The organism is Microbacterium sp. Mcb102, from assembly GCF_024519805.1.
Taxonomy (GTDB): Bacteria; Actinomycetota; Actinomycetes; order Actinomycetales; family Microbacteriaceae; genus Microbacterium.
In genome coordinates, this window is sequence record NZ_JALJRG010000008.1 from 1 (window position 1) to 115343 (window position 115343).

Consider the following 115343-nt stretch of genomic DNA (forward strand, 5'->3'; position numbering starts at 1 on the left):
CGACGACCTGGCCGAGCAGTTCCGCGGGGTTGTTCATACCCCCAGTCAACCCGGGGCCACCGACATTAGAACCCCGATAACCCCAGCTCAGAGTAATATTCCGAAACACGCGACACGTCGACAATCCCTCCACAGAAACGACGTCAGGGCACTTGTCCACACTCGCCACGAAGCCCCCGCCCCGCAGAACCCACCCGCACCGCAGAACGCGCCCGCGTCCCCGTTACTCCCGCGTGTAGTCCTCGAAGATCAGCGTGGTCCGGGTCGAGCGGATCGAAGGGATCGCCTGGATGTCCTCGAGCACGATTCGACGCAGGTCGCGGGCGTCGTTGGCGCGCACCAACAGGATCACGTCGAAGTCGCCGCCGACGAGGGCCATGTGCTCGATCTCGGGGATCGCGCGCAGCCGGTCGCTCACCGCCTGCCACGTCGCCTGCTCGATGGCAAGGGTCACGTAGGCGCTCGCATGGTGCCCGAGCAGGACGGGATCCGTGCGGACCGTGTATCCCGTGATGACACCGGCGTCCGTGAGGCGCTTGATCCTCGCGTGCGCACCGGCGCGCGAGATGTGCACGGCATCCGCGATCGCCGTCATCGACGAGCGCGCGTCGCGACGCAGCTCCTCGAGGATCGCTCGGTCCGTGTCGTCCAGCGCGATCATGACACCCCTTCCTCAGGCCAGAAAATCTGACACTTCGATCAAGAATGCCGCATCTGCCGCTCTTTCATCCAGTATTTCGCGGATGATCTTGGATGACTGTCGCCCACAGAGGCAAGCTGTCCCCACCGAGTTCGCCAAGGAGGACGAGCGCATGCTGCACACCGACATGCTTCCGCGAGACACCGCGGTGCAACTGATCGATGCGGACGGACAGCCTGTCGCGGACGAGCACTACGCGCTCCCCGACGGCGACACCCTGCTGGCCGCCTATCGCGGCCTCGTCGAGGGCCGGCGCATCAACGACCAGGCCGGCGCGCTCGTGCGTCAGGGACGCCTCGCCGTCTACCCGTCGTCCCACGGCCAAGAAGCGTGCCAGGTCGCCGCCGCGATGGTTCTCGGCGAAACGGACTGGCTGTTCCCGACCTATCGCGACTCGGTCGCCGTCATCGCACGCGGAGTCGAACCCGCCGACGCGATGGTCCTCCTCAAGGGCGACTGGCACTCGGGCTACGACGTGCGCGCCCACCGGGTCGCACCGCAGGCCACCCCGCTCGCCACCCAGCTGCTGCACGCGGTCGGCTTCGCGCAGGCGGCCAAGCACCGCGGCGAGGACACGGTCGTGCTCGCGCTGTGCGGCGACGGCGCCACCAGCGAGGGCGACTTCCACGAGGCGATGAACTTCGCCGCCGTCTTCCAGGTGCCGGTCGTCTTCTTCGTGCAGAACAACGGGTTCGCGATCTCGGTCCCGCTCTCGCGACAGACCGCGGCTCCGTCCCTCGCCCACAAGGCGGTCGGCTACGGGATGCCGGGACAGCGTGTCGACGGGAACGACGTCGCCGCCGTGCTCGCCGTGCTCGGCGAGGCGGTGGATCGCGCCCGTACCGGCGGCGGCCCTTCGCTCATCGAGGCGCACACCTACCGGATGCAGGCGCACACCAACGCCGACGACGACACCCGCTACCGGGAACGCGATGAGGTGCAGGCCTGGACCGCCCGCGACCCGCTGCTCCGCCTGCGGACCCATCTCACGGGTACCGGAGCCCTCGACGCCGAGGCCGAGGAGCGGTTCGCCGCCGGAGCCGAGGAGATCGCCGCGGCCATGCGGACCGCGCTGAACACCGACGCGGATCTCGACCCCGAAGACCTGTTCCGCTTCGTCACCACGACACGCTCGCCACAGCTCGACGAGCAATGGCACCTGCTACGGGACGAGATCGAACGCTCTCGCCTCGCCGATGCGGGCGCAGGTACCACCTCGGACGGAGGCCACCGATGACGATGACACACGACGACACCCGCGCCGAGGTGGAGGCGGACACCGTGACCACCATGACCATGGCCGCCGCGTTGAACAGAGCACTCGCCGACGCCATCGAGTCCGATCCGGATGTGGTCGTCTTCGGCGAAGACGTCGGGGCGCTCGGCGGCGTCTTCCGCATCACCGACGGCCTCACTGCGCGGTTCGGCGAGGAGCGCTGCTTCGACACCCCCCTGGCCGAGTCCGGCATCGTCGGCACCGCGGTCGGCATGGCCATGAACGGGATGCGCCCCGTAGTGGAGCTGCAGTTCGACGCGTTCGCACTGCCCGCGTTCGAGCAGGTCGTCAGCCATGTCGCGAAGCTCGGCAACCGCACCCGCGGAGGGATGCGGATGCCGCTGGTGATCCGCATCCCGTTCGGTGGCGGCATCGGCGGCGTGGAGCATCACTGCGACTCTTCCGAGGCCTACTACGCGCACACCCCCGGCCTCACGGTCGTCACTCCCTCGACGCCGCAGGATGCCTACTCGCTGCTGCGCGCGGCGATCGCCTCGCCGGATCCGGTGATCTTCCTCGAGCCGAAGAAGCTGTACTGGTCGAAGGGCGAAGTCGACACCTCGATCACCACGGAACTCGGCACCGCCCGTATCGCCCGCGAGGGCACGGATGTGACGCTCCTGGCCTACGGCGCCTCCGTGCCGCTCGCACTCGAGGTCGCCGATGTCGCCGCCGCCGAGGGGCGCAGCGTGCAGGTGGTCGACGTGCGCTCGCTCTCCCCCTTCGACGACGCGACCGTGACCGCCGCGGTGAAGTCCACCGGCCGTGCCGTGGTCATCGCCGAGGCCCCCGGATATGTGAGCGTCGCCTCGGAGATCCAGGCCCGCGTGTTCGAGCGCTGCTTCGAGTACCTCGCGGCCCCGGTCCGACGGGTCACGGGGTTCGACACCCCCTACGCACCTCCGAAGCTCGAGCACTGGTACCTGCCCGATGTCGACCGCGTGCTCGATGCGATCGACACCCTGCACTGGGAGGACGACGTATGAGCGCCCCACTGAAGCCGTCCACGCACATCTTCCGCCTGCCGGACCTCGGCGAGGGCCTGACCGAGGCGGGACTCGTGACGTGGCTCGTCGCGGTGGGCGACACCATCACGACCGACCAGCCGATCGCCGAGGTCGAGACCGCGAAGAGCGTGGTGGAGCTGCCGTCGCCGTTCGCCGGCGTCGTCACGGCTCTCCACGGCACCGCCGGGGACACCATCGACGTCGGTGCACCGGTGCTTGAGGTCGCCGACCCGGAATCGGCATCGGCCGCGGAGGGAACGACTCCGGATGCTGCCGGGTCTGCAGCGTCGAGCACCCCCGAGCATGAGGCGTACCGCGAGGAGGAACGCGCCGGATCCGGGAACGTGCTGATCGGCTACGGCACCACGGCGCACACCACGAAGGGGCGGCGACGGCCGGCCGCCGCGTCGGTCCGAGTCGACCGCCCGACCGCACCGGCACCCGCAGCTGCACCCTCATCGGCATCCTCATCGGCATCCGCATCCGCACCTGCATCCGCACCGAAGGCCGCCGCCGTCGCTGCCCCCGACGCGACCCCTGCCCTCGCTGCACCCGCCCGCCGCCCCGTGGCCGTGCGCTCCCCTCTCGTCCGTCGCCTCGCCCGCGACCTCGGTCTCGATGTGCACGCGATCGCCGCGACCGGCCCGGACGGGGCGATCACCCGCGCCGACGTGCTGCAGGCCGCGGTCGAGAACGCCGTCGACGGCGCCGCCGCGCATCACCGCGCCGCGAACGGGACGGGTGAGTCCGTCGACGGGCTCGGCGTCGTCTCCCGCGAGCGCATGTCGCCGCTGCGGCGCGCGGTCAGCGCGAAGCTCACGCGCAGTCGCACCGAGATCCCCGAGGCCACCGTCTGGGTCGACGTCGATGCCACGTCCCTATGGGACCTCCGCGCGCAGATGGCCCCGGAGGGCGGCAAGGCCCCCTCGGTCACTGCACTGTTCGCGCGCTTCGTCCTGCTCGCCCTCGAGGACTACCCCGTGCTGGCCTCGCGACTCGACGAGAGCGGCGAGGAGCTGATCTCGTTCGACGGCGTGAACCTCGGGATCGCGGCGGACACCGAACGCGGACTCCTGGTCCCCGTCGTCCCCCGTGCGCACGCCCTCACCGTGGAGCAGCTCGATGCGGCACTGCGCGAGCTCACCGCCACGGCCAGAGCAGGCACGATGCCGCCGGAACGCCTGCGCGGCTCGACCTTCACCCTCAACAACTACGGCGGGTTGGGCGTCGACGGCTCGGCGGCGATCATCAACCACCCGGACGTCGCCATCCTCGGCATCGGCCGGATCATCGAGCGGCCGTGGGTCGTCGACGGGGCGATCGTCGCGCGTCGTATCGTGCAGCTGTCGCTCGCGTTCGACCATCGCGTGTGCGACGGCGGGTACGCGGCGGGATTCCTGCGGCGCGTCACCGAGCTCATCGAGCATCCGCTGCGCGCGTTCGTGCGGGTCTGAGACCGCCCGAAGCCCCTCGGGCCGACGCGGCGCGTGTGCCATAATTACCATACGATCGGTCAGTAATTCCTGGCCGCGCGAGAGGGCGACGAGCCCCCGCCGAGACGACGAAGTCAGGAGATCCGCATGACCGAGGCATTCCTCGTCGGAGGGGCGCGCACCCCGGTCGGGCGCTACGGCGGCGTGCTCGCCACCGTCCGCCCCGACGACCTCGCCTCGATCGTGGCGGCCGAAACGGTGCGCCGGGCCGGCATCGATGCGACGCAGATCGACATCGACGAGGTGATCCTGGGGGCGGCGAACCAGGCCGGCGAGGACAACCGCAATGTCGCCCGGATGGCGGTGCTGCTCGCCGGGCTCCCCGACAGCGTTCCGGGCATCACGGTGAACCGGCTCTGCGCTTCGGGCATGTCGGCCGTGACCATGGCCGCGCAGGCGATCCGCGCGGGCGATGCCGACCTCATCGTCGCCGGCGGCGTCGAGTCCATGACCCGTGCGCCCTGGGTACAGGCCAAGCCGGAGAAGGCCTGGTCCAAACCGGGCGCGGCCTTCGACACCTCGATCGGCTGGCGCTTCCCGAACCCCCGCCTCGTCGCCCGCGACAAGGCGACCTTCACCATGCCGGAGACCGCAGAGGAGGTCGCCCGGATCGACGGGATCACCCGCGAGGAAGCCGACGCCTTCGCCCTCCGCTCGCAGCAGCGCGCCGCCGCCGCCGTCGCCGCCGGACGCTTCGCCCCCGAGATCGTCGGAGTCCCGACCGCGACCGGAGAGGTGCGGGTCGATGAGGGCCCCCGACCCGAGACCACGCTCGAGGCGCTCGCCCGACTGCGCCCCGTGGTCGCCGGCGGCCAGGTCGTAACGGCCGGGAACTCCAGCGCCCTCAACGACGGCGCCTCGGCGATCGTCGTCGCGAGCGGCGAAGCGGTCGAGCGCCATGGCCTCGTCCCACGCGCCCGGATCGTCGTCGGCACCAGCGTCGGTCTCGCGCCGGAGGTCATGGGCCTCGGCCCGGTGCCTGCGACCCAGAAGGCGCTCCGCCGCGCCGGACTCACCATCGACGACATCGGCTCCGTCGAGCTCAACGAGGCCTTCGCCACGCAGTCGATCGCGTGCATCCGCCGTCTCGGCCTCGACGACGAGCGCGTCAACGCCGACGGCGGGGCGATCGCCCTCGGTCACCCGCTCGGCTCGTCCGGCTCCCGCCTGCTGGTCACACTGCTCGGGCGCATGGAACGCGAGGGTTCCCAATACGGGCTCGCGACGATGTGCGTGGGCGTCGGCCAGGGCGCCGCCGTGATCCTGGAGAAGGTGTGATGCCCGCCTCGGCGAATCCCGAAGAGCCCTTGCTCGTCGAGCGGCATCCCGACCGTGTGGTCGCGACGCTCAACCGTCCGCACAAGCGCAACGCGATCGACCAGGCCACGATCGACGCCCTGCACGCGCTCTGCGCGGAGCTCGAGAAGACCCCGCGCACGCTGATCCTCCTCGGCGCCGATGGCGTGTTCGCTGCGGGCGCCGACATCGCCGAGCTGCGCGAACGTCGAGCCGCCGACGCACTGCGCGGCATCAACGCGCACGCCTTCGTGCGGATCGCCGAGCTGCCGATGCCCGTCATCGCGGCGATCGACGGCTACGCCCTGGGTGGTGGCGCCGAACTCGCCTACGCTGCAGACATCCGCATCGCCACCCCCTCGCTCGCGATCGGCAACCCGGAGACGGGCCTCGGCATCCTCGCCGCGGCCGGCGCAAGCTGGCGGCTGAAGGAGATCGTCGGCGACGCCAGGGCGATCGAGCTGCTGCTCACCGGGCGCACGGTGAAGGCCGAGGAGGCGCTGCGCATCGGCCTCGTCTCGGCGATCCACGACCCCGAGGAACTGCTGGCTGCGGCCGAGGCGATCGCCGACCGGATCGCCCGCAACGACCCGGCCGCCACCATCGCGACGAAACGGGTGTTCCGCGAGCCCCGCGACCGCCACCCCGCCGCCGACCTGGAAGCCCAGGCCGAGCTCTTCGAGAGCCCGGAGAAGTTCCGACGCATGACCGACTTCCTGGAACGGAGAGACCGATGACCGAGGCCACGCCCCACGCTCCCGCGCACGTCGGGGTGCTCGGCGGCGGGCGCATGGGCGCCGGCATCGCTCACGCGTTCCTCCTGGCCGGGTCGCGCGTGACCGTCGTCGAACGCGATGCGGATGCTGCCGAAGCGGCCGCACACCGCGTGCTCGAGTCCGTCGACGCCTCGATCACCCGCGGCGCCGCAGCGGAACCACGAGAGGCCTACCGTGCACGCTTCGACGCGAGCACGGATGTCGCGCTGTTCGCGCCGTGCGACCTCGTCGTGGAGGCCGTGCCCGAGGTTCTGGCCCTCAAGGTCGACGCCCTCACCCGCGTCGAAGCCCAGCTCGGGCCCGACGCCGTCCTCGCCTCGAACACCTCGTCGATCTCGATCGATGAGCTCGCCGCAGTGTTGGATCGCCCGTCGCGCTTTCTCGGCATGCACTTCTTCAACCCGGTGCCCGCGTCCACCCTCGTCGAGATCGTGCGCGGCGCGGCCACCGCTCCCCCGCTCGTCGACGATGCGAGGGCCTGGGTGCACGCCCTCGGCAAGACGCCGATCATTGTGGCCGATGCCCCCGGGTTCGCGTCGTCGAGACTCGGCGTCGCGATCGGCCTGGAGGCGATCCGCATGCTCGAAGAGGGCGTCGCCTCCGCCGAAGACATCGACGCCGCGATGACCTTGGGCTACAAGCATCCGGTCGGGCCGCTCCGCCTCACCGACATCGTCGGGCTCGACGTGCGGCTCGGCATCTCCGAATACCTCGCCGCGAACCTCGGCGAACGCTTCGAACCGCCGGCTCTGCTGCGCCGCCTCGTCGCCGAGGGCCACCTCGGACGAAAGAGCGGACGCGGCTTCTACGAATGGGACGCCTCATGAAGGGAACTGACATGACCGAGATCCTCCCCAGCTACCTGCAGGGATCCTGGTGGTCGCCGGCTGCCGACGCCGAGGCGACCGAGGTGCGCGACGCCTCGACGGGCGAGATCGTCGCCCGCGTGTCGACCGAGGGCATCGACCTCTCAGCGGCTCTCGCCTACGCCCGCACCGCGGGGCAGGCTGCGCTCGGTGAGCTGACCTTCCACCAGCGCGCCGTTCGGCTCAAGCAGCTCGCGCTCGCGCTCACCGAACGAAAGGCGGAGCTGTACGAGATCTCGAGCCGCACGGGCGCGACCGCGCAGGACTCGTGGGTCGACATCGACGGCGGCATCGGGGTGCTGTTCGCATACTCCAGCAAGGGCCGGCGGGAACTGCCGAATGCGAAGGTCTACGTCGACGGCGCGGTGGAGAACCTGTCCAGGGACGGCTCCTTCCTCGGGCGCCACATCTACACCCGACTCCCCGGCGTCGCGGTGCAGATCAACGCCTTCAACTTCCCGGTCTGGGGCTCGCTGGAGAAGTTCGCGCCCGCTTTCCTGGCGGGTGTGCCGACCGTCGTGAAGCCCGCGACGCCGACCGGGTACCTGGCCGAGGCGATGGTGCGGATCATGGTCGAGTCCGGCCTGCTACCCGAGGGCTCACTGCAGCTCGTCTCGGGCAGTGTCCCCGGTCTCTTCGACGAACTGCGACTGGGCGATCTGGTGGCCTTCACCGGATCGGCGTCGACCGCGGAAGGGCTGCGCGCCCACGATGCGGTGCAGACCGGCGGCGTGCGCTTCACGAGCGAGACCGACTCCATCAACGCATCGATCCTGGGGACGGATGCCGTCTCTGGCACGCCCGAGTTCGACGCGTATGTGAAGCAGCTCGTGGCGGAGATGACCAGCAAGGCCGGGCAGAAGTGCACGGCGATCCGACGCGCGATCGTGCCGGTCGGTGCCGTCGACGACGTGATCGGCGCGGTGCGGGCACGACTGTCCGAACGCATCGTGCTCGGCAACCCTCGGGCGGAGGGCGTCACGATGGGGCCGCTGGCCTCGACCGCGCAGCGTGACGAGGTGCTGCGCCAGGTGGCACGGCTGCAGGACGGCGGCGGCGAGCTGGTCATCGGCTCGACCGACGCTCCGGACGTGCGGCACGGCGACGGAACGGAGGGGCCCGCTCCGGATGGCGCCTTCCTCGCGCCGATGCTGCTGCGTTTCTCCGACCCGGAGAGCGCGGCGGTCAACGAGATCGAGGCGTTCGGCCCGGTCTCGAGCATCGTCGGCTATCGCACCCTCGACGAGGCGAGCGCCCTGGTCGCGCGCGGCGGCGGCTCGCTGGTCACCAGTGTCGCCACGCACGACCCCGAGGTCGCCGTCGCGCTCGCCACCGGCATGGCCGCGTACAACGGACGAGTGCTGTTCCTCGATCGCGACGACGCCCGCAGCTCGACGGGTCACGGCTCGCCGCTGCCGAACCTCGTGCACGGCGGCCCCGGCCGCGCCGGCGGTGGCGAGGAGCTCGGCGGCATCCGCGCGGTGCTGCACCACATGCAGCGCACCGCGGTGCAGGGCTCCCCCGCGATGCTGACCGCCCTCACCGGGGTCTGGCATCAGGGCACGGTGGCGCGTCCGTACCAGGAGAGCGGCGGCGTGCACCCCTTCCGTAAGTCGCTGGCCGAGCTGCGGATCGGCGATCAGGTCGCGAGCGGCTCGCGCACGGTGACGCTCGAGGACATCGAGACGTTCGCGGCGTTCACCCGCGACACCTTCTATGCGCACATGGACGAGGCCTCCGCGGCGGCGAACCCGTTCTTCCCCGGTCGCGTCGCCCACGGCTACCTGCTCGTGTCGTGGGCTGCCGGCCTCTTCGTCGACCCGGCGCCCGGTCCCGTCCTCGCGAACTCGGGCTTGGAGAACCTGCGCTTCCTGACCCCGGTCTCCCCCGGCGACGAGATCCGCGTCGAGCTCACCGCCAAGCAGATCACTCCCCGCGAGACCGACGAGTACGGCGAGGTGCGCTGGGACGCGGTGCTGAAGAACCAGAGCGACGAGATCGTCGCCACGTACGACGTGCTCACCCTCGTCGCGAAGGAGCAGGCCGCAGCCGCTTGATCCCCGGCGGGCGCGCCGGTCAGGAGACCGGGGCGCTCGCGGGATCGTCGGATCGTCGGCGCAAACCGTCGAGGGCGATGGCGACGACGTCGTCGGCGAGCCGATCCGCGCCCTCGCGTCCGCCCGGTCGGTACCACTCCACGATCGAGTTGATCATTCCGAACGCCAGGCGGGCCACGACGCTGGCGTCGATGTCGGCGCGCAGCGTACCTTCGGCCTGTGCTTCCGAGACGAGCGCGGTGATCCGGCGGTCGAACGCGCGACGTCGAGTGAGCGCACGGCGCTCGACATCGGTGTTGCCGCGCACTCGCAGCAGGAGCGTCACTGCGGGGAGCTGGTCCACCAGCACGTGGACGGCACCCCGGAGGACGTGCTCGAGGCGGGCGACCGCGCGGGAATCGTCACGATCGACGGTGGCCGGGAGCGGGTCGTCCACCACGGCCTCGAGCCCCCCGAGCGCGGCGTCGAGGGCGAGGTCGAGCATCTCGTCCTTCGATCCGAAGTGATGGTAGATCGCCGACTTCGACAGGCCGAGCCGCTCGGCCAGCATGCCGATCGAGGTCGCGTCGTACCCGTGCTCGTTGAATGCGGCGACGGCGACCGCGAGGATGCCCTGCTGGTCGTACCCGGGGCGGCCTCGTCGCGTGCTCTGCATCTCGGACATCCCCACAGTCTCGCATCGGATCGCGCTGTCGGCCGGGAGCGGCAGCACGGGTCAGTAGGTCTGGTCGGTGGTGCGCGAGCGACCACGGAACTCCGCGACCGGATCGCCGAGTTCGTCGACGACCGTCACGTCGTAGATGCCGGAGCGGCCGCTGCGGGTGCGCCGCACGGCCGTCGCGGTCAGCGTCTGTCCGGCGACGGTGGATTTCAGGAAGGAGATGTCGGCGCCCGCGGCCACCGTGACCCGATCGTCCTCGTTGCAGGCGATCGCGAAGGCCGTGTCGGCCAGGGCGAAGACGAAGCCGCCATGGGTGATGTGGAACCCGTTGGTCATGTCGTCGCGCACGCGCATCGAGACCACGGCGTGTCCGGGATCGTCGCGTTCCACGACGAGGCCCAGCGAGGCGGAGGCGCGGTCGCGCTCCATCATGGCCCGGTTCGGGCGCACGGCGTCCGCGGCCTGGGGCGTCGCATCCGTCATCGTCGACCTCCTCGTCGCGCGGACGCCGCAGCGACAGCATCCGCGCGGCCCATACTAACTGACCGCTCGGTCGGTAAAGAAGGGCTGTACGGGGCCGGCAACCTGCGCGCGGCTCAGCCGAAGACCGGCGCCTTCCCGAGCGTGGCATCGTCGACTGTGATGCCGGTGATCACCGCGGCGGCGTCTGCCGTCGAGTCACGATCGAGGCGGAATCGCATGACGACCCCCTCGCGGCTGGACCACTCGTAGAAGTACTCGCCCGACGAGACGATGCGCAGTGCCGTCCCCTCGGGGAAGGCCGCTGCCGCGGCGCTGACCGGATCTCCGATTCGCACACCGCCGGCGGACGGAAGCGACGCGCCATCGTGGGTCCGGTCACCAGCGACGTTCGCGATGCCGACGGAGACCCCGGCGACGACGGTCGACTCGTCCTGCGTCCAGAGCACCAGCGAGGCCGATTCATCGGGCGAGATCAATCGCGTCGTCCCACCCGCCCGCTCGGGTTCTTCGACGCGGGCTCCGGGCACCGCGGCGATGGCCTCATCGAGTTCGACGCCCAGCCGCACCGGGCCGACCCCCGCCGTCGTGATCTCCCACTCGCTCCACGGCGCCGCGGGGTCGGCTGCAGGGACGTCCGCCGGAACCGGCGGGTTCGCCGTCAACTCGTCGATCAGCTTCGCCCTCGCCTCACTCGCCCGATCGCGCAGCAGCGCTACGGCGGCATCCGTGTCGAACGCGGGTTCGCCCGTGAAGGCCTGCCACATCTCGACGATCACGTTTCCGACCGCGGAGTAACTCTTGTAGAGGCTGTAGCCACCGCCCTCGGGATAGGTGAGCACCAGGGAGCCGGCGATGGCACGCACCCCACCCTCGCCCTCGGCCGTCGACGATGCGAAGGAAGAAGGCGCCCCGCCGTACTCGAAGGCTCCGCATTGTTCCGCGGCCTGGGCATATTGGTCCATGCGCGCCGTGGCAGCCGCTTCATCGGCGAACTGCAGCACGTGGAGCCAGCCGTCTCGCCCTTCGGAAACCGTGCTCGTCCACGTGACGGAGCGTGCGCCGATCGAGCCCAGCGACGCTTCGGCGTAGATCGCGCTGCAGATCGCGGGCTCCGGCTCGTTACCGCCCCCGTCGGACACCTGGATCAGGGACGACACCGCCGGGCTGACGTCACCCACATCGGGAAGCAGACCGGAGATCTCCTCGGCGCTCAGCAGGAACCAATCCAGCTCGTCGCCAACGAAGGCGATGGGTCCGGCATACGGATCGGGAGCCGGGGATTCCGGCGCGGCCGTGGGCTCGGGTGTGGGCGTGGACTGCGGAGTCGGAACGCACCCGGAAAGAGCCACCAATGCCCCGAACGCGACCACACCGATCAGGCCCCGCCCGAACCTCCTCGACTGCGACATGTCCCACTCCGATCCACACTCGGCGCCGGCATCGGCGCACCCCCGTGCAGCCGAGCCTAGAGCCTCCCCCCGGGCATCTGAGGCGCTCGCTCCATGCCGAGATCAGAATGAGATTCTGCACATGCCGGAACACGCATATGCGACGCGATCACCGAGCGTCGGCACGCTGCAGAGCGGCGGCGCCCACGGCCCTGGCCTCGTCCGCGGTGGCGGCCTCGAGCACGGCCTCGGCGGCGCGACGGCACTCCTCCTCAGTCACATCGCGGAGCGCCTCCGCGACTCGTCCGAGCGACCGCGGGGTCATCGAGAGCGAGGTCGCTCCCAGTCCCACGAGCACCGGAGCGAGGGTCGGGTCCCCACCTGCCTCGCCGCAGACGCCGACCGGTTTCCCGGCCGCATGCCCCGCCGCTCCGACCATGCCGATCAGGCGCAGCACCGCGGGCTGCCACGGATCGTTCAGATCGCCCAGGTCACTGAGCAACCGGTCGGCGGCGAGCGTGTACTGCGCGAGGTCGTTGGTTCCGAGGCTGACGAAGTCGACCACCTCGAACAGCTCGGCGGCGAGCAGCGCCGCCGACGGCGTCTCGATCATGATGCCCACGCGGTCGATACCCGCCGCACGCGCGAGATCGGCGAACTCCCTGGCCTCTTCGACGGTGGCCACCATCGGGGCCATCACCTCGACCTCGGCCGACTCCTCGGCCGTGGCGAGCGCGAGCGCGCGCAGCTGGTCCGCGAGCAGCTGCGGCCGGCGGCGCGCGATCCGGAGTCCCCGCACGCCGAGCGCCGGATTGTCCTCCTCGTCGGAGTTCGCGAACGGGAGGGGCTTGTCGCTCCCCGCGTCCAGCGTGCGCACGACGACCTTGCGATCGGGGAATGCGGCCAGGACACCGCGGTAGGCGGCGGTCTGCTCCTCGACCGTCGGCGCTTCGGTCCGGTCGAGGAAGCAGAACTCGGTGCGGAACAGGCCGACGCCCTCCGCCCGTGCCGCCGCGGCGTTCACGGCATCCGGAGCACCGCCCACATTCGCCAGCAGGGCCACGCGGTGCCCGTCGGCGAGACGCCCGGATCCGTCGAACTCCACGGCGGTCGCGGCGGCCTCTGCTTCGGCGACGCGGGAGGCGGGCGGATCGACCTCGACCGTGCCGCGCCCGCCGTCGACGAGGAGCATCGAGCCGACCGGGATGCCGACCGCGCCGGTGACGCCGACGACGGCGGGAAGACCGAGCGATCGCGCGATGATCGCGGTGTGCGAAGTCGGCCCGCCCTGCTCGGTGACGAGCGCGACGCAGTGCCCTCCGGCGAGGGCCGCGGTGTCGGCGGGCGCGAGGTCGGTCGCGACGAGCACGAACGGTTCATCTCGCTCGGGCACCCCGGGCATGTCGACCTGGAGGATCTCGGCGATGATCCGGTCCCGCACGTCGCGGATGTCGGCGACACGCTCCGCCATCCGGCCTCCCAGCGCGGCGACACCCTTCTCGTGCGCCGCTGCGGTCTCCCAGATCGCGCGCGCCGCACTGCGGCCCTTCGACCGGACGAGCGCCGTCGCCTCCGAGACCAGCTCGGGGTCGGAGGCCAGCAGGCGCGACGCATCGAGGATCGCCCTGGTCTCCCCCGTCGCCTGAGACGTCCGTGCGCGCAGCTGATCCGCCACGGCCACGGCGGCCCACTCGATCGCCGAGACCTCGGCGTCGCGGTCGGCCGAAGCGACGACCTCGCCCGCCTCCGGTTCGCCGACCGCCGGCGCGAGGTGCACGAGCGGTGCGGCCACGCGACCGGGACTGACACCGCGGCCCCGCAACACCGCGCCGGACGCGATGACGGGCGCCGGGGCGTCGGAGAGCGGGGCGGTGGATCCCGAGGCCGCCGCAGCCGCCGTCGGTGCTGCTTCGTCCGTCCCCTCGCCGAAGCCGTCGTCGAACAGCGCGGACAGCTTCTCCAGCACCGCGTCGGCTTCCGGGCCGCGCGCGACCAGCTCCAGTTCGTCGCCCTGCCGAGCCCCGAGTATCAGCAGTCGAGAGAGGCTCGCGGCCGGCGCGTCGGGACCGTCGGGTAGACGACGCAGCCGCACATCGGCCCCCGCCGAGGCTTCGGCGATCAGCGCGGCGGGGCGCGCATGGATGCCCAGCGGATTGCGCACCCGCACCCGTCGGACGATCTCCTCGCCGGTCGGCCCCCCATCCTCTGCGACACCGGATGTGGGCTCGGCGTCGGGCGACGGCGCCGCGTCGTCAGGCACCCCGAGTTGCCCGGTCTTCGCGCCGAGTGCGGCGGTCGCTTCCGCCGCGACCGCGTCCAGCCCGCCCCCCGCCGCGGCGGAGACGACCGCGGCGAGCAGCCCCTCCACGAACGGAGCCGGCACGAGGCGCACGGGCACGTCACTCGCACGCAGCTCGAGTGCGAGCTCGGCACTCAGCACGGCCGATCCGAGATCCATGAGGACCAGGACGCCGTCGCAGTCCGCCGCGAGCTCGTCGATCGCGGCGGCCACCGCCACTGCATCCGTCCCGAGGATCGGCGTGCCGTCGCCGTCCACTCCCGCGCCGGCGGCGACCTGCACGCGCACCCCGCCGCCCTGCACCATCTGCAGGGCAAGCTCCAGGGCCGCCTCCCCGAGCCGTGCACTGTGGGAGACGGCGACGATGCCGATCATCCGGCGCTGCCCTCCACCGCTGCGGCGAGCGTGTCGAACAGGATCGCCGTCGATGCGGCTCCCGGATCGAGGTGCCCGGCGCTGCGTTCGCCGAGATAGCTGGCCCTGCCCTTTCGGGCGACGAGCGGGAGCGTGGCGTCGCGGCCGGCCGCGGCCGCATCCGCTGCGGTCCTCGCGGCATCGACGACAGACGCACCTCCGGCGAGCGCGGTGTCGAGTGCATCGACGGCCGGAGCCATCGCGTCGAACATCGTCTTGTCGCCCGCCTCGGCCTTCCCTCGCGCCACGATGCCGTCGAGTCCTGCGCGCAGGGCGGCGGCGAGCGCCGGCCCGTCGAGCTCCGACACGGCACCGGCCGTCATCCCCATCCGCAGGAAGAACGTGCCGTAGAGCGGTCCGCTCGCCCCGCCCACGGAGCTCACCAGCGTCATGCCCACGGTTTTCAGCAGCTCATCGACCGTGGCCGGAGTGCTCGCCCCGAGCTTCTCGCTCACCGCGCTCATCCCGCGGGCCATGTTCGCGCCGTGGTCGGCGTCGCCGATCGCCGAGTCGAGTTCGGTGAGCCAGTCGCGCTTCTCCGTGACAGCCGCGCCGAAACGGGAGACCCAGTCGGCGAGCACAGCGGTGTCGACAGCCGCCATCACGCACCCCACCGCAGGCCGGGGGTGTTCACCGGGGCGTCCCACAGGCGCAGCAGCTCGTCATCCGCCTTGAGCACCGTGACCGAGCAGCCCGCCATGTCGAGCGAGGTGATGTAGTTGCCGACCAGGTTCCGCGCGATCTGCACCCCGGACTTCTCGAGGATCGCCGCGACCTCGGCGTACATCAGGTACAGCTCGATCAGCGGTGTCGCGCCCATGCCGTTGAGCATCACGATCGCGGGGCCCGCGGCATCGATGTCGGCGAGGATCGGCTCCACCAGCTGCCGGGCGATGTCGGATGCCGGAGCGAGCGGTTCGCGATGACGACCGGGCTCACCGTGGATGCCGATGCCGATCTCCATCTGGTCGTCGGGGAGGTCGAAGGTGGGCTTGCCCGCGGCGGGAACCGTGCAGCTGGTGAGCGCCATGCCCATCGAGCGGCCCTGGCCGTTGACCTTCTTGGCGAGTTCCACGACAGCGGCGAGGTCGCGACCCTCTTCCGCGGCGGCACCGACGATCTTCTCGAGCAGCACAGTCAGACCCACGCCGCGGCGACCTGCCGTGTACAGGGAATCCTGCACGGCGACGTCATCGTCTACCGTGATGCTGCCCACCTCGATCCCCTCCATGGAGGCGAGCTCGGCGGCCATCTCGAAGTTCAGCACGTCGCCGGTGTAGTTCTTCACGATGTGGAGCACGCCGGCCCCGCGGTCGACGGCCTTGGTGGCGACCTGGACACGGTCCGGCGTCGGGGAGGTGAAGACCTCGCCGGCCACGGCGGCATCCAACATCCCGGTGCCGACGAAGCCGCCGTGCAGGGGCTCGTGGCCCGAACCGCCACCGGACACGATGGCGACCTTGCCCTGCGCCTTGGGCGTCGCCCGCGTGATGACGTGGTTCTCCAGGTCGACCGAGAGCTCGGGGTGAGCGAGCGCGACCCCCTTCAGCGATTCGACGAGAACGTCCTCGGGGGCGTTGATGAGCTTCTTCATCGTTCGATCTCCTTTGATCCTCGGGATTTCTTTCGCGCAATCCGAAAGCAATTCGTTAATGTCGAATATGCTCGGAGCCTGCCGGGTTGTCAAGATCATCTTGAAGACCGACACGGCACACGCACCGGCTCGACGACGCACCGGAAGGAGGCTCCCCCGTGATCCAGGCCATCGACCGCGCGGCGAAGATCCTCGAACTGCTCCAGGGAGCACGCCACCTCGGCATCACCGACCTCGCCGCAGCCCTCAGCCTGCCGCCGTCGACCGTGCACGGGATCGTGAAGTCGCTGCGATCGCACGGCCTCGTCGCGAAGGAGCGCGGTGGCCAGCGCTACATGCTCGGGCCGACGCTGCTGCGCCTGAGCAACGTGTACCTCGACACCCTCGACGTGCGCGCGCGGGCCATGCGCTGGACGCAGGAGCTCGCTCGTCGCACCGACCTCTCCGTGCGGCTCGGCGCCCCCCACTTCACCGACGTGCTCGTCATCCACCACAACCTTCGTCCCGACGACAGCCAGCAGATGCTGGAGACCGGCGTCGCCATCCCCGCGCACGCGTCCGCGATGGGCAAGGTGCTGCTCGCCTACGACCAGGGCTTCCAGCAGAGCGTCTTCGAGCAGCCGCTGCGCAGCCTCACGGGTGACACGATCACCGACGTCGCCCGCCTCACCCTGGAGCTCCCTGCGATCGCGGAGCGCGGCACCGCCGGCGAGTTCGACGAGGCCGTGCTGGGCGAGTCCTCGCTCGCCGCACCCGTCGCCGACGCCTCGAACGACATCGTCGCGGCCGTCGCGGTCGTGTTGCCGACCTCGCAGACGCCGGCCTCCGACGCCATCATGAACGCGTTGCGCGAGACCGCCAGGAACATCTCGCGGGAACTCGGAGCGACCTCGTGGCCGCCCCGCATCGCGCCCGCCGACGACTGACGCCGATCGCCGGTCCGGCCCTGACTCAGCCGCGCAATGCCAGCGCGAACGGCAGCACCTGCGTCGCACCGGCCTGCCGCAGCACCCGGGCGGCCACCGTCATCGTCCACCGACTGTCGACCAGGTCGTCCACGAGAAGCACCGGTCCTGCGGGCACGTCGAGGTGCTCGGCACTGAACCGGTCCCAGAGGCCGCCGAGGCGGAACACGCTGTTCCCGCCCGGCTGGCCGGTCGGGCCGCCGCCGACCGGTTCGAGCGCCCCCAGATAGGGCAGTCGTCCGACGTCGGCGACGCCGCGCGCGAGCGAGTCGACGAGTAGCGGATGCGACCGCGACGGCAGGGCGACCACGGCCACCGGCCGCTCGTCCCAGCCCCACCCGGCGAGCACCCGGATGCAGGCTTGCAGCAGCTGCGGCGTCACCGGGGTATCCGTCGCCCCCGCGGCGAAGAGCTCGCGCAGCGCCCCTCCCCACCCGAGATCCGTGAGTCGGGCCAGCGCCCTCCCCTCGCCCGCCTGCTCGTCGGCGGGGATGCGGCCCTTGACCGGCACCTCCAACCGATCGGCACCGGTGGGCCAAGCACGACGCGGTTCGATCGGGACACCGACCCGGTCGAGCGACTCCGCGGCCTGGGTGGTCGCCGACTCCCCGATCTCGCGGGGGAACCATCCGCCCGCGCAGTTGTCGCACCGTCCGCAGGGAGCGGCCGTGTCATCATCGAGCGAGCGCTGCAGGAACTCCATGCGGCATCCGTCGGTCTGCTCGTACTCGATCATGTGCTGCTGCTCGGCGAGGCGCTCGGCGGCGATGCGCTCGTAGCGCTCGGCGTCGTACGTCCAGGGCTCGCCCGTCGCGACCCAGCCGCCCTGTACGCGTCGCACCGCACCGTCGACGTCGAGCACCTTGAGCAGCAGCTCGAGCGGCGTCCGCCGGATGTCGACCATCGCCTCGAGTGCCGGCGTCGAGATCGGCGCATCGCCGAGCGCGCCGATCACCCGCTCCGCCCGCTCCCGGTCGGGCATCGACGCGGTGGCGAAGTAGTGCCAGATGTCGCGGTCCTCGACGCCGGGGAGCAGCAGCACGTCGGCGCTCTCGCTCGCTCGACCGGCACGGCCGACCTGCTGGTAATAGGCCACAGGCGAGGATGGGGCACCGAGGTGCAGGACGAAACCCAGATCGGGCTTGTCGAACCCCATGCCCAAGGCGCTGGTCGCGACCAGCGCCTTGACCTCGTTGCGCTTGAGCATCCCCTCGGACTCCGCGCGCTCGTCGGTGTCGGTCTGCCCGGTGTACGCGCGGACGTCGTGCCCGTGATCACGCAGCAGCCGGGCCGTGTCGACCGCCGCGGCGACGGTCAGCGTGTAGATGATGCCGGACCCCGGCAGGTCGTCGAGGTGACTCAACAGCCAGGCCAGGCGGCTCGCCGAGTCGCGCAGCCGCAGCACGCCGAGACGCAGCGAGGTCCGCGCGAGCGGCCCGCGGATCGTGAGCACGGGCGCCGCGTCACCCTCGCCCGCCTGGAGGCTGCCCAGCTGCTCGGCGACATCGGCCACGACCCGGCTGTTCGCGGTCGCGGTGGTCGCGAGCACCGGCACGTCCGCCGGCATCTGCGCGATCAGATCACGCAGCCGCCGGTAGTCGGGGCGGAAGTCGTGGCCCCAGTCGCTGATGCAGTGCGCCTCGTCGACCACGAGCATGCCGATGCGACGCACGAGCGCCGGCAGCTGCTGCTCGCGGAAGGCAGGGTTGTTGAGCCGCTCGGGAGACACCAGCAGCACGTCGACCTCGTCGCGATCGAGCTGCGCGAGCACGTCGGACCACTCATGCGCGTTGGTCGAGTTGATCGCGACCGCACGCACTCCCGCCCGCTCGGCGGCGGCGATCTGGTCGCGCATGAGCGCCAGCAACGGCGAGACGAGCACGGTCGGTCCCGCGCCCTGACGTCGCAGCAGCAGCGTCGCGACGAAGTACACCGCGGACTTGCCCCATCCCGTGCGCTGCACCACGAGCGCACGCCGGCGCCCTTCGACCAGCGCCTCGATCGCCTCGTACTGGCCGTCGTGGAAGTCGGCGCCCGGTCGGCCGACGAGCTCGCGCAGAGCGGCGAGCGCGGCGCCCCGGGTGTCGGCAGGAGCGAGGGAGGTCATGCCTCCACTCTGCCTCACCCCGCCGACACGACCGGCCCCTCATCCCCAGCCCGCTCGCATCCCGGGCGATCCTCCGTCGTCTAGCGTGAAGGGATGATCACTCGCGAGCTCGCCGTCACCCTTCGAGAGGCCGGACTCGTCTGGCACCCGGCGGAGGGCGACCGTTTCCAGCTCGATCTCCCCGATGAGGTCGAGCTCGAGGCCGAGGCCGAGATCTTCACGGTCAGCGAGATGACGATCGAGGCCAGACAGACCCCGAGCGGCACCGACCTCGCCTTCAACGGCACGACCGAGTGGGCGCTCGACGCGGTGACGCTCGCCGACGCGGTGTGGCTGCCGCGGGAGGATCAGCTGCGCGAGCTGCTGCGCGGCACGTTCCGCTCGCTGTCGCGCGTCGAGGACACCTTCCGGGTCGAGATCGAGATCGCGGACGCCACTTCGGTCTTCGAGCATCCGGATCCGTCCGAAGCATATGGGCGCGCGCTGCTGGCGTTGATCTCCCGCTCACACTGAGCCGCACTCAGGGCCGTCTTGAAACCGGCCATCCGCTGTGTCAGAATTACCTAACGATCGGTCAGTAAAGATGGCCTGATGCCGAGGAGTCGATGATGACCAGTCCCGCAGACCTGTCCCTCGTGGGCGAGATCTCCGATGAGGAACGTCTCTTCGACGAGCTCATCGCGAACGAGCAGCGCATCGAGCCGCGCGACTGGATGCCCGATGCGTACCGCAAGACCCTGGTGCGCCAGATCTCCCAGCACGCGCACTCCGAGATCATCGGCATGCAGCCGGAGGGCAACTGGATCACGCGCGCCCCGAGCCTCAAGCGCAAGGCGATCCTGATGGCCAAGGTGCAGGACGAAGCGGGTCACGGGCTCTACCTCTACTCCGCCGCGCAGACCCTCGGCACCACCCGCGACGAGATGATGGACCAGCTCATCAGCGGCAAGGCCAAGTACTCCTCGATATTCAACTACCCCACGCCCACCTGGGCCGACATGGGCGCGATCGGATGGCTCGTCGACGGCGCCGCGATCTGCAATCAGGTGCCGCTGTGCCGCGCGTCGTACGGCCCCTACGGACGCGCGATGGTGCGGGTGTGCAAGGAGGAGTCATTCCACCAGCGCCAGGGCTTCGAGATCCTGCTCTCACTCATGCGCGGCACCGACGAGCAGCGCGAGATGGCGCAGGATGCCGTGAACCGCTGGTACTGGCCGAGCCTCGCCATGTTCGGGCCGCCCGATGACCAGTCCCCGAACTCCGCCCAGTCGATGAAGTGGAAGATCAAGCGCTTCACGAACGACGAGCTGCGTCAGCGCTTCGTGGGGATGCTCGTGCCGCAGGCTGAGATCCTCGGCGTCACGCTGCCCGACCCCGAGCTGCGCCTCGACGACGAGACCGGGCAGTACGTGATCGGCGAGATCGACTGGGACGAGTTCTTCGAAGTGCTCCGCGGCAACGGTCCCTGCAACGCCGAGCGGCTTGAGCGCCGTCGCACGGCTCACGAAGACGGCGCCTGGGTGCGCGAGGCCGCGGCCGAGTACGCCCGCAAGCAGTCCCTGAAGAAGAAGGCGGTGGCGTGATGGCGACTCCGGGCGCCGACGAACGCGAACCCTGGCCACTGTGGGAGGTCTTCGTCCGCGCGAACCGCGGGCTGAGCCACGTGCACGTCGGCTCGCTGCATGCGCCGGACGCCGAGATGGCGATCCGCAACGCCCGCGACCTCTACACCCGCCGCGGTGAGGGCGTGTCGATCTGGGTCGCACCGGCCGAGGCGATCACGACGAGCGATCCGGATGCCAAGGGCGCCTACTTCGAGAGTCCCGCCGGCAAGAACTACCGCCATGCCGTGTACTACACGGCCTCCGAGGGGGTGCCGCACCTGTGAGCACCGCACACCCGAACACCGCGCACGAGGACATCGACATCCACGGCGACGTCCACGGTGACGTCTCGGTCGATGAGCTCCGCCTCTCGCAGGAGCTCTCGGGCACCGGCGCGGTCGCGGCATCGGCCGACATCGCGGAGTACGCGCTGCGCCTCGGTGACGACGCGCTCATCCTCTCCCAGCAATTGGGCGCCTGGATCTCGCGGGCCCCCGAGCTCGAAGAAGACGTCGCCCTCGGGAACATCGCCCTCGACCTGCTCGGGCACGCGCGCTCCTTCCTGCACTACGCGGGGTCGTACGACGGGCGCAGCGAAGACGACCTGGCCTTCTTCCGCGACGAGCCCGAGTTCCGCTGCACCTGGATCGTGCAGCAGCCCAACGGCGACTTCGCCCAGACGATCGCCCGGCAGTTCGTGGTGGCCACCTACATGTTCGAGCTGTACTCGGCCCTCCGGGCGAGCAGCGACGAGACGTTCGCGGCGATCGCGGAGAAGTCCCTCAAAGAGGTCGACTACCACCGGGACCACGCGGTGCAGTGGATGCTGCGCCTCGCCGGAGGCACCGAGGAGTCCCGCGCCCGGATCGTCCGCGCGATCGGAGACGTCTGGCCGTATGTCGATGAGCTGTTCCGCGACGACGACCTGATCGAGCGTCTCGGTGATGCCGCGGTGCGCCCGTCGAGCCTCCGCGCCGGATTCGACGGCGTGGTCGACACGGTCTTCGCCGAGGCGGAGTTGTCGGTGCCCGCAATCGCGGCATCCTCCGCCGGCGGACGGCAGGGCACCCACGCGACACCCCTCGGCCACATCCTCGCCGAGATGCAGGTGCTCGCACGACGGCATCCGGGGGCGTCATGGTGACGCGGGCCCCCACCCAGGATGCCTGGCGCATCGCCGCGGCGGTCCCCGACCCCGAGGTGCCCGTCCTCACGATCGAGGACCTCGGTGTGCTCCGCGCGGTCGAGGCCGACGGTGATCGCGTGCGGGTCGACATCACCCCGACCTACAGCGGCTGCCCGGCGATGGACACGATCCGCGACGACGTCATCCTCGCGCTCACCGCCGCCGGGTTCGACGAGGTCGATGTGCGGCTCGTCCTCTCGCCCGCCTGGACGACGGACTGGATGTCGGATGCCGGCAAGGCCAAGCTCGCCGCCTACGGCATCGCCCCGCCGTCCGGCCGCGCCGCGGTGTCGACCGGTCCGATCCGGCTCGCGCTGAGCGTGCGCTGCCCGCGGTGCGGTTCCCTCGACACCCGCGAGGTCTCGCACTTCGGCTCCACCTCGTGCAAGGCGCTGTTCGAATGCCGCGCCTGCCTCGAACCCTTCGACCACTTCAAGGTGCACTGAGATGTCGCTCTTCACGTCCGCGCCGGCATCCGTCCCCCGCGCGACGACCGCCCGCGAGACCGCTCCTCGAAAGCGCGCCCGCTTCCACACGCTCACGGTCGAGGACGTGCGCGCGCTCACCGACGACGCGGTCGAGGTCACGTTCACGGTGCCCGCCGCGCTCGCGGACGAGTACGACCACCTGCCCGGACAGTACGTCGCCCTGCGCACGACGCTCGACGGGGTCGAGGTGCGGCGCTCCTACTCGCTGTGCCGCGCGCCGGAGCACCGCGACGACGGGCAGGACACGCGCCTCAGCGTCGCAGTGAAGCGCGATGAGGGCGGGCTCTTCTCGACCTGGGCGCAGACTGGGCTCCAGCCCGGATTCGAGATCGACGTGATGAGCCCGCAGGGCACGTTCACCTCGGCGCTTCCCGACCTCGACGACCGGCACGTGGTCGGGATCGCCGCGGGCTCCGGCATCACGCCGCTGATGGCTCTCGCCCACACGGTGCTCACCCGGTCGGACACGTCGCGGTTCACCCTGCTGTACACGAACCGCGCCACGCTCGACGTGATGTTCCTGGAGGACCTCGCCGACCTCAAGGACCGGTATCCGACGCGACTCGTGCTGCACCATGTGCTCTCCCGCGAGCAGCGCGCGGCCCCGGTGCTCTCGGGCCGGATCGACGAGGAGAAGCTGCGGACGATCCTCGGCACGCTCATCCCTCCGGCCACCGTCGACGAGTGGTTCCTCTGCGGACCGCTCACCCTGGTCGACCTCTGCCGCGAGGTGCTGGCCGATGTCGGCGTCGACCGCTCGCACATCCGCTTCGAGCTCTTCACGACCGGCGACGAGCCCGCGCGCGCGGCCCGACCGGTGCAGGTGCGCGCTGGCGAGAAGACCGTGCGGATCGAGGTCACCCTCGACGGTGTCTCATCGACGGTCGAGAGCCCGGTCGATGCGCACGAGTCGGTACTGAACGCCGCCCTGCGCGTGCGCCCCGATGCGCCCTTCGCCTGTGCGGGCGGGGTCTGCGGCACCTGCCGAGCACGCGTGCTCGAGGGCAGCGTCACGATGACCGAGAACTACGCCCTGGAGCCGGACGAGCTCGAACGCGGGTTCGTCCTCACCTGCCAGTCCCACCCGACCAGCGACCGCCTGGTCGTCGACTACGACGTCTGACCAGGAGCTCCTCATGATCGACCTCACCATCGCCGACGATGTCGCGACGATCGCGCTGGTTGCGCCGGCGAAGCTCAATGCTCTCGACGAGCGGGCGCTGGCCGAGTTGGATGCCGCCTACGAGGCCGCGGAGGTCGCGGGCGTGCGCGCGCTGGTACTCCGCGGTGAGGGGCGTGCGTTCTGCGCCGGCCGGGACATCTCGGGCGTCGACCCGCGCGACGACGACGTGCTCGGCTACCTCGGTGGGCTCGTCACCCCGCTGCTGCAGCGGATGGCGCGGTTCCCTGCGCCGACCTTCGCGGTCGCGCACGGCGCCTGCCTCGGGGTGGGACTCGGCCTGTTGATCGCGACCGATGTCGTCTACGTCGCCGAGTCCGCGAAGATCGGCTCCCCGTTCGCCGCGCTCGGTGCGACGCTCGACTCCGGCGGTCATGCGCTGTTCCTCGACCGCCTCGGGGCCCACAAGACACTCGACCTCATCTACACGGGACGTCTGATGAGCGGGGCGGAGGCCGTGTCCTCGGGCCTCTTCTCGCGGGTCTTCCCCGACGACGAGGTCGTCCAGGCGACGACGGACGCCGCCGCGACGGCCGCCCGCGGCGCCACGGCGGCGTTCCTGGCGAGCAAGGAGCTGATCGCGCGCATCCGCGACGAGCGACTCGCGCTGTGGGATGCGGTCGGCATCGAAAACGCGGCGCAGGCCGCCCTGTGCGACACCGATGACTATCGCGAAGGGTTCGCCGCCTTCCAGGAGAAGCGCAAGCCGGAGTTCCGCGGGCGCTGAGACCCGACACCGACCCGATGTCGGAGGCCGGTGCGAGAATGCTCGGATGAAGCTCGCAGAGCTCGTCACCACGACCGACCGCGTCGGCGCCACGTCGTCCCGGCTCGCCAAGATCGATGCCCTCGCCGAGCTCCTCGCGCGCGCCGACCCCTCCGAGCTCCCGATCGTCATGGGTCTCCTCCTCGCGTCACCGCGCCAGGGCAGGCTGGGCGTCGGCTGGCGCGGGCTCTCGGCCATCGAGATCGCCCACGCCGACGAATCCACCCTGACGGTCGGCGATGTCGATGACTCGCTCGATGCCCTCGCCTCGACGTCCGGTTCGGGCTCGGCGGCGGGCCGCACCGGCATCCTCGTCGATCTCGGCTCGCGAGCGACCGCCGCCGAGTGGGACTTCCTGGTGCGGGCGATGCTCGGTGAGCTCCGCACCGGCGCTCTGTCGGGCGTGCTCCTCGACGCGATCGCCCGGGCGTCCGACTGTCCGGCGGCCGTCGTCCGACGCGCGGCGATGCTGTCGGGCGACCTCGGCGAGACCGCGCGCATCGCCCTCACAGGCGCGCCCGGCGACCTCGAGGCGGTCGGGCTTCAGGTGGGGCGTCCGGTGCTGCCGATGCTGGCATCGACCGCAGCGAGCGCATCGGAGGCCCTGCAGGTCACCGGCGAAGCGTCCGTCGAATACAAGCTCGACGGTGCCCGCATCCAGGTGCATCGCCACGGCGACGAGGTCGGTGTCTACACGCGGAGCCTCGCCGACATCACCCACCGGGTGCCCGAGATCGTGGAGATCGTGCGGTCGCTGCCGGTGCACGACGTCATCCTCGACGGCGAGACACTGTCGCTCGACGAAGACGGCGGGCCGCGCCCGTTCCAGGAGACCATGTCGCGGTTCGGGGCAGAGGTCTCGCGGGAGCTCGTGCTGCGGCCTTGGTTCTTCGACATGCTGCATGTCGACGGACGCGACCTGCTCGACGAGCCGCTCTCGACACGGCTGGCCGAGCTGGAACGCGTGGCCGGCCAATGGCGGATGCCCGGCATCGTCACGGCCGATGCCGATGCCGCCGAGCAGCTGTCGCACGATGCCCTCGCCGCCGGGCACGAGGGGGTCGTGGTCAAGGCGATCGACGCCCCCTACGCCGCCGGGCGCCGCGGCAAGTCGTGGGTCAAGGTCAAGCCGGTGCTGACCTTCGACCTGGTGGTCCTGGGCGCGGAGTGGGGCTCAGGGCGTCGTCGCGGCTGGCTCTCGAACCTGCACCTCGGCGCGCGCGACCCCGACGGCGAGTTCGGCGACCCCGGTGGGTTCGTCATGGTGGGCAAGACCTTCAAGGGACTCACCGACGAGCTGCTGCGCTGGCAGACCACCGAGTTCCCCGAGCACGAGTCGCACCGCACGGCATCCACCGTTTTCGTGCGCCCCGACATCGTCGTCGAGATCGCGATCGACGGTGTGCAGCGCTCTCCGCGGTATCCGGGCGGCATCGCGCTGCGCTTCGCCCGGGTGAAGGGCTACCGTCCGGACAAGACCGCGGCCGAAGCCGACACGATCCAGACGCTGCGGTCGCTGCTGCGGGGTTGACCCGAGGGAGCCGCGGTTCAGGCCGAGGGCGCGAGGCCCAGATCTTCTTCGCGCACCGTGCCCTGGAACGACCACGGGAAGTTGATCCACAGGTCGGTGCCCTTCCAGGCGAAGTCGGGCTGGATGATCGTCGAAGGCTTGGTGTAGATCGTGACCGACCGCACGTCGGCGCCCTTCTCCTGCAGCAGCTGCACGGCCAGCGCGAGCGTGCGCCCGGAGTCGGCCACATCGTCGACGAGCAGCACCCGGCGGCCGTCGAGATACGCCATGTCGAGCTCGGGCGGAAGCACCTCGGGCGCATCGAGCACCGTGCCGATGCCGGTGTAGAACTCGACGTTGATCGCGCCGCAGTTCTTGGCACCGAGCCCGTAGGCGATGGCACCGGCCGGGAGCAACCCGCCGCGGGCGATCGCCACCACCACCTCCGGTTCGAAGCCGGTGGCGAGGATGTTCCGCGCCAGCTCCCGTGTCGCCGCTCCGAAGCCGTCCCAGGTCAGTGTCTCGCGCTCGAGCGCCGCATCCGTCATCTCTGCATTCTCCCGCATCCCGGTATGCACTCTCGCCGGTAGACTGAGCGGGTCCGGCCCGGCCGGTGCCTGAAAAAGAGGCACGAAGCACTTCGCGAAGACGCGGAGGCGAGACACATACGGATCCCACAGTTCCTCCGTCCCTGTCTCGAAAGGCTTTCGCATGCCCACCGTCTCCGCACACGTCGCCCTCACCCTCGCCCAGCACATCGACTCCGTCTTCGGCGTGATGGGCAACGGCAACGCCTACTTCCTCGACGCCATCGAGACGCAGACGGATGCCTCCTTCACCGCCGTCCGTCACGAGCAGGGGGCCGTGGTCGCCGCCGACGCCCACTTCCGCGCGTCCGGGCGCATCGCCGCCGGCACCTCGACGTACGGCGCCGGATTCACCAACACCCTGACCGCCCTCGCCGAGGCCGTGCAGGCGCACGTCCCGCTCGTGCTCGTGGTCGGTGACGAGCCCACGTCCGGCCCGCGCCCGTGGGACGTCGACCAGATCGCCCTCGCCTCGGCCGTCGGCGCCCGCACCTATACGGTCGGCCGAGCGGATGCCGCGGCCACGACGATCATCGCCATCGAGCACGCGCTGACCTATCGCGTCCCGGTCGTCCTCGCCATCCCCTACGACGTCGCGGCGCTCGAAGCCGGCGAGGTTCCGGCGGCCCCGTCACCGCGGGTGCCCGCTCCGCTCGCGCCCCGCGGGGAGTTCGCCGACGGGATGCTCGACGAGATCGCTGATGCTCTGCGCACCGCCCGGCGACCCTTCCTCCTGGCAGGTCGCGGCGCGTGGCTCTCCGGTGCCGGCGCCGCGCTGGGCGAGCTCGCCGCGGCGACCGGCGCATTGACGGCGTCCTCGGCTCTCGGCCGGGGCATCTTCCCCGAAACGCAGTACGACCTGGGCGTCACCGGCGGCTTCGGTGCGGACGGCGCGATGGACCTCGTGCGCACCGCCGATGTCGCCGTGGTGTTCGGCGCCTCCCTGAACCAGTTCACGATGCGGTTCGGCGAACTCTTCGCGCCGGGGACGCGGGTCTTCCAGGTCGACATCGCCCCCGCCGCCACCCATGCCCACGTCGGCGGCTTCGTACGCGCGGACGCCCGCCTGGCCGCCGAGGCTCTCGTGTCCCGGCTCGGTGGTTCCCTGTCGTCGAGCCCGTGGCGGGAGAGCGTCGACGTCGCCGCGGCCCGAGCGTACGACGCCGGTGACGACCTCGCCGCCGACGGACGCCTCGACCCGCGATCGGCCGCCCGTCGTATCGCGGAACTGCTCCCCGAGGATCGTGTCGTGGTGTCCGACGGCGGCCACTTCATCGGCTGGGCGAACATGTACTGGCCGGTCGCCGCGCCCGATCGCATGATGATGATCGGCACCGCGTTCCAGTCCATCGGGCAGGGCTGGCCGAGCGTCGTCGGGGCCGCTCTGGCTCGGCGCGAATCGACCGTGGTGCTCACCTCCGGCGACGGCGGCGGACTGATGGCAATCGCCGACCTCGAATCCGCTGTCCGCGCGGCCGGAGGCCGGGGCATGGCCGTCGTCTGGAACGACGCGGCATACGGCGCCGAAGTGAACCTGTACGGGCTCAAGGGCCTCGCCGAGGGCCCGATGCGCATCCCCGAGGTGGACTTCGCCGCCTTCGGCGCGGCCGTCGGAGCCGAGGGCGTCGTCGTGCGCACGCTCGCCGACCTCGACCGCCTCGAGAGCTGGACCGCCGAGGATCCCTCCACCCGCCGCTTCCTGCTCCTCGACCTGCGCATCTCCGGGGACGTCATCGCGCCGTACCAGCAGGAGATCATCCGCGTGAACTCCTGACGCGACTGGCAGACTCGGATGATGCCGGGTCTCCATCACGTCGAACTGTGGGTCGCCGACCTCGATGCCGTGCGCACGGAATGGCGCTGGATCCTCGATCGTCTGGGCTTCACCCTCGACAGCGAGTGGGCCGACGGCGAGTCCTGGGCTGCGGGCGGGACCTACCTCACCTTCACGACCTCTCCGAATCTGTCGGATGGCGCGCACGACCGCCGGCGCGCCGGGCTCAATCATCTGGCGTTCCACGGTGGCGACCCCGCTTCCGTGGATGCGCTCATGTCCGAGGCCCCGGCGCACGGCTGGCACCCGCTCTACGCCGAGCGTTACCCGCACGCCGGCGGCGAGCAGCACTACGCGGGCTGGCTCGAGAATGCCGCGGGCTTCAAGGTCGAGGTGGTCGCCGACACCACGTCGACGCCGGCGACCACCACCGCCTAGGCCTGGGCGCCGTAGTCAGGCAGCTCCTGCAGCGTCCAGCTGTTGCCGTCGGGGTCGTCGAAAGAAACGAAACGCCCCCAGTCCATGTCCTCGACGCCTCGTGCGTCGACGCCGAGACCTCGCAGGTGCGCCAGCGCCTCATCGGCATCGGGCACCACGACCTGGATCGAGTTCTGCTGCCCCGGCTCCAGATCGTTCCCGAGGCCCGTGCCGAAGGCGATCGAGCAGGCCGAACCCGGTGGAGTCATCTGCACGAACCGCAGCCCCTCGACGGGGGTCTGGTCGTGGTCGGCGTGGAAGCCGATCTTCTCGTAGAAGGCCTTCGACCGGTCGACATCCGAGACCGGGACGAAGATGAGTTCGATCTTCCAATCCATCACGCACTCCTCCTGTCGGGCGCCGTCGCCCATCGGCGTCCACGGTACGCGCGGCCACCGACATCGCACCAGAGCGGTCGGTGACCGATACTGGTCGGGTGACGCGACGTCGAGAGCATGACCGGATGCCCCTGATTCTCGACGCCCTCTGCCTGGCACGTGACGACGCCCCCGTGCGTCGCCTGATCGATGCCTTGGGCACCGAACCCGTGGAGACGACGGAGCGCCGGATCGGTGAACCGGCCGTGCTCTCGCAGCATCTGCTGTTCGGGTCCGGCGGCGAGATCGTGCTGCACGATGACGCGGTCGTCGCCGTGATCCTGCACCTCGCGCCGACGCCGTCCGCTCCGCGCGGCCTCGACGCCGCGGAGTGGCTCCCGGGGGTCGACAACGATGCGACCTTCGCCGACTTCAAGGCGACGTTCGACGTCCCCTGGAGGTTCGCCGACGGGGACCGCTACTTCGTCCTCGAGGCAGCGTATCTGCGCCCGGAGTTCGTGAAGCACGGGGGCCGTCGAGCCGGCGACCTGCAGCGGGTGGCGTTCACCGTGGACGATCCGAAGGAGACGTGCCGCCCGGCCGACGAGGACTGCCCGGTGTGCCGCGAACTGATCGTGCGCACCGGCGACGGGTCCTTCGATCTGGACGGCACGGTCGACGCTCTCGTGGCGGGGGTCGAAGCAGGAGTCCTCAAGGAGTCCAGCGGAGCCGTGAGCCTCGCCGACCTCCGACTGCTGCACGCCTCCGCCCTCATGGAGCGGGTGGAGAGCCAGGTCACGTGCACCGCATGCGGCCGGGTCGCCTGCCTCACCCTGTATCGCGACGCCCCTCCGACATTCGGGTATCACCCGCTGGATGCCGCGATGCGACGGCCCCTCGAAGCCATCCCTCCCGTCGAGGAGTGGGGTGACGCCGATCGCATCGCCGAGGTGCGCGATGCGATGCGCTACGTCGACCACGAGCCGGGCCTGTGGTTCCTGGTCGAACAGCACGGCGACCTGTACCTCGACTCCCGGTACACGATCTCCTCGATGGCCGACGACTCGTGCCTGATCCGCCTGGATGAGGCCGAGCGCCAGGAGTACCACGAAGCCGGCCGCGACAGCCTCACCGAACTCGCCCGGCGCATCGACCGCAGTGGGCCGCATCGGGAGGCGTCTCCCTTCCACCGGAGGAACCTCTTCCGTCACCCGGACGGGGGAAGGGACTACTCCGCCGAGGTCAGGGCCGCGATCGCCGGGCACACCTGGCTCGCACGGCAGAAGCAGGCCGCGGCACAGCAGGCGCAGTCCGCATCCGCAAAAGACAGCTGAGCGTCAGATCCAGCCCTTGTCGAGCGCGATCCGCACCGCCTGCGCCCGGTTCGCCGCGCCCGTCTTCCCGATCGCCGCGGAGAGATGGTTCCGCACGGTGCCGGCCGACAGGAACACCTCCGCCGCGATGGCCGCCGCCGAGCGCCCGTCGGCGGCCAGGCGCAGCACCTGACGCTCGCGGTCGCTCAGCGGGTTCGCGCCGTCGAACAGGCTGTCGGCCGCGAGCACCGGATCCAGCACGCGCAACCCGGAATGCACCCGACGAACCGCCTCCGCCAGCTGCTCGGCGGGAGTGTCCTTCACGATGAATCCGCTGGCTCCGGCATCCAGCGCCGACCGCAGGTAGCCGGGGCGCGCGAAGGTGGTCACGACCAGGATGCGCGTCTCCGGACTCGCCTCGCGGATGCGGCGCGTGGCCTCCACACCGTCCATGCCCGGCATCTGGATGTCCATCAGGCACACGTCCGGTCGCAGCTCCTCCGCGAGCCGTAGCGCCTCTGCACCATCGGAAGCCATGCCGATCACGGTGAGATCCGGCTCCAGATCGAGCAGCGCCCCCAACGCGCCACGCACCAGCGCCTGGTCGTCGGCGATCAGCAGCCGGATGCCGCCGGCCTCCCCCGCGGCCGTCACCAGGTCACCTCTACCCGGGTCCCTGAGCCCTCGGCTTCACGCGCCGCGGCGATCATGAAACCCGCACCCGCCTCCGCCGCGCGTTCGCGCATGCCGCGGATCCCGTTGCCCGAGTCGTCACTCGCGCCGTCCTTCATGCCGACCCCGTCGTCTTCGACGACCAGTCGCCCCGGCGCCAGCAGCACTCGAACCGTGCGGGCCTCGGAATGACGCAGCGCATTGGTCGTCGCCTCGCGCAGGATCCAGCTCGCGGTGATCGCCTGCACCGGCGACAGAGCAGCGGGCTCCCCGTCGACGCGCAGATCGATGTCGGCCGCGCGGAGAGAGTCCCGCGACGACGCGAGCTGTTCGACGAGCGTCGTGGCCCGTGCACCGGCAACCGACGACCGCACCCCGGCGATCGCCTCCGCAGTCAGTCGCTCGATGTCGGCGAGCTCGGCCTTGGCGCGCTCCGGATCGGAGTCCATGAGCCGTCGCACGAGCTGCGCCTTCAGACCGACGACCGTCAGCGAGTGGCCGATCAGGTCGTGCACGTCACGGGCGACCGCTTCGCGGCCCTCACTCGTCGCCAGCTCGAGCCCGAGCTGTTCGGCCTCGGCGGAGCGGATGATGAGCCAGGTCGTCACCGTGTTGACCACGCCGAGCAGGCCGATGATCGCCAGCACCGACAGGTAGCTGAGGCCTCCGGGGAGGAGGAAGACGCACAGCGCCGCGACCGTCATGGCCGCGATCGTCGTGATCCAGTGCCAGACGCGCGTCAGGCCGTACGAGGCGAACGACATGACGAACGGCAGGAAGCTGAGCGCCGATCCGCCCTCCGCCGGCACGGAGACCAGCGCGCAGACGATGAGGATCGCGAAGGTGACCCACTGCCGTGTCGACGGTGGTCGCCCCAGTCCTCCACCGCCGCGCATGCCGTGCATGAAGCCGGTGACGTACAGCACGACGAACGTGACCAGCGCGATCCAACCGACGACGATCCACGCGAGCGGCGCCTCCGAGCGCAGCAGTGCGATCACCGGGTACACCAGGAAGACCAGCCAGATCACGGCCATCAGCCAGCCGAACCGCGCCCAGGGGTCCTTTCCCACCGGCCCGCGTGGGGGGCGCGCTCCCGGAGCTGCCCATGCAGCCGGCGGGGCTCCCAGGGCGGCGAACCGCCGGGCCTCCTCGGAAGCTTCCGAGGAGACCCGGTTCGAGTGCTGCGTCATCCGTCCAACCTACTGTCGTCGCCCGCTCCGGCCGGTGTCTTACTGCCGCGCCCGGGAACGCTTCATGCCCATCGTGACCAGCAGCACGAACAGTGCGAGCCACACGGCGACGTTCAGGAACACCATCCACAGCTCATCCGTCTGTCCGGTGGTGAGGGTGCCGTCGGTCAACGGCCAGCGGCTCAGGGCCACGAAGCCGTAGAGAGGGGTGAACCGGGCGATGTCGAGCATCACCCCGTCGAGGGGCATGAAGACGTTGCCGAAGAACGCGAAGAACGTCATCGAGATCGAGGCGAGCGCCGCGGCCGAGTCGGAGCTGAAGAACAGGCCGACACCGAGCCCGAAGAGGCCGTAGATCAGGCCGACCCCGAGGATGATGCCCGCGGTCGCCACCCAGCGCCAGCCGTCCTCGACCTCCGCGCCGGTCATCATGCCTGCGGCGAAGACCGCCACCAGCGCCAGCGCCGCGAAGGCGACGGAGGTGAGCAGTTTCGTCAGCGCGTAGCCCGCGGTCGTCAGCGGCGTCATGGCGAGCTGGCGCCCCCAGCCCTGCTTCGCCTCGGTCGCGGCGAGCGAGGTCAGAGAGCTCATCGCGACCGCCGTGCCGTACGCGGCCATGGAGGTCATCACATAGAACGAGACGTTGCCGTGCCCGGCCGAGAGCGAGCCGAAGCCCATCCCGGCTCCGAACAGCAGGTACATCGCGACCGGCATCGCCAGGGTGAACGCGAGAGTGTACGGGTTGCGCAGCTGGCGGACGCCTTCGATGCGCAGCATGGTGGGTGAGACGAGCATGTCAGTTCTCCGTCAGAGCCGTGAAGGCGGTTTCGAGGGTGGGTGCGGCGATCTCCAGGTCGTGAGCGCCGTGGTCGAGCAGGATGCGGGCGGCGGCATCGGAGTCTGCGGCGCGCAGGCTGAGCCGATCTCCGTCGAGTCGCACGTCGACCACGCCGTCGGTCGCGCTCAGCGTCGCGACGAGCGCCGCACCGGCCTCGCCGACCGTCGCGGACACGCTCCGCTCCCCCAGACTCGCTCGCAGCAGAGCCGTGGGCGCATCCGCGACGACCGCGCCGCGGTGCATCACCACGGTCCGCCGGGCGAACTGCTCCGCCTCCTCCAGGTAGTGCGTGGCGAAGATGATCGTGCGTCCGGCATCCGCATCGGCCCGCATCACGTCCCAGAAGTGCCGCCGGGCCGTGACGTCCATCCCGGCCGTGGGCTCGTCGAGCACCAGGATGTCGGGGTCGGACACCATCGCGAGCGCGAACTTCACCCGCTGCTGCTCTCCCCCCGAGCACTTGGAAACGCGGCGGCGGGCGAGGTGTTCGAGGTCGGCACGGGCCATGACCTCGGGCACCCGCGCGGCCGCTTCCGCTCCGTACAGCGAGGCGATGAGGCGCACGGTCTCGCCCACGGTCAGGTCGCCCAGCAGGCCGCCGGTCTGCAGCACCGCGCCGATCGCTCCGCTCGACGTCGCCTGCTCCGGCGTGACGCCGAGCACCCGGACGCTGCCGCTGCTGGGCTGCGTGAGCCCGAGGAGCATGTCGAGAGTCGTCGTCTTGCCCGCGCCGTTCGGGCCGAGCAGCGCGACGACCTCGCCGCGGCGGATCGACAGGTCGACCCCGCCGACGGCCTGCACGCGGCGGTCGCCCGAGCCGAAGTGGCGTGTGACGCCGTTCAGCTCGAGGACGACCGGATCATGGTTCGAGGCTTCGGATGCCGGACGCGCGGTGACCTGCGTCGCCGACCCGTCCACGGAGGAGTTGTTCATGTCTCCAGCCTCGCGGCAGGAGCCTCACGACACCGGAGGGAGGTGTCATCTCCTCGGCATGACACGTGTCATGCCGAGGAGATTCAGCGGGCCGGGAGCAGCGCCCCGTCGAGGAACCCGGCGAGCTCGTCCACCGCGTCCAGCGGCAGGATCGCCGCTACGTACTGGTCGGGTCGCACGACGACCACCACGCCGTCGCGCGAGAGCTCTCGCGCCGCGAAGATGTCGGTCTCGGTCCACTTGCTGGGGCCCGCCGCATAGACCTTCTCCCAGTCGGTGAGGCCGAGCGGACCGGTCTTCGGCTGGAACAGGTCCGGCGCCGAGGTGACCTCCACCTCCTCGAAGGGCTGCTGGTACACGGCCTTCACGTCGAACACGGCGTCGACGTCGGCATCCGCCGGAGTGAAGCGCGCGAACAACGGGGCGGCATCGGCGGCCCAGGCGGCGAGCCCCTCCCCGGTGCGGTCGCCGAAGGCGTACACGCGCCAGCGGCCGTCCGCCTTCGCATGGTGTCCGAGGTGGGTGACGTTGCCGTCGCCCACGCGCATGACCTCGGCCGACTTGAAGCGCTTGCCGAGGGGATAGCCGACGGCGAGCGACTGGTGGGCGTCGGCGCCGGTGATCATCGACGAGGTGTACTGCGTCATGAACCCCGACGGGAACTCGGCCGTCGCGAGGTAGTAGGTCGCGAGGTCGTCGGGGTCGGAGATCTCCTCGGGCTTGCGCGCCATCAGGGTCGACCATTCCCGGTCGAAGTCGATGAGCTGCTGCGCGACCGGACGTCGCTCGGCGCCGTACGTCGCCAGGAGCGCCTCGGGAGCGCGACCCGTGAGCACCGAGCCGAGCTTCCAGCCGAGGTTGAAGCCGTCCTGCATCGAGACGTTCATGCCCTGGCCTGCCTTGGCGCTGTGCGTGTGGCAGGCGTCGCCGGTGAGAAAGACGCGCGGCGTGCGTCCCGACTCGTCGATCACGTCGTCGAACCCGTCGGTGACGCGGTGGCCGACCTCGTAGACGCTGTGCCAGGCGACCTCACGCACATCGAGGGTGTAGGGGTGGAGGATCTCGTTGGCGCGGCGGATGATCTCCTCGATCGGCGTCTGCCGCACCCGGTGGTCGTCGTCGGCGGCGACTTCGCCCAGGTCGATGTACATGCGGGAGAGGTAGCCGCCCTCACGCGGGATGTGCAGGATGTTGCCGGCCTCGGAGTTGATGGCGCACTTGGTCCGCCAGTCCGGGAAGTCGGTGTTGACGAGCACGTCCATCACGCCCCATGCGTGCGCGGCCGAGGCACCGACGTGCGTGCGCCCGATCGCCTGTCGCACGCCGCTGCGGGCGCCGTCGCACCCGGCGACGAACTTGGTGCGGATCGTCCGCTCCTCCCCTGCGCGCTCCCCCGCGACGTAGCGGATGCGGACCTCGACCGGGTACTCGCCTTCCTCGTGCACGGTGAGCCCCACGAACTCGACTCCGTAGTCGGGGGCGATGCGGCCGGGGCCGTTCGCGGCCGCCTCGGCGAAGTAGTCCAGCACGCGCGCCTGGTTCACGATCAGGTGCGGGAACTCGCAGATGTCGTACGCGTAGTCGGCGGTGCGCGAGGTGCGGACGATCTCGTCGCGCTTGTCGGGGTTCGGGCCCCAGAAGTTCATCCAGCCGATGTTGTAGGCCTCGGCGATGATCCGCTCGGCGAATCCGAACGCCTGGAAGGTCTCGACACTGCGCGGCTGGATCCCGTCGGCCTGTCCCAACGGGAGGCGGCCGTCGCGCTTCTCGATGATGCGGGTGGAGATGCCGGGGTACTGCGACATCTGGGCGGCGAGGAGCATCCCGGCCGGCCCGGAACCGACGATCAGCACGTCGATCTCATCGGGGAGGTCGGTCGGCCGGTCGAGCCCGACGCCGGCGGCGTCCTGCACGCGCGGGTCTGCGGAGACGTAGCCGTGGTGGTGGAACTGCATCGTCGTCGATTCCTTCCGGACTTCTTCGTCGGTCCTGCGCTTCGGGTCTTGCGCTCGGGGGGTGTGTGTTCTATATTCGAACACACTGTTCTACTATTGAACACAGCCTAAACCGCCGCGCCGGTGACCGCAAGGGAGCGCACGCATGTCCGAGACCCCGAGCACCTCCCCCGCATCGCAGACGCTGAGCCGCGGCATCCGCATCCTCGAAGTCCTCTCCGACGCCCGCGGCCCCCTCACGATCGACGAGATCGCGACCCGTCTCGGCGTGCATCGCTCGATCGCCTACCGCCTGCTGCGCACGCTCGAGGACCACGGCCTCGTCACGCGGGACGCGGCCGGGGCGGTGAGCCTCGGCGCACGGATGGCGGCACTCGCGGCCGGCGTCGCGCACGATCTGCAGGCCGAAGCACTCCCCGAACTCACCGCGATCGCCAACGAGCTCGGGATGACGTGCTTCCTCGCCGTGCTCGACGGGGCCGAGTGCATCACGCTGGCCAGCGTCGAACCGCGGCATGCCGTCGCGAGCGTCGCCCAGCGCCCCGGCGCCCGGCATCCGATCACCGTCGGCGCCCCGGGCAAAGCGATTCTCGCTCAGCTGCCGAGCACCGAATGGCCCGCCGAAGCGCCCGCGTCATTGCCCGCGGACGTGGAGGCGACGAAGCTCCGCGGTTACGCCACCAGCCATGACGAGGTCATCCCCACCGTGCAATCCGTAGCCGTGCCGCTGGTCCTGCGGAGTCAGCGCCTGGCCGCGATCGCCGTGGTGCATGTGGCGACGGATCTCGACGACGCCCAGATCGCCGCACGACTGCGCCGCTCGGCCGCCGTCATCCGTGAGGCCCTCGACGGCTGACGACCCGGTCGAGGCGAGGGCGAGGGCGGAACGACGAGAGCGTGCGCCCACCGGGGACGCACGCTCTCGATCGGATTCCGCGTGCCTGTTCAGGCCTTCGCGAGCCCACGGATCGGGCTGGCCGACTGCTCATCCTCGTGATCCGGGCCGAGCGGGATGCCGGAGCGGTCACGCAGCAGGAGCGTCGCGACCAGCCCCAGGACCGTCATGCCGGCCAGGTACCAGGTGACGCCTGCCGTCGACCCCGTCTTGCTCACGATGGCCGTCGCGATCAACGGAGCGAACGCGCCGCCGGCGATCGCTCCGATCGCGTACGAGATCGAGACGCCCGAGAAGCGGATGCTCGCCGGGAATAGCTCGGTGTAGAGCGCCGCCTGCGGCCCGTAGGTGAAACCGAGACCGATCGTCAGGATCGCGAGGCCGGCGAACAGGAGTCCGATCTCACCGGTGTTCACGAGCGGGAACAGCGTGAAGACTCCGACCAGCTGCAGCACCCAGCCGATGAGGTACGTCGAACGGCGGCCGATCCGATCGGAGACCCAACCCGCGAGCAGCGTGGTGAGCAGCCACGTGACCGCCGAGCCGGCGACAGCCCAGAGCACCGGACCGCGCTCGAGGCCGATCGGCCCGTCGGGGTTCGTTGCGTAGCCCTGGATGTAGCCGCCGGTGGTCATGTAGCCGACCGCGTTGTTGCCCGCGAACACGAGTGCCGCGACGATCACGAGCAGCGAGTGCTTACGGAACAGCTGTGCGATCGGCATCCGCGCCTTCTCCTTGCGCGCGGCGAGCTCGGTGAAGACCGGGCTCTCCTCGACCTTGCGGCGTACGTAGTAACCGACGAGGATCAGCACCACGCTGAGGAGGAACGGCACGCGCCACCCCCAGATCGCGAACTGGTCGCCGGGGGCGATCACGGTCATCAGCGCCATCACGCCGGAGGCGAGCAGCAGGCCGAGGGGAACGCCGATCTGCGGCGAAGCCCCGAAGATACCGCGCTTCTTGCGCGGCGCGTGCTCGACGGCCATCAGCACGGCGCCGCCCCACTCGCCACCGGCCGAGATGCCCTGGATGATGCGCAGGAGCACCAGCAGGATCGGCGCCATGATGCCGATCGTCTCGTATGTCGGGAGCAGGCCGATGAGGGCGGTCGCCGCACCCATCAGGATCAGCGTCCACATGAGCACGGTCTTGCGTCCGAGCTTGTCGCCGTAGTGTCCGGCGAGGAACGCGCCGAGCGGCCGGAACAGGAAGCTCACGCCGACGGTGGCGAAGGCGATGAGTGCACTGTCCGCACCGAGCGGCTCGAAGAACAGCTGGCCGAACACGAGTCCGACGGCCGTGGCGTAGATGAAGAAGTCGTACCACTCGACCGTGGTGCCGACGACGGTGGCGAACACGACGCGGCGCCGATCGGCCGCTGTCGCGATGGTTCCGGTGGGTGTGAACCCATCCTGTGACTGCCCGCTCATGGGGGTGTCTCCTTTGGTTGTGACCGCATTGTCACGGCGTGCAGCGGATGCGGATCCGGAGTGCTTGCCGAGGGGTGAACCGATGATATATGATTTCGAATACGACGCACAAGGCGTCCTGCACGACCACGCAGACGAGCGCGAGGAGGCGCCCCGTGACGGATACCATCGACCGCCCCGGCAAGATCATCGCGATCCACCTGAGCTATGCCTCCCGCGCCGATCAACGCGGCCGGCGTCCCGCCGCCCCCTCCTATTTCTTCAAGCCGGCCAGTTCCGTCGGCGTCTCCGGCGGCTCGGTCGAGCGCCCGGCCGGCACCGAGCTGCTCGCCTTCGAGGGTGAGATCGCCCTCGTCATCGGCACCGCCGCCCGGCGTGTCTCGCTCGACGAGGCCTGGGCGCATGTGGGGTGGGTCACCGCTTCGAACGATCTCGGACTGTACGACCTCCGCGCGAACGACAAGGGCTCGAACGTCCGCTCCAAGGGCGGCGACGGCTACACGCCGCTCGGGCCCGACCTGATCGATGCCCGCACCGTCGACCCCGCGGCCCTCCGCGTGCGCTCCTGGGTCAACGGCGAACTCCGCCAGGACGACACCACGGCTGGGCTCATCTTCCCGCTCGCGCAGCTCGTGGCCGACCTGTCCCAGCACTTCACGCTCGAACCGGGCGATGTGATCCTCACGGGCACCCCCGCGGGATCCTCGGTCATCGTCCCCGGCGACGTCGTCGAGGTCGAGGTGGATGCTCCGGATGCTCCCGGCGCACCGACCTCCGGCCGTCTGGTCACCACCGTGACCCAGGGCGATGTCCCGTTCGACGGCGACCTCGGCTCACTTCCCGCCGTCGACGACCTGCAGCGCACCGAGGCGTGGGGCTCGGCCGAGGCTGCCGGGCTCGCGCCCCCCACCGGTGAGGGGTCGCAGAATGCCGCGCCCGCCCCTGCCGACGCGGCGATTCCTGACCCTTCACGCCTCTCCCCCGAACTGCGAGCCCTGCTCCTCGAAGCTCCGACGGCGGGGCTCTCCGCCCAGCTCCGCAAGCGCGGACACCACTCCTGCTTCATCGACGGGGTGTCGGTGAACATCCCCGGCAGCAAGATCGTCGGCACCGCGAAGACCCTGCGGTTCGTGCCGTTCCGCGAAGACCTGTTCAAGGCCCACGGCGGCGGGTACAACGCCCAGAAGCGGGCGTTCGACGCCGTGGATGACGGCGAGATCATCGTGATCGAGGCCCGCGGCGACGCCACCACGGGCACGCTGGGCGACATCCTCGCCCTTCGCGCGAAGGCCCGCGGCGCTGCCGGCGTCGTGACCGACGGCGGGGTCCGTGACTTCGACGCGGTCGCCGAGATCGGACTCCCCGTGTTCTCGCAGGGCGCGCACCCCTCGGTCCTCGGCCGCAAGCACGTGCCGTGGGACGTGGACGTCACCATCTCCTGCGGCGGCGCGACCGTGCAGCCCGGCGACATCATCGTCGGCGACGGTGACGGCGTGATCGTCATCCCGCCGTCCCTGGCGGCCGAGGTCGCGGCCGACGCCGTGGCGCAGGAGGTCGAAGACGCCTGGATCGCCGAGCAGGTCGCCGCCGGTCACCCGGTCGACGGCCTGTTCCCGCTCAACGCCCAGTGGCGTGCCCGCTATGAGGAGGCCACAGCCCATCGGAGCACCCGATGACGATGACGACGGCCAGCAAGTCCGAGGTCGCGTACGAGTGGATCCGCTCGCGCATCACGGGACACATGTTCAGCCCCGGCTACCGGCTGGTGCTGGGCTCGATCGCCGAAGACCTCAAGATGAGCGTCGTCCCCGTGCGCGAGGCGATCCGCCGCCTCGAAGCCGAAGGGCTCGTCACGTTCGAGCGCAATGTCGGAGCGCGGGTGACCCTGGTCGACGAGAGCGAATACGCCCACACGATGCAGACGCTCGGCCTCGTCGAGGGGTGCGCCACCGCGCTCTCCGCTCCCCTGCTCGACGAGTCGGCCCTCGAAGAGGCCGCCCGCATCAACGAGCGCATGGCGCAGATGCTCGACCACCTCGACGCCCACGCCTTCACCGAGCTCAACCGCCAGTTCCACTCGGTGCTGTTCGAGCCGTGCCCCAACCCTCATCTGCTCGACCTGGTGCACCGCGGCTGGTCTCGGCTCTCCGGCATCCGCGACACGACCTTCGCGTCGGTCCCCGGACGCGCCCAGCACTCGGTCGAAGAGCACACCCAGATCCTCGAGCTCATCCGCGCGGGCGCCGACCCGCTCGAGATCGAACTCGCCGCCCGCAACCACCGCTGGCGCACGATGGACGCGTTCCTCGACGCCCTGCACACCCGTTCCGCCCAGACGACCGGAGAACACTCATGACCGATTCGCGCATCCCCGCCGACCTCCCCGACCACATCCAGCACTACATCGACGGCGCGTTCGTCGATTCCGTCGACAGCGACACCTTCGACGTGCTCGACCCGGTCACCAACCAGACCTACACGACGGCCGCCGCCGGCAAGAAGGCCGACATCGATCTCGCCGTCGCCGCCGCCAAGCGCGCCTTCGATGAAGGGCCCTGGCCGCGGATGCTCCCCCGCGAGCGCTCGCGCGTGCTGCACCGCATCGCCGACCTCGTCGAGTCCCGCGACGCGCGCCTCGCTGAGCTCGAGTCATACGACTCCGGTCTTCCGATCACGCAGGCGCTCGGTCAGGCCCGCCGCGCCGCGGAGAACTTCCGCTTCTTCGCCGACCTGATCGTCGCGCAGTCCGACGACGCCTTCAAGGTGCCCGGGCGCCAGATGAACTACGTGAACCGCAAGCCGATCGGCGTCGCCGGCCTCATCACGCCGTGGAACACCCCCTTCATGCTCGAGTCCTGGAAGCTCGGCCCCGCGCTGGCGACCGGCAACACGGTCGTGCTCAAGCCCGCCGAATTCACGCCGCTCTCGGCCTCCCTCTGGGCCGGCATCTTCGAAGAGGCAGGTCTCCCCCAGGGTGTCTTCAACCTCGTGAACGGCCTCGGCGAAGACGCAGGCGACGCTCTCGTGAAGCACCCCGACGTGCCGCTCATCTCCTTCACGGGCGAGAGTTCGACCGGCCAGCTGATCTTCGGCAACGCCGCGCCCTTCCTCAAGGGCCTGTCGATGGAGCTCGGCGGCAAGTCCCCCGCCGTCGTCTTCGCCGATGCCGATCTCGAAGCCGCGGTCGATGCCACGATCTTCGGCGTCTTCTCCCTCAACGGCGAGCGCTGCACGGCCGGATCGCGCATCCTCGTCGAGCGTTCGATCTACGAGGAGTTCGTCGAGCGCTACGCGGCGCAGGCGAAGCGCGTCAAGGTCGGCTACCCGCACGATCCGGCCACCGAGGTCGGCGCGCTCGTGCACCCCGAGCACTACGAGAAGGTGATGAGCTACGTCGAGATCGGCAAGACGGAAGGACGTCTGGTCGCCGGCGGCGGTCGCCCCGAGGGCTTCGACGAGGGCAACTTCGTCGCACCGACCGTGTTCGCCGACGTCTCCTCCGACGCCCGGATCTTCCAGGAGGAGATCTTCGGCCCGGTCGTCGCGATCACACCGTTCGACTCCGACGAGGAGGCGCTGTCCCTCGCGAACAACACCAAGTACGGGCTTGCCGCCTACATCTGGACCAACGACCTCAAGCGCGCACACAACTTCGCGCAGTCGGTCGAGGCCGGCATGGTGTGGCTCAACAGCAACAACGTGCGCGACCTCCGCACCCCGTTCGGCGGTGTGAAGGCCTCGGGCCTCGGTCACGAGGGCGGCTACCGCTCGATCGACTTCTACACCGACCAGCAGAGCGTGCACATCACGCTCGGCGGAGCCCACAACCCGACCTTCGGCAAGAACTGATACCCGTCTGCCCGATCACGCAAGGACGCTGACATGACACACCGCGAAGACATGACCCTGACCTCCTCCGGCTTCTACGTCTCCCAGGAGGCGCCGATCCACTCGGAGAACCCCGTGGCGACACCGAAGAGCACGCCGCCGGACATCCTCCGCTGCGCGTACATGGAGCTCGTGGTCACCGACCTCGCGGCCTCCCGTCAGTTCTACGTCGACGTGCTGGGTCTCTACGTGACAGCAGAAGACGACGAGGCGCTCTACCTGCGCTCGACCGAGGAGTTCATCCATCACAACCTCGTGCTGCGCAAGGGACCGATCGCCGCTGTCGCCGCCTTCTCGTACCGGGTCCGCACGCCCGAAGACCTCGACCGCGCCGTCGAGTTCTACACGGAGCTCGGCTGCGACGTGCGTCGGAACGAGAACGGCTTCGTCAAGGGCATCGGCGACTCCGTGCGCGTGGTCGACCCGCTCGGCTTCCCGTACGAGTTCTTCTACGCCACCGAGCACGTCGAGCGGATGTCGTGGCGCTATGACCTCCATATCCCGGGCGAACTGGTGCGTCTCGACCACTTCAACCAGGTCACCCCCGACGTGCCGCGCGCGGTCGGCTTCATGCAGGACCTCGGATTCCGGGTCACGGAAGACATCCAGGACGAGGAGGGCACCGTCTACGCCGCGTGGATGCGCCGCAAGCCCACCGTGCACGACACCGCCATGACCGGCGGCGACGGGCCCCGCATGCACCACGTGTGCTTCGCGACGCACGAGAAGCACAACATCCTCGCGATCTGCGACAAGCTCGGCGCGCTCCGCCGCTCCGATGCGATCGAGCGCGGCCCCGGCCGCCACGGCGTCTCGAACGCGTTCTACCTGTACCTGCGCGACCCCGACGGACACCGCGTCGAGGTGTACACGCAGGACTACTACACGGGCGACCCCGACAACCCGGTCGTCACCTGGGACGTGCACGACAACCAGCGCCGCGACTGGTGGGGGAACCCCGTCGTCCCGTCCTGGTACACGGATGCCTCGCTCGTGCTCGACCTCGACGGCAACCCGCAGCCGGTCGTCGCCCGCACCGACTCCAGCGAGATGGCGGTGACCATCGGCGCCGACGGCTTCTCGTACACCCGCGCCGAGGACGACAAGGACATGCCCGAGTACAAGCAGGGCGAGTACAAGCTCGGCCACCAGCTCTAGGAGGCACCGATGCTGTCAGGCGAGACCATCTCGGCGATCGCGGCGGAGCTCGCCGAAGCCGATCGCACGCACAGCGTGATCCCGCGCATCACCGCACGGTACCCGGAGGCGACGGTCGAGGACTCGTATGCGATCCAGGGGGTCTGGCGCGACCAGAACCTCGCAGCGGGCCGTCGGCTCGTCGGGCGCAAGATCGGGCTGACATCCAAGGCGATGCAGCAGGCGACGGGCATCACCGAGCCGGACTACGGCGTGATGTTCGACGACACGGTCTGCGAGTCCGGCGCCGAGATCCCGGTGGACCACTTCTCGAACGTGCGCATCGAGGTCGAGCTTGCCTTCGTGCTGAAGAGCCCACTGGAAGGCCCCGACTGCACTCTCGAAGACGCCCTCGCGGCGATCGACTATGCCGTGCCGGCCCTCGAGGTGCTCAACTCGCACATCGAGCTGGAGGGTCGGACGATCGTCGACACGATCAGCGACAACGCGGCGTACGGGGCGATGGTGCTCGGCACGGTCCACAAGCGCCCCGATGAGATCGACCTGCGCTGGGTACCGGGCGTCCTGTCCCGCAACGGCGAGATCGAGGAGACCGGCGTCGCCGCCGGAGTGCTCGGCCATCCGGCCACCGGCGTGGCCTGGCTCGCGAACAAGTTCCATCAGCACGGCGCGCGTCTCGAAGCAGGCGAGATCATCCTGGCAGGATCGTTCACGCGCCCGATGTGGGTGTCGCGTGGCGATGAAGTGCTGTGCGATTACGGACCGATGGGAACAATCGCATGCCGCTTCGTCTAGACCCCTCCTTCCGCGAACAGCTCGCGGACTCCGATCACCCGTTCGTGGGCATGTGGGTCTGCTCCGGCAGCCCGCTTCTCGCGGAGGTCGCTGCAGGGTCCGGGCTGGACTGGCTGCTGATCGACATGGAGCACTCGGCGAACACGCTCGACTCCGTGCTGCAGCAGCTGCAGGCCGTCGCCGCCTATCCGATCGCCCCGCTCGTGCGCGTGCCGTCGAACGACACGGTCGCGATCAAGCAGATCCTCGATCTCGGGGCGCAGAATCTTATCGTCCCGATGGTCTCCTCAGCCGATGAGGCCCGCGCCGCCGTGGCCGCCACCCGCTACCCGCCGGAGGGCGTACGCGGAGTGGGAAGCGCCCTGGCCCGCAGCGCCCGGTGGAACCGCGTCGACCAGTATCTGCAGGAGTCCGCGCAGCACGTCTCGCTGACCGTGCAGATCGAGACGGCTGCAGGGGTCGAGGCCGCAGCCGACATCGCCGCGGTCGACGGCGTGGATGCCGTCTTCGTCGGACCGTCCGACCTGTCCGCTTCGATGGGGCTCCTCGGGCAGCAGACGCATCCCGATGTGACGGCCTCCGTCGAGAAGGTGTTCGCCGCGGTCAAGGCCGCGGGCAAGGCCGTCGGCGTGAACGCGTTCGACCCCGCCGCCGCTGATGCCTACCTCGCCGCGGGCGCGGACTTCGTGGCCGTGGGTGCGGATGTCGCCCTGCTGGCCCGCGCATCCGAGGCGCTGGCGGCGCGATTCATCGCCGCGGACGGGGCGGCGCGCGCCAGCTACTGAGCCGCTCACACGAACGGTGTGCGAGCTAGCGGATTCATAGCATTTCCGGCGAGACTGTCGGCATGACCTTCGCCGCGCTCCAGCCCCTCGCCGACCGTGCCGCCCTCTTCGTCGCACTCCGACAGGAAGCCCTCTCCGCCGCCGCCGACGCGCTCGGTGAGCACCGCTGGGACGCGGACATGGCGGCCGGCACGCTCACCTTCACGGCGAACGACGACCCTTCGAAGCAGTTCGTCGCCCGCGCGCACCTGATCGCGACGATCGCGCCGGGCCCCCGTTCGCTGCTGTGGGCCTGGGCGCACCCCAACGGGGACCCGCAGGGCGTCGCCGCTCAGCTGCACGCATACGGCACCGAGCACGGCATCGCGGAGTTGACGAACTCGGAAGTGCCGTTCCCCGAGGGCGCGGGCGACGACGACTGGATCGCGCAGGCGGCGCACACCATCGGCGGCGTCGCCGTCGAGCTGACCGGACGCTCCCCGTACTACTCCGCGCCCGTCGGCAACGGCACCCGCGCGGTGTTCCTGCTCGACGCACCGCTCGCACCGCTCACCGTCGCCGACGCGGTCGTCGCCCTCCCCCGTGTGCTCGCCGGAGCAGACCTGCCCGACGCCCGCACCGCGGTCTGGGACCTCGCCCGACTCGCCGGCTGGACCCTGACCTGGACCGACGAGGCCTTCTCGGGCGCGTCCGTGTCGGACACCACCGGCACGGCGACGTTCCGCTTCGACGAGCAGGCCCGCATCAGCGGCATCGAGAGCACGCTGCACCCACAGGGCTGACCGCGCGGGGCGGCCGCTCCGCATCCGCGTCACCGCGATCTGTGGGATTCTGGTCGCATGAAGAACGGAATCGTCCGGTTCGCCGCGCTCTACGTGTTCAACGTCGCGGTGCTGCTCCTGATCGGTCTGCTGCTGCCCGGCGTCTCCGTCGGGTTCAATGCCCTGTGGGCATCGGTCATCCTGACCCTTGCGGCACTCTTCGTGAAGCCGCTGATCGCCAGTGCCTTCCGCAAGTCCGCCGCGAAGTCGGCCGCCGAACGCACGAAGACCGGCGAGAAGATCGTCCAGTACGTGCTCGTCTACCTCGTCGAGCTCATCGTCTGGGTGCTCACGGTGTGGCTGAGCGGCGTGCGCGCCTCGGGTTTCTGGGCGTTCGTGCTGCCGCCGCTCGCCCTGCTGTTCGGCTGGATGATCTACGACCAGATCGACGACCGGATGCGGGCCAAGGCCGCGGAGATCTACGACTCCGTGCAGGCGCGGGTGACGGGCGGACGCTCGAAGTCCGCACCCGCGACGGCCTCCACGACGGCCGCACCCGAGTCCCCCGAGACGACCGCGGCCCGCGACGAGCTCAACGACGGGCTCACGCCCGAGCAGCGACGGATGCTCGACGAACTCGGCTGACCGGCCTCACCTCGCAGTCAAACGACGATGTCGCAGGAATCTCACGGATTCCTGCGACATCGTGCGTATCTGCGGCGACCGGGGGCTACACGACCCGCTCGGCGGCCTCGACGACATTCGTCATGAGCAGGGCGACCGTCATCGGCCCCACACCGCCGGGGTTCGGCGAGATGTAACCAGCGACATCCGCGACGCCGGGGGCGACGTCACCGAAGACCAGGCTCTTGCCGGTCTCCGGGTGCGTCTCCCGCGTCACGCCGACGTCGAGCACGGCGGCACCGGGCTTGACGTCCTCGGCGCGGATCAGGTGCTTGACGCCGGCCGCAGCCACGATCACGTCCGCCTCACGCAGGTACCGCGGCATGTCGACGGTGCCGGTGTGCGTCAGCGTGACCGTCGCGTTGAGGTCGCGACGGGTGAGCAGCAGCCCGATGGAACGGCCGATGGTCACACCGCGACCGACCACGACCACGTGCTTGCCCTTGAGGTCGTAGTCGTTGCGCAGCAGCAGCTCGATCACGCCGCGCGGCGTGCAGGGCAGCGGTGTGTGGATCGGACCGTTGACGTTCAGCACGAGGCGGCCGAGGTTGGTCGGGTGCAGTCCGTCGGCATCCTTCGCCGGATCGATCCGCTCCAGGATGGCGTCGGTGTCGAGGTGCTTCGGCAGCGGCAGCTGCACGATGTAGCCGTGGCACGCGGGGTCGGCGTTGAGCTCGTCGATCAGCGCCTCGACCTCGGCTTGCGTCGCATCCGCCGGCAGCTCGCGTTGGATCGAGTTCATCCCGATCGCCTCGGACTGCCGGTGCTTCATGCCCACGTACAGCTGCGATGCCGGGTCTGCACCCACGAGCACCGTCGCGATGCCCGGGGTGACGCCCCGCTCCTTCAGCGCCGCGACGCGTTCCGTGAGTTCGGCACGGATCGCGGCGGAAGCCGCCTTCCCGTCGAGGATCTTCGCCGTCACTGCTGCAGGTCCGGGTAGAGGGGGAACGCGGCGGCCAGGGCGTCGACGCGGGCGCGCAGCGACTCCACATCCGCACCCGGGAGCAGCGCGAGGGCGATGATGTCGGCGACCTCGGTGAACTCGGCGTCACCGAAGCCGCGGGTCGCGAGCGCCGGCGTGCCGACGCGCAGACCCGAGGTCACCATCGGCGGACGCGGGTCGTTCGGAACGGCGTTGCGGTTCACGGTGATGTGGATGTCGTGCAGCAGGTCTTCCGCCTGCTTGCCGTCGATCTCGGCGTCGCGCAGGTCGACCAGCACCAGGTGCACGTCGGTGCCGCCCGAGCGCACCGCGATGCCGGCATCCTTCACGTCCTGCTGCGAAAGGCGCTCGGCGATGAGCTTCGCTCCGCGCAGCACGCGCTCCTGGCGCTCCTTGAATTCCGGGGTGCCGGCGAGCTTGAACGCGGTCGCCTTGGCGGCGATCACGTGCATCAACGGTCCGCCCTGCTGGCCCGGGAAGACCGCGGTGTTGATCTTCTTGGCGAGCTCGGCGTCGTTCGTGAGGATGAAGCCCGAGCGCGGGCCACCGATGGTCTTGTGCACGGTCGAGGAGACGACGTGGGCGTGCGGAACCGGGTTCGGGTGCAGACCCGCGGCGACCAGACCGGCGAAGTGCGCCATGTCCACCCAGAGCAGCGCGCCGACCTCATCGGCGATCTCGCGGAAGGCCGCGAAGTCCATGGTGCGCGGGTAGGCCGACCAGCCGGCGATGATGACCTTGGGCTTGTGCTCAATCGCGAGGCGGCGGACCTCCGCCATGTCGATGGTCGAGGTCTCGGGGTCGACACCGTACGCGACGATGTCGTAGAGCCGGCCGGAGAAGTTGATCTTCATGCCGTGCGTGAGGTGGCCGCCCTGGTCGAGCGACAGGCCGAGCAGGGTGTCGCCGGGGCGGGCGATCGCGTGCAGGACCGCGGCGTTCGCCGACGCGCCGGAGTGCGGCTGCACGTTCGCGAACTCGGCGCCGAACAGGCTCTTCGCCCGCTCGATCGCGAGGGACTCCGCGACGTCGACCTCTTCGCAGCCACCGTAGTAGCGGCGGCCGGGGTATCCCTCGGCGTACTTGTTCGTGAGCACGGAACCCTGCGACTGCAGGATCGAGACGGGAACGAAGTTCTCCGAGGCGATCATCTCGAGGAAGGTCTGCTGACGCTTCAGCTCACGGTCGAGGACCTGTGCGATCTCGGGGTCGACCTCGGCGAGCGGGGCGTTGCAGTAACGGTCGGTCATGGTGACATGCTCCTTTGACGACGGATTCGAAAGGGGTGTTCCTATCGGCCCAGGCGCGCGGTCGAATTCCGTGGTCAGTCGCTCCCCGGTGGTAGTCCACCCAGACGCCAGTCGCGACGGTTACGAGCATAGCGGATGCCCGAGGCGGCGAACGCGGAGACATCGACACCCCGCCACAGAATCGATTCGATTCCCCGTTCCGTTGAGGGGCCGCGGCAGGTAGGTTTTGTTCATGGTCCTTCCTCATCCCCTTCCTCTCGTGCCCGTGCCCGTCTCCGCCGCCGCACGAGAAGGGCGGATGCCCGTCACCGCGACGACGCGCGTGCTCGGCTCCTCCCCCGCCGCCGCCCAACTGATCGACGCGGTGGAGCGCCGCACCGGCATCCGCCTCTCCGTCGCCGACGGGGCCCCCGCCGAGATCGAGCTGTTCGTCGACCCGAATTCGTCGGCGCCGGAGGGCTACACGCTCGAGATCGGTGAGCGGGCCGTCGTCGTCGGCGCCGACGAGGCCGGCCTCTTCTACGGCGTGCAGACACTGCTGCAACTGCTCCGGCAGGACGACTCCGGCTGGGCGCTCCTCGGCGCCGACATCGCCGACTCCCCCCGCTTCGCCCGGCGCGGCGTGATGCTCGACGTGGCCCGGCACTTCTTCGGCGTCGACGACGTCAAGAAGTTCATCGACAGCACGAGCGCACTCAAACTCAACCATCTGCACCTCCACCTCAGCGACGACCAGGGGTGGCGTGTGCACATCGACTCCTGGCCGCGGCTCACGGAGCTGTCGGCCGGCACGTCGGCGAACGGCGACCCTGGCGGCTTCTACACGAAGGACGACTACCGGGAGATCGTCGCGTACGCCGCATCCCGGCACATGATCGTGATCCCCGAGATCGACCTCCCCGGTCACACGCACGCGATCGGCGTCGCCTACCCGGAGCTCGTCGAGGAGCCGGTCATGAACGACAACCTGATCGCGGATTCGGAACGCCTCGGCCAGGCGCTGCCGGTCGCCGGCGAGAGCTACCTGGGCTGGGGCGTCGGACACTCCAGCGTGCGCATCCACGAGGAGCGCACGTACGACTTCGTGCGCGACGTCGTCCGTGAGCTGGCCGAGATGACACCCGGTCCGTACATCCACATCGGCGGCGACGAGTCGCTCGGCACGCCCCAGGCGGACTTCGACCTGTTCGCCGAGCGCGCCACCGCGATCGTGGTCGACGCGGGCAAGACACCGGTCGCCTGGCATGAGATGGGATCGGCGGCGAACATCGCCGAGGGTACGGTCGGGCAGTACTGGGGCAAGACGACCCCGGAGGGCGCCCATGCGGAAGAGGCCGCGCACTTCGTCGAGCGCGGCGGCGCACTGATCATGTCCGCGGCCGACGTCACCTACCTCGACATGAAGTACACCGAGGACTTCCCCCTGGGACTCACCTGGGCCGCGATCATCGACGTCCGCTCCGCCTACGAGTGGGAGCCGACCGCGGTCCTCGACGTGCCGGATGCCGCGATCCTCGGCGTCGAAGCGCCGCTGTGGTCCGAGACCACGCGCACACCCGGCGACGTCGAGCAACTGGTCTTCCCCCGCGTGGCCGCCCAGGCGGAGGTGGCATGGTCGCCGCAGCACGCTCCCGAGCGGGTGTGGGAGTCCTTCCGCGAGCGGGTCGGAGCGCTCGCCCCGCTGTGGAAGGCTGAGGGGGTCGATTTCCACCCCGCAGACGAGATCCCCTGGAGCGAACGTTGAGCACCCACTCCTCCGCGACCGGTTCACTGGTCGTCCATTCGGCCAGGATCGTCGATCGCGGCGAGATCACCGAAGACGGCTGGGTCCGCATGGAGAACGGCGCCGTCACGGCTCGCGGCACCGGCGCCGACTGGTCGCCCGCCGATGAGGTCATCGACGCCGCGGCGGATGCCGGACCCGGCGCCCTGCTCACCCCGGGTTTCATCGATATCCACGGACACGGTGGCGCCGGCGCATCGTTCGACGACGGGGTCGAGGCGATCCGCACCGGGCGCGATCTGCATCGCGCGCACGGCACCACCCGGGCGGTCGTGTCGCTCGTGACGGCGTCGATCGACGCGCTCGCGCGCAACGTCGCCACGATCGCCGACCTGACCGAGACCGACGCGGACATCCTCGGTTCGCACCTCGAAGGACCCTTCCTCGACCCGGGCCACCACGGCGCGCACGAGCCCGCGCTTCTGCGCCACCCGGTTGCGGCCGACGTCGCGCGTCTGCTCGACGCGGGCCGCGGCACGGTCCGGCAGGTGACGATCGCGCCGGAGCTTCCGGGCGGACTCGACGCGATCCGGCAGATCGTGGCCGCCGGATCCGCGGCAGCCGTGGGACACACCGATGCCGACGCAGCGATGGCGGTCGCCGCATTCGAGGCCGGCGCGTCGATCCTCACCCACGCGTTCAATGCGATGCCCGGCATCCACCATCGTGCTCCCGGACCGGTGCTCGCCGCCGCCGCAGATCATCGTGTGGTGCTGGAGGCGATCGCCGACAACGTGCACCTCGACCCGCACGTCATCAAGCTCGTGTTCGACTCCGCCCCGGGCCGAGTGGCTCTCATCACCGACGCCATGGCCGCGGCCGGAAGCGCCGACGGCCACTACGACCTCGGAGCGGTGAGCGTCACGGTCGAGAACGGCGTCGCCCGAACCGACGACACCGGTTCGATCGCCGGATCGACCCTCACTCAGGATGTCGCGCTGCGACGCACGGTGGCCGCCGGCGTGGACGTCGCTGAAGCCGTGCGGGCCCTCACCGAGACGCCGGCGCGGGCGATCGGCCGCTCCACCGAACTCGGCGGGCTCCGGGTCGGGATGCTCGGAGATGCCGTACTGCTGGATGCCGAGCTGCGCGTCGCACGAGTGTGGTCAGGACCACGGCTGCACGCCTAGAGGCAGCAGAGCATCGCGCGACGCGCAACCCTGCGCTCTCCGGTCGTTCAGGTTCGGGTGGGGGGCCGCCGGTCCCCAGATCGACGGCCCCGTTCCCCTCTCAGAGCCGGTGGCCGGGCTCTCCTCCCCCGAGGATCCCGACCGACCGCTGCCTGAATCCCGCCCCCCGGAGGAATTCGTACGGCTGTCTCTATGGGATGAGACGGCATCCCCACCGATTCATTACGCGACTTCTCGAAAATCTTCGGAAAGCCACCCCGGTCCGAGGACCGATCCACGCGGGAGGCCGCCGGTCCCCAGATCGGCGGTCTCTTCCTCGTGTGCAGAGATGGGGGGCCGGGCTCTCCTCCCCCGAGGATCCCGACCCGCCCGACCGGTGCAGGTCCTTCACACCAGCACCTGAACTCCGCCCCCCGGTGGAGTTCGTACGGCTGTCTCTATGGGATGAGACGGCGACCCCTCGGGTTCATTACGCGACTTCGGAAAAAAGTTCGTGCCGCCGTGCTCCCGCGGGCCGCGGGCTCCCCGTCGGCCTGGCGGGATCCCGTATATCTGTTCAGAATCCGCAGGGAAGGGTGGCTTAGCTGGGAGATTCGCGAGAGAATGATGAAGTCGCGTGATGAGCGGCGCCCTCACGCATCTCACCCTGTAGAGACGTACCTGCGCCCGCGACAGATGGATGATTGTGCACGAAGAGAACACGACTCACGACGAACCGATCGGCGACGCCGACCTGATCCTGCGAGCCCGCTCGGGCGACACAGGCGCGTTCGGCGAACTCTGGCGTCGCCACTATCCGTCCGGCCTCGCGGTCGCTCGCTCGGTCACCTCCTCGATCGACCCGGACGACCTGGTCCAAGAGGCGTACACCCGCATCTACCAGGCGATCCTCAAGGGCGGCGGTCCCAACGGCTCCTTCCGCGCCTACCTCTTCACGAGCATCCGCAACACTGCCGCAGGATGGGGTCGCGCCCGCCGGGAGACCGCGATCGACGAGCTCGACGCCGTCGCCGACCCCGACACCACCGACCAGGCCGCGAACGAGGCGCTCGATCGGAGCCTCACCGCGCAGGCTTTCCGCAGCCTTCCCTCCCGTTGGCAGGAGGTGCTCTGGTACACCGAGATCGAGCAGATGAAGCCGCAGGAAGTCGGACACCTGCTGGGCATGAAATCCGGCGCGGTGTCGCAGCTGGCGTTCCGCGCTCGCGAAGGTCTCCGCGAGGCCTGGATCCAGGCCCATCTGCGCAGCGCCGACGAAGGCTCCGAATGCCAGTGGACGATCGAACATCTCGGCGCCTACTCGCGCGGCAACCTCAGCACTCGTGACCACAAGCGCCTCGAGCTGCACCTCGATGAGTGCGCCCGATGCATGATCGTCGCTGCCGAGGCCAAAGACGTCTCCAAGCGCCTCGCCCTCGTGCTGCTCCCGCTCGTGCTCGGCGTCACCGGCGCGGCCGGATACCTTGCGACGCTGCAGGGCGCCGGCACTCCCATCGTGGCTCTGGCTGCCATGCCGTCCGGCATCCCCGGAGCGGTGTTCGCCGGAGACCCGACGGGTCCGGCGGCGACGGGCATCGCCTCCTCGGGTGGCGGGACCGGGTCGGGTGGCGCCGCCGGCGGCGGTGCGACCGCAGGAGCGGGCTCGACCGGTGGCGCGTTGACGGGGATCGGCGCCCTCGTCGGCGCGGGCTCCGCTGCACTGGTCGTCGCGGGAGTCGTCGCCGCGGCCACCATCATTCCTGGACTCGCCGGGGCGGACCCGGCCACATCGCAGCCCAGCGCCGGAGACTCCGACCCGTCGTCGATCACTTCGCAGGTCGGCCCCGACGCCTCGTTGAACCTCGACGAGCCGATCGTCATCGACGAGCTGGAGACCGTGCCGGAAGAGGCGCCGGTCATTCCTCCTGAGGAAGACTCCTCGCCGGCGCAGCCGCGGGAAGACGCCGGCCCGGTCATCGCTCCGCCGGTTCCCCCCGCGACTCCCGTCGATCCCGTGGACCCGGTCGATCCCGTGGACCCGGTCGATCCCGTGGACCCGGTCGATCCCGTGGACCCGGTCGATCCCGTGGACCCGGTCGATCCTGCGGTCCCGACGGAGGCACCCACCTGGTCCGCTGCGACCATCTGGTTCAGCGGTTTCACCATCCACTACAGCGTGCCGGTCACCGGCGCACCGGGAACGACGGTCGAAGCGCTCCTCGACGGCAGCGGCGGCGGCGGCGACAGCATCGTCCTCGACGACGCGGGCACCGGGACGATCGATCTTCGTCCGAGCTTCTGGCAGGTCGTGGACGCCGACACGACCGTCGTCACGTTCCGCTACGTCCTGGCTGACAAGGTCGGCCCGTCCGCCGACACGACTCTGCTGGCACTCGAATCCGGCCCCGCCGTCGAGGCCGTCCTGCAGGAGGCGGAGCAGGCTCTCGAGGGCGACGACGCGACGACGGCCGTCACCGCCGCGGAGACGCAGCCGGCTCCCGCCGAGCCCGCACCCGCACCCGCACCCTTCGAGCCCGCACCGGCACCCGTGGCACCCGCGCCGGCTGCACCGGCACCGGCCGCACCGGCACCGGCCGCACCGGCGCCTGTCGCACCTGCTCCCGAAGAGCCGGTCGATTCCGCCCCCGCCGCCGAGGCTCCCGCCACCGCCACCGCCACCGCCGACACCGCCGCCGTCGCACCGGCTGAGGACGCTCCGGCCGCCGAATAGACTGGATGCATGTCCTCGGATCCCGCACCCGTCCCCGGCGTCGAGCGCCCGACCATCTCCGCTCTCGACGTCGTCCGCACCGTCGTCCTGGTCGCTGCGGTCGCCTCTCTCGCCCTGTGGGGCTTCGCCAGCTGGGACCTCCCCTGGAACGTCATCCTCGGTATCGGTGCGCCGGTGCTCGTGATCCTCGTCTGGGCGCTCTTCCTGTCTCCGCGCCCGGTACTGCGCGTGCACCCGTTCCTCCGCGCCGCCGTCGAGCTGCTGATCTACGTCGGCGTCACGATCGCCTGGTGGTCGATGGGCCAGGCGCTGATCGGCACCGCGTTCGCCCTGGTGGCCGTCGTCGCGGGCGTTCTCAGTGGTCGGCGCGCACTGTCGTGAGCCTCTCGTGGTGAGCGCGCGGCCGTGAGCGTCCTGGCACGGCTGAAGGAGACGCTCGGCGCGCTCGTCGACACCGACGAGACTGCTCTCGAGCAGGCCAGAGCAGACCGCTCCGGTCATGCCGCCGTCGGACGCCCGATCGCCGTCATCCACGCCGAACGGGTCGAGCACGTCCAGCAGACCATGCGCATCGCGACGGCCACGCGCACCCCCGTCGTCATCCGCGGTGCCGGCACCGGACTCGCCGGTGCCGCCAACGCCGGCAGTGGCGAGATCGTGCTGTCCCTGCGGCGGATGACCGCGATCCGCGAGGTGCGACCAGACGATCTGCTCGCGGTCGTCGAACCCGGCATCCTGAACGCCGACCTCAACACCGAGCTCGCGCGGCACGGCCTGTGGTGGGCGCCCGACCCGGCCAGCCGCGACATCTCCACGGTGGGCGGCAACATCGCCACCGGTGCCGGCGGACTGCTCTGCGCCAAATACGGTGTCGTCCGCGATGCCGTGCTGGGCGTCGACCTCGTGCTCGCGGACGGACGGCTTCTGCACCTCGGCCACCGGAGCGTCAAAGGCGTCACCGGCCTCGACCTCACCGCACTGGTCGTCGGCTCCGAAGGCACGCTGGGTGTCGTGGTGGGAGCGACCCTCAAGCTGCGCAGGCTCGTGCCCGGAGAGACGTGCACGGTCGTCGCCACCTTCCCCGGCGTGCGCGCCGCAGCCTCCGCTTCTGCCGCTGTCACCGCCGCCGGGGTGCAACCGGCGATCATGGAGCTGATGGATGCCGCGAGCCTCACCGCCGTGCACGCGCTCCTCGGTCTCGTCGCCCCGACGCCGGGGGCGGCCCAGCTCACCATCCAGACCGACGGACCCGCCGCCCGTGCCGAGGCCGACGCCATCGCGGAGATCCTCCGTTCCCACGGCGGGGTCACTGTGGTCTCGCACGATCGCGCGGAGGGCGAACAGCTGCTCGCGATCCGCCGATCGATGCACGCGGCGATGGCGTCGCTGGGCACGACGCTCATCGAGGACGTCTCCGTGCCGCGCAGCGCGATGCCCGCCATGTTCGACGAGATCGCGCGCATCGAACGCGAGCACGCGCTCACCATCCCGACGGTGGCGCACGCCGGCGACGGCAATCTGCACCCCAACTTCCTCTTCGAAGGTCCGGACGTGCCGCCCGAGGTGTGGGTCGCGGCGGACGAGCTGTTCCGCGCGGCGATCTGCCTCGGCGGGACCCTGACCGGAGAGCACGGCATCGGCGTGCTGAAGCGCCGCTGGCTCGCCGAAGAGCTCGGTGACGACCAGTGGCAGCTGCAACGGCAGATCGCCGCGGTGTTCGATCCCCTCGGCATCCTCAACCCGGGAAAGGTGTTCAGCCCCGATGCCTGACATCCATGTGAGCGCGGCCGTGATCGTCGATGCCGAAGGCCGGGTGCTGGTCGTCCGCAAGCAGGGCACCACGCGGTTCATGCAGCCGGGAGGCAAGCCCGAGCCGGGCGAATCCGCGGTGCAGACTCTGATCCGCGAGCTCCAGGAAGAGCTGGGGCTCACACTCGACGAGAGTGAGCTTCACCCGCTCGGGACCTTCATCTCCGCGGCCGCGAACGAACCGGGGCACCGTGTCGTCGCTGCGGCCTTCGCGACATCCGTCGACCCCGGAGCCGTCACGGTCCAGGCGGAGCTCGCCGAACTGCGTTGGATCACGCCGGCAGACGTCGCGACACTCCCCCTGGCGCCCCTGAGCGTCGAGCACCTGCTGCCCATCGCCTGGCCCGCGCTGGCGGGCTGAACGCGCCGGGCAGGCGTCAGATGCCCTGCCAGGCCGGCTTGTTCGCGAACGTGTAGCGGTAGTAGTCGGCAAGAGCGAGACGCGATGCCGCAGCCTCATCGACGACGATCGTCGCATGCGGGTGCAGCTGGATGGCGGAGCCCGGAAGGAGCGCGGTGAGCGGTCCCTCGACGGCGCCGGCCACGGCCTCGGCCTTGCCTTCGCCGAAAGCGAGCAGCACCAGGTGCCGCGCCTTCAGGATGGTGCCGAGCCCCTGCGTGATGCAGTGCATCGGCACGTCGTCGATGGAGTCGAAGAAGCGCGCGTTGTCCTCGCGGGTCTGCTCCGTGAGCGTCTTCACCCGGGTGCGCGACGCGAAGGACGACCCCGGCTCGTTGAAGCCGATGTGTCCGTCGGTACCGATCCCGAGGATCTGCAGGTCGACCCCACCGGCCGCATCGATGGCGGCCTCGTAGTCGTCGCCGGCGTGCTGGATCGTCGCGAGAGCGCCGTTGGGAACGTGGATGCGCTGCGGGTCGAGACCGAGTGGTTCGACGACCTCGCGCGTGATCACGGAGCGGTAGCTCTCCGGGTGGGACGGGTCGATGCCGACGTACTCGTCGAGCGCGAAGCCGCGCACCTGCGAGACGTCGCGACCCGCGAGCTGCGTGCGCAGCGCCTGGTACACGGGAAGCGGAGTGGATCCGGTCGCCAGCCCCAGCACCGCATCCGCCCGGCGTTCGATCAGCTCGACGATCTCGGTGGCGACCAAGGCGCCTGCGGCCTCGGCATTCTCGACGATGACGACCTCAGCCATGCGGGACGATCTCCTTCTCGGTGATGGATGCGCCGACCAGTGCGGCGCCGAAAGCGGCAGCGGGAGACCCGGCCGGAAGCAGTTCGATTCTCTCATCCAGGCGGAGGGACCGCATGAACGGCGACGCGTCGGCGCCGGCATGCAGCGCCGCACGCACGCCGGCCTCCAGGCGGTCGCCGAGAGCCGTGAGCCCTCCTCCGATGACGACGGTCTCGACGTCGGCCGAGAGCACGAGCACACGAACGGCGGCGGCAGCGCCGTGGAACAGGTCCTCTCGGAGCGCGAGAGCGAGCGGATCGCCGGCGTCCGCGGCGTCGAAGATGTCTCTGATCGGCAGCGCGCCCGGGCGACCCCAGGCCTTGGCGAGCGCTCCGCCGCCGCAGAACGTCTCGACGCAGCCGTGCTGACCGCATCCGCACAGGCGTCCCTTCGGATCGACCGAGAGGTGCCCCACTTCCCCGGCCGTGCCACGGGCCCCGCGCCAGATGCGGCCGTCGATCACGATGCCGGCGGCGACGCCGGTGCCGAGGTTGAGATATGCCATCGACCCGGTGACCCCGCTCAGGGCCGCCGCACCGAGTGCGGCCGCCTTCACATCGTTCTCCACACGGAACGGCATGCCGAGCGCCTGTTCGGCACGGTCGGCGAGATCGAGGGATTCCACGCCGAGGTTGACCGCATGATCGACGCGGCCGGCGTCGGCGTCGACCAGCCCGGGGATGCCGATTCCGACGGAGCCGATGTCCGACAGCGACAATCCGACGTCATCGGCGAGCCCGCTGACGGCCGTCACGATGCTCTCGACGACGGCATCGTCTCCCCAGCCGGTGACCCGGCGGAGTCGGCCGATGATCTCCCTGGAAGGGTCTACAGCCACGGCGTCGATCTTGGTACCGCCGACGTCCAGGCCCACTCGAATCCGCCGACCGGCGGGGTCGGCAGCACGCGCATCGCTCATCGGATGCTGCTCCCCGCGGTCTCCGCGGTGGCGAAGGGGAGCGTCACGACACGCCCAACTGGCCGGAGAGCACCATGACGGCGGCGCCGCGCAGGACGATGTCCTCCTGGTGGGTCCGGCGCACGACCACGTCCTCGAACACGCCCTCGAGCGTGCGGGCGTGCAGCGTCTCGATCGCGGCATCGATCAGGATGCCGTCGAGCAGATCTGCGGGGCCGGAGAGCACGACCTCGGAGAGATCGAGAGCAGCGACGATCGGAGCGACGGCGATCGCCATCCGCGTTCCGGCGTCGCGCAGGATCTCGTCGCGAGCGTCGGGTTCGGACTCCAGCGCCGCACGCAGGCGGCTGACGCTCAGCCACGCTTCGAGACAGCCGTCCTTGCCGCAGGCGCATCGGGGACCGCCGTCGGTGCCGACGACGACGTGCCCGATCTCCCCCGCCGCGAAGCGGCTGCCCAGCAGCGGCTGGCTGCCGGTGATGAGCCCGGCACCGACGCCCTTGCCGATCTTGATCAGCATGAAGTCGGCCTTCGCGTCCCCGAACGTGTATTCGGCGAGCACCGCCGCGTTGGCGTCGTTCCTGGCGAGGACGGGCAGATCCAGGTCGATGCCGAGCTTCGCCTCGAGCGGGAAGTTCGTCCAGCCGAGGTTCGGCGAGCTGAGGACGAGTCCATCGGGCCGCACGACACCGGGAGTTCCGATGCCGACCCCGAGCAGCGGCTGCGTGGAAGCGGCGACCAGAGTCTTGGCGAGCTCGTGCAGGGCCGCGTACGCCGCTTCGCCGTCGGGCGAGTCCGGCCGCGGCACCTCACGCCGTTCGAGCACGTCGCCGTCGAGGCTCAGCACCGCGCCGGTGAAAGCGCTGGGACCCGAGAGATCGAGGCCGAGGATCTGGTGGCCGACACGGTCGATGTCGATCAGGATGGGCGGCTTGCCCGGACCTACGGCCTCGCGGACGCCCATCTCGATGACGATGCCGTCGGCGATGAATTCGGCGACCAGGTCGGAGATCGTGACTCGGGTCAGCCCGGTCTCTCGCGAGAGATCCGCACGACTCATCGCACCGGCGTGATACAGCGTCTGCAGCACGAGTGCACGGTTGTGGCCGCGTGCATGCTCGGGAAGCACTTTCGCGCGCGAGCGCAGGTGGCGCCCCGGGCCGAAGGCATGCGTGTTCGCGCCGAGGTACTCTACCGGCGGCGCGGGACGCTGTTCATCCGAAACGGACATGTTTGTTAGTAGACCTTACGAACAAAATTTGTGCAACCTCTCCCCGCGGTCGCGCGAGGAGGGTTACCGAAACGTTACATTACTTTCGAAGCTCGGCGGAGGTGTCCTTCGAACGCTCGAGAAGCCGCGTCACCAGACCGGCGACGATGCGCTCGCGTGCCTCGACCGTGAGTGGTTTGCCGGGCACTCCGGGGCGACGCTGATCGGGTGCAGGTCCGTCCAGTGGACGATACCGCACCCCCGCCGCGCGGAGACGGCGCAGCTGCGTCGGCAGACGTCGACCGAAGTCCGCAAACGGTGCCGGGTCACCACCCTCCCAAAGCCGCTCGGCGATCGCCGACAGACGAGGGAACATCGCGAAGTCGACCCGATCACGGGTGGGCAGATGCTCGCTCCAGACGTTGGCCTGACCGCCGACGGCTCCGTCCTCGACGCGCAGGGTGTACGCCCGCTCGATCGTCAGCGGCGGGCCGACCCTGATGGGCTCCTCCGCGGATTCGGACTGCGGGTAGTCGAGGTACGCCTCGAGGTCGGGGCAGGCCACGACCTCGATGCCCCGCGAGAGAGCCGCGCGCATCGCGACCGGGCCACGCCATGCGAGAATCCGGACGCCGTCGGGCACGTCACCCTCGAGCACCTCATCCCACGCCAGCGCCGTGCGACCTCTGGCGCGTACGTGAGCGACGAAATGGGCCGTGAACCACGGCTGCACGTCGTGCGCGGTGGCGAGTCCGAGCTCCTGCATACGCGCGGCGGCCGCGGCGCTCTGCGCCCACTCGGTCACCGGGACCTCGTCACCGCCGATGCCGATCCACTCCGAGTCGAACACGTCGCACAGCGCGTCGATGGCCGCGCGCCCGAAGGCCAGCGAGGCCTCGGTGGGCGCGAGCGTGCGCGGGTTCACGCCGAACCGCTCCCACGGCGACTCGACCGGGTCGCCGACGTCGGTGTTCCCGAGCTCGGGATAGGCGGCGAGCGCGGCCTGCACGTGACCGGGGAGTTCGACCTCCGGGACGAGCGTGACGAAGCGTTCGGCGGCGTACCTCACCAGATCACGCAACTCGGCGGTCGTGTAGAAGCCCTCATGGACGCCGGGCTCGACGGTCGCGAGCGGACCGTGGCCGCGCTGCGTCGCTGCGCGACGGGCACCGATCTCGGTGAGGCGGGGGAAGCCCGGCACCTCGAACCGCCAGCCCTGGTCATCCGAGAGATGCAGGTGCAGGACGTTGAGATGGTGATCCGCGAGCAGGTCGATGAGACGACGGACCTCTTCCACGGTCCGGAAGTGACGTGCGACATCGAGCATCGCGCCTCGCCACGCATAGGCGGGCGCTCCCTCCCAGACTCCGGCCGGAATCGGCGTCGTCGCTCCGTCCGGGTCACGGAGCTGCCGCAGCACCGTGGCACCCCGGTACACGCCGGCAGGGCTCGCACCCCGGACCTCGATGCCCGAGGCGCTCACACTCACGCGGAACGCCTCCGGTGCGATGCGACCCGCCGCTGCGGCATCGGCGCCGAGCGTCTCATCGACCACGAGGCGGATGCCCGGCCGTCCGTCGTCGCGACCGACTCCACCCAGCCTGCCCGCAACGGTGGCGAGCTCCGCGGTGGCGAGCACGGGTGTCTCGTCCGACCAAACGAAACCTGTTGCCAGCGGGTCGATGCGTGCGTCGATGCGCGGCATCGTGGCTCGATGGGGCGCTGGCGGCATCCGCAGCGCCCGCCCCGGCGTGGCACCGGTGGGCTCGCCGTCGGAGACCACGGGCACTCCGCCGACCAGCACCTCGACGATGCCGAGCGGTGGGGTGAACGGCTCGTCGAAGGTCGCGCCGGCGGCGATGGTCTCGGGATCGAAGAGCACCAGGTCGGCGGTCGCGCCGGAGCGGATCACACCGCGCGGAGCATCGTCGCGGTCGAGGCCCAGCCGTCTGGCCGGTGTACCCGCCAGGTGCTGCACCGCCTCCTCCAGCGTGAGGATGCCGAGCTCGCGCACGTAGTGTCCGAGATAGCGCGGGAACGTGCCCCGGCCACGGGGGTGCGGCCGCGCACCGATCAGGATGCCGTCGCTTCCGCCGGTGTGCTGCGGGTGGCGCATGATCGCGCGGACGTTCTCCTCATCGCCGATGTGCATCAGGATGCCGGTGGCCCCCGCATCGGCGATGATCGTGTCGAGCACGACGTCGACGGCTCGACGCCCCGTGGTCTCGGCGATCTCGGCGACCGTCCGACCGACCAGGTCGACCAGGTCAGGATGGGCCGTACCGGAGATCTGGATCTGCGTCCAGTCGGCCCTCTCACCGTGGAAGCCGTCGCAGCCGACCTCTTCGAGTTCGACGCGGACCGTCTCCCGACCGGCCGCGTCCAGCTCGGCGACAGCACGCAACAGGTCGCCCGTGGCGGCGAGCCTGCTCGGCAGCAGGGCAGCGAGCGTGGTGGCTCCCGGCAGATAGGGATAGGTGTCCAGGGTCACGTCGACGCCCTCCGCGATGGCCTCATCGATGAGAGCGAGGAGCTCCGCTGCCCGCCCCCGGTTCGGGGTGAAGTTCATCGTGGCGTGGGTGAGGTGGACGGGACACCCGGTGCGGCGGCCGATGTCGAGCGCCTCCCGGTAGGCGTCGAGCGCTCCCCCGCCGTAGCTGCGGGTGTGCGGCGCCCAGTAGCCACCACGCTCCGCGACCACGCGGCACAGTGCCTCGAGCTCCGCCGTGTCGGCGTACATCCCCGGCGTATAGGTGAGGCCGCTCGACATCCCGAACGCACCGGAATCCAACGCCGCGCCGAGCAGATCGGCCATCGCAGCGATCTCGGCGGCTGTGGCCGGACGGTTCTCGTGCCCGACGACCATCATCCTCAGGTTCCCCTGCGGCACGAGGACCGCCGCGTTCGCCACCGTCGCGGCATCGATCGCGGCGAGCAGGTCGTCCACGGTCCGCCACGGCACCTCGGCCGGCATCCCGTTCCACCCGGCGATCTGGCCGGGGATGACGGCGGCCGCGCGGTCGTCCAACGGGGCGTAGCCGAGGCCGTCCTGACCGAGCACTTCGGTGGTGACCCCCTGCCGGATCTTCGCTTCGTGGGCAGCGCCGCTCAGCACGGCGAGGTCGCTGTGCGCGTGCATGTCGATGAATCCCGGGGCCAGCACCAGGCCGGCCGCATCGATCTCCGTCGCGCCATCCGGAAGCTCGAGGCTCTCCGCCGCCTCGCTCGTCAGCACCGCGGCCACCCGGGCACCCTCGACGGCGACGTCGGCCACGTAGCGCGCCGCCCCCGTCCCGTCGACGACTGTCGCTCCGCGGTAGACCCGCACCAGGTCGGCCGCCGCCTTCTCCGCACTCAGAAGCATGTCGCGACCGCCCCGATCACGCGCGGGTCATCCGCGTCGGGATCCTCGATCACGGCGACCACCCGCCACTTGTCGAACGCCGTGCACGGGTGCGAGAGGCCCAGACGCACCACGTCGCCGACCCCCGCCGAAGCGCCGTCCGCGAGCCGCAGGAACGCATGCTGATCGTTGAGCGCCGTGATCTCACCGTCGACCGACTGCGGGACCGGCAGATCGAGATCGAACGGCACGTCGCGACGGCCCGCATCCAACAGGGCGAGGCCCTCTTCCGGCTGCGAGACGACACGTGACCAGGCGTGCATCGCCGAACGAAGTGGCGCGGTTCCGGTCAACGGGCCGAACGGCGACATGCGGGAGTAGAACCCGTCGTCGTGGATCTGGAAGGCACCAGACCGCAGGACGACGTCGGCCTCCGCGCCCTGGGGCGCGAGTACCGTGGCAGCCCGATCGGGGAACGAGCTGCCGCCCGCGCTGAGCACAGGGCGGATGTCCACGGGGTACACCAGGCGCGTGTGCAGCTCGACGATCGTCCGGAGATACGCGTCGACGGCCGCGACGGAAGCGTCGCTGCGATCCGGCCCGAACGGACCTTCGTACCCGGCGACACCGGCGAGTCGCAGCCCGGGAGCCTCCGAGATCGCCTGCGCGATCCGCTCGCCCTCCTCCACGCTGCGGGCGCCGGTGCGGCCCTGCGCGCCGCCGAGCTCGACGAGCACGTCGAGCGGCCGCTCAGCACCGCGCATCCCGTCCGCAAGGATCGCGACGCCGGCGAGGGAATCCGCCCAGCACAGCACCCGCAGCCCGTCATCGGCGGCGAGCAGTGCGCTCAGGCGGCGCACCGCCGCGGCATCCGTCACAGCATTGGCGATCAGTACCGTCGCGACGCCGGCGTCGACGGCGACCTCGGCCTGCCACGGCGTCGCGACCGAGATGCCCCACGCGCCCGCTTCGAGGAGCCGCTGCCAGAGGGCCGGCGCCATCGTGGTCTTGCCGTGGGGCGCGAGCAGCACCCCCTGCTCCCGCGCCCACGCGAAGACGGTCCTCTCGTTGTGCACGAGCGCGTCCTCGTGCACCGTGAGCACCGGAGTGACCAGGTCGGAGAGGCGCAGATCGGCGCCCGCGACCTCCGAGAGTCGGAGTCCCGCAGCATGCGCCGGGAAGCCCTTCGTCCAGGCACCGAGAACGGGATCCGGAATTTGTAGAGGCATCTAACAAGGCTACTAGGCTGGATGGCATGACCGCGAAGACCCGAGTTTCCACCGATGCCGCCCCCGCTCCCGCGCACACCTTCTCGCAGGGTATCCGCAAGGGCCCGTTCGTCCAGGTGTCCGGCCAGGGACCGGTCGACCCGCAGACGAACGAGTACCTCTTCCCCGGCGACGTGGCCGCGCAGACCACTCGCACCCTCGAGAACGTCAAGGCGATCGTCGAGGCATCGGGCGCGACGTTCGACGACGTCGTCATGCTGCGCGTGTACCTCACCAAGCGCGAGGACTTCCCGATCATGAACGATGCCTACGGCGCCTTCGTGACCGCGAACACCCCCAGCGGAGTCCTCCCGTCGCGCACCACCGTCTTCACCGGTCTCCCCCGCGAGGAGATGCTCGTCGAGATCGACGGCATCGCCATCGTCGACTGACCTGGCGCGGGGAGGGACGATATCACGGACCGTTGCCTCCCCGTTACCTCCCATCCCGTACCATTGGACCTCAGGACACGTTTGAGATCCGGGGGGTGAAGTTCGTGACCGATCTGATTTCTGCGCCGGGCGCAGCAGCCGAGGCGCATGGCGACGACGCCACGCCCACCGCCGTACTCACGCCGCGGGATTCGGCCACCGACGCCGTCCCGCCCACCACCGGCGAACAGCCGTTGGCGTGGGCCCCCGTCGAGCCGGCCCCCAAGAAGCGCCGCCTCGGCCTCTGGATCGGGCTCGGACTCGGCGTCGTCGCCCTGGGCGCGGGAGCAGCCTCGCTGGTACTCATCGCCCCGGGAACCACCGTCGCCGGAATCCCGGTCGGATGGATGACACCGGGCGCCGCGGCCGAAGCGATCAGCACGCATCTCGCCGAGACCGAGGTCACGCTCACCGGCGACGGAGATGACGCGGTCCTGACCGGCGCCGACCTCGGCGCGTCCCTCGATGCGACCGCTCTCGCCGATGCCGCCTTCGCCGCCCGACCGCTGTGGAACCTCGGCATGTGGATGGGCGATCCGGTTCCCGCCGACATCGCCCTCGATACGGAGAAGGCGTCCGCGGCGCTGCGCAGCGCCGTGCCGTCGAGCTTCCAAGACCCGGTGGACGCCGGTGTCGCATTCGACCCCGCCGGCGGTAAGTACATCGTCACGGCCTCGGAGCCCGGCACCGGAATCGACGTCGATGATCTCACCGCCGCCTTCACCGATGCGGTGGCCGCGGGGAAGACGTCTCTCGAATACCCCGGCGGTCCTGCCGAGGCCCTGCCTGCCGTCTCCGACGACGACGCCACCGCCACCGCCACCGAGCTGAACACGATGCTCGGGACGATCGGCTTCTACGTCGGCGACGAACGCACCGTGCCGGTCAAGCCCGCGGTCGCAGCCACCTGGCTGACCGTGGTCGACGAAGACGGCCAGCTGCGCATCGAAGCCGACGCCCAGGCCATCCAGGCCACCGTCGACACGCTTCCGGGTCTCGTCGACCGGGCGCCGGTCAACGCCACGAACATCGTCGACTCCGCCGGCACCGTGTTGCGGGCCGAGCAGGAGGGCGTCGTGGGCCGCGCCGTCGGCGACACGTCGGGCATCGCCGAGCAGTTCGCTCAGCAGCTCGCCGCCGGCGACGGGGTCTACAAGCTCACCGTGGGCGAGACCGCTTTCGAGACGGTCAACCTGTTCCGCCGCATCGAGATCAACCTGAGCTCGCAGCGCGCCTACCTGTTCCAGAACAACGAGGTCGTGCAGTCCTGGGCGGTGTCGACCGGGTTGCCCGGCACGCTGACCCCGGCCGGCAACTTCAAGGTGTTCGCGCACACGGCCATCCAGGACATGGGCTGCTACGAGGGCGCGCCCTACTGCACCGAAGACGTCCCCTGGATCACCTGGTTCGCGCCGAACATCGGCTTCCACGGCACCTACTGGCACAACAACTTCGGCCAGCGGATGAGCCACGGCTGCGTGAACCTCCCGATCGATCTCGCCAAGTACGTCTACGACTGGTCGCCGGTCGGCCTCGAGGTCTCGGTCTACTACTGAACCGCTCTCCCGCGGACATGAAGAAGGGGGTGGATGCCGAAGCATCCACCCCCTTCTCGTGTGTCAGCGCAGTGCGTCGACGATGCCGTTCAGCGTGGCGGACGGACGCATGACCGCGGCGACGAGATCCTCGTCGGGACGGTAGTAGCCGCCGATCTCCACCGGCTTGCCCTGCACCGCGTTGAGCTCGGAGACGATCTTCTCCTCGTTCTCGGCGAGCGTCGCGGCGATGGGGGCGAACGCCGCTGCGAGCTCGGCGTCCTTCGACTGCTTCGCCAGCTCCTGAGCCCAGTACAGGCCCAGGTAGAAGTGGCTGCCGCGGTTGTCGATGGTGCCCAGCGCGCGGCCAGGGGAGCGGTCCTCCTCGAGGAAGGTGCCGGTCGCGGCGTCCAGCGTCTCGGCCAGCACGCGGGCCTTCTCGTTGCCCGTGCGGTCGGCGAAGTGCTCGAGCGATGCGGCCAGCGCGAAGAACTCGCCGAGGGAGTCCCACCGCAGGTAGTTCTCCTCGACCAGCTGCTGCACGTGCTTCGGTGCGGAGCCCCCGGCGCCGGTCTCGAAGAGACCGCCGCCCGCGAGCAGCGGCACGATCGAGAGCATCTTGGCGCTCGTGCCGACCTCGAGGATCGGGAACAGGTCGGTGAGGTAGTCGCGCAGCACGTTGCCGGTGACCGAGATCGTGTCGAGCCCGTGACGCATGCGGGCGAGCGTGTAGCGCGTCGCTTCCTCGGGCGCGAGGATCGTGATCGTGAGGCCCTTGGTGTCGAGCGTCGCGAGGCCCTGGTGCACCTTGGCGATGATCTGGGCGTCGTGCGAGCGGTTCGCGTCGAGCCAGAACACGGCGGGGTCGCCGGTCGCGCGTGCACGGGTGACCGCGAGCTTGACCCAGTCCATGACGGGGATGTGCTTGGTCTGCGTCGCGCGCCAGATGTCGCCCTTGCCGACGGTGTGCTCGATGAGCACCGTGCCCTCGCTGTCGAGCACCTGGACGATGCCGTCTGCGGCGATCTCGAACGTCTTGTCGTGGCTGCCGTACTCCTCGGCGGCCTGCGCCATGAGCCCCACGTTCGGGACCGTGCCGATCGTCGCCGGGTCGAGCGGACCGTTCGCGATCACGTCGTCGATCACGGCCTGGTAGACGCTCGCGTACGAGGAGTCGGGGATCACCGCGAGGGTGTCAGCCTCTTCCCCGTCCTTGCCCCAGAGCTTTCCACCGTTGCGGACGAGCGCGGGCATCGATGCGTCGACGATCACGTCGCTCGGCACGTGCAGGTTCGTCGTGCCCTTGTCCGAGTTCACGTACGACAGGCGCGGCCCCTCGGCGATCGCCTTGTCGAAGGCGGCGGCGATCTCGTCGCCACCCGCCACGTTCGCGAGCCCCGCGAGGATCGAGCCGAGCCCGTCGTTCGCGCTGAGTCCTGCCGCGGCGAGCTTGTCGCCGTACTGCGCGAACACGTCGGCGAAGAACGCCTTCACGACGTGGCCGAAGATGATGGGGTCGCTGACCTTCATCATGGTCGCCTTGAGGTGCACCGAGTACAGCACGTCGTCGGCCGCGGCTGTCTTCAGCGTCTCGGCGAGGAAGGCATCCAGCTCCTTGGCGGAGAGGAAGGTCGCGTCGATGATCTCGCGCGGCAGGACCTTGAGGCCCTCCTTCAGCACGGTGACCGTTCCGTCTTCGGCCGTGTGCCGGAAGCTCAGCACGTCGTCGTGGGCAGCGACCCAGGAGCGCTCGTTGTGCTTGAAGTCGTCGTGCCCCAGGGTGGCGACGCGCGTCTTCGATCCCGCGGCGAACGGCTTGTTGCGGTGCGGGTGCTTCTTCGCGTAGTTCTTCACGGCGAGAGGCGCACGGCGGTCGCTGTTGCCCTCGCGCAGCACCGGGTTCACGGCGGAACCCTTGATGCGGTCGTAGCGCGCGCGCACGTCCTTCTCTTCGAGCGACGACGGCTCGTCCGGGAAGTCGGGGATGTCGTAGCCCTGCTTCTGCAGTTCTGCGATGGCGCCCTTGAGCTGGGGGATCGATGCCGAGATGTTCGGCAGCTTGATGATGTTCGCCTCGGGGAGCGTGGCCAGGCCGCCCAGCTCGGCGAGCGCGTCGCCCACCTGCTGCTCCGGCGTGAGCTTCTGCGGGAAGGCGGCCAGGATGCGGCCTGCCAGCGAGATGTCGCGGGTCTCGAAGTCGATGCCCGCCTGACCCGTGTAGGCCTGGATGATCGGCAGGAACGAGGCGGTGGCCAGTGCCGGCGCCTCGTCTGTGTGGGTGTAGATGATGGCTTCGTCGGTCACCGGGAGGTTCTCCGCTCTTGTGGTCTATTTGTCTCGATACCAAGATACCTGAGTGGCTTCGGGCCCGTTGCCCCGGCCCCTCACCGACGTCCGGCGAGTGGTGACGATCGGCCAGTTCTGGACGAAATGTTCGACCGAGACGTGTCGGTTCCGGCCCGAGGGGTTAGCCTGGGTCCATGTCCGAACTGCGCATGGTCGAACTCTCCGCTGCGACGATCGTCGCCGTGAACAACCTGTCGCTCAAGCCCGGACAGGAGCAGTTCCTCGCTCCCGTCTCGTACGGGATCGCAGCCACAGTCATCAACCCGCAGACCTCCTGGCAGCGGGTGATCCTCGACCGCAACGAGGTCGTCGGCTTCGTCAGCGCGAACTTCGATCCCGAAGCACCGGAGGAGCATTTCCGCTCCGTGCTGTGGCGCATCAACGTCGACGCCGACGATCAGGGTCGCGGCGTCGGCCGCTTCGCCGTCGAGGCGCTGGTCGAAGAGGCCAAGGCGCGCGACGTCGACCACGTCAACGTCATCTACGAGGCCGGCGAGGGCGGGCCCGAGACCTTCTTCCACCGCGTCGGCTTCACGCCTGTCGGCGAGACCGCCTACGGCGAGGTCATCGCCGAGATCCGCGTCACGTCCTAGGCCGGCGGCGGGGTCTCGAATCCCCTCCCCCATCGAGACCTCGTCGCCCTAGACCGCGGGATCGCTCCCACGGTTGCGGAAGCGTATTTGTTGCGCATGACCACAAAAGGCTTGCGCAGGGCGACGGGTCGTGTCTATCATCGCTGGAGAAGCGTGAGCGAAGCGCTTCGACGATTGCTTTCCGCACGATGACGATGGAGTCCCGATGACGACGATCCATGAGGTGGCACGCGCCGCCGGTGTGTCGATCAGCACGGTCTCCTACGCACTCAGCGGCAAGCGCCCGGTGTCGGAGCAGACCCGGATGCGCATCGAGGATGCCGTGCAGGCCCTCGGCTACGAGCCCGATGCCGGCGCGCGCATGCTGGCCGGTCGGCGCACCCACATCTTCGCCCTGACCGAGCCGCTGCGCGCCGACACGCACGCGCCCACCCACATGGCCTTCGTGCTCGCGACCGCGGTCGCCGCCCGGCGACAGGGCTTCGACATCCTCCTCCTCACTGACGAGCAGGCGTCCGAGGGGATGAACCGCGTGGCGGCGAGCAACCTCGTCGACGCGATCCTGGTGCTCGACGTCGCCCCCGATGACGAGCGCGTCCCCATCGCCCGCTCGGTCGGCACGCCCACGATCTTCATCGGCCTGCCCGACGACCGCGACGGCCTGACCTGCGTCGACCTCGACTTCGAGGCGGCCGGCCAGCTGGCCGTCGACCGTCTCGCCGACGCGGGCCACCGACGCATCGCCCTGCTCGGGCAGACCGAGGTCTCGTACCGCAAGTCGAACTTCCCCCGACGCCTGCTCCGGGGCGCGCAGGAGCAGGCCGCCGCCCGTGTCGTCACTCTCGACTGGTCCCCCTCGGGTGCGGCGGTGACGGATGCGGTCACCGTGCGCGCGTCCGCGGAGGCCGCGCTCGCCCGCGGAGACCGCGCGTTCATCGTGCACGCCGTCGACGACGTGCACCAGGTGCTGCTGTCTGTGCTCGCCGAACACGGACTGCGGGTCGGCGACGACGTCTCGGTGGTCTCCGCTGCCGCATCTTTCGACACCTCGGCGCTGCCGGTGCCCGTCGACACGATCCCGCTGGTGCCGCAGCGATCCTGCGAAATCGCGGTCGACTTGGCCATCCGCCGTCTGGACGACCCGCTCGCGCCCGCGGAGATCCACCTCATCCCGCCCGAGTACCGCTCGGTCGGCTCCGTCTCCCCCGCCCAGGGCTGACCACCCTCCTCACCCTCTCGCCGGCATGTTCGCGATCGAAACGCTTCGACGATGCCGTACCCACAACTGAACAATCCGACCCAGTGAAGTGTCCGGCCCATGGGGCCATTGAGAAAGGAGTGCCGACGATGGCACGCAGCACCCGCAGGACGAAGGCGCTGGCCCTGGTGGCCGCGCTCACGACGACCGGCATCGCGCTGAGCGGCTGTACAGCCGGTTCAGGCAACGAGGGCGGCGACGGTCAGACCCTCAAGCTCTGGCACTACGAGGGCGCCGACAGTGCGATGGGCAAGGCCTGGGCCGAGTCCATCAAGATCTTCGAGAAGGAGACCGGAGCGAAGGTCGAGTTCGAGGAGAAGTCCTTCGAGCAGATCCAGAAGACGGCGAGCCAGGTGCTCGACACCGACGCCGCGCCCGACCTCATGGAGTTCAACAAGGGCAACGCGACGGCAGGCTTCCTCGCCTCCACCGGCCTGATCGCCGACATCTCCGACGCGGTCGAGGAGTACGGATGGGACGAGAAGCTGGCGCCGTCGCTGCAGACCACCGCCAAGTACTCGGAAGACGGCGTGATGGGCGGTGACACCTGGTTCGGCGTTCCGAACTACGGCGAGTTCGTCGGCGTCTACTACAACGAGGATGCCTTCGCCGCAGCAGGGCTGGAGATTCCCACCACGTACGAGGAGTTCGTCGACGTGCTCGACGCCTTCGTCGCCCAGGGCGTCACGCCGCTCGCGGAAGCCGGCGCCGAGTACCCGCTGGGACAACTCTGGTATCAGCTCGCGCTGCTCGAGGCCGACCGCGGCTTCGTCGATGACTACCAGCTCTACAAGGAGCCCGTCGACTGGCAGGGTCCCGAGGTCACGTCGGCGACGGAGACCCTGAAGGAGTACGTCGACAAGGGCTACATCGCCTCCGATGTCTCGTCGGTCAAGGCCGACGACGCCGGCGTCTCGTTCATCAACGGCTCGTCGCCGATCTTCGTCTCGGGCTCGTGGTGGTTCGGCCGCTTCGTTGCGGAGGCCACCGGCTTCGACTGGTCGATGGCTGCGTTCCCCGGAGCGGACCTCTCGCTCGGCTCCTCGGGCAACCTCTGGGTCGTTCCCGAGAACGCGTCCAACAAAGACCTCGCCTACGAGTTCATCGACATCACGATGCGCCCGGAGATCCAGGCGATCATCGGCAACAACGGCGGTCTCCCCGTCGCGGCGGACACCGCCGACATCACCGACGAGAAGAGCGCGGCCCTCATCGAGACCTTCAACGGGGTCCTCGACGCCGACGGCCTCTCGTTCTACCCGGACTGGCCCGCGCCCGGCTTCTACGACGTGATCGTGCAGGAGCTGCAGGGCCTCGTCACCGGCGTGCAGGACGTCGAGACCACGAACAAGAACCTCGGCGAGCAGTACGACGAAGGCACCGCCGACTTCCGTTGATCGACCCGCGGGGGCGGCATCCGCACGGACGCCGCCCCCGCACCTCCTGGAGATGAACATGTCACTCGCCACCCGCCGCGAGGGCCGCACGAAGCTGCCGCCCGAACAGCCGTCGATCCCGCAGCGCCGCGGTGGGACCGGGGCCTACTGGATCTACCTGCTCCCCGGCTTCGTGCTCCTGCTCGTCGTCGTGATCGTCCCGCTCATCTGGAACGTGTACCTGACCTTCACCAAGTGGAAGGGGGTGCGCACACCGGAGTTCATCGGCCTCGAGAACTGGCAGAAGATCCTCACCGACGACGACTTCTGGACGTCGTTCACGAACTCGGTGTGGATGATCATCGCGATGGTCGTGGTACCCACGATCGTCGGCCTGATCGTCGCCGCGCTCCTGTTCGACGTCGTCGGACGCAAGTTCGGCGGCAAGGTCGGCAGCTTCCTCCGGGCCACGTACTACCTCCCGCAGATCCTCCCGATCGCCGTCGCCGGCATCGTGATCGGCTGGATCGTACGCCCCGGCAGCGACGGCGCCCTCAACCAGATGCTCGGGTGGTTCGGCCTGCCCGCCTACGACTGGCTCGGTCAGATGCCGTCGGCGCTCATCGTGCTCATGGTGGTCATGGTGTGGGTGCAGCTCGGCTACCCCGTCGTGGTCTTCATGGCCGCGCTCCAGCGCGTCGACCCCGAGCTGTACGAGGCCGCGGAGCTCGATGGCGCGAACTGGTTCCAGCGGTTCTCGGCGATCACGATGAGCATCATCCGCCCCGAGATCTTCGTCGTCACCCTGACCTGCACGATCGCCGCACTCAAGGTGTTCGGTCCGGTCTACATCATCACCCGCGGCGGCCCTGCCGGTGCCACCCTGGTGCCCGCGTACTACGCCTACCAGGAGTTCTTCACGAAGCGGAACGTCGGCTACGGCGCCACGATCGCGACGGTGTTGACCATCGTCGTGGTGATCGTGTCGATCATCTTCATCCGCGTCCAGAACTCCCTCGAGCGCAAGGAAAGGGCGGGTCTGTGATGCACGCCACCACCGCCATCGTCACCGGGAAGCCCGCCAAGACGCGCCCGCGCGGCGGCATGACCAAGAAGCGACCGATCGACTGGCTGCTGCTGGCACTCGTCATCGTCGGCGCACTGCTCGTCATCGCGCCGTTCTATCTGGTGCTCGTGAACTCGTTCAAGTCGCCCGTCGACTACGCCACCTCCGGCCCCCTCGCCCTCCCCGAGTCGCTCGACTTCGGCGGCATCATCACCTTCTGGGAGCGGGTGAACTTCCCGGAGAAGGTCTGGAACTCGATCTTCATCGCCGGGATCGTGTCGGTGCTCGCGGTCGTCATCTCGATGCTCAACGCCTTCGCGATCGGCATCGGGCGCGTGCGCGGTCGCTCGTGGATCGTGCTGCTGTTCCTGATGGCCAACCTGCTGCCGCAGGAGGCTCTGCTCTACCCGCTGTACTACATGTTCAAGTCCGTCGGCCTGTATGACAACGTGTGGTCGGTCATCATCGTGTTCACCGTCATCCAGGCGGCGTTCGGCACCTACCTGCTCTCGTCCGTCTACGGCACGTTCCCCAAGGAGATCCTCGAGGCCGCATCGCTCGACGGTGCCAGCCGCTGGCAGATCCTGTGGCGAGTGATCTTCCCGATCAGCCGTCCCACGCTCTCGGTCCTGCTGATCTTCTTCTTCATCTGGACGTGGAACGAGTTCCTGATCCCGCTGACGTTCCTCGCGTCGAACGCGAATCAGACCGTCCCGGTGGCCATCAGCGTGCTCCAGGGCGACCGCTTGATGGACGTCACCACCACGAGCGCCTCGGCGCTGCTCGGCATCATCCCGACGCTCATCTTCTTCCTCATCTTCCAACGCACCCTCACCCGGGGCATCACCGCAGGAGCAGTCAAGTAATGAAGTTCACCGACGGGTTCTGGCAGCTGCGTCCCGGGGTCACCGCGCTCTATGCGCAGGAGGCGTACGACATCGCCGAGACCGACGAGACGCCGGACGGGACCGGCATCGTCATCACCGCACCCACGATGGTCATCGCGAAACGCGGCGACACCCTCAACCGCCCCGTGCTCACCACCACCCTCTCCTCCCCCGCGGAGGGCGTCATCCGCGTACGCATCGCGCATCACGCCGGCGGACGTCGGCAGGGAGGCTTCTCACTGCCCGGCGCGGGAACGGGAACGGCCTCGATCTCCGTCGGCGACCACGGCGGTGTGCTGGATGCCGGATCCCTGGTCGCGCGCATCACCCCCGGCGAGCCGTGGGACCTCTCGTTCGAGGTCGACGGACGCCGGGTGACCGGCAGCGGCCACAAGGCGCAGGGCTACGTGCGGCTGGCGGACGATGCCCAGGTCGATCGCGGGATCGTCGGCAACGGACGGCAGGGCGGCGCAGCTCCCCGCGCATCCGCCTACGTCCACGAGCAGCTCGACCTCGGCGTCGGAGAGCACGTCTACGGACTCGGCGAGCGCTTCGGACCGCTGGTCAAGAACGGCCAGACCGTGGAGATCTGGAACGCGGACGGCGGCACCTCCAGCGAGCAGGCCTACAAGAACGTCCCGTTCCACCTCTCGGACCGCGGCTACGGCGTGCTCGTGAACGACCCGGGCCACGTCTCCTACGAGATCGGCTCGGAATCCGTGGAGCGCGTGCAGTTCTCGGTGTCCGGCGAGGTGCTCGAGTACTTCGTGATCGCGGGTCCGACTCCGAAGGACGTGCTCGGTCGCTACACGGCTCTCACCGGTCGCCCGCCCGTCGTCCCCGCCTGGTCCTACGGGCTGTGGCTGTCGACCAGCTTCACGACCGACTACGACGAGCAGACCGTGAACTCCTTCATCGACGAGATGTCCGCGCGCGAGCTGCCGGTGTCGGTCTTCCACTTCGACTGCTTCTGGATGCGCGAGTTCCAGTGGTGCGACTTCGAGTGGGATCCGCGGGTCTTCCCCGACCCCGAGGGGATGCTCGGACGCCTGCACGACAAGGATCTGCGGGTCTGCGTGTGGATCAACCCCTACATCGCCCAGCGCTCCCCCCTGTTCCGGGAAGCCGCCGATCAGGGATTCCTGGTGAAGCGCGCCGACGGCTCGGTGTGGCAGTGGGACCTCTGGCAGGCCGGTATGGGGCTCGTCGACTTCACGAACCCCGACGCCACCGCCTGGTACCAGTCGAAGCTGCGGGGCCTCGTCGCGCAGGGCGTCGACTGCTTCAAGACCGACTTCGGCGAGCGCATCCCCACGGATGTGGTGTGGGCCGACGGCGCAGACCCCGAGCGCATGCACAACCTCTACACCGACCTGTACAACCGCGCGGTGTTCGACGTGCTCACCGAGACGCGCGGCGCTGGCGACGCGGTGCTGTTCGCCCGGTCCGCGACCGCCGGCGGCCAGACCATGCCGGTGCACTGGGGCGGCGACTCCACCTCGACCTACACGTCGATGGCCGAGACGCTGCGCGGAGGCCTGTCGCTCGCGCTCTCGGGCTTCGCCTTCTGGAGCCACGACATCGGCGGATTCGAGGGCATGCCGGATGCCGGTGTCTTCAAGCGCTGGACGGCCTTCGGGCTGCTGGGGTCGCACTCGCGCTTCCACGGCTCGAGCTCGTACCGGGTGCCGTGGGCGTTCGACGAGGAGGCCGTCGAAGTCACGCGACAGTTCACGCACCTCAAGATGCGCCTCATGCCGTACCTGTACCAGCAGGGGCTGGATGCCGCGGCGACGGGGGTGCCGCTGATGCGGCCGATGATGCTGGAGTTCCCCGACGATCCGGCGACCGCCTACCTCGACCGGCAGTACATGCTGGGGTCCGACCTGCTCGTCGCCCCGGTGTTCACCGAAGACGGAGAGGTCGACTTCTACCTCCCCGCCGGCGAGTGGACCTCGCTACTGACGGGTGAGACCGTCACGGGCGGCGGCTGGCGGCGCGAGAAGCACGGATTCGACTCGCTGCCGCTGTACGTGCGGCCGGGCACGGCGCTCCCCTGGGGTGCTCGGGTCGATCGCCCCGACTACGACTACCATGACGGACTGCGGCTCCGGGTCTTCCCCGGCGGCGCCGGCAGCACCACGGTCACCGTGACGGACCCCGATGGCCGCGCCGAGGACTACACCGTCGACCTCGAGGAGATCACCGCATGACCACCCTGCTCACGCCCCGCGACGACTACCGCGGCTCCGGCCTGGTGTTCCCCGAGGGGTTCACGTTCGGGTCGGCCACCGCCTCCTACCAGATCGAGGGAGCCGCCGCCGAGGACGGGCGCACCCCCTCGATCTGGGACACCTTCAGCAAGACACCGGGGCGGGTATGGAACGGCGACACCGGCGACGTCGCGTGCGACCACTACCATCGCGTGGACGAGGACCTCGATCTGATGTCCGACCTGGGGCTCGAGGCCTACCGGTTCTCGATCGCCTGGCCGCGCATCGTCCCCACCGCATCGGGCGCGGTGAACCAGGCCGGGATCGACTTCTACTCCCGTCTGGTCGACGGGCTGCTCGAGCGCGGGATCCGGCCGGTGGCGACGCTCTACCACTGGGACCTCCCGCAGTATCTCGAGGATGCCGGTGGCTGGACGTCGCGGGCGACCACCGACGCCTTCGAGCGCTATGCCGAGATCATGGGTGCGGCCCTGGGCGACCGCGTGCACACCTGGACGACACTGAACGAGCCGTGGTGCTCGGCCTACCTCGGCTACGGCCAGGGCGGCCACGCACCCGGACGGCACGAACCGGAATCGGCGCTGTCTGCCGTGCACCACCTGAACCTCGCCCACGGTCGCGCGGTGCAGGCGCTTCGCGCGACCTCCACCGGCGACCCGGACTACTCGGTCACCCTGAACTTCCACGTGCTCCGCGGACAGGGAGACGGCGCCGCGGAGGCGATGCGCAGGATCGACGCCCTCGCCAACCGCGCGTTCACCGGACCGATCCTGCGCGGCGAATACCCGGCCGATCTCCTCGAGGACACCGCATCGGTCACCGACTGGAACTTCGTGCAGGAGGGCGACCTCGCCACGATCGCCCAGCCGATCGACGTGCTCGGCGTGAACTACTACTCGACCGCGACCGTGCGCCTCTGGGACGGCGTCTCGCCGAAGCAGCAGAACGACGGCCACAAGGGTGCCGCGGGCGGAACGGCCTGGCCCGGCAGCGACCAGCTGGTCGAGTTCGTCGAGCAGCCCGGTCCCTACACCGCCATGGGCTGGAACATCGCTCCGGAGGGACTGGAGGAGCTGCTGGTGTCACTCTCCGAGCAGTTCCCCGAGCAGGCGCTCATGGTCACCGAGAACGGCGCCGCGTTCGAAGACGAGGTGACCGAGGACGGTGCGGTGCATGACGTCGAGCGCACCGACTACCTGCGCCGGCACTTCACCGCGGCGCACCGGGCGCTCGAGCGCGGCGTCGACCTGCGCGGGTATTTCGTGTGGTCGCTGCTCGACAACTTCGAGTGGGGGTACGGCTACGCCAAGCGCTTCGGCATCGTCCGGGTCGACTTCGACGACCTGGCACGCACCGTGAAGGACTCCGGCCTCTGGTACCGGGAACTCATCCGCACCCGGACCGTGGAGGCCTGACCGCACATCCGGGCTTCGCCTGGCGGCCGTCAGGGGCGGTCGTCCGGCTTGCCGGGCTTCTTCCGGTTGGTCCAGGCGGCGATGGCGGATGCCGCCGCACCGGCAGCACGGTCGATCGCCTCGGCGGAACGGCTGAGCATGTCCTGGGCCGCGTCCTGCCACGCCGCGTTCGGCGGGGCCTCGCCGGCCTGGACCCTCGCCGCGTGCTCGGCGGCCTCGAAGGCGCGCTCGAGCTCGGCGACCGCGTCTCGGTAGGCCGCGAAGTCGGCGGGTGTGGTCTTGCCGGAGACCGCGCGCCGCATCTCGGCCGCGTGTCCGGCTGCCCGCAGGTACGCCGCCGTGGCGGGGAGCTTGACATCGGTCATCGCGGGATAGGCGATCTGGAGCGCGGGGTCGGTCTCGTACCGCATCCACCGGACCGTCACGGCGTCGTGCGTGGCATGCAGCCGTTCCACGGGGCCGGGCTCGGAGGACGCCGGTATCGCCGCGCGTGCGGCGTTCAGACGCACCTGACGGGCACGCACGTCGGCCGAGGCCGCCTTGGCGTCGCGCTCCCGTTCCTTGAGCATGCGCCGCGCTCCGGCCACCTGTTCCGCTGTCGCGCGTTGCGCTGCGCGCTCCGCGGTCACGCGAGCCAGATCGGCACGGGCGATCTTCAGGGCGATGCGTCGCTCGGACGCGATCCGCTGCGCCGTCCTGAGGTCGTGGCGCGCCGCATCGACCTCGAGCCGACGCCCGCTCATCGTGCTGCTCCTGCGACGCAGACCGATCGCACCGGCCGTTCCCGCAGCGACGGCGGTCGGCGCGATCCACCACCACTCGGCGGCGAGCAGCAAGGGGTCCATGATTCGATGCTACCCAGGCGCGGCGACGGACGGATCCCCCGTGCCGCACTCCCGAAGCCGATCCCCACCCCTGCGAGCACGGGGAGGCCCCGCGCCCGCAGAGGTGAGGTGATCGGCGTCATCAGACCAGTGTCTCCTGCCAGGCCGCATGCAGCTGGGCGAACTTGCCGGTACCGCCGATGAGCGCGGCCGGAGTGTCGTCCTCGATGATCTGCCCGTGCTCCATCACCAGCACCCGGTCCGCGATCGCGACCGTCGACAGGCGGTGCGCGATGATGATCGCGGTGCGGTCCTTGAGCAGGGTCTGCAGCGCATCCTGGATCAACCGCTCCGACGGGATGTCGAGCGATGCCGTGGCCTCGTCGAGGATCAGCACCGCGGGGTCGGCGAGGAACGCCCTGGCGAACGAGATGAGCTGACGCTGACCGGCCGAGACCCGTCCACCGCGCTTGTTCACGTCGGTGCCGTAGCCGTCGGGCAGCGACGAGATGAACTCGTCCGCTCCCACCGCGCGCGCGGCGGCCCTGATCTCGTCGAGCGACGCATCCGGCTTGCCGAGGGCGATGTTGTCGGCGACGGTGCCACTGAACAGGTAGGCCTCCTGCGTGACCATGACGATCGCGCGGCGGAGGTCCTTCGGGTGCAGCGAGCGGAGGTCGACGTCGTCGAGAGTGACCCGCCCCTGGGAGGGGTCGTAGAACCGCGAGATGAGCTTGGCCAGCGTGGACTTGCCCGCACCGGTCGTGCCCACCAGGGCGATCGTCTCACCGGCGGGGATGTCGAGCGAGAAGTTCGGGAGGATCGTCTTCTCGCCGTTGTAGCCGAAGGTCACCTCGTCGAACCGGATGTGGCCGCGGGATTCCCACAGGTCGACCGGCTTCTCGGGATCCGGAACGGTCGGCACCTCTTCGAGCACGCCCGACACCTTCTCCAGCGCGGCCGTGGCCGACTGGTAGGAGTTCAGGAACATCGCGATCTCCTGCATCGGAGCGAAGAAGTTGCGGACGTAGAGGACCGCCGACAGCAGCACACCCACGGTGAGCGCGCCCTCGGACACGCGGATGCCGCCCCACAGCACGACGATGCCGAGCACCAGCGCGGCGACGCCCATGAGACCGGGCTCGAACGTGCCGAACAGCAGCATCGAGCGGCGGTTCACATCGCGGTACTCTCCCGCGATCTCCTGGAATGCCTTGTCGTTGCGCGGCTCCTTGCGGAACGCCTTGACGGCGCGGATACCCGTCATCGTCTCGACGAACTGCACGATCACCCTCGCGCTGATCACACGCGACTCGCGATAGACCAGCTGCGAACGCGAGTAGAACCACTTCATCAGGAAGAACAGCGGCACACCGCCGATCGCGAGGATCAGGCCGGACTGCCAGTCCCAGAAGCACAGGGCGATGAAGGTGAAGAGTCCGAAGAGCACGCCCGAGACGAGCTCGTTCAGACCTCCGTCGAGGAGCTCCTTGATGGAATCGAGGTCACTCGTCTGGCGCGAGATGATGCGACCCGACGTGTACGACTCGTGGAACTCCAGGCTCAGGCGCTGGGTGTGCAGGAAGATCCGCTTGCGCAGATCGAGCAGCACGGCCTGCGTCAGCTTGGCGGCGATGATGACGTACCAGGCGATCATCACGGCGGCCAGGATGCCGGCGGCCAAGTAGATGCCGCCGATCATGAAGGTCGGCATCCAATCGGCGTTCTTCAGCACCGCCGGCAGTGCACGGTCGAGACCGATGCTGATCAGGATCGGACCGGCGACCTGCAGAGCGGTCGAGATGATCAGTACCGCGGCGGCCAGCCCGATCTGCGGCTTCAGCGGGCGCACCAGCGATCCGAGCAGCCGGAGAGACCGACGACGGATCTCCCTGCTCTCCTCGCGGGTGTACTCGGAACGATCCTCATTCTGGGTTCCGGTGATGGCGGAGCTCATCGCTGCACCTCCTTCTCGGTGATCGGGTCTTCGTCGGCGGCCTCGGCTCTGCGGCCCTCACGGACCTCGTCTTCGACCTCGAGCTGTTCGTCGCGGATGATCGGGATCGCCCCGGTCCGCGCCGCCTCCTCGGCCTCCAGGCTGGAGATCACGTGGCGGTAGTGCCGGCTCGTCTTCAGCAGCTCGGAGTGGGTGCCCACCGCGGTCACGCGGCCGGCTTCGAGCAGCGCGACGCGGTCGGCGAGCGCGACGGTCGAGGGACGGTGCGCCACGATCAGAGCCGTCGTCTCGGCGAGAACATGCCGCAGTGCCTCTTCGACGAGCGCCTCGGTGTCGACGTCGAGCGCCGACAGCGGGTCGTCGAGCACGAGCACCTTCGGCGCCGCCGCCACCGCGCGGGCGAGGGCGAGCCGCTGACGCTGCCCACCGGAGAGGCTGAGCCCCTCCTCGCCGATCACGGTCTCGACGCCGTCGGGCAGCGAGTCCACGAACGACGCCTGCGCGACGTCGAGCGCTTCCCGGAGCACGCGCTCCCCCTCTTCGCTGTGCACGTCGAGGTCGGCACGGCCGAGCAGCACGTTCTCGCGCACGGTCGCCGAGAACAGCGTCGCGTCTTCGAACGCCATCGCGATGTGCTGACGCAGTTCGGACAGCGGAAGATCGCGCACATCGACGCCGTCGAGCGTGACCTTGCCGCCCGTCACGTCATACAGGCGGGTGGGCAGCGTCGTGAGCGTGGTCTTGCCGCTGCCGGTGAGACCGACCAGCGCCATGGTCTCGCCGGGGCGGAGGACCAGATCGATGCCGTCGAGCAGATCGCGCTCGTTCGCACCGGCGTCCTGATACCGGAAGTGGGCGTCCACGAACGCGAGCTCGCCGCGCGGGTTCTCGATGTGCACGGGGTTCTCCGGGTCCGTGATGGTGTTGGTCTCGGAGAAGATGTCGAACACGCGGTCGGTCGCCGTGCGGGCGTCGAGCATGAACGAGAAGAGGAAGCCGATCGACTCGATCGGCCAGCGGAGCACGACGGCCATCGCGAAGAACGCGAACAGCTGCGCTTCGTCGATCTGCCCCTGCGAGATCAGCCAGATGCCGGACATCAGGCTGAGGCCGAACGCGATCTGCGGCATCATGTCGAGCCAGAACCAGATCGACGCGATCGCACCGGCCTTGCTCATCTCGGTCTCGCGCAGCGTCTCGGCCTGGCGGCTGAAGCGGCTGAGCGCGTGCTTGCCGCGGCCGAAAGCCTTCAGCACGCGGATGCCGTGCACGCTCTCCTCGACGCTGGTCGCGAGGTCGCCGGCCTGGTCCTGGCTGCGGCGGGTGAGCGCGCCGTAGCGCTTCTCGAAGAGGTAGCCGCGGATCCACAGCGGGATCGCCGTGACCAGGAAGATCGTGCCGAGCAGCCAGTGCCAGCGGAACAGCAGCACCGATCCGATGATGATGGTGAGCACGTTGACGACGAGCAGCACGAGCCCGAAGGCCAGCCAGCGGCGGATGAGGCCGATGTCCTGCATCATGCGGCTGAGCAGCTGACCGGAGCCCCACCTGTCGTGGAAGGACACCGGCAGCGTCTGCAGGCGCGAATACAGCTCGGTGCGCATCTTGTACTCGACCTCGGTCGAGGGGTTGAGCACGAACTGACGACGCAGCCAGACCATCAGCGCCTCGCCGAGGCCCAGCGCGAAGACGGCGAGGGCACCCCAGACGATCGCGGTGAAGTTACCGGAGCGGACCGGTCCGCTGATGATCTGCTCGAGGACGATCGGGATCATCAGGGCGATGATGGCCGCGATGAGCGCGCTGGCAGCACCGCCGGCGAGCCGCCAGATGACGGGCTTCACGAACGGCTTCAGCCGCCACAGTGCGGCCGGAGTGGAAAGGGTGGACGAAGGCGAGGGATTCTGCGCGGAAGGCGAGGAAGACATGTCTCTCAGACGAGTTTCGTATGGAATGCGGTTGCGGAAGGGGACGGATGCGAGAGCGGACTCACAGAGTCCGGCATCCGGTGCAGAAGGGGCGGAGTGGCTCTAGGAGAGCGGGCGCGCCGGGGTCGAGCCGAGAGCTGCGATCCGCGCGGTGGCGATCGTGGTCATGGTGTCCTCCTCAGGGCTCGGCTGTGTCGTCCGGTCGGCGCGACAGCCCACCAGCCTATTGCTGTGAACCAGCTGAACACAAGACGCATTCCCGATTTGTTCGGCGTCTTTCGCGGCAATCCGTGATCAGCCCGCCTTCCGGCACGCCGACGCCGCGCCGCCGGGGGTGGGCAGCGCGGCGAGGAGAGGGCGTTCAGGCGGCGATGCTCTCGCGCGCGAGCAGGCTCTCCTTCACGTCGAGACCCCAGGCGAAGCCGCCGAGGCTGCCGTCGGTGCGCAGCACGCGGTGACACGGCACGAACAGCGCCGGGGCGTTCCGCGCGCAGATCGAGGCAGCCGCGCGCACGGCGTTCGGGTTGCCGAGCCGCGCCGCGAAGCCGGTGTAGGTGAGCGGGGCGCCGGGTTCGATCGCCCGCAGCGCCGACCATCCGGCGAGCTGCAGCACGGTGCCCGACTGCTTCACCGTGACCGTGTCGATCGCGGACAGGTCGCCCGCGTAGAAGGCCAGTGCGGCGTCCCCAGCTTCTGTCTCCGCCTCGCGGAGCTCCTCGGGGCGGTTCGCCGGAGACAGTCGCTCAAGGATCGCCTCGACGTCGGAGGTCCACCCCGACGACAGCACCCGCTGGCGCTCGTCGGCGAGGATCGTGAAGGCCCCGTCCGGGGTCTCGATGGTCTGGATGAGAGCGGTCATGAGGTCTCCTTCGATGTCGTGTCAGCTGTGGTGGCAGCGCGGGCGGTGGATGCCGCGCGCCGGGGCCCTGCCGGTCGCACCGGGGCGGCGCGCCAGAGATGCGCGCTCAGGTAGCTGCGCCAGGGGGCGGTGCGTTCCGCCCAGGCGGTGAGCGGTCGCGCCTCTCCCGGGAGTCCGGAGGCCGCGGCTCCTGCCCGCAGCGCGACGTCGCCGGGGAGCAGGATGTCGGGGTCGCCGAGCACACGCATGCGCACGTAGTCGGCCGTCCAGGGGCCGATCCCCGGCATCGCGAGGAGAGCTTCGCGCTGCTCGATACCGTCGTCACCGACCGTGAGCGTCAACGAGCCGTCGGCGAGGGCCGCGGCGGCACCCGTGATCGCACGGATACGGGCGGCGGGTCCGCGGAGCACCTCGGCGCCGTGCTCGGCGATCGCGGGCATCGTGGGGAAGAGCAGCCCCTGCGCGGTGCGCTCCCCCAGCGCCTCGGTGAGCGCGATGAGGGCCGTGCGGGCGGCGACCACCGTGATCTGCTGCCCGACCATGGCGCGGATCAGCATCTCGTGCGGGTCGGCGGAGCCGGGAACCCGGATGCCGGGTGTGCGGGCGACGAGCGGCGCGAGCTCCTGGTGTGCGGAGAGCGCCTCGTCGATCGCCAGCGGATCGGCGTCGAGGTCGAAGATGCGTCGTACGGTAGCCACCAGCGGCGCCAGATCGCCGAGGCGCGCGACTCGAGCCCGCAGGTGCAGGCGTTCCGACGCATCCTGACTCACCTCGAACCAGGCGGGACCGCCGGCCATCCGCAGATGCCGGGAGAACGACGACGCTGTGGTCTCTTCGACCCCGGGTACGGCGCGTGCCGCCATCCAGGTGAAGATGCCGCTCGCGTCGAGCGGACCACGGTACGGCAGGACGAGGTCGATGGCGCCGGGAACCGCGGACGCCGGCAGACGTCGACGCGCCCTGAGCTCGCCGGGGGCGAGGCCGAAGACCTCGCGGATCGTGTCGTTGCACTGGCGGATGCTGGCGAAGCCGGCCGAGAACGCCACATCGGAGATCGGCATGTCGGTGCCGACGAGCAGCATCCGCGCCGTGTGCGCACGATGCGCCCTGGCGAGGGCGAGGGGCCCGGCACCGAGTTCGGTCGTCAGCAGACGGGTGAGGTGCCGGCTGGAATACCCGAGACGCGCGGCGAGCCCCGGCACCCCCTCGCGCTCGACGACGCCGTCGGAGATGAGTCGCATGGCCCTGGCCGCGACGTCACCGCGGATGTCCCATGCCGGAGACCCGGGGGCGGCTTCGGGGAGGCAGCGCTTGCAGGCGCGGTACCCGGCCTCGTGTGCGGCCGCGCTCGTCGGATAGAACGTCACGTTCTGCGGTTTGGGTGTGCGTGCAGGGCAGCTCGGACGGCAGTAGATCCCGGTCGAGCGCACGGCCGTCACGAACTGCCCGTCGAAGCGGGTGTCGCGCGCGCTGATGGCACGGTAGCGCTCGTCGAAGTCGATCACGGGGAAGCTCATGCCTCCACCCTGCCACGCACCACCGACCTCGACTGGCGGAAATCGGACATCGCTGTGCGCCTCAAGACCGAACCCCCGAGCTGACACGAAGCCCCGTCACAACGCCGAGACCCCGACCTGCACACGTGGGCAGGCCGGGGTCTCGGCGTGAAACGAGGTGTCGGCGCGAGCGCCGGCCGCTCAGTGGAAGAAGTGACGCTCTCCGGTGAAGAACATCGTGACGCCGGCCTTGCGAGCCGCGTCCACGACCTCCTCGTCGCGCACCGATCCGCCGGGCTGCACGATCGCGGTGACACCGGCGTCGATCAGCACCTGGGCGCCGTCGGCGAACGGGAAGAAGGCATCCGACGAGGCGACCGAACCGGCCGCGCGGTCGCCGGCGCGCTCGACCGCGAGGCGGCACGAGTCGACGCGGTTGACCTGGCCCATGCCGACGCCGACCGTGGCGTTGTCCTTCGCGAGCACGATGGCGTTCGACTTGACGGCGCGGCACGCCTTCCACGCGAAGATGAGGTTCTCCATCTCCTCGTCGCTCGGACGCTCACCCGACACGAGCTCCCAGTTCTTCGCGACGGAACCGATGTCGTCCGGGAAGCGGTCGGCGTCCTGCAGCAGCAGTCCACCCGAGACCAGGCGCACGTCCATGCGCTCCTGCTGCCAGTCCTGCGGGAGCTGCAGCAGTCGCAGGTTCTTCTTCGCCTTGAACACCTCGAGGGCGGCGGGCTCGAACGACGGCGCGACGATGACCTCGGTGAAGATGTCCTTGAGGTTCTCGGCCATCTTCAGGGTCACCGTGCCGTTCGCGGCGATCACCCCGCCGTACGCCGAGACCGGGTCGCACTCGTGCGCGCGCAGGTGGGCGCTGGCGATCGGGTCGAGGGCATTCGGGGCGGTCGTGGCGATGCCGCACGGGTTGGCGTGCTTGATGATCGCGACGGCCGGCTTGACCATGTCGTACGCGGCCCGCAGCGCGGCATCCGCGTCGACGTAGTTGTTGTACGACATCTCCTTGCCCTGCAGCTGCGTGGCCTGGGCGATGCCGTGACCGCCGGCGCGCGTGTAGATCGCGCCGCGCTGGTGCGAGTTCTCGCCGTAGCGGAGGGTCGCGAGGCGCTCGGCCTGGATCGTCAGATGTGCGGGCAGGTCGCCGGGCTCGGTGAGCGTGCCCTCGGCGAACCACTGCGCCACCGCAGTGTCGTAGGCGGCGGTGTGCGCGAATGCGCGGGCCGCGAGTTCGCGGCGCTGCGCAACCGAGGTACCGCCGGCGGCCACGGCCTCGACGATCGCGGGGTAGGACTGCGGCGACACGACGATCGCGACGTTGGCGTGGTTCTTCGCCGCGGCGCGCACCATGGCGGGGCCGCCGATGTCGATCTGCTCGACCACGTCGTCGCCGACCGCGCCCGAGGCGACGGTCTCGACGAACGGGTACAGGTTCACGACGACGAGCTCGAACGGCGCGATGTCGAGCTCCTCGAGCTGACGCTCGTGCTCCTCGAGGCGCAGGTCTGCCAGCAGACCTCCGTGCACCTTCGGGTGCAGGGTCTTCACCCGACCGTCGAGCATCTCGGCGACGCCGGTGACGGCGGCCACATCGGTCACGGTGAAGCCGGCGTCGCGGATCGTCGCGGCGGTCGACCCGGTCGAGACGATCTCCACGCCGGCATCGGCGAGGGCTGCGGCGAGCACCAACAGGTCGGTCTTGTCGCTCACCGAGACGAGCGCGCGCCGGATCGGCACGGTGTCGCGATCGCGGTAGAGCGTGGGGTCGTGGCGGGGGCCGGCCATGATGGCTCCTTCGTGCGGGGGCGTCGGGTGGGGGGTCAGGAAGAAGGCGTGAGGGTGAGCTCGCCGGTGGCGATGCCGCGGACGACGTCGATGAGCAGTCGGCGTTCGACGGGCTTGATGCGCTCGTGCAGGCTGTGCTCGGTGTCGCCGTCGAGGACGGGCACGCGCTCCTGGGCGAGGATCGGTCCGGAGTCGACACCGTCGTCGACGACAATCACGCTGGCGCCGGTCTCGCTGACGCCCGCGGCGAGCGCGTCTCGGACGCCGTGCGCTCCGGGGAACTCCGGCAGGTAGGCCGGGTGCGTGTTGATGAGGCGCGGGGAGTACTGCGCGACGAGCGACGGCGGCAGCAGACGCATGAGTCCGGAGAGGACGACGAGATCGGGGTTCCAGACGGCGAGCTGACGGCCGAGCTCTTCCCCCCAGGCCTCACGGCTCTCGTGCTCGTGCCACGGCACGGTGAACCTGGGGATGCCGAACTCCTCGGCGTGGGCCAGCCCGTCCGCTTCGCGGTCGGCACCCACGACGATCACCCTGGCGGGGAAATCGGGATGACGAGCGGCCTCGAGGAGGGCGCGAAGGTTCGAGCCGGTGCCCGAGATGAGAACGGCGACCGTGAGCACGCGCCCAGTCTACCGGGGTGTGCATACTGCTCCCGCCCGGTGTCCGGGGCCGACCGAACCCCGCCGTCAGTCGCGCGGTTCCGCCGGATCGCGCGGCGGTGCGAGGAACCCGCGCACGTCATCGAGCGGTGCCGTGTCGTCGGCGGCCGACACGTCTGCGAAGGGCACAGCGGACGCCGCGCCGGCGACGACGACAGCATTCGGATCGAGCTCGGTCATCTCGGCGATCCACCGGTCCGTGCGCTCCTCGGCGAGCTCATCACGGTTCCGCGGAGACAGCAGCAGGATGGCCGCACCGACCAGCACCTCCGCACCGAGCGCGAGGGCGAACGGATAGGCAGCCGGTCCGACGACAGCCAGCCGCCCCGGACCCATCGAGCCGTTCGCGAGGGCGGCTGCGAGCCCGCCGACCCCGGCACTCAGGGCCGCGATGCCGACGGCGATCACCGCACGCTGCAGCATACCGAGGGGTGTGCCCTCCCACACGAGGCGCGAGCGGACCGCCCAACCGGCGAACGCACCGGCGGCGACGGGGATGAGCACGACGATCAGCATCCAGATCGAGCTGTTCTCCGGCAGCAGCCCGAACACGGGGATGCCGGGGACGACGCCGAGCTGCGTACCCGCCGGCGACACCGCCGTTCCGGCGCCGACGGCGAAGCCGGGACCGGCGAGCCATGCCGCCGTCCACACGAGCATGGTCGGCAGGTAGGCGAGCTGGGCGAGGGTCATCACCGTCGCGCCGAGCGCGTCGACCCTGGCGGCCTGGAACAGGGCCACGACCTCTCCCCCGCGGAGCAGCGTGGCGACGGCCAGGGCGAGGGCGGACGCGCCGACCACTCCGACGAGGGCGAAGGCGGCGCCGCGCACGATCGCCGCCGGAACGGGCGCCCAGTCCTCGCGGGCGTCGAACCAGTCGTGCAATCGGTCGAGGATGCCGCCGTCGCCCTCCTCCCACGCGATGCGCACCGCGCCGCAGAGCACACCGACGAGGTAGACCGCGGCGGGGAGGATGATCGCCGGCGCGAACGGCGTCTGCGCCGCGTCGAGTCGCGCCGTCAGCGCGACACCGGCGGCGATGAGGGTGAACACGGCGGCTCCGGTGAGCGAGCCGAGCAGCCAGGCTCCGGCCTTCGCCGCTCTGCTGCCCGAACGCGCCGCGAAGAGCAGCGTGAACACCAGGAAGGCGAGCGGTGTGATCGACACGACGAAGTTCGCCGCCGCCGGTGGGATCGCGAGTGCGACGAGGAGCGTGTCCGGGATCGTGATCGTCAGCGGGACGCCGTGACCGAACTCCCAGAGCGTCCCGGTGAGCGGCCAGAGGGCTCCCCAGTCGGCCGTGATCCCGAAGGCGACGGTCCAGAGCAGCGTCAACGGCGCCAGGAGCACGACGAGGCCGACCGCCGCGGCGATGGCGGCGTCGAAGGCGGCGAGGAGCGCGACGAGGAGGCGTTGCATAGCGTTTCGAGACTACGACGAGTTGCCGACGAAGCCCTGGGGGCGCGCGTGAGGTCGGCGACACGATAGCGTTTCTCCGGAGGTTTCCCGATGACAACTGCCCCGCCCGCCCCGGCATCCACCGAGCCCAAGAACTCCCTGGACCGCTTCTTCGAGATCAGCAAGCGCGGATCCACGATCGGCACCGAGATCCGAGGGGGTCTGGTGACGTTCGTCACGATGGCCTACATCGTGATCCTGAACCCGATCATCCTCTCCGGCAAGCCCGACGTCGCCGGGAACATGCTCGAGTTCAATGCCGTGGGAGCCGCCACCGCGCTGACCGCCGGTGTGATGACGATCCTGTTCGGACTCGTCACGCGTCTCCCCTTCGGTTTCGCCGCCGGCCTCGGCATCAACGCCTTCGTCGCGTTCTCGGTCGTCGGCCAGGTGACCTGGCCCGAGGCCATGGCGCTCGTGATGATCAACGGTGTCGTCATCGTGCTGCTCGCCGCCACCGGACTTCGGAAGGCGATCTTCGACGCCGTGCCGTTCCAGCTAAAGATCGCGATCACGGTCGGCATCGGCCTGTTCATCGCCTTCATCGGCTTCGTCAACGCGGGCTTCGTCACCGCGACCGGCGCTTCCTCGCCGCCGGTGGGCCTCGGCGTCAACGGCTCGGTCGCGACAGTGCCGACACTGCTCTTCGTGATCACGCTCCTGCTCACCGGCATCCTCGTCGCCCTCAAGATCAAGGGCGGCATGCTGATCGGCCTCATCGGCGGCACCGTGCTCGCGGTGATCGTCGAGGCCATCTGGCACATCGGAGCCCGTGGCTTCGACGATGAGGGCAACGTGGTCAACCCGGGCGGCTGGGGACTCACGGTACCCGCACTGAACGGCTCCCCCGTGGGCATTCCCGACCTCAGCCTGATCGGCGCAGTCGACTTCAGCTTCGACCTGAGCAAGGTCAGCCTCGTGGCGATCGTGATGATCGTCTTCACGCTGCTGTTCACGAACTTCTTCGACGCCATGGGCACCATGACCGGTCTCGCGAAGGAGGCCAACCTGGCCGACGACAACGGCGACTTCCCGCGCATCAAGTCCGCGCTGGTCGTCGAGGGTGTCGGTGCGATCGCCGGTGGGGCGACCTCGTCGTCGTCCAGCACGGTCTTCATCGAGTCGGGTGCGGGCATCGGCGAGGGCGCGCGCACGGGACTCGCGAACGTCGTGACCGGCGTCGTGTTCCTGATCGCGATGTTCCTGACCCCGCTCACCTCGATCGTCCCGACCGAGATCGCCGCGGCCGCGCTGATCATCGTCGGAGCCATGATGATGGCGCAGATCCGCTACATCGACTTCAGCGACTTCCGCGTGCTGCTGCCGGTGTTCCTCACCGTCTCGGTCATGCCGCTGACCTACTCGATCGCGAACGGCATCGGCGCGGGCTTCGTGAGCTGGGTGCTCATCCACGCCTTCTCCGGTAAGGCCAAGACCATCAGCCCTCTGCTGTGGGTCGTCGGCGCCGGCTTCCTGATCTTCTTCGCGCGAGGGCCCATCGAGGCGCTCTTCGGCGTCGGGATCTGACCCGAAGCATCACAAGAGGGGCGGATGCTGCGGCATCCGCCCCTCTTTGGTGTTCAGCCCCCGTAGGCGACGGCGAACTCCGCGGACGGCTCGATCGGCTCGATCACGTCGATCAGCACACCACCGGGAGCCTCGACGATGAAGTGCCGCTGCCCGAAGGCCTCGTCCCGCAGGGGCAGCCGCTCCGGCAGCCCGCCCTCCCCGACCAGCCGCGCGTATTCGGCGGCGGCATCGGGGACCTCGACGTTGAGCAGCAGTCCGCGCACCGGCTCGCGGAAGCCTTCCGGGATGGTCTCGTGTGTCCGGTCCAGAAGCGCGAGCTCTCCGCCGGCGAAGCGCAGGCTCACGTACCAGTCGGCCTCGAACGTCGTCTCGAAGCCGAGTTCCTCGCGGTAGAACTGCGCGACAGTGGCGACGTCGTCGACCATCAGCACCGGATAGAAGCTCGTGATCTCCATCATCTCTCCTTTTACGTACGGTGTGTTTGTATCTTTCCGCTAGAATACATACACGCCGCACGTAAAGGAACCCCATGCCCCGAGCATCCGCCGCCGACGCCGCTGAGACCGCACGCCGGATCCTCGATGCCGCGACCGCGCACTTCGCCGAACAGGGATACGCCACCGCGTCCGTCGACGAGATCGCCCAGGCGGCCGGAGTCACCCGCGGCGCCGTGTACCACCACTACTCGTCGAAGCCGCTGCTCTTCGCGGCGGTCGCTGCGGAACAACAGGAAGCCGTCGCGGGGGCGATCGTGCAGGCCACTGCTGCGGGCGTTCCGGACGCCGCGCTCCGCGACGGCAGCCACGCGTTCCTCGACGCCATCACCCGAGGAGCGGCTTCGCGCATCCTCCTCGTCGACGGCCCGGCCGTGCTCGGCTGGCAGGAATGGCGAAGGCTGGATGCCGATGGGCCCGAACGGGAGCTGCGCCTGGGGCTACGCGAAGCCGGGGCCGCCCCCGCCCTCCTCGACGCCCTGACCGCGGCGCTGTCCGGAGCGATGAACGAGCTCGCGCTCTGGCTCGCCGCGCACCCGGACGATACCGACGCGCGGACGCAGGCCCACACGGCGCTCGACGACATTCTGGACGCGGTGACCCCGCGCACCTGACTCGACGGTCCACCAACCGGGGGGATGAAAGAAGGCCCCGGAGTGGAGTCCGGGGCCTTCAGATCAAGCGTAACTCAGATCAGAGCGACTCGATGATCGCGCGCATCAGGTCTGCCGTCTCAGACGGCGTCTTGCCGACCTTGACGCCGGCGGCCTCGAGGGCCTCCTTCTTCGCCTGAGCGGTACCGGCCGAGCCGGAGACGATCGCACCGGCGTGACCCATGGTCTTGCCCTCGGGAGCCGTGAAGCCCGCGACGTAGCCGACGACCGGCTTGGTGACGTGCGCCTTGATGTAGTCGGCCGCACGCTCCTCGGCGTCGCCGCCGATCTCACCGATCATGACGATGGCCTTGGTCTCAGCGTCGGCCTCGAACGCGGCGAGCGCGTCGATGTGCGTGGTGCCGATGACCGGGTCGCCGCCGATGCCGATGGCGGTCGAGAAGCCCAGGTCGCGCAGCTCGAACATCATCTGGTAGGTCAGGGTGCCCGACTTCGACACGAGGCCGATCGGCCCCTTGCCCGTGATGTTCGCCGGCGTGATGCCGACGAGCGCCTCGCCCGGCGTGATGATGCCGGGGCAGTTCGGGCCGATGATGCGGGTCTTGTTGCCCTTGCTCTGTGCGTAGGCCCAGGCCTCGGCCGAGTCGCCGACGGGGACGCCCTCGGTGATGACGACGAGCAGCGGGATCTCGGCGTCGATGGCCTCGATCATCGCGTCCTTCGTGAAGGCGCCGGGGACGAAGGCGATCGACACGTCGGCGCCGGTCTCCTTCATGGCCTCGGCGACCGAGGCGAAGACGGGCAGTTCGACGGCGTTGCCGTCCTTGTCGGTGTGGGCGACGGTGGTACCGGCCTTGCGGGCGTTCACGCCGCCGACGACCTGCGTGCCGGCCTTGAGCATCAGCGCGGTGTGCTTGGTGCCCTCGCCGCCGGTGATGCCCTGGACGATGACCTTGGAGTCCTTGTTGAGGTAGATCGACATTCTTCTAGTCCTTCAGTCTCAGGCGTTGGCGAGCTCGGCGGCCTTGTCGGCGCCCTCGTCCATCGTGGCGGCCAGGGTCACGAGCGGGTGTGCGTACTCGGCGAGGATCGCGCGACCCTCGTCGACGCGGTTGCCGTCGAGGCGCACGACGAGCGGCTTGGAGGCCGTGGCGCCCAGCGTCTCGAGTGCACCCTTGATGCCGTTGGCGACGGCGTCGCACGCCGTGATGCCACCGAACACGTTGACGAACACGCTCTTGACCTGCGGGTCGCCGAGGATGACGTCGAGGCCCGCGGCCATGACCTCGGCCGAGGCGCCGCCGCCGATGTCGAGGAAGTTGGCCGGCTTCACGCCGTTGTGGTTCTCGCCCGCGTAGGCGACCACATCGAGCGTGGACATGACGAGCCCTGCGCCGTTGCCGATGATGCCGACCTCGCCGTCGAGCTTCACGTAGTTGAGGCCCGACTGCTTGGCCTTGGCCTCGAGCGGGTCTGCGGCGTCCTTGTCCTCGAGCGCCTCGTGCTCCGGGTGACGGATCTCGGAGGCGTTGTCGTCGAGCGTGACCTTGCCGTCGAGCGCGATGATGTCGCCCTCTTCGGTGCGCACCAGCGGGTTGACCTCGACCAGCGTCGCGTCCTCGCCCTTGTAGACGTCGAAGAGCTTGACGAAGACGTCGGAGACCTTCTCGACGAGGTCTTCGGGGAAGTTCGCCGCGCGAGCGATCTCGACGGCCTTCTCCTTGTCGATGCCCGTGAGCGGGTTGACCTCGACGCGCGCGAGCGCCTCGGGACGCTCCACCGCGAGCTCCTCGATCTCCATGCCGCCCTCGACCGAGCAGAGGCTCAGGTAGGAGCGGTTGGCGCGGTCGAGCAGCACGGAGAAGTAGAACTCCTCGGCGATGCGCGCGCCCTGCGCGACCATGACGCGCTTGACGACGTGGCCCTTGATGTCGAGGCCGAGAATGGCCTTCGCTGCCTCGTACGCCTCATCGGGCGTCTTGGCGACCTTGACGCCGCCCGCCTTGCCACGGCCGCCGGTCTTGACCTGAGCCTTGACGACGACTACTCCACCGATCTTCTCGGCGGCCGCCCTCACCTCTTCAGGGGTGTCCGCGACGATGCCGGCGAGGACCGGCACTCCGTACTTTTCGAAAACGTCTCGTGCCTGGTACTCGTACAGATCCACTGTGGTTCCTTCACTGGGCTGCTGTCTGGTAATTCTCTCGATGTCGAGACATCGACCAGTCCCCCAGCCTACTACCTCGGCCTGGACGCTCCTGCGGCCGCGGCATCGCCGGGTCAGCGCAGTGCCGGTACACCGAAGCGCCGCGACGGCAGCGCGACCAGACGGAGCTGGCGCGCGATCACGATCGGGACGCACACCGCCGCTGTGCCGGCCGCCACGATCACGGGGCGGACGGCGACGACCGGCAGCGAGCCCCACAAGGCGATGAGGATGGAGACGACCATCAGGGCGACCAGCACCACCTCTGTCAGGATGAGCTGCCTGCGCACGGACGCCCTGTCCTCGGCCAGCGTGGTCGTCCGCCCTCGCACCGCGATGTGCTCGGTCCAGCGCGAGCCGTCCCACCAGCGCAGGGTGCCGCGTCGCCGGGTCTCGAACCATCCGGCCGCAATTCCGCGCTCACTCACGCTCTCAGTATGACGGCCTCGCCTCGGCGTCTCCGCCCGCCGAGGTCTAGGCTTTCGCCATGCACGAATCCGCAGAACTGCGCACCGGCGTCGTGGCCGCAGCGCTCGAGCTCTTCAGCGCCCAGGGGTTCGACCAGACCTCGGTGGAACAGATCGCCAAGGCCGCCGGTGTCTCGCGCTCGACGTTCTTCCGCCAGTTCGGCGGCAAGGAGGACGTGGTGTTCGCCGACCATGAGGTGCTGCTCGAGCAGCTCAGGGAGTTCCTCACCGAGGGGCACGACGACCCGTGGGGCGCGGTGTGCGCAGCATCCGAGTCGGTCTTCGCGCACTTCGCGCACGACCCCGAGCTCGCCCGCCGTCGCTACCAGATCGTCCGCGAGGTGCCCGTGCTGCGCGAACGCGAGATCATCACGGTCTTCCGCTACGAGAGGTTGTTCGACGAGTACCTGCGCGGTGCGCTTCCCGGCGTCGACCCGCTGGACGCCGTGGGCTTCGCCGCCCTCGTGACCGCCGTGCACAACCACGTGCTGCGCCAGCTGCTGCGGGGGCGCAAGAAAGTGCCGCTGTCTACCCTGCAGACGGCACTGGCCGATGTGCGCCGCCGCTACGGTGTGGCGGGCGAAGCCGCCACCGCCCCGGACGACATGGTCGTCGCGGTGTTCCCACGTTCGATGCCGATCGCCGAGGTGTCCCGCCGCCTGCAGTCGGAGCTCGACTAGCCGCGTGAGGGTCGTGGAACCGAGTATCGAGGAGTACGATACTCAGGTCCACGAAGGAGCCCCATGAGCACTGCAGCCACCCCGTTCCCCGGCGAACGGGTCTCGTCGTACGACATCACCGCGCGTCAGGACAGCGACTACTACGCCGTGTTCACCGACATCCCCGCCGCCGACCGTGAGGCGTGGGATCGGGCGAAGTCCTACGTCGACGAGGTCGCCCCGCAGATGGCGGATGCCTGGGACCGCGCGGAGTACCCGCTGGAGGCGGCCCGTCGGATGGGTGAGATGGACCTCGTCGTGGACGGCGTCCAGCACCCCGCGCTCACGAGCCTGTCTCCGCTGGCCGCCGGGCTCGTCAACATGGAGATCTCCCGCGGCGACGGCTCGCTGGGCACGATCCTCGCCGTGCAGGGCGGACTCGCCCTGCGCACCCTCGCCCTGTTCGGCTCCCCGGCCCAGCAGGAGAGGTGGCTGACCGCTCTCGCCGACGGCTCGGTCCTCGGATCCTTCGCGCTGACCGAGCCCGACCACGGCTCGGACTCCGTCTCCCTCGAGACCGTCGCCCGCCGCGACGGCGACTCGTGGGTCATCCGCGGCGCGAAGAAGTGGATCGGCAACGGCGCGTCCGGCGGCATCACGTTCGTGTGGGCGCGGATCGACGACGAGGGCGCCGACGAGCACGGCGCGGTTCGCTGCTTCCTCGTCGAACAGGAGACGCCGGGGTACACCGGGAGCGTGATCCGCGGCAAGGCCTCGCTGCGGGCCATCCACCAGGCGCACATCGTCCTCGACGACGTGCGGGTGCCGCTCGACGCCGTGCTGCCGGGGACGAAGAGCTTCAAGGACGCCTCGACCGTGCTGTACGCGACCCGCTCCGGCGTCGCCTGGTCGGCGCTCGGACACGCGACCGCCTGCTACGAGGCCGCGCTCGCCTACGCGACACAGCGCGTGCAGTTCGGCAAGCCGCTCGCGAAGTTCCAGATGGTGCAGGAGCGCCTCACCCACATGCTCGAAGATCTCACCGCCATGCAGCTGTATTGCCGGCGGATGGCCGATCTCGAGACCGCGGGCGAGCTGCGGCCGACCCAGGCGTCGCTCGCGAAGTTCCACAACACACGCGCCGCGCGACGCATCGCCTCCACCGCCCGCGACCTGCTCGGCGGCAACGGCATCCTGCTCGAGAACGGCGTCATCCAGCACATGGCCGACATCGAGGCCATCCACACCTACGAGGGCACGGAGAGCGTCCAGGCGCTGCTGCTCGGGCGTGACATCACCGGGATGAGCGCGTTCGCCTGAGACCTCGGGCGGCGAGCGTTCTCGTCAGACCGGACGCACGAGGCACACGAGCCGCTCCCGGTCGTCCCAGGAGGGCACGCGCTCGAAGCCCCGCGATTCGTAGAGACGCAGAGCACCCTGTCGCCAGTCCCAGACGGACAGTCGAACTTCAGTCGCACCTGACGCGGCCGCCGCGTGCACGGCGCCGTCGAGCAACGCCGACCCCACACCGCGGCCTCGGGCTGCAGGAACCGCCCAGAGACGTTTGATCTCCGCGATCCCCTCCCGTTCCGAGAGCACGACCACACCGACGACGCGCTCCTCAAGCTGTGCGAGCAGAACCCGATGCCCGGCATACGCGGCGGCCGGGGTCTCCACCTCGCGGCGATAGCGTTCCGGGAGCGGGGCGGCAGGGTCCGGAACGGTCCGTTCCTGCTGGTGCTTCTCGAGCTCGGTCTGCAGCAGATAGGCCCGCACCGCGGAACCGACCTCGATCGCATCGGGGCCGGTCAGATCGGCTACGCGGATCACCGGTCGCTCGAGCGGACGGTGCGCGTCGACGCTCACCGTCAGTCGCAGCCGCAGCCGCCGGACGGGGTCTTCACCATGAAGCACACGTCGCACACGCCGTAGTCCCGCTCCTCCACCGGCTTGGGTGCCTTCTCGGCACGCGGAGCGGAGACACGAGGAGTCGTGGTGCGCTTGGCAGCGCGCGGCGGGGTCAGCGGGATGAACTCGCTCGGGTGGCTGACGTAGAAGTAGGGCGCGCGACCCTCGCTCGGCTGCAGACGAAGCGGAGTGGACCCGACGACGAGCCGTTCGTCCTCAGTGAAACCGTTCGTGTAGGTGCGTCCGATGTGCAGCGCGGCGCCCTCACCGCGACGGATGGCCTCGATGTAGCGACCACGGTCGATGAACGAGCTGATTCCGATCGTCTGGGTGATCTCCGCGATGAACGCGTGGTTCGACGGGTCGATGCGGTGCGCGCGCAGCGCTTCCTGGAGCGAACGGTATGGACGGGAGGTGCCTGCGGGGGTCGGCCCTTGTACTTCTTTCATTTGTTCCAGGATCGCACGCCGCAACCCCCTCTTTCGACCACTCTGCCCGTGCGAGACTGGCCGCATGGCACGCGCGACGATCATCGGATCCGGACCCAACGGCCTCGCCGCCGGGGTGGCGCTCGCCCGCACCGGCTATGAGGTCCGCGTTCTCGAGGCCGCTGACACGATCGGCGGCGGGCTGCGCACCCGAGAAGGGACGCTTCCGGGCTTCCGCCACGACGTGTGCTCCGCCGTGCATCCGGCGGCGGTGTCCTCGCCGTTCTTCCACGCCTTCCGGCTCGACGAGCGCATCGAATGGATCCGCCCCGACATCTCGTTCGCCCACCCCCTCGACGGCGGCCGCGCGGCCGTCGCCTGGCGGGACATCGAGCGCACCGCCGCCGCCCTCGGACCCGACCGCGACGCCTGGCTGGCCCGCCTGCGTCCGCTCAGCACGCACATCGAAGGGGTGACGGACTTTACGGGCAATCAGCTCCTCCGGATGCCGGCCGACCCCGTCACCGCGGTGCGCTACGCGATCCGGATGCTCGACCAGGGCACCCCTCTCGCCCGCGTCTCGTTCCGGGCCGAGGAGGCCGCCGCCCTGATGTCGGGAGTCGTGGCCCACGCGAACTCCCCGCAGCCGACCCTCGCCGGGGCGGCAGCGGGGCTCCTCCTCGCCGCTCTCGCCCACGCGGGAGGCTGGCCCTACCCGCGCGGCGGTTCGCAGACCATCGCCGATGCACTGGTGGCCGACCTCGAAGCGCACGGGGGAACGGTCGAGACCGGTGCGCGCGTGAACGACCTGAGCACCCTGGACGCGGGCGACCCCTCCCGCGGGGACGTGCTCCTGCTGAACACCTCGCCCCGCCTCGCCCTCACCCACCCCGACGTGCCGGCCGGATATGCCAGAGCGCTCCGCGGCTACCGATACGGCGCCGCCGCGGCCAAGGTGGACTTCGCGCTCGACGGCCCGATCCCCTGGTCGAACCCGGAGGTGCGGAACGCGGTGACCGTGCATCTCGGCGGGACGCGTGAGGAGGTCTGGGCGAGCGAGAACGCTGTGGCCGCGGGTCGTGTGAGCGCGCGCCCCTACGTGCTCGCCGTGCAGCCCTCCGTCTTCGACCCGACGCGTGCGCCCGAGGGCAAAGCCGTCTTGTGGGCATACATCCATGTGCCGAACGGCTCCGACCTCGACCCCACCGAGCTCATCACGGCGCAGGTGGAGCGCTTTGCGCCGGGCTTCCGGGATCTGATCCTGGCTCATCACGCAGTGCCCGCGTCGTCTCGGGAGGCGATCAACCCCGGGGAGATCGGCGGCGACATCTCCGGTGGCGTGTTCGACATCCGGCAGGCGCTGCGGCGCCCCGTGGTCTCTCCGACGCCCTGGCGCACCCCGATGCGCGGGGTGTACCTGGCGTCGGCATCGACTCCGCCCGGCCCCGCGGTGAACGGCATGGCAGGCTGGCACGCGGCCCGCACCGTGCTGCACGACGCGGGGATGCCGGCCGGGCTCGACGACGTGTTCGGCTGACGCTCGATCGGCGGCGACGCCGGGGTTCCGGAATCGAGATGCCGCGGCCAGGATGGGAGCATGCGCTACGAGATCCCCGCGCCGATGCTCGCCAAAGCGGTGCCGGCGGTTCCCGATCCGGCGAAGACCTCCGGTGGGCTCCTGTTCGAACCCAAGTGGGACGGCTTCCGCGGCCTCATCGCCTGGGACGGCGAGACCGTGGAGATCGGCTCTCGGGGCGCGAAGCCGCTCACCCGCTACTTCCCCGAGCTGGTCGAGGCGATCCCCGAGCTGCTGCCCGGACCGTGCCTGCTCGACGGGGAGATCGTCGTCGCCACCGGACCACTCGGCTCGCAGCGCCTGGACTGGGAGGCGCTGAGCCAGCGCATCCACCCGGCGGCCTCACGCGTCGTGAAGCTCGCGGCGGAGACGCCGGCGATGTTCATCGCCTTCGATCTGCTCGCCCTCGGCGACGACGACCTGTTGACGCAGCCCTTCGAGACCCGCCGGTCCCGTCTCGAGACACTCATGGATGGCGTCGAGCATCCGCTGCACATCACCCGCACGACTCGAGACCGCGACGCGGCCGTCCGCTGGCTCGCCGAATTCGAAGGAGCAGGACTCGACGGTGTCGTCGCCAAGCCCCTCGACCAGCCGTATGCGCCGGGGAAGCGGACGCTGTTCAAGATCAAGCACGCCCGCACGGCCGATGTGGTGGCGCTCGGCTACCGCATCCACAAGTCCGGCTCGGGCGTCGGATCGCTCCTGGTCGGGCTGTACGGCGACGACGGGGTGCTGCGGCAGGTCGGCGGCGTGGCCGCCTGGAGCGACGCCCGACGGCAGGAACTCGTCGAGGAGCTCGCTCCCCTCGTCGAGCGCGACGACAGCGGCGAGGCGCTGACCGCAGAAGGCGAGCGGTCACGGTTCAGCGGCAGCAAGGACGTCTCGTTCGTGCGGCTGCGCCCCGAGCGGGTGCTCGAGGTGCGCTACGACCAGCTCGAGGGCGCCCGCTTCCGCCACACGGTGCAGTTCGAGCGGTGGCGGCCCGACCGTGACGCCCGCTCCTGCACCTACGACCAGCTCGACACGGTCGCCGGCTACGACCTCGCCGACGTCCTCCGCTGACGGGCCGTTCGCGCCGGCTCAGTCCTTCTCGGCGGGAGTACCGTCTTCGTCCCAGTTCGCGGCGACCTTCTTGCTCGGCTGTACGCGGGGCGGCTCCCCCGGCATCTTCGGGAACTCGGGCGGGAACGGCAGCTCTCCCAGTCCGTTCTCCCTGTCGCGCTCCCACCACTCCAGCAGGGTGTCGATGCGGCCGGGAGAAGCCTGCATCGTCGCCCAAGGGTCACCGACCTCCTCGAGGCGCTTCGGGATGCTGCGCACCGTGAACGTGCGCGGATCCAAGCCGTCGAGCTCGTCCCACTGCACCGGCGTCGAGACCGTCGCCCCCGGCAGCGCGCGCGGGCTGTAGGCGCCGGCCATCGTCCGGTCGCGGTTGGCCTGGTTGAAGTCGACGAAGATCCGCTCCCCGCGCTCCTCCTTCCACCAGTTCGTGGTGACCTGCTCCGGCATCCGCCGCTCCAGTTCGCGCCCGGCCGCGATCACGCCGTGCCGCACATCCAGGAACTCGTGGGTCGGCTCGATGGGAGCGAAGACATGCAGACCGCGGTTGCCGCTGGTCTTGGCGAACGCCTCGAGTCCCGCCTCGCGCAGCACCTCGCGCAGCGTGTGCGCCGCGGTCACGGCATCCGCGAAGTCCGTGCCCGGCTGCGGGTCGAGGTCGATGCGCAGTTCGACCGGGTTGTCGGCGTCGGTCGCCAGCGACGCCCAGGGGTGGAACACGATCGTGTTCATCTGCACAGCCCAGACGATCGCGCTCGCCCTGTTGAGCACGATCTGCGGATGCTGACGTCCGCTGTTGTACGTGACAGTGACGGCGTCGACGAAGTCGGGCGTCCCCTTGGGCGGGTTCTTCGAGAAGAAGCCCTCGGCGGGCGGTCCATCGGACGCGCCGACGCCGTCGCGGAAGCGCTCGAGCGACACCGGACGGTTGCCGTTGGCCGCGAGGAAGGGAACCGCGACGAGCTGGGCGTACTCGGCCAACTCCGCCTTCGTGATGCCGAGATCGGGCCACACCACCCGGTTCGGGCTCGAGAGGGCCACATCGCGCTCTCCGTCGGAGTCGGCGATGGTCAGGGTCACACGTTCTGAGGCCATGCTCCGACCCTAGAGCGATGCCCCGACCGACGGAACCCCGCGCCGGTAGGGGCGAGGGCTCCGGTACCGCTCAGTCGCCGAGGGCGACAGCCAGCGCGAGAACCGGGGTGAGCGCATCCCGCTCGACGACGATCGACGGACCCGCGGAGTCGACGATCACGCCCGCCATGTCGGAATGGCTCGACAGGACCTTCGCCAGCTGCTCCGGCTCGAACGGGAGCGGACGGTCGCCGCGGCCCAGCGCGATCACCTCGAGGGGGTGGGAGAACAGCTGCAGGAAGCGGCGCCCGTCGGTGGTCTGCGCCTCGGCGATACCGGCCTGGCCGCTGCCGTCACCCTCGTTCACGGCGACCCACATGCGCTTCACCGCGAGCGCTTCACCGACCTTGAGCGTCGAGTCCTGCTCGCGCGGAGCGGCGAGGATCGTTTTGACGGTCATGTCGACGTCGGCCTGCTCGAGCGTCTTCTGCAGCAGATCGGTGGGGAACACCACGCGATGCGGGGCGGAGGCGTTGTCGACGATGAGGCCGGCGAAGTCACCGGACACGACCTGCTGGAGCACGGACGTCACCGGCTGCGCGACGGCAGAGGTCGCGGCGGGGTCGGCTTCGAGCTGCACCGAGTCGCGCACGGCACGGGCCGAGCTGAACGCCAGCATGAACTGCCGGTCGTCGTTGTCGCGCACGACCGCGACCGACAGCGGCTTTCCCTCGCTGATCTGCGCACGCGCGTCGCCGTTCACGCGGATGTAGAGGTGGCCCTGGAGCGCCTGACGCATCACTCCGAGGAGCTGGTCGTTGCTCGCGCCCGCCTCGATCTCGGTGAGGGCCTCGCGGAGCAGGACGTTGTCCTTCATCCCTGCGACGGTCTCGGTCTGCTCGGGCGGCAGGGGCGAGGCGAGCGGAAGACGCCGTTCCTCGGGAGCTGCGGGCTGCGCGGGAGCAGCGGGCTGCGCCGGACGCGGGTCCGCGGCTGCTGCCTCGGGCTGCGCATCGGAGGGCGGCAGCGCGACCTCGGGCCCGGCCTGGGCACCGACGCCGCGGAACGCCTGCACCGAGATGCCGATCGACGGCGCCTCGACGGGCTGCTCGGCCTCGGTCGTGCCCTGATCGGCGTTCACGGCATCCGACCCGGTCGCGGTCTCCTCCGCGTCGGGGGCGGGGGTGACAGCATCGTCTGCGGACTTCTTGCGGCGGGAGAAGAGGGCCATAATCAGCCAGCCTAACCGGCATTCCCCCGCGCGCTCCGCCGGTGACCGGCGCGCGGCGCGGGCTAGATCTTCTCGATCGGCGCGACCTTGATGAGGAGCTTCTTCTGCCCCGCCGAGTCGAACCGCACGTGGGCGATGCGCTTCGCACCCTCGCCGGTCACGGCATCCACCCGCCCTTCGCCGAAGTCGACGTGACGGATGCGGTCGCCCGCCGTGAGCTCGAGGTCGCCGTTGTCGCGCATCTTGGCCGTGACCCGGTTGGGGAACTTGTCCATCGCGGTCGACAGCGGCTTCAGGGAGTCGCGACCGGGCAGCGCCTTGACGGCGAACCGGTCGCTGGAGCCGGAACCGCCGAACCCGCCCTGGCGACGTGCGTTGAGCGCCCGCGACTGCATGCCGCCGCGGGAGTTCACGTCACCGGGCGACTGCCGCCAGTCGATGAGGTTCGCCGGGATCTCCTGCAGGAAGCGGCTGGGCATCGCCACGGTGACCTCGCCGAACTGCGCTCTCGTCATGGCGAGCGACAGGTGCAGCCGCTTGCGCGCCCGTGTGATGCCGACGTAGAAGAGGCGTCGCTCCTCCTGCGGCCCACCGGGCTCTCCCGCCGAGATGCGGTGCGGGATCAGATCTTCCTCGACACCCGTGACGAAGACGGCGTCGTATTCGAGGCCCTTCGCCGTGTGCATGGTCATGAGAGAGACCGACCCGGACTCGTCGTCGAGGTCGTCGGCATCGGACACCAGCGCGACCTCGGTGAGGAAGTCGACGATCGTGCCCTCGGGGTTGTTGCGGGCGAAGTCGCGGGCGACGGCCACGAACTCGTCGAGGTTCTCGACACGGGCCTCGTCCTGCGGGTCGCGGCTGGCGCGCAGCGCGTCGAGGTAGCCGCTCTTGCCGAGCAGCACGCCCAGACCATCAGCCACGCTCGTGGGGGGCGGCACCTCGCCGGTGGCGGGAGTCAGGATCGCGGCGGCTTCGGCGAGCACGGCGTCGAGCTGCCCGATCGCCGCCTGGATCTTCGGTCCGACCCCGAGCTGACCCGGCATCGACAGCGCGTCGCGGAAGCTGATGCCGTGGTCTTCGGCGAACCGGGCGATGGCCGTCTCGGTCACATCTCCGATGCCGCGCCGCGGCTTGTTCAGGATGCGTCGCACCGACATCTCATCGGCCGGGTTCGCGACCGCGACCAGGTAGGCGAGTGCGTCCTTGATCTCGGCGCGGTCGTAGAACTTGGTGCCGCCCATGATCTTGTAGGGCACCGCGGAGCGGATGAAGATCTCTTCCAGCGCACGGGACTGCGAGTTCGTGCGGTAGAACACGGCCATCTCGGAGTACGGCATGCCCGCACGGTGCAGCGCCTCGACCTCGTCGGCGACGAACTGCGCCTCGTCGTGCTGCGAGTAGCCGGTGAAGCCGATGATGGCGTCGCCGTCGCCCTTGTCGCTCCAGAGCTTCTTGTCCTTGCGGTCGAAGTTGTTGCCGATCACCGCATTCGCGGCGGAGAGGATGTTCTGGGTCGAGCGGTAGTTCTGCTCGAGCAGCACCACGCGGGCGCCCGGGAAGTCGCGTTCGAACTCGCTGATGTTGCGGATGTCGGCGCCGCGGAAGGCGTAGATCGACTGGTCGGAGTCGCCGACCACGGTGAGCGAGGCGCCCGGTTCGCCGGCGTCCGCCGTGGGCGCGGGATCGGGCTCGAAGATCATCATGCCGTTGGAGGCATACGGGTCGGGGGCCGAGCCCGCGGCGCCCGAGACGGGGCGCGTGAGCTCGTGGATCAGCGAGTACTGCGCGTGGTTCGTGTCCTGGTACTCGTCGACGAGGATGTGTCGGAACCGGCGTCGGTAGGTGTCGGCGACCTGCGGGAACGCTCGGAACAGGTAGACGGTCTGGCCGATGAGGTCGTCGAAGTCGAAGGCGTTGGCCTTCTGGAGCTGCCGCTGGTAGTCGGCGAAGACCTCGACGAAGACCCGCTCGGCCGGGTCGCTCATGTTGGCCTGCCGGGCGTACGACTCGGCGTCGGACAGCTCGTTCTTCAGCTTGGAGATGCGCGACTGCACGGATGCCGGGGTGAGCCCGTAGGCGTCGGCCTCATGCTCCTTGACCAGGCGCTTCAGCAGCGCGCGCGAGTCGCCGGAATCGTAGATCGTGAACGACTTCGTGTAGCCGAACTGCTGGGCCTCGCGGCGCAGGATGCGGACGCAGGCGGAGTGGAACGTCGAGATCCACATGCCGCGCGCGGCGTCGCCGATCAGTCCTTCGACGCGCTCCCGCATCTCGCCGGCCGCCTTGTTCGTGAACGTGATCGCGAGGATCTGGCTCGGCCAGGCTTCGCGCCCGCGGAGCAGCGAGGCGATGCGGCGGGTGAGCACGCTCGTCTTGCCCGATCCGGCGCCCGCGACGATGAGGAGTGCGGGCCCGCGATAGGTGACGGCCTCGAGCTGTTGCGGGTTCAGGCCGGCGAGGAGATCGTCCTGCCCCGGGGCCCCGGAGGAGCGGGGGCCGACGGATCCGGGGACGATGAGAGGAGCTTCGGTCATGGCCTTATGAGTCTAGGCGTCGGCACCGACACTGCGGCACGAGGATGCCCCAGCCGAGACGGCTGCGATGGGGTGCGCGGGACGACCCGCGCACCCCATCGATCTCAGACGGTGCGCGTGCGGCGGCGGACCGCCACCCCTCCCGCGACCAGGAGCATCAGCGCCAGCGCGATCGCGGCGACGGGGAACTCGGCACCGGTCGCGGCCAGACCACCCGCTCCGTCGGCGACACGGATGTCCGCCCAGCCGAGCAACACTCCATCGGCGTCGTACACCGCGATCCGATGCGCACCCAGCGCGGCATCGGTCGGTACCGTCACGGTGATCGACCCTGCCGCGGACAGCGCGCCTGTCGCGAGCTGCACCGGGTCGGAGTACATCCACACCGCGATGTCCTCTCCCGCCGCGTCCGCGCCGACGGTGACCGTGACCTTCTGACCGCGGGTGGCGACCACGGGATCGACCGTCACGCCGTTGCGGTTGCCGTCGACCAGGTCCGTGCCGGGCAGCGGCGGGTTCTGGCCACCCGGGTTCTCGCCACCCGGGTTCTCGCCGCCCGGGTTCTCCCCGTCGACGCCCGGAAGCGTGCCGGTGCGCAGCGACTCGGAGGCGAAGCCGTCGGCGAACCACCATACCGGACGCTGACCGTCGACCGAGAGCGAGGCCGGCGCGGTCGCGAAGCCCTCGTTGTTGATGTCGGGCATGCCGGCAGGACGCGCGTACTGGACGATGCCCGGCTGGGCGGTGCCGTTGAGGGTGATCTCGGCCGAACGGCCCTGGCAGCCGTCGTCGCAGACGGCCCAGAGCGTGCCGCGCTCACTGTCGTAGTCGAGAGCCATCACACCGGCGAGCCCGGGAGCGATCTCCGACACGAGGGTGGCCGAGCCGTCGCTGTCGAGGGCGAAGGCGTACACGTGGCCGTTGTCCTCGACCGCGACCAGGAACAGCCCGCCACCGTGGCCGGCATAGTCGGTGGGCTTGTACGCCGCACCGGTGTTGTCGTCGAAGAGCTTTCCGGCGAGCGCGGCATCCGGCACCCACTGCACGGCCTCCATACCGAGGTTCGCCCCGACGGAGGGCAGCAGCGCGGTGAGGTCCCATTCCTGCTGGGCGACGAGGTCCCCGTCCGACGCCTCCGGGTCGACCTTCAGCACCTTGTTCTGGTTCACCCCCTTGGCACCGTTGTCGCGCTCCGAGGCCACGTACACGAAGCCGTCTCCGTCGACCGTGATGCCCTCGGTGTCCGGACCTGCGGCACCCGCATCCGCGGCGTCCTTCTGGAAGCGGACCCGCTTGCCCGCATCCCAGCCGTCGACCTTCTCGACCGAGCCGTCGGCGTGCGCCTCGAGCTTCCAGATGCGCCCCTCGCCGTTGTCGACCGCCCAGAGGAACGCGCCGTCGGCGGTCTCCTGCACGTCGAGCCCCGAGCTGTCCTCGAGGAACGTCGGGATGCTGTCGAGCACGCGGACCTCGGCCGACCCGGGCCACGGCGAGACGGTGACCTCGCCGGCGCAGACGTTCGCGGCGCCCTTCGAGGACGCGGTCGTCGCGGCGAAGGCACCCGTCGTGTCGGGGCAGCGCCCCCAGGTGATGGCTGCGTGTCCCTCGCCCCAGCTGGTCTCGTCGACGAGCAGCTCGCCGTCGAACAGCCGCACCGCGTCGCCGCCGCCCAGGCCGAAGCCGAGCTGCTCGCGCTCGATCACGAGGTACTCCCCCGCGCCGATGCGGGTTCCGGCCGGGATCGAATAGGCGTGGGTGTCGTCGTCGTCCTTCACCACGATGCCCGAGACGTCGAGGGCCGCGTCGGTCGGGTTCACGAGCTCCACCCAGTCGTCGGGCGAGCCGCCGTCGGACTCGACCTCGTTGAGGCGCACCGGATTGCCGCAGGCGTTGCGCAGCCCCTTGGTCGAGACCGCGACATCGACGAAGTCGCCGGAGCCGTCGGCGCAGCGCGCCAGCACGCCCGCAGCGTGGGCGGTGTAGACGTGCTCGTCGACGGTGTTGCCGTTCGCATCGCGGACCGTCACGGTGTCGCCGTTGCCGAGACCGAAGACGAAGTTCGCCGGCTGGTCGAAGACGAAGTATGCGCCCGGCTGCAACGTCGTGCCGGCCGGCAGCGGTGTGGTCTCACCCGCATGACCGCTGGGGTCGCTGTCCATGACGCTCCAGCCCGACAGATCGACGGCCGTGCTGCCGGTGTTCGCGACCTCGACCCAGTCGGTGGTGTCGCCGTTCGACTCGATCTCGTTGATCACGACGTCGGGCATGACGCACGAGTTGGCGGCTCCGGGCGTCGAATGAGCGAGCACGAACGCGCCGACACCGTCCGGGCAGCGTGCGAGCGTGGCGGCGGAGAAGTCTCCGTCGATCGCCGCGTGCCCCTCCCACGGGAGGGTGTCGTCGATCTGCGCTGCTGCCGCGTCGAACAGGCGGATGCGGTCGGCGCTGCCGATGCCGATGGGGTCGCGGAACGCGGCCTCGGCTCCTCCGACGAGACCGATCGTGCCCTCATCGACGACGAGGAACTCGCCCGCTCCGATCTGCGTGCCGGCCAGGAACTGCCAGCGGTGGTCGTCGGAGTTGTCGCGGATCTCGTAGCCCGAGATGTCGAGCGCCTCGGTTCCGGGGTTGTAGAACTCGACCCAGTCGGCGGGCTGCGAGTCGACCTCGTTGATCACGATGGAGCCGGCGACGGGAGCGACCGTGCAGTCGTTCGCTGCGCCGGGGGTCGCCGTCGTGGCATGCGCCCACTCGCCCGTGCCGTCGGCGCACCGGGCCCACACCGACAGCGGCGCGGTGTTCTCGTAGGCATAGGAGTCGGCCTCGGCACCGCTCGGGTCGAAGAGCACGACCTCGTCGCCCTTGCCGAGTCCGAACGGGAAGTCGACGTCCTTCACGAGGACGAGGAACTCCCCGGGAGCGAGCGACGTGCCCTCCGGAGCCTCCCCGAAGCTGTCGCGCTTCTCGTGGGCGACCTTCCAGTCGGCGAGATCGACCGTCTCGGTGCCCGCGTTGTAGATCTCGATCTGGTCGGCGAGGCCGGTCGCCGCGTCGTCGTAGACGATCTCGTTGAGCACGAGGCTCGGCGCGGCCGAGACCTTCTCCGCCGGGCGGATGCCGGGAGAGGCGCCGATGGCGGCGGCGGGAGTGGCGAGCAGGGCGGCGGCGCTCAGTGCGCACACCGCCGCGACCGCGGCTGCGGATTGCAGGCGGGGCATGGAGGACTCCTGGGGGTCGGCCGGCAGGCCCCAGGCGGGGCCCGACCGGACTCAGTCGGGTACCAGCCCAGACCACCGATCCCGCGTGGCCGCGAAGAATCCCTCCGGTGCACGGAAGGTGAACGGGAGGTGGCGACTTCCCGTTCCCCTTCCGTTCTCACATCCTCAGGCGATGCGGGTGCCCGGCGGCAGACGCTTCGCGGGCGTCCGCGTACGTGCCCATGCCCCGGCGAACAGCGAGCCGGCGATGACGATCTGCACGCCGAGTCCCACGAACCAACTGGGCACCGACGAGTCCATGATCTCTTCCGGCGTGCGGTAGCCGCCGTTCGGGTCGCACTCGTCCCAGCGCTGTTCGAGCGGCGACTGCTGCGCGCTGCGCACGCCGAGCTTGATCTGGCCGAACAGGTCGACCGGGTACCCCTCGGGCGAGAACTCCGTGGGGGTCGCATCGGCGAGCACGACGAACGGGTTGGCCGACAGCGCCCACCAGACGTAGTCGAATCGCGGCACCTCGTAGGTGGTGCCGACCTCCCACTCGTCGCAGATGGGGGCGCCGTTCGCGTCGTACGGGCGCGAGTATGTCGTCGCCTCGCTGCGCACGGCCATGCCGCCCAGCCCGAAGGCGATGAGCGTGCCGAACACGAGGCCGGCGACCACGAGATACGTCGCCGCGACCGAGAACAGCGGGCGGGCGATGAGCCCGCTCAGGCCGACGCCGATGGCCGCGACCACGATGATCTCGACCGCGAGCACGAGCAGCGAGACCAGCAGCACGAGCGCATCCGCTCCCCCGCCCAGGAGCGACAGGGCGAGGAACGGCACGGCGACCAGCAGGAAGGCGCCGCCGGTTGCGATGGCGGCGAGGAGCTTGCCGAGCATGATGTCGCCGGTCGACGCCGCAGTCACCTGGACCGCGGCGAGGGTCGCCGCATCACGGTCGCCGTTGATCGCGTTGCCGCTGAGGGTCGGCGACACCAGCACGACCAGCAGCAGCACGATGTTGACGACGATGGAGTAGACGCCGGCACCGACGAAGTCGCCCCAGGAGTACACGGCGAAGGCGAGCCCGGTGACCCCGAGCAGGATGAGCGCGAAGACACCCAGCAGGACGTACCAGCCGACGCTCCGCAGCCGCTGGGTCAGTTCGAGTCGGGCGATGATCCCGATGTTCGCGAGGCTCATGCTCCCGCCTCCGTTCCGGTCGGTGCCGCGGGGGCGGGTGGTGCTGGTGGTGCGGCAGGCGGCACAGGATGCGGCGGGGCGGAAGCGGCGGCTTGCGGCAGCGGCGCATGCGACAGGTTGAGGAACGTGTGCTCCAGATCGCTCTGCGCCGGGGCGAACTCCGCTACCGGCAGGCCCGCTTCGACGAGCGTGCGCAATGACTGCGCCGCCGCATCCTCACCCGCGAATCCGACGAGTACCGCTCCGCGATCCGTGGCGAGGGAGTCCGGGGACAGGCCGAGGTTCGATGCCACCTGCCAGGTGTCGGCGTTCAGACGTTCCGGCGTCGCGCCGGCCAGGCGCACGCGCCACGCGCGCACAGAGGTCTGCAGGGGAGCCGCGTCGACCACGGCACCGGCCACGAGGAAGACCGAATCGTCGACCACCTCCTCCAACTCCGAGAGGATGTGGCTCGAGATCAGCACCGTGCGCCCCTCGGCAGCCAGGCGACGCAGCAGCTCGCGCAGTTGGACACGCGCCTCGGGGTCGAGTCCGGATGCCGGCTCGTCGAGAAGCAGCACCTGGGGGTCGTGCACGAGGGCGCGGGCGAGGCCGAGCTTCTGCTTCTGTCCCCGCGACAGCACCTTCGCGGGCGAGTCCGCGAGCTCCCCAAGCCCGACGAGTGTGAGCAGCTGCTGCGCCCGCGCGGCGGCGTCCGGCTTCTCGATGCCGTACAGGCGGGCGGTGGTGACGATGGTCTCCCGCGCCGTGAGCGACGGCCAGGCGCCGAGTGCGTCCGGCATCCAGCCCAGCAGACGCCGAGCCGCGAGCGGGTCGACCGACGGGTCGACGCCGCCGATGCTGATCGTCCCGCTGTCCGGGGCGAGGAGTGAGGCGAGCATGAGGAGCAGCGTCGTCTTGCCCGCCCCGTTCGGCCCGACCAGCCCGGTCACGCGGCCCGGCTCGGCTCGCAGGGTGGCCCCTCGCACCGCCTGCACCGTTCCGAACGCTCTACTGACGTCTTGCACCACGATTCCGGTCATGCGGTCAGTCTGGCATCCGGACCGCCGCGCGCCCGGGACCTCGGGGCGGATGCTCAGACACCGAGCCGCACGGGTGACACAATCTCCCCATGCGCACGATCCTCAACATCATCTGGGTCATCCTGGCCGGATGGGCCCTGTTCCTCGGGTACGTCCTGGCCGGCATCCTGCTGTGCATCCCGATCATCACGATCCCGTGGGCGATCGCCTCGTTCCGTATCGCCGCCTACGCGATCTGGCCGTTCGGGCGCGAGGTCATCAGCAAGCCGACGGCCGGCGTCGGCTCGTTCCTCGGCAACGTCCTGTGGGTGGTCCTCGCCGGCTGGTGGCTCGCGATCGGGCACATCGTCTCCGGCATCCTGCTGTGCGTCACGATCATCGGCATCCCGATGGGCATCGCCGACTTCAAGATGGTTCCGATCTCGCTCATGCCGCTCGGCAAGGAGATCGTCTCCACGCGTCGCGGCGCGTTCGACCGCACTCTCTGACCCGGCCCCCGCCTACACTGGGGCGATGGATGCCGCCCGCCTGATCGCCTGGGATCACGAGCTCCGCTCGGCGCACTCGCGCCTGCGCGCGGCGCTCGCCGCCACCCGTGAGGCCCTCGATCAGGGCGGCTCGGCGCCCGATGCCACGTCCGAGCTCCTGCTCTTCTGCATCGGCTTCTGCACGGCTCTCGACGGCCACCACGGCGCCGAGGACCGCATGCTCTTCCCCGCGCTGCGCACGGAGCATCCCGAACTCGGTGGCGTGATCGACAAGCTCATGCAGGACCACTCGATGCTCGCCCACCTGCTCGGCTCGCTGCGCACCGCGGCGGAGCGGGGAGATGATGCGCCCACCATCGCCGGGCACCTCGACGGCATCGCCGCGATCATGGAGTCGCACTTCCGGTTCGAGGAGCGCGAGATCCTCGAACCGCTGCGCGCACTCGCGCTCGACGGCGACGTGAAGACCGTCCTCGGTCCGCTCTGACGAACGGTCGGCCGGAGACGCCTCCGCTCAGCTGCGGAAGAACGCGACGCCCAGATCGGGATGGTCCACGAACACGCCGTCGATACCCTGGCGCGCGATGACGCCCCACTCCGACTCGTAGTCCCCGAACGCCGAGCGCCCTCCCGAGCCGCGGAACTCCGGCGACAGGAACGCGTTCTCCGGCCGGCACGTCCACGTGAAGACCGCGAGGCCGCGCGCATGCGCATCTGCGACGATCGTGTTGCCGCGGTCGAGCAGCATCTTCTTGTTGACGCTGATGCCGTCGACACGTCCGACGAGGCCGTCGAGCCCCTGCGGGGTGACGGTCGCCTTGTACGTGAGCGCCTGCTTGCCCTCGGCCACCAGCCGGTCGTACGGGCGACCGGTCGCCTCGATGAGGTAGATGTACGACGCCGCGACGCCGCGCTCCCGCAGCTGCCCGAGCACCGTCGACTCGAAGCACTCGATCACCAGTGGCAGCTCTCCGTCGGCCCATCCCGCATCCCGCAGCTCACGCTCGATCAGCGGAGCCAGGTCGAGGCCGATGCTCGCGAAGTAGGTGGCGTGCTTGACCTCGAGCACCACGCCGATCTCCCGCCCGTGCTCGGTCGAACCGTCACGCACGATGTCGAGCACGTCACGCAGGCGGAGGATGGCCTGCGAGTCATCGAAGCTCGCGCTCGAGACCCGCACCTCGGGCAGCCGCTCCCGCCCGCGCAGGGTCGACAGCTCCGCCCAGGTGAAGTCCTCGGTGAACCAGCCGGTCAGCGCCTGTCCGTCGACACGCTTGGTCGTCTTGCGATCGGCGAACTCCGGATGCAGGGCGACGTCGGTCGTGCCCGAGATCTCGTTCTCGTGCCGCACGACGAGGACGCCGTCCTTGGTGGCCACGACGTCGGGTTCCACGGCATCCACGCCCATGGCGAGCGCCAATTCGTAGGAGGAGCGACTGTGCTCCGGGCGATAGCCGGGCGCACCGCGGTGCCCGATGACGAGGGGTGATTTCCTGGGCACGCTCTCAGCGTAGAACACGCCCGGAGCGGCACCACCCGAGTATCGTGGAGGCAAGAGACCTACAACCCCCTTTGGAGTGAGGCCCACCAATGAGCAACTTCGCTTTCAACAACCCTGCTTTCCAGCAGCAGGACCCGCGCAACGTCGCGACCTACCCGGGCGGACCTCAGGCTGCTCAGGGCGCGCAGAACGCCTCGCTCCAACACGGGGCGATGGATGTCGCGGCCAACGCGCAGCTCGAGGGCATGTACGCGGCCCCGCCTGCCGGTGCGATCGAGACCGACCGGATGTCCGTCGAGGACACCGTCTGGAAGACCGCCGGCCTGTTCGCCATCCTGCTCGTCACCGCCGCCATCGGCTGGGTGTGGACGCTCGGTGGGATCGACGCTCCGCCGTACAACCCCCAGAACCCGGCGCCCGTCAACATGATGCCGTGGATCATCGGTGCGCTCGGCGGCTTCGTGCTCGCGATGGTCATCACCTTCACCTCGCGCAAGAAGGTGCGACCCGCGCTGATCTTCGCCTACGCCGCGCTCGAGGGCCTCTTCATCGGTGGCATCTCGGCGTTCTTCGAGGTCATCTACCCCGGCATCGTGTTCCAGGCCACCCTCGCGACCGTCTCGGTCGTCGGCGTGACCCTGGCCCTCTTCGCAAGCGGCAAGATCCGCGCGTCGAAGAAGGCGACCAAGATCTTCATGATCGCGATGATCGGCTACCTGGTCTTCTCGCTGCTGAACCTCGTCCTCATGTGGACCGGCGTCCTGCCGCAGGATCAGGCGTTCGGCATGCTCAGCGCCACCATCATGGGCATCCCGCTCGGCGTCATCATCGGCGTCCTCGTCGTGATCATGGCCGCGTACTCGCTGGTGCTCGACTTCGACCAGATCCAGCAGGGCGTCCGCAACGGCGCTCCCCGCCAGTACGGCTGGCTCGGCGCCTTCGGCATCATGGTCACGGTCGTATGGCTCTACGTCGAGATCCTGCGCATCATCGCGATCGTCCGCGGCAACAACTGACACGAACCACCGTTCAAAAGGCCCGTCTCCCCCGTGGAGGCGGGCCTTTTGGCACACCCGGAGAGGTGTGCGCAAGGGGTTGTCGTGCGGTCGCGAAGACCGGCAGTGTGGGTGTCACGAGCCCTGGCCCCCCGGGCTCCCGACACATAGGAGCTGACCATGAGTTTTCTCGGCTTTCTTCTCCTCGGCCTCATCGCCGGGGCCATCGCCAAGCTGATCCTGCCCGGCAAGCAGGGTGGCGGGTGGTTCCTCACCCTCCTTCTCGGTGTCGTCGGCGCCCTGCTCGGCGGCTGGCTCGGCAGCCTGATCCTCAACCGCCCGCTGACCGAGTTCTGGGATCTGGGCACCTGGCTCCTCGCCATCGCCGGTTCGATCATCGTCCTGCTGATCTACGGCCTGATCGCGGGTCGCGGTCAGAAGGTCAACGACTGACGCTTCCCCGAAATCCCACACGCCCGTCCCCTTCGGCAGCCTCGCGCTTCCCGAAGGGGGCGGGTCATTTCTCTGCCCCGGCAGCCTTCCGCTCGAGCAACGACCGTTCGCGATCGTTGCCCGCGAGGCCGGCGGCGACCGCGAACTCGCTCCGTGCCTCCTCTTCGCGCCCGAGCCGCCGCAGCAACTCCCCCCGGGTCGCGGGCAGCAGGTGGTACCCGCGCAGCGCTCCCGCGCTCGAGAGCTGATCGATGATGCGCAACGCGGATGCCGGGCCGGTCGCCATCGCTACAGCGGCGGCACGGTTGAGCTCCACGACCGGCGAGGGTGCTATCCGGCCGAGCGCCTCGTAGAGGAGCACGATGCGGTCCCAGTCGGTGTCGTCGACGGATGCCGCCACGGCATGACACTCGGCGATCGCGGCCTGCAGGCAGTAGGCACCCCGACCGCGACCGAGCGCGTCGGCCGTCGCGAGTGCTGCTCGACCACGGGTGATGCGCCCGCGATCCCACCGCCCACGGTCTTGATCGGCGAGCAGCACGGGGTCGCCGTTTCCGTCCACACGCGCAGCGAACCGGGCCGCCGTCAGCTCCATCAGCGCCAGCAGGCCGTGCACCTCGGGCTCGCGCGGCATCAGCGCCGCGAGCACCCTGCCGAGCCGGATGGCCTCGTCGCTCAGCTCGGGCCGCATCCATTCCGGACCGCTGCTCGCCGCATGCGCCTCGTTGAAGATCAGGTACAGCACGCCGAGGATGGCACTCAGACGCGCGGCATATTCCTCGCGGGGCGGCACCTCGAAGGGTACGTTCGCCGCCGCGAGCGTCTTCTTCGCCCGCACGATGCGCTGCTGCACGGTCGCCGTCGGTACGAGGAAGGCACGGGCGATCTCCTCGCTCGACAGGCCACCGACCACCCGCAGCGTCAGGGCGACCTGCGCCTCCTTCGACAGCACCGGGTGGCAGGCGATGAAGATCAGGCGCAGCACGTCGTCGTCGACGGCATCCGGGTCCCACAGCACCTCCGGAGACTCGGCCTGCTCCCGCTCCAGGTCGCGGGCGAGAGCGGCGACCCGGGCATCCAGACGCTCCGCCCGGCGCCATCCGTCGATCGCCTTGCGCTTCGCCACCGCCGTGAGCCAGGCCCCCGCGTTGCGCGGCACCCCCTCGACCGGCCACTGCCGGAGCGCATCGACCAGCGCCTCCTGGGCGAGGTCCTCCGCGAGCCCGAAATCGCCGACCATGCGGGTGAGCGCCCCCACGATGCGCGCGGACTCGATGCGCCATACCGCGGCGACCGCGCGCTCCGCCGACCCGTCATCGGGGGCGGAGCGCGCGGCCTCGTCGTTCGCGGATCCGTCCATTGAGGCGACCTTCAATATGCCATTCCTGCTCCACGAAACTTCGCCAATCGTCCGCTCTCGTTGAATGAGTCATGCGTCAATCATGTTGCTCCGGTGCAGATTCTTGCGCAAGTGTCAGCACTAGAGGCGCCCTACTTTGCTGCAAGGGAGCGTGCTGTCAGCATTCCCGGCGGATGTCGTCCCCGGGGTTCTACGACCCCGTTCAGTTGGTCGGCGACTCCAACGGGAGTCACGATCTCACCCAAGCCCGTCAGCATCCACACCTTCCGACGCTGGATCAACGAAAAGTAGCGGGGACTCTGGGCACGGCTTACAACTGCAGGACCTTGAGATACCCGGTCGCGAGAATCACTTTGGCCCGCCGCTCATCGTACGAGGCGACAGTCAATGCGCTCCTGCGCCGCCTTACTCCGCCTGTCGGCGTGTCGACGTGTCGGTGGGTCGGCGCCGTAGCCCAACACCCGAACGCCAACGGATTCATTGGAAGAGTGAGAATTCCACACGCTTTCTCGATGCTGTTGGCCAATTCGAGTAGTCGGGCCGCGATCTGGCCTGAGACGATGAGGCTCGCGAACGGTTGGAACCGGTGAGGGCTGCTCTTCGCGAGGTCGCGCCGCCGGCGCGCCCAGAGCCCAAGGGGATGGCTCAGATGCGTAGGTCAGTTCGTAACCACCAATCGAGAGCGCGAGGCAAGGACAGTTCGCAACATCGGAGATAGCCGCAAGGAGGACCGTGCTTTCGGGACGTCCCCGGCGCTCACACAACTGTCCGCCGTCAGTCAGGTCGATCGTGCACTCGCTAGCGGCCTCCGTAGTCGCAGGCGGAGACGTACTCCAACGGCACGACGGTCTCGCCGCTATGGTCTACCCATGACAATGCATCCGTCACCGGCTTCTCTCGCGCGTAGGCGTGAACCTCAGTCTGGCCCCGAGCCCCTGGGGCAGACTCTCGCGCAGCTTCGCGAGTCATTCCCCACGTTAATCGAAGAAGCCGAACGTTTCGGTGTTAACACAAGCACTTCGCTGGAGGAGTGGCAGCAGCGAGCCGGATTCGCCCAGGTAGCCAC

General features: G+C 69.8%; 100 protein-coding genes, 1 pseudogene and 1 riboswitch (1 of these 102 running past the window's edge). Of the genes and pseudogenes, 54 read left to right on the top strand and 47 right to left on the bottom strand.

Annotation, left to right across the window (positions count from 1 at the left end):
* Positions 1 to 223: 223 nt before the first annotated feature.
* Positions 224 to 661: an Lrp/AsnC family transcriptional regulator gene (locus OC372_RS17185; RefSeq protein ID WP_029262374.1), complete on the bottom strand. Its 438-nt coding sequence runs from the start codon at positions 659 to 661 to the stop codon at positions 224 to 226.
* Positions 662 to 812: 151 nt separating this feature from the next.
* On the opposite strand from OC372_RS17185, the gene pdhA reads away from it, so the two are divergent.
* From pdhA to paaZ, 7 genes are all read left to right on the top strand, one after another.
* Entirely contained in the window at positions 813 to 1937 is a 1125-nt protein-coding gene (gene pdhA / locus OC372_RS17190) for a pyruvate dehydrogenase (acetyl-transferring) E1 component subunit alpha (protein ID WP_262003158.1), read from the top strand.
* Positions 1934 to 2962, top strand: a complete 1029-nt coding sequence (locus tag OC372_RS17195; RefSeq protein WP_262003161.1) for an alpha-ketoacid dehydrogenase subunit beta — start codon at positions 1934 to 1936, stop codon at positions 2960 to 2962. The genes pdhA and OC372_RS17195 overlap by 4 nt, the downstream gene beginning before the upstream one ends.
* Complete coding sequence (locus tag OC372_RS17200; protein WP_262003163.1) at positions 2959 to 4437, top strand: dihydrolipoamide acetyltransferase family protein; 1479 nt, start codon at positions 2959 to 2961, stop codon at positions 4435 to 4437. Before OC372_RS17195 ends, OC372_RS17200 begins: the two co-directional genes overlap by 4 nt.
* Positions 4438 to 4563: 126 nt before the next feature.
* Complete coding sequence (locus OC372_RS17205; RefSeq protein WP_262003166.1) at positions 4564 to 5754, top strand: acetyl-CoA C-acyltransferase; 1191 nt, start codon at positions 4564 to 4566, stop codon at positions 5752 to 5754.
* Entirely contained in the window at positions 5754 to 6509 is a 756-nt protein-coding gene (locus OC372_RS17210; protein ID WP_262003168.1) for an enoyl-CoA hydratase/isomerase family protein, read from the top strand. The genes OC372_RS17205 and OC372_RS17210 overlap by 1 nt, the downstream gene beginning before the upstream one ends.
* On the top strand, positions 6506 to 7375 hold the full coding sequence (locus OC372_RS17215) for a 3-hydroxyacyl-CoA dehydrogenase family protein (protein WP_262003170.1): 870 nt from the start codon (positions 6506 to 6508) through the stop codon (positions 7373 to 7375). The genes OC372_RS17210 and OC372_RS17215 overlap by 4 nt, the downstream gene beginning before the upstream one ends.
* An 11-nt stretch (positions 7376 to 7386) precedes the next feature.
* Entirely contained in the window at positions 7387 to 9471 is a 2085-nt protein-coding gene (gene paaZ, locus OC372_RS17220) for a phenylacetic acid degradation bifunctional protein PaaZ (protein ID WP_262003172.1), read from the top strand.
* A gap of 19 nt (positions 9472 to 9490) precedes the next feature.
* Here paaZ and OC372_RS17225 read toward each other — a convergent pair whose 3' ends face one another.
* From OC372_RS17225 to dhaK, 7 genes and pseudogenes are all read right to left on the bottom strand, one after another.
* Positions 9491 to 10135, bottom strand: a complete 645-nt coding sequence (locus tag OC372_RS17225) for a TetR/AcrR family transcriptional regulator (RefSeq protein WP_029262366.1) — start codon at positions 10133 to 10135, stop codon at positions 9491 to 9493.
* Between the two features lie 51 nt (positions 10136 to 10186).
* Entirely contained in the window at positions 10187 to 10615 is a 429-nt protein-coding gene (gene paaI / locus OC372_RS17230) for a hydroxyphenylacetyl-CoA thioesterase PaaI (protein WP_262003175.1), read from the bottom strand.
* A gap of 113 nt (positions 10616 to 10728) precedes the next feature.
* Entirely contained in the window at positions 10729 to 12024 is a 1296-nt protein-coding gene (locus OC372_RS17235; RefSeq protein WP_262003177.1) for a hypothetical protein, read from the bottom strand.
* A 148-nt stretch (positions 12025 to 12172) separates the two neighbouring features.
* Entirely contained in the window at positions 12173 to 13843 is a 1671-nt protein-coding gene (ptsP, locus tag OC372_RS17240; RefSeq protein WP_410054877.1) for a phosphoenolpyruvate--protein phosphotransferase, read from the bottom strand.
* A 108-nt stretch (positions 13844 to 13951) separates the two neighbouring features.
* Positions 13952 to 14677 (bottom strand): annotated as a pseudogene (locus tag OC372_RS19390) (HPr family phosphocarrier protein); the annotation flags it as partial.
* A complete protein-coding gene (dhaL, locus tag OC372_RS17245; protein ID WP_262003181.1) occupies positions 14674 to 15318 on the bottom strand; it encodes a dihydroxyacetone kinase subunit DhaL in 645 nt (214 codons plus the stop codon). The pseudogene OC372_RS19390 and the gene dhaL, both read right to left, overlap by 4 nt.
* On the bottom strand, positions 15318 to 16310 hold the full coding sequence (gene dhaK, locus OC372_RS17250; RefSeq protein ID WP_029262361.1) for a dihydroxyacetone kinase subunit DhaK: 993 nt from the start codon (positions 16308 to 16310) through the stop codon (positions 15318 to 15320). The genes dhaL and dhaK overlap by 1 nt, the downstream gene beginning before the upstream one ends.
* Positions 16311 to 16468: 158 nt before the next feature.
* Here dhaK and OC372_RS17255 point away from each other — a divergent pair, with 158 nt between their 5' ends.
* Entirely contained in the window at positions 16469 to 17236 is a 768-nt protein-coding gene (locus tag OC372_RS17255; protein WP_091034617.1) for an IclR family transcriptional regulator, read from the top strand.
* Positions 17237 to 17261: 25 nt separating this feature from the next.
* Here OC372_RS17255 and OC372_RS17260 read toward each other — a convergent pair whose 3' ends face one another.
* Positions 17262 to 19382 carry a RecQ family ATP-dependent DNA helicase gene (locus tag OC372_RS17260; protein ID WP_262003184.1) on the bottom strand — a complete coding sequence of 707 codons (2121 nt, stop codon included), beginning with the start codon at positions 19380 to 19382 and terminating at the stop codon, positions 17262 to 17264.
* Positions 19383 to 19475: 93 nt separating this feature from the next.
* Between OC372_RS17260 and OC372_RS17265 the strand changes: the two genes are divergently transcribed.
* From OC372_RS17265 to OC372_RS17300, 8 genes are all read left to right on the top strand, one after another.
* Entirely contained in the window at positions 19476 to 19895 is a 420-nt protein-coding gene (locus tag OC372_RS17265; protein ID WP_029262357.1) for a hypothetical protein, read from the top strand.
* A 95-nt stretch (positions 19896 to 19990) separates the two neighbouring features.
* Positions 19991 to 20965: a 1,2-phenylacetyl-CoA epoxidase subunit PaaA gene (gene paaA, locus OC372_RS17270; protein ID WP_262003187.1), complete on the top strand. Its 975-nt coding sequence runs from the start codon at positions 19991 to 19993 to the stop codon at positions 20963 to 20965.
* Positions 20965 to 21270, top strand: coding sequence for a 1,2-phenylacetyl-CoA epoxidase subunit PaaB (gene paaB, locus OC372_RS17275; protein ID WP_029262355.1), 306 nt, complete (start codon positions 20965 to 20967; stop codon positions 21268 to 21270). The genes paaA and paaB overlap by 1 nt, the downstream gene beginning before the upstream one ends.
* Positions 21267 to 22130, top strand: a complete 864-nt coding sequence (paaC, locus tag OC372_RS17280; protein ID WP_262003190.1) for a 1,2-phenylacetyl-CoA epoxidase subunit PaaC — start codon at positions 21267 to 21269, stop codon at positions 22128 to 22130. Before paaB ends, paaC begins: the two co-directional genes overlap by 4 nt.
* Positions 22124 to 22618 (top strand): 1,2-phenylacetyl-CoA epoxidase subunit PaaD, encoded by a 495-nt coding sequence (paaD, locus tag OC372_RS17285; RefSeq protein ID WP_262003192.1) that lies wholly within the window; start codon positions 22124 to 22126, stop codon positions 22616 to 22618. Before paaC ends, paaD begins: the two co-directional genes overlap by 7 nt.
* 1 nt (position 22619) lies before the next feature.
* Positions 22620 to 23783: a 1,2-phenylacetyl-CoA epoxidase subunit PaaE gene (gene paaE / locus OC372_RS17290; RefSeq protein ID WP_262003194.1), complete on the top strand. Its 1164-nt coding sequence runs from the start codon at positions 22620 to 22622 to the stop codon at positions 23781 to 23783.
* 13 nt (positions 23784 to 23796) lie between these two features.
* A complete protein-coding gene (locus tag OC372_RS17295; protein WP_262003196.1) occupies positions 23797 to 24567 on the top strand; it encodes an enoyl-CoA hydratase/isomerase family protein in 771 nt (256 codons plus the stop codon).
* Between the two features lie 46 nt (positions 24568 to 24613).
* Positions 24614 to 26137 carry an ATP-dependent DNA ligase gene (locus OC372_RS17300; protein WP_262003198.1) on the top strand — a complete coding sequence of 508 codons (1524 nt, stop codon included), beginning with the start codon at positions 24614 to 24616 and terminating at the stop codon, positions 26135 to 26137.
* Between the two features lie 17 nt (positions 26138 to 26154).
* Here OC372_RS17300 and OC372_RS17305 read toward each other — a convergent pair whose 3' ends face one another.
* On the bottom strand, positions 26155 to 26664 hold the full coding sequence (locus OC372_RS17305) for a phosphoribosyltransferase (protein WP_105711876.1): 510 nt from the start codon (positions 26662 to 26664) through the stop codon (positions 26155 to 26157).
* 163 nt (positions 26665 to 26827) lie between these two features.
* Between OC372_RS17305 and OC372_RS17310 the strand changes: the two genes are divergently transcribed.
* The gene (locus OC372_RS17310; protein ID WP_105711875.1) at positions 26828 to 28477 is read left to right on the top strand and encodes a thiamine pyrophosphate-binding protein; all 1650 of its coding nucleotides are present in this window, start codon (positions 26828 to 26830) and stop codon (positions 28475 to 28477) included.
* Between the two features lie 21 nt (positions 28478 to 28498).
* Positions 28499 to 28915 (top strand): VOC family protein, encoded by a 417-nt coding sequence (locus OC372_RS17315; protein WP_105711874.1) that lies wholly within the window; start codon positions 28499 to 28501, stop codon positions 28913 to 28915.
* On the opposite strand, the gene OC372_RS17320 is transcribed toward OC372_RS17315, so the two are convergent.
* Positions 28912 to 29292, bottom strand: a complete 381-nt coding sequence (locus tag OC372_RS17320) for a VOC family protein (RefSeq protein WP_105711873.1) — start codon at positions 29290 to 29292, stop codon at positions 28912 to 28914. The genes OC372_RS17315 and OC372_RS17320 overlap by 4 nt on opposite strands.
* A gap of 125 nt (positions 29293 to 29417) precedes the next feature.
* Here OC372_RS17320 and OC372_RS17325 point away from each other — a divergent pair, with 125 nt between their 5' ends.
* Positions 29418 to 30605: a hypothetical protein gene (locus OC372_RS17325; RefSeq protein WP_262003202.1), complete on the top strand. Its 1188-nt coding sequence runs from the start codon at positions 29418 to 29420 to the stop codon at positions 30603 to 30605.
* A 3-nt stretch (positions 30606 to 30608) separates the two neighbouring features.
* On the opposite strand, the gene OC372_RS17330 is transcribed toward OC372_RS17325, so the two are convergent.
* The 5 genes from OC372_RS17330 to OC372_RS17350 form a co-directional block, all read right to left on the bottom strand.
* Complete coding sequence (locus OC372_RS17330; protein WP_262003204.1) at positions 30609 to 31238, bottom strand: response regulator transcription factor; 630 nt, start codon at positions 31236 to 31238, stop codon at positions 30609 to 30611.
* Positions 31235 to 32449: a sensor histidine kinase gene (locus OC372_RS17335; protein ID WP_262003206.1), complete on the bottom strand. Its 1215-nt coding sequence runs from the start codon at positions 32447 to 32449 to the stop codon at positions 31235 to 31237. Before OC372_RS17335 ends, OC372_RS17330 begins: the two co-directional genes overlap by 4 nt.
* 39 nt (positions 32450 to 32488) lie before the next feature.
* Complete coding sequence (locus OC372_RS17340) at positions 32489 to 33244, bottom strand: ABC transporter permease (RefSeq protein WP_262003208.1); 756 nt, start codon at positions 33242 to 33244, stop codon at positions 32489 to 32491.
* A 1-nt stretch (position 33245) separates the two neighbouring features.
* Positions 33246 to 34220 (bottom strand): ABC transporter ATP-binding protein, encoded by a 975-nt coding sequence (locus OC372_RS17345; RefSeq protein WP_262003210.1) that lies wholly within the window; start codon positions 34218 to 34220, stop codon positions 33246 to 33248.
* 83 nt (positions 34221 to 34303) lie between these two features.
* Positions 34304 to 36175 (bottom strand): FAD-dependent monooxygenase, encoded by a 1872-nt coding sequence (locus tag OC372_RS17350; RefSeq protein WP_105711867.1) that lies wholly within the window; start codon positions 36173 to 36175, stop codon positions 34304 to 34306.
* 145 nt (positions 36176 to 36320) lie between these two features.
* On the opposite strand from OC372_RS17350, the gene OC372_RS17355 reads away from it, so the two are divergent.
* Positions 36321 to 37031, top strand: a complete 711-nt coding sequence (locus OC372_RS17355; RefSeq protein ID WP_262003212.1) for an IclR family transcriptional regulator — start codon at positions 36321 to 36323, stop codon at positions 37029 to 37031.
* Positions 37032 to 37120: 89 nt separating this feature from the next.
* On the opposite strand, the gene OC372_RS17360 is transcribed toward OC372_RS17355, so the two are convergent.
* Entirely contained in the window at positions 37121 to 38500 is a 1380-nt protein-coding gene (locus tag OC372_RS17360; protein ID WP_262003214.1) for an MFS transporter, read from the bottom strand.
* Between the two features lie 155 nt (positions 38501 to 38655).
* Here OC372_RS17360 and OC372_RS17365 point away from each other — a divergent pair, with 155 nt between their 5' ends.
* The 8 genes from OC372_RS17365 (at position 38656) to OC372_RS17400 (ending at position 46532) form a co-directional block, all read left to right on the top strand.
* Positions 38656 to 40176: a fumarylacetoacetate hydrolase family protein gene (locus OC372_RS17365; RefSeq protein ID WP_410054874.1), complete on the top strand. Its 1521-nt coding sequence runs from the start codon at positions 38656 to 38658 to the stop codon at positions 40174 to 40176.
* Positions 40173 to 40856 (top strand): GntR family transcriptional regulator, encoded by a 684-nt coding sequence (locus OC372_RS17370; RefSeq protein WP_029262336.1) that lies wholly within the window; start codon positions 40173 to 40175, stop codon positions 40854 to 40856. Before OC372_RS17365 ends, OC372_RS17370 begins: the two co-directional genes overlap by 4 nt.
* Complete coding sequence (gene hpaE / locus OC372_RS17375; protein WP_262003219.1) at positions 40853 to 42349, top strand: 5-carboxymethyl-2-hydroxymuconate semialdehyde dehydrogenase; 1497 nt, start codon at positions 40853 to 40855, stop codon at positions 42347 to 42349. Before OC372_RS17370 ends, hpaE begins: the two co-directional genes overlap by 4 nt.
* Before the next feature lie 33 nt (positions 42350 to 42382).
* The gene (hpaD, locus tag OC372_RS17380) at positions 42383 to 43546 is read left to right on the top strand and encodes a 3,4-dihydroxyphenylacetate 2,3-dioxygenase (RefSeq protein WP_029262334.1); all 1164 of its coding nucleotides are present in this window, start codon (positions 42383 to 42385) and stop codon (positions 43544 to 43546) included.
* 9 nt (positions 43547 to 43555) lie between these two features.
* On the top strand, positions 43556 to 44341 hold the full coding sequence (locus tag OC372_RS17385; RefSeq protein ID WP_262003222.1) for a fumarylacetoacetate hydrolase family protein: 786 nt from the start codon (positions 43556 to 43558) through the stop codon (positions 44339 to 44341).
* The gene (locus OC372_RS17390; protein ID WP_262003224.1) at positions 44326 to 45126 is read left to right on the top strand and encodes an HpcH/HpaI aldolase family protein; all 801 of its coding nucleotides are present in this window, start codon (positions 44326 to 44328) and stop codon (positions 45124 to 45126) included. Before OC372_RS17385 ends, OC372_RS17390 begins: the two co-directional genes overlap by 16 nt.
* A 62-nt stretch (positions 45127 to 45188) precedes the next feature.
* Entirely contained in the window at positions 45189 to 45908 is a 720-nt protein-coding gene (locus tag OC372_RS17395; RefSeq protein ID WP_262003226.1) for a DUF6882 domain-containing protein, read from the top strand.
* A gap of 57 nt (positions 45909 to 45965) precedes the next feature.
* Positions 45966 to 46532 (top strand): hypothetical protein, encoded by a 567-nt coding sequence (locus OC372_RS17400; RefSeq protein ID WP_262003228.1) that lies wholly within the window; start codon positions 45966 to 45968, stop codon positions 46530 to 46532.
* A gap of 85 nt (positions 46533 to 46617) precedes the next feature.
* On the opposite strand, the gene OC372_RS17405 is transcribed toward OC372_RS17400, so the two are convergent.
* Together OC372_RS17405 and glyA are read right to left on the bottom strand one after the other, a co-directional pair.
* Positions 46618 to 47496 (bottom strand): bifunctional methylenetetrahydrofolate dehydrogenase/methenyltetrahydrofolate cyclohydrolase, encoded by an 879-nt coding sequence (locus tag OC372_RS17405; protein ID WP_105711858.1) that lies wholly within the window; start codon positions 47494 to 47496, stop codon positions 46618 to 46620.
* Positions 47493 to 48767 (bottom strand): serine hydroxymethyltransferase, encoded by a 1275-nt coding sequence (gene glyA / locus OC372_RS17410; RefSeq protein ID WP_262003230.1) that lies wholly within the window; start codon positions 48765 to 48767, stop codon positions 47493 to 47495. The genes OC372_RS17405 and glyA overlap by 4 nt, the downstream gene beginning before the upstream one ends.
* 40 nt (positions 48768 to 48807) lie before the next feature.
* Positions 48808 to 48892, bottom strand: a riboswitch (ZMP/ZTP riboswitch).
* Positions 48893 to 48999: 107 nt separating this feature from the next.
* Here glyA and OC372_RS17415 point away from each other — a divergent pair.
* From OC372_RS17415 to OC372_RS17440, 6 genes are all read left to right on the top strand, one after another.
* A complete protein-coding gene (locus tag OC372_RS17415; RefSeq protein ID WP_262003232.1) occupies positions 49000 to 50511 on the top strand; it encodes a beta-N-acetylhexosaminidase in 1512 nt (503 codons plus the stop codon).
* Entirely contained in the window at positions 50508 to 51680 is a 1173-nt protein-coding gene (locus OC372_RS17420; RefSeq protein WP_262003234.1) for an N-acetylglucosamine-6-phosphate deacetylase, read from the top strand. The genes OC372_RS17415 and OC372_RS17420 overlap by 4 nt, the downstream gene beginning before the upstream one ends.
* A gap of 685 nt (positions 51681 to 52365) precedes the next feature.
* On the top strand, positions 52366 to 54390 hold the full coding sequence (locus OC372_RS17425) for a sigma-70 family RNA polymerase sigma factor (RefSeq protein ID WP_262003236.1): 2025 nt from the start codon (positions 52366 to 52368) through the stop codon (positions 54388 to 54390).
* Between the two features lie 9 nt (positions 54391 to 54399).
* Positions 54400 to 54771, top strand: coding sequence for a YrdB family protein (locus OC372_RS17430; RefSeq protein WP_029262323.1), 372 nt, complete (start codon positions 54400 to 54402; stop codon positions 54769 to 54771).
* A 24-nt stretch (positions 54772 to 54795) separates the two neighbouring features.
* Positions 54796 to 56160, top strand: a complete 1365-nt coding sequence (locus OC372_RS17435; RefSeq protein WP_262003239.1) for an FAD-binding oxidoreductase — start codon at positions 54796 to 54798, stop codon at positions 56158 to 56160.
* Positions 56153 to 56560 (top strand): NUDIX hydrolase, encoded by a 408-nt coding sequence (locus tag OC372_RS17440; RefSeq protein ID WP_105711853.1) that lies wholly within the window; start codon positions 56153 to 56155, stop codon positions 56558 to 56560. The genes OC372_RS17435 and OC372_RS17440 overlap by 8 nt, the downstream gene beginning before the upstream one ends.
* Positions 56561 to 56576: 16 nt before the next feature.
* On the opposite strand, the gene nagB is transcribed toward OC372_RS17440, so the two are convergent.
* The 5 genes from nagB to OC372_RS17465 all read right to left on the bottom strand — a co-directional run bounded on the left by nagB (position 56577) and on the right by OC372_RS17465 (position 64096).
* Positions 56577 to 57356, bottom strand: a complete 780-nt coding sequence (nagB, locus tag OC372_RS17445) for a glucosamine-6-phosphate deaminase (protein ID WP_029262320.1) — start codon at positions 57354 to 57356, stop codon at positions 56577 to 56579.
* Entirely contained in the window at positions 57349 to 58314 is a 966-nt protein-coding gene (locus OC372_RS17450) for an ROK family protein (protein WP_262003242.1), read from the bottom strand. The genes nagB and OC372_RS17450 overlap by 8 nt, the downstream gene beginning before the upstream one ends.
* 43 nt (positions 58315 to 58357) lie before the next feature.
* Positions 58358 to 59545 (bottom strand): ROK family transcriptional regulator, encoded by a 1188-nt coding sequence (locus tag OC372_RS17455; protein ID WP_029262318.1) that lies wholly within the window; start codon positions 59543 to 59545, stop codon positions 58358 to 58360.
* Between the two features lie 79 nt (positions 59546 to 59624).
* On the bottom strand, positions 59625 to 62888 hold the full coding sequence (locus tag OC372_RS17460) for a family 20 glycosylhydrolase (RefSeq protein WP_262003245.1): 3264 nt from the start codon (positions 62886 to 62888) through the stop codon (positions 59625 to 59627).
* A complete protein-coding gene (locus tag OC372_RS17465; RefSeq protein ID WP_262003248.1) occupies positions 62879 to 64096 on the bottom strand; it encodes an alanine racemase in 1218 nt (405 codons plus the stop codon). The genes OC372_RS17460 and OC372_RS17465 overlap by 10 nt, the downstream gene beginning before the upstream one ends.
* Positions 64097 to 64122: 26 nt before the next feature.
* On the opposite strand from OC372_RS17465, the gene OC372_RS17470 reads away from it, so the two are divergent.
* Entirely contained in the window at positions 64123 to 64527 is a 405-nt protein-coding gene (locus tag OC372_RS17470; RefSeq protein ID WP_262003250.1) for a RidA family protein, read from the top strand.
* 104 nt (positions 64528 to 64631) lie between these two features.
* Positions 64632 to 66122, top strand: a complete 1491-nt coding sequence (locus OC372_RS17475; RefSeq protein WP_231481818.1) for a L,D-transpeptidase family protein — start codon at positions 64632 to 64634, stop codon at positions 66120 to 66122.
* 63 nt (positions 66123 to 66185) lie between these two features.
* On the opposite strand, the gene OC372_RS17480 is transcribed toward OC372_RS17475, so the two are convergent.
* The gene (locus tag OC372_RS17480; protein WP_029262313.1) at positions 66186 to 68405 is read right to left on the bottom strand and encodes an NADP-dependent isocitrate dehydrogenase; all 2220 of its coding nucleotides are present in this window, start codon (positions 68403 to 68405) and stop codon (positions 66186 to 66188) included.
* A 176-nt stretch (positions 68406 to 68581) separates the two neighbouring features.
* Between OC372_RS17480 and OC372_RS17485 the strand changes: the two genes are divergently transcribed.
* The 7 genes from OC372_RS17485 to OC372_RS17515 all read left to right on the top strand — a co-directional run bounded on the left by OC372_RS17485 (position 68582) and on the right by OC372_RS17515 (position 77276).
* Positions 68582 to 69040, top strand: a complete 459-nt coding sequence (locus OC372_RS17485; protein WP_029262312.1) for a GNAT family N-acetyltransferase — start codon at positions 68582 to 68584, stop codon at positions 69038 to 69040.
* 205 nt (positions 69041 to 69245) lie between these two features.
* The gene (locus tag OC372_RS17490; RefSeq protein ID WP_262003257.1) at positions 69246 to 70259 is read left to right on the top strand and encodes a LacI family DNA-binding transcriptional regulator; all 1014 of its coding nucleotides are present in this window, start codon (positions 69246 to 69248) and stop codon (positions 70257 to 70259) included.
* 128 nt (positions 70260 to 70387) lie between these two features.
* Entirely contained in the window at positions 70388 to 71695 is a 1308-nt protein-coding gene (locus OC372_RS17495; RefSeq protein WP_262003260.1) for an ABC transporter substrate-binding protein, read from the top strand.
* 58 nt (positions 71696 to 71753) lie between these two features.
* Entirely contained in the window at positions 71754 to 72719 is a 966-nt protein-coding gene (locus OC372_RS17500) for a carbohydrate ABC transporter permease (RefSeq protein WP_262003262.1), read from the top strand.
* The gene (locus OC372_RS17505; RefSeq protein ID WP_262003264.1) at positions 72719 to 73606 is read left to right on the top strand and encodes a carbohydrate ABC transporter permease; all 888 of its coding nucleotides are present in this window, start codon (positions 72719 to 72721) and stop codon (positions 73604 to 73606) included. The genes OC372_RS17500 and OC372_RS17505 overlap by 1 nt, the downstream gene beginning before the upstream one ends.
* Positions 73606 to 75840, top strand: coding sequence for an alpha-xylosidase (gene yicI, locus OC372_RS17510; RefSeq protein WP_262003267.1), 2235 nt, complete (start codon positions 73606 to 73608; stop codon positions 75838 to 75840). Before OC372_RS17505 ends, yicI begins: the two co-directional genes overlap by 1 nt.
* Positions 75837 to 77276 carry a GH1 family beta-glucosidase gene (locus OC372_RS17515; RefSeq protein WP_262003270.1) on the top strand — a complete coding sequence of 480 codons (1440 nt, stop codon included), beginning with the start codon at positions 75837 to 75839 and terminating at the stop codon, positions 77274 to 77276. The genes yicI and OC372_RS17515 overlap by 4 nt, the downstream gene beginning before the upstream one ends.
* 29 nt (positions 77277 to 77305) lie before the next feature.
* Here the strand turns inward: OC372_RS17515 and OC372_RS17520 are convergent, their stop codons facing one another.
* The 8 genes from OC372_RS17520 to OC372_RS17555 form a co-directional block, all read right to left on the bottom strand.
* Positions 77306 to 78121 (bottom strand): hypothetical protein, encoded by an 816-nt coding sequence (locus tag OC372_RS17520; RefSeq protein WP_036303542.1) that lies wholly within the window; start codon positions 78119 to 78121, stop codon positions 77306 to 77308.
* 121 nt (positions 78122 to 78242) lie between these two features.
* Positions 78243 to 80057, bottom strand: a complete 1815-nt coding sequence (locus OC372_RS17525) for an ABC transporter ATP-binding protein (protein WP_262003273.1) — start codon at positions 80055 to 80057, stop codon at positions 78243 to 78245.
* Positions 80054 to 81985 (bottom strand): ABC transporter ATP-binding protein, encoded by a 1932-nt coding sequence (locus OC372_RS17530; protein WP_262003275.1) that lies wholly within the window; start codon positions 81983 to 81985, stop codon positions 80054 to 80056. The genes OC372_RS17525 and OC372_RS17530 overlap by 4 nt, the downstream gene beginning before the upstream one ends.
* Before the next feature lie 361 nt (positions 81986 to 82346).
* On the bottom strand, positions 82347 to 82844 hold the full coding sequence (locus OC372_RS17535) for a methylated-DNA--[protein]-cysteine S-methyltransferase (protein ID WP_262003277.1): 498 nt from the start codon (positions 82842 to 82844) through the stop codon (positions 82347 to 82349).
* Positions 82841 to 84361: a DNA-3-methyladenine glycosylase 2 family protein gene (locus OC372_RS17540; RefSeq protein ID WP_262003279.1), complete on the bottom strand. Its 1521-nt coding sequence runs from the start codon at positions 84359 to 84361 to the stop codon at positions 82841 to 82843. The genes OC372_RS17535 and OC372_RS17540 overlap by 4 nt, the downstream gene beginning before the upstream one ends.
* Positions 84362 to 84541: 180 nt before the next feature.
* A complete protein-coding gene (gene purH, locus OC372_RS17545; protein ID WP_029262300.1) occupies positions 84542 to 86149 on the bottom strand; it encodes a bifunctional phosphoribosylaminoimidazolecarboxamide formyltransferase/IMP cyclohydrolase in 1608 nt (535 codons plus the stop codon).
* Between the two features lie 35 nt (positions 86150 to 86184).
* Positions 86185 to 86772, bottom strand: a complete 588-nt coding sequence (gene purN, locus OC372_RS17550) for a phosphoribosylglycinamide formyltransferase (protein WP_262003281.1) — start codon at positions 86770 to 86772, stop codon at positions 86185 to 86187.
* 66 nt (positions 86773 to 86838) lie between these two features.
* On the bottom strand, positions 86839 to 88230 hold the full coding sequence (locus tag OC372_RS17555; RefSeq protein WP_262003283.1) for a DUF6350 family protein: 1392 nt from the start codon (positions 88228 to 88230) through the stop codon (positions 86839 to 86841).
* 90 nt (positions 88231 to 88320) lie between these two features.
* On the opposite strand from OC372_RS17555, the gene OC372_RS17560 reads away from it, so the two are divergent.
* Positions 88321 to 89796, top strand: a complete 1476-nt coding sequence (locus OC372_RS17560; protein ID WP_262003285.1) for an NCS2 family permease — start codon at positions 88321 to 88323, stop codon at positions 89794 to 89796.
* A gap of 53 nt (positions 89797 to 89849) precedes the next feature.
* Here OC372_RS17560 and OC372_RS17565 read toward each other — a convergent pair whose 3' ends face one another.
* Positions 89850 to 90257: a VOC family protein gene (locus OC372_RS17565; RefSeq protein WP_315985404.1), complete on the bottom strand. Its 408-nt coding sequence runs from the start codon at positions 90255 to 90257 to the stop codon at positions 89850 to 89852.
* Positions 90258 to 90328: 71 nt separating this feature from the next.
* Between OC372_RS17565 and OC372_RS17570 the strand changes: the two genes are divergently transcribed.
* Positions 90329 to 90907: a TetR/AcrR family transcriptional regulator gene (locus OC372_RS17570; RefSeq protein ID WP_262003287.1), complete on the top strand. Its 579-nt coding sequence runs from the start codon at positions 90329 to 90331 to the stop codon at positions 90905 to 90907.
* A gap of 79 nt (positions 90908 to 90986) precedes the next feature.
* Here OC372_RS17570 and sucD read toward each other — a convergent pair whose 3' ends face one another.
* The 3 genes from sucD to OC372_RS17585 form a co-directional block, all read right to left on the bottom strand.
* Positions 90987 to 91889: a succinate--CoA ligase subunit alpha gene (gene sucD / locus OC372_RS17575; protein WP_262003289.1), complete on the bottom strand. Its 903-nt coding sequence runs from the start codon at positions 91887 to 91889 to the stop codon at positions 90987 to 90989.
* Positions 91890 to 91907: 18 nt separating this feature from the next.
* Positions 91908 to 93074 carry an ADP-forming succinate--CoA ligase subunit beta gene (gene sucC / locus OC372_RS17580; protein ID WP_029262293.1) on the bottom strand — a complete coding sequence of 389 codons (1167 nt, stop codon included), beginning with the start codon at positions 93072 to 93074 and terminating at the stop codon, positions 91908 to 91910.
* Between the two features lie 113 nt (positions 93075 to 93187).
* On the bottom strand, positions 93188 to 93541 hold the full coding sequence (locus OC372_RS17585; protein WP_105711583.1) for a DUF2510 domain-containing protein: 354 nt from the start codon (positions 93539 to 93541) through the stop codon (positions 93188 to 93190).
* Positions 93542 to 93600: 59 nt separating this feature from the next.
* On the opposite strand from OC372_RS17585, the gene OC372_RS17590 reads away from it, so the two are divergent.
* The gene (locus OC372_RS17590; RefSeq protein ID WP_262003293.1) at positions 93601 to 94260 is read left to right on the top strand and encodes a TetR/AcrR family transcriptional regulator; all 660 of its coding nucleotides are present in this window, start codon (positions 93601 to 93603) and stop codon (positions 94258 to 94260) included.
* Between the two features lie 63 nt (positions 94261 to 94323).
* Positions 94324 to 95559 carry an acyl-CoA dehydrogenase family protein gene (locus OC372_RS17595; protein ID WP_262003295.1) on the top strand — a complete coding sequence of 412 codons (1236 nt, stop codon included), beginning with the start codon at positions 94324 to 94326 and terminating at the stop codon, positions 95557 to 95559.
* Between the two features lie 24 nt (positions 95560 to 95583).
* Here the strand turns inward: OC372_RS17595 and OC372_RS17600 are convergent, their stop codons facing one another.
* On the bottom strand, positions 95584 to 96162 hold the full coding sequence (locus tag OC372_RS17600; protein ID WP_262003297.1) for a GNAT family N-acetyltransferase: 579 nt from the start codon (positions 96160 to 96162) through the stop codon (positions 95584 to 95586).
* Positions 96108 to 96596: a hypothetical protein gene (locus OC372_RS17605; RefSeq protein WP_105711586.1), complete on the bottom strand. Its 489-nt coding sequence runs from the start codon at positions 96594 to 96596 to the stop codon at positions 96108 to 96110. The genes OC372_RS17600 and OC372_RS17605 overlap by 55 nt, the downstream gene beginning before the upstream one ends.
* Before the next feature lie 64 nt (positions 96597 to 96660).
* Between OC372_RS17605 and OC372_RS17610 the strand changes: the two genes are divergently transcribed.
* Together OC372_RS17610 and OC372_RS17615 are read left to right on the top strand one after the other, a co-directional pair.
* Positions 96661 to 98112 carry a phytoene desaturase family protein gene (locus OC372_RS17610; RefSeq protein ID WP_262003301.1) on the top strand — a complete coding sequence of 484 codons (1452 nt, stop codon included), beginning with the start codon at positions 96661 to 96663 and terminating at the stop codon, positions 98110 to 98112.
* Between the two features lie 60 nt (positions 98113 to 98172).
* Positions 98173 to 99216, top strand: coding sequence for an ATP-dependent DNA ligase (locus tag OC372_RS17615; protein WP_262003303.1), 1044 nt, complete (start codon positions 98173 to 98175; stop codon positions 99214 to 99216).
* Between the two features lie 18 nt (positions 99217 to 99234).
* Here OC372_RS17615 and ligD read toward each other — a convergent pair whose 3' ends face one another.
* The 6 genes from ligD to OC372_RS17645 all read right to left on the bottom strand — a co-directional run bounded on the left by ligD (position 99235) and on the right by OC372_RS17645 (position 109480).
* Complete coding sequence (ligD, locus tag OC372_RS17620) at positions 99235 to 100308, bottom strand: non-homologous end-joining DNA ligase (RefSeq protein WP_262003304.1); 1074 nt, start codon at positions 100306 to 100308, stop codon at positions 99235 to 99237.
* Between the two features lie 70 nt (positions 100309 to 100378).
* Positions 100379 to 101518 carry an SseB family protein gene (locus tag OC372_RS17625; protein ID WP_262003305.1) on the bottom strand — a complete coding sequence of 380 codons (1140 nt, stop codon included), beginning with the start codon at positions 101516 to 101518 and terminating at the stop codon, positions 100379 to 100381.
* A gap of 62 nt (positions 101519 to 101580) precedes the next feature.
* Complete coding sequence (locus OC372_RS17630; RefSeq protein ID WP_105711592.1) at positions 101581 to 104055, bottom strand: ATP-dependent helicase; 2475 nt, start codon at positions 104053 to 104055, stop codon at positions 101581 to 101583.
* A 104-nt stretch (positions 104056 to 104159) separates the two neighbouring features.
* The gene (locus OC372_RS17635; protein ID WP_262003307.1) at positions 104160 to 107273 is read right to left on the bottom strand and encodes a lamin tail domain-containing protein; all 3114 of its coding nucleotides are present in this window, start codon (positions 107271 to 107273) and stop codon (positions 104160 to 104162) included.
* Positions 107274 to 107438: 165 nt separating this feature from the next.
* Complete coding sequence (locus OC372_RS17640) at positions 107439 to 108458, bottom strand: ABC transporter permease (RefSeq protein WP_105711594.1); 1020 nt, start codon at positions 108456 to 108458, stop codon at positions 107439 to 107441.
* Positions 108455 to 109480 (bottom strand): ABC transporter ATP-binding protein, encoded by a 1026-nt coding sequence (locus tag OC372_RS17645; RefSeq protein ID WP_262003310.1) that lies wholly within the window; start codon positions 109478 to 109480, stop codon positions 108455 to 108457. Before OC372_RS17645 ends, OC372_RS17640 begins: the two co-directional genes overlap by 4 nt.
* An 89-nt stretch (positions 109481 to 109569) precedes the next feature.
* Between OC372_RS17645 and OC372_RS17650 the strand changes: the two genes are divergently transcribed.
* Both OC372_RS17650 and OC372_RS17655 read left to right on the top strand, forming a co-directional pair.
* Positions 109570 to 109968, top strand: a complete 399-nt coding sequence (locus OC372_RS17650; RefSeq protein WP_105711596.1) for a YccF domain-containing protein — start codon at positions 109570 to 109572, stop codon at positions 109966 to 109968.
* A gap of 25 nt (positions 109969 to 109993) precedes the next feature.
* Complete coding sequence (locus OC372_RS17655) at positions 109994 to 110455, top strand: hemerythrin domain-containing protein (protein WP_262003313.1); 462 nt, start codon at positions 109994 to 109996, stop codon at positions 110453 to 110455.
* Positions 110456 to 110482: 27 nt separating this feature from the next.
* Here OC372_RS17655 and OC372_RS17660 read toward each other — a convergent pair whose 3' ends face one another.
* The gene (locus OC372_RS17660) at positions 110483 to 111469 is read right to left on the bottom strand and encodes a glycerophosphodiester phosphodiesterase family protein (RefSeq protein WP_262003315.1); all 987 of its coding nucleotides are present in this window, start codon (positions 111467 to 111469) and stop codon (positions 110483 to 110485) included.
* Positions 111470 to 111558: 89 nt separating this feature from the next.
* On the opposite strand from OC372_RS17660, the gene OC372_RS17665 reads away from it, so the two are divergent.
* The gene (locus OC372_RS17665; protein WP_029262276.1) at positions 111559 to 112485 is read left to right on the top strand and encodes a Bax inhibitor-1/YccA family protein; all 927 of its coding nucleotides are present in this window, start codon (positions 111559 to 111561) and stop codon (positions 112483 to 112485) included.
* A gap of 159 nt (positions 112486 to 112644) precedes the next feature.
* Entirely contained in the window at positions 112645 to 112917 is a 273-nt protein-coding gene (locus OC372_RS17670; protein ID WP_262003319.1) for a GlsB/YeaQ/YmgE family stress response membrane protein, read from the top strand.
* 64 nt (positions 112918 to 112981) lie between these two features.
* On the opposite strand, the gene OC372_RS17675 is transcribed toward OC372_RS17670, so the two are convergent.
* Entirely contained in the window at positions 112982 to 114277 is a 1296-nt protein-coding gene (locus OC372_RS17675; RefSeq protein ID WP_262003321.1) for an RNA polymerase sigma factor, read from the bottom strand.
* 869 nt (positions 114278 to 115146) lie between these two features.
* Here OC372_RS17675 and OC372_RS17680 point away from each other — a divergent pair.
* Positions 115147 to 115343, top strand: partial view of an RNA 2'-phosphotransferase gene (locus OC372_RS17680; protein ID WP_262003323.1) — the 5' portion only. It continues 2872 nt past the right edge of the window; only the first 197 of its 3069 coding nucleotides appear in the window; it begins with the start codon at positions 115147 to 115149; the stop codon falls past the right edge of the window.

Excerpts from the sequence above, each read along its gene's own strand:
- OC372_RS17185 (WP_029262374.1), bottom strand. The coding sequence starts at position 661 with ATGATCGCGCTGGACGACACGGACCGAGCGATCCTCGAGGAGCTGCGT.
- pdhA (WP_262003158.1), top strand. The coding sequence starts at position 813 with ATGCTGCACACCGACATGCTTCCGCGAGACACCGCGGTGCAACTGATC.
- OC372_RS17195 (WP_262003161.1), top strand. The coding sequence starts at position 1,934 with ATGACGATGACACACGACGACACCCGCGCCGAGGTGGAGGCGGACACC.
- OC372_RS17200 (WP_262003163.1), top strand. The coding sequence starts at position 2,959 with ATGAGCGCCCCACTGAAGCCGTCCACGCACATCTTCCGCCTGCCGGAC.
- OC372_RS17205 (WP_262003166.1), top strand. The coding sequence starts at position 4,564 with ATGACCGAGGCATTCCTCGTCGGAGGGGCGCGCACCCCGGTCGGGCGC.
- OC372_RS17210 (WP_262003168.1), top strand. The coding sequence starts at position 5,754 with ATGCCCGCCTCGGCGAATCCCGAAGAGCCCTTGCTCGTCGAGCGGCAT.
- OC372_RS17215 (WP_262003170.1), top strand. The coding sequence starts at position 6,506 with ATGACCGAGGCCACGCCCCACGCTCCCGCGCACGTCGGGGTGCTCGGC.
- paaZ (WP_262003172.1), top strand. The coding sequence starts at position 7,387 with ATGACCGAGATCCTCCCCAGCTACCTGCAGGGATCCTGGTGGTCGCCG.
- OC372_RS17225 (WP_029262366.1), bottom strand. The coding sequence starts at position 10,135 with ATGTCCGAGATGCAGAGCACGCGACGAGGCCGCCCCGGGTACGACCAG.
- paaI (WP_262003175.1), bottom strand. The coding sequence starts at position 10,615 with ATGACGGATGCGACGCCCCAGGCCGCGGACGCCGTGCGCCCGAACCGG.
- OC372_RS17235 (WP_262003177.1), bottom strand. The coding sequence starts at position 12,024 with ATGTCGCAGTCGAGGAGGTTCGGGCGGGGCCTGATCGGTGTGGTCGCG.
- dhaL (WP_262003181.1), bottom strand. The coding sequence starts at position 15,318 with ATGGCGGCTGTCGACACCGCTGTGCTCGCCGACTGGGTCTCCCGTTTC.
- dhaK (WP_029262361.1), bottom strand. The coding sequence starts at position 16,310 with ATGAAGAAGCTCATCAACGCCCCCGAGGACGTTCTCGTCGAATCGCTG.
- OC372_RS17260 (WP_262003184.1), bottom strand. The coding sequence starts at position 19,382 with ATGACCTCCCTCGCTCCTGCCGACACCCGGGGCGCCGCGCTCGCCGCT.
- OC372_RS17265 (WP_029262357.1), top strand. The coding sequence starts at position 19,476 with ATGATCACTCGCGAGCTCGCCGTCACCCTTCGAGAGGCCGGACTCGTC.
- paaA (WP_262003187.1), top strand. The coding sequence starts at position 19,991 with ATGACCAGTCCCGCAGACCTGTCCCTCGTGGGCGAGATCTCCGATGAG.
- paaB (WP_029262355.1), top strand. The coding sequence starts at position 20,965 with ATGGCGACTCCGGGCGCCGACGAACGCGAACCCTGGCCACTGTGGGAG.
- paaD (WP_262003192.1), top strand. The coding sequence starts at position 22,124 with ATGGTGACGCGGGCCCCCACCCAGGATGCCTGGCGCATCGCCGCGGCG.
- paaE (WP_262003194.1), top strand. The coding sequence starts at position 22,620 with ATGTCGCTCTTCACGTCCGCGCCGGCATCCGTCCCCCGCGCGACGACC.
- OC372_RS17295 (WP_262003196.1), top strand. The coding sequence starts at position 23,797 with ATGATCGACCTCACCATCGCCGACGATGTCGCGACGATCGCGCTGGTT.
- OC372_RS17300 (WP_262003198.1), top strand. The coding sequence starts at position 24,614 with ATGAAGCTCGCAGAGCTCGTCACCACGACCGACCGCGTCGGCGCCACG.
- OC372_RS17305 (WP_105711876.1), bottom strand. The coding sequence starts at position 26,664 with ATGACGGATGCGGCGCTCGAGCGCGAGACACTGACCTGGGACGGCTTC.
- OC372_RS17310 (WP_105711875.1), top strand. The coding sequence starts at position 26,828 with ATGCCCACCGTCTCCGCACACGTCGCCCTCACCCTCGCCCAGCACATC.
- OC372_RS17315 (WP_105711874.1), top strand. The coding sequence starts at position 28,499 with ATGCCGGGTCTCCATCACGTCGAACTGTGGGTCGCCGACCTCGATGCC.
- OC372_RS17320 (WP_105711873.1), bottom strand. The coding sequence starts at position 29,292 with ATGGATTGGAAGATCGAACTCATCTTCGTCCCGGTCTCGGATGTCGAC.
- OC372_RS17325 (WP_262003202.1), top strand. The coding sequence starts at position 29,418 with ATGCCCCTGATTCTCGACGCCCTCTGCCTGGCACGTGACGACGCCCCC.
- OC372_RS17335 (WP_262003206.1), bottom strand. The coding sequence starts at position 32,449 with ATGACGCAGCACTCGAACCGGGTCTCCTCGGAAGCTTCCGAGGAGGCC.
- OC372_RS17340 (WP_262003208.1), bottom strand. The coding sequence starts at position 33,244 with ATGCTCGTCTCACCCACCATGCTGCGCATCGAAGGCGTCCGCCAGCTG.
- OC372_RS17345 (WP_262003210.1), bottom strand. The coding sequence starts at position 34,220 with ATGAACAACTCCTCCGTGGACGGGTCGGCGACGCAGGTCACCGCGCGT.
- OC372_RS17350 (WP_105711867.1), bottom strand. The coding sequence starts at position 36,175 with ATGCAGTTCCACCACCACGGCTACGTCTCCGCAGACCCGCGCGTGCAG.
- OC372_RS17355 (WP_262003212.1), top strand. The coding sequence starts at position 36,321 with ATGTCCGAGACCCCGAGCACCTCCCCCGCATCGCAGACGCTGAGCCGC.
- OC372_RS17360 (WP_262003214.1), bottom strand. The coding sequence starts at position 38,500 with ATGAGCGGGCAGTCACAGGATGGGTTCACACCCACCGGAACCATCGCG.
- OC372_RS17370 (WP_029262336.1), top strand. The coding sequence starts at position 40,173 with ATGACGATGACGACGGCCAGCAAGTCCGAGGTCGCGTACGAGTGGATC.
- hpaE (WP_262003219.1), top strand. The coding sequence starts at position 40,853 with ATGACCGATTCGCGCATCCCCGCCGACCTCCCCGACCACATCCAGCAC.
- hpaD (WP_029262334.1), top strand. The coding sequence starts at position 42,383 with ATGACACACCGCGAAGACATGACCCTGACCTCCTCCGGCTTCTACGTC.
- OC372_RS17385 (WP_262003222.1), top strand. The coding sequence starts at position 43,556 with ATGCTGTCAGGCGAGACCATCTCGGCGATCGCGGCGGAGCTCGCCGAA.
- OC372_RS17390 (WP_262003224.1), top strand. The coding sequence starts at position 44,326 with ATGCCGCTTCGTCTAGACCCCTCCTTCCGCGAACAGCTCGCGGACTCC.
- OC372_RS17395 (WP_262003226.1), top strand. The coding sequence starts at position 45,189 with ATGACCTTCGCCGCGCTCCAGCCCCTCGCCGACCGTGCCGCCCTCTTC.
- OC372_RS17400 (WP_262003228.1), top strand. The coding sequence starts at position 45,966 with ATGAAGAACGGAATCGTCCGGTTCGCCGCGCTCTACGTGTTCAACGTC.
- glyA (WP_262003230.1), bottom strand. The coding sequence starts at position 48,767 with ATGACCGACCGTTACTGCAACGCCCCGCTCGCCGAGGTCGACCCCGAG.
- OC372_RS17415 (WP_262003232.1), top strand. The coding sequence starts at position 49,000 with ATGGTCCTTCCTCATCCCCTTCCTCTCGTGCCCGTGCCCGTCTCCGCC.
- OC372_RS17430 (WP_029262323.1), top strand. The coding sequence starts at position 54,400 with ATGTCCTCGGATCCCGCACCCGTCCCCGGCGTCGAGCGCCCGACCATC.
- OC372_RS17440 (WP_105711853.1), top strand. The coding sequence starts at position 56,153 with ATGCCTGACATCCATGTGAGCGCGGCCGTGATCGTCGATGCCGAAGGC.
- nagB (WP_029262320.1), bottom strand. The coding sequence starts at position 57,356 with ATGGCTGAGGTCGTCATCGTCGAGAATGCCGAGGCCGCAGGCGCCTTG.
- OC372_RS17450 (WP_262003242.1), bottom strand. The coding sequence starts at position 58,314 with ATGAGCGATGCGCGTGCTGCCGACCCCGCCGGTCGGCGGATTCGAGTG.
- OC372_RS17455 (WP_029262318.1), bottom strand. The coding sequence starts at position 59,545 with ATGTCCGTTTCGGATGAACAGCGTCCCGCGCCGCCGGTAGAGTACCTC.
- OC372_RS17460 (WP_262003245.1), bottom strand. The coding sequence starts at position 62,888 with ATGCTTCTGAGTGCGGAGAAGGCGGCGGCCGACCTGGTGCGGGTCTAC.
- OC372_RS17465 (WP_262003248.1), bottom strand. The coding sequence starts at position 64,096 with ATGCCTCTACAAATTCCGGATCCCGTTCTCGGTGCCTGGACGAAGGGC.
- OC372_RS17470 (WP_262003250.1), top strand. The coding sequence starts at position 64,123 with ATGACCGCGAAGACCCGAGTTTCCACCGATGCCGCCCCCGCTCCCGCG.
- OC372_RS17485 (WP_029262312.1), top strand. The coding sequence starts at position 68,582 with ATGTCCGAACTGCGCATGGTCGAACTCTCCGCTGCGACGATCGTCGCC.
- OC372_RS17490 (WP_262003257.1), top strand. The coding sequence starts at position 69,246 with ATGACGACGATCCATGAGGTGGCACGCGCCGCCGGTGTGTCGATCAGC.
- OC372_RS17495 (WP_262003260.1), top strand. The coding sequence starts at position 70,388 with ATGGCACGCAGCACCCGCAGGACGAAGGCGCTGGCCCTGGTGGCCGCG.
- OC372_RS17500 (WP_262003262.1), top strand. The coding sequence starts at position 71,754 with ATGTCACTCGCCACCCGCCGCGAGGGCCGCACGAAGCTGCCGCCCGAA.
- OC372_RS17505 (WP_262003264.1), top strand. The coding sequence starts at position 72,719 with ATGCACGCCACCACCGCCATCGTCACCGGGAAGCCCGCCAAGACGCGC.
- yicI (WP_262003267.1), top strand. The coding sequence starts at position 73,606 with ATGAAGTTCACCGACGGGTTCTGGCAGCTGCGTCCCGGGGTCACCGCG.
- OC372_RS17515 (WP_262003270.1), top strand. The coding sequence starts at position 75,837 with ATGACCACCCTGCTCACGCCCCGCGACGACTACCGCGGCTCCGGCCTG.
- OC372_RS17520 (WP_036303542.1), bottom strand. The coding sequence starts at position 78,121 with ATGGACCCCTTGCTGCTCGCCGCCGAGTGGTGGTGGATCGCGCCGACC.
- OC372_RS17525 (WP_262003273.1), bottom strand. The coding sequence starts at position 80,057 with ATGAGCTCCGCCATCACCGGAACCCAGAATGAGGATCGTTCCGAGTAC.
- OC372_RS17530 (WP_262003275.1), bottom strand. The coding sequence starts at position 81,985 with ATGTCTTCCTCGCCTTCCGCGCAGAATCCCTCGCCTTCGTCCACCCTT.
- OC372_RS17535 (WP_262003277.1), bottom strand. The coding sequence starts at position 82,844 with ATGACCGCTCTCATCCAGACCATCGAGACCCCGGACGGGGCCTTCACG.
- OC372_RS17540 (WP_262003279.1), bottom strand. The coding sequence starts at position 84,361 with ATGAGCTTCCCCGTGATCGACTTCGACGAGCGCTACCGTGCCATCAGC.
- purH (WP_029262300.1), bottom strand. The coding sequence starts at position 86,149 with ATGGCCGGCCCCCGCCACGACCCCACGCTCTACCGCGATCGCGACACC.
- OC372_RS17555 (WP_262003283.1), bottom strand. The coding sequence starts at position 88,230 with ATGCAACGCCTCCTCGTCGCGCTCCTCGCCGCCTTCGACGCCGCCATC.
- OC372_RS17560 (WP_262003285.1), top strand. The coding sequence starts at position 88,321 with ATGACAACTGCCCCGCCCGCCCCGGCATCCACCGAGCCCAAGAACTCC.
- OC372_RS17565 (WP_315985404.1), bottom strand. The coding sequence starts at position 90,257 with ATGATGGAGATCACGAGCTTCTATCCGGTGCTGATGGTCGACGACGTC.
- OC372_RS17570 (WP_262003287.1), top strand. The coding sequence starts at position 90,329 with ATGCCCCGAGCATCCGCCGCCGACGCCGCTGAGACCGCACGCCGGATC.
- sucD (WP_262003289.1), bottom strand. The coding sequence starts at position 91,889 with ATGTCGATCTACCTCAACAAGGACTCCAAGGTCATCGTCCAGGGCATC.
- OC372_RS17590 (WP_262003293.1), top strand. The coding sequence starts at position 93,601 with ATGCACGAATCCGCAGAACTGCGCACCGGCGTCGTGGCCGCAGCGCTC.
- OC372_RS17595 (WP_262003295.1), top strand. The coding sequence starts at position 94,324 with ATGAGCACTGCAGCCACCCCGTTCCCCGGCGAACGGGTCTCGTCGTAC.
- OC372_RS17605 (WP_105711586.1), bottom strand. The coding sequence starts at position 96,596 with ATGAAAGAAGTACAAGGGCCGACCCCCGCAGGCACCTCCCGTCCATAC.
- OC372_RS17610 (WP_262003301.1), top strand. The coding sequence starts at position 96,661 with ATGGCACGCGCGACGATCATCGGATCCGGACCCAACGGCCTCGCCGCC.
- OC372_RS17615 (WP_262003303.1), top strand. The coding sequence starts at position 98,173 with ATGCGCTACGAGATCCCCGCGCCGATGCTCGCCAAAGCGGTGCCGGCG.
- ligD (WP_262003304.1), bottom strand. The coding sequence starts at position 100,308 with ATGGCCTCAGAACGTGTGACCCTGACCATCGCCGACTCCGACGGAGAG.
- OC372_RS17625 (WP_262003305.1), bottom strand. The coding sequence starts at position 101,518 with ATGGCCCTCTTCTCCCGCCGCAAGAAGTCCGCAGACGATGCTGTCACC.
- OC372_RS17630 (WP_105711592.1), bottom strand. The coding sequence starts at position 104,055 with ATGACCGAAGCTCCTCTCATCGTCCCCGGATCCGTCGGCCCCCGCTCC.
- OC372_RS17635 (WP_262003307.1), bottom strand. The coding sequence starts at position 107,273 with ATGCCCCGCCTGCAATCCGCAGCCGCGGTCGCGGCGGTGTGCGCACTG.
- OC372_RS17640 (WP_105711594.1), bottom strand. The coding sequence starts at position 108,458 with ATGAGCCTCGCGAACATCGGGATCATCGCCCGACTCGAACTGACCCAG.
- OC372_RS17645 (WP_262003310.1), bottom strand. The coding sequence starts at position 109,480 with ATGACCGGAATCGTGGTGCAAGACGTCAGTAGAGCGTTCGGAACGGTG.
- OC372_RS17650 (WP_105711596.1), top strand. The coding sequence starts at position 109,570 with ATGCGCACGATCCTCAACATCATCTGGGTCATCCTGGCCGGATGGGCC.
- OC372_RS17655 (WP_262003313.1), top strand. The coding sequence starts at position 109,994 with ATGGATGCCGCCCGCCTGATCGCCTGGGATCACGAGCTCCGCTCGGCG.
- OC372_RS17665 (WP_029262276.1), top strand. The coding sequence starts at position 111,559 with ATGAGCAACTTCGCTTTCAACAACCCTGCTTTCCAGCAGCAGGACCCG.
- OC372_RS17670 (WP_262003319.1), top strand. The coding sequence starts at position 112,645 with ATGAGTTTTCTCGGCTTTCTTCTCCTCGGCCTCATCGCCGGGGCCATC.
- OC372_RS17675 (WP_262003321.1), bottom strand. The coding sequence starts at position 114,277 with ATGGACGGATCCGCGAACGACGAGGCCGCGCGCTCCGCCCCCGATGAC.